At 72.8% G+C, this 112,881-nt stretch carries 103 protein-coding genes and 2 pseudogenes (1 of these 105 only partly in view); 45 read left to right on the top strand and 60 right to left on the bottom strand.

Annotated elements, in window-relative coordinates; genetic code table 11:
• From ABTY15_RS07375 to ABTY15_RS07345, 7 genes are all read right to left on the bottom strand, one after another.
• Nucleotides 1-485, bottom strand: the 5' portion of a protein-coding gene (locus tag ABTY15_RS07375) for a hypothetical protein (RefSeq protein ID WP_350577515.1). The gene continues 127 nt to the left of window position 1, outside the view; only the first 485 of its 612 coding nucleotides appear in the window; the start codon lies at nt 483-485; its stop codon lies beyond the left edge, outside the window.
• Nucleotides 482-1,012: a hypothetical protein gene (locus tag ABTY15_RS07370; RefSeq protein ID WP_350577513.1), complete on the bottom strand. Its 531-nt coding sequence runs from the start codon at nt 1,010-1,012 to the stop codon at nt 482-484. Before ABTY15_RS07370 ends, ABTY15_RS07375 begins: the two co-directional genes overlap by 4 nt.
• 88 nt (nt 1,013-1,100) lie before the next feature.
• Nucleotides 1,101-2,255 carry an LLM class flavin-dependent oxidoreductase gene (locus ABTY15_RS07365; protein WP_350577507.1) on the bottom strand — a complete coding sequence of 385 codons (1,155 nt, stop codon included), beginning with the start codon at nt 2,253-2,255 and terminating at the stop codon, nt 1,101-1,103.
• Nucleotides 2,256-2,503: 248 nt separating this feature from the next.
• On the bottom strand, nt 2,504-3,526 hold the full coding sequence (gene glnII, locus ABTY15_RS07360; protein ID WP_350577504.1) for a glutamine synthetase GlnII: 1,023 nt from the start codon (nt 3,524-3,526) through the stop codon (nt 2,504-2,506).
• 196 nt (nt 3,527-3,722) lie between these two features.
• Nucleotides 3,723-4,751 (bottom strand): SCO1860 family LAETG-anchored protein, encoded by a 1,029-nt coding sequence (locus ABTY15_RS07355; protein ID WP_350577502.1) that lies wholly within the window; start codon nt 4,749-4,751, stop codon nt 3,723-3,725.
• A 126-nt stretch (nt 4,752-4,877) separates the two neighbouring features.
• On the bottom strand, nt 4,878-5,555 hold the full coding sequence (locus ABTY15_RS07350) for a uracil-DNA glycosylase (RefSeq protein WP_350577500.1): 678 nt from the start codon (nt 5,553-5,555) through the stop codon (nt 4,878-4,880).
• Between the two features lie 129 nt (nt 5,556-5,684).
• Entirely contained in the window at nt 5,685-6,776 is a 1,092-nt protein-coding gene (locus ABTY15_RS07345; RefSeq protein WP_350577498.1) for an amidohydrolase family protein, read from the bottom strand.
• Nucleotides 6,777-6,953: 177 nt separating this feature from the next.
• On the opposite strand from ABTY15_RS07345, the gene ABTY15_RS07340 reads away from it, so the two are divergent.
• Complete coding sequence (locus ABTY15_RS07340; RefSeq protein WP_350577495.1) at nt 6,954-8,039, top strand: pyridoxal-phosphate-dependent aminotransferase family protein; 1,086 nt, start codon at nt 6,954-6,956, stop codon at nt 8,037-8,039.
• Nucleotides 8,040-8,092: 53 nt separating this feature from the next.
• Here the strand turns inward: ABTY15_RS07340 and ABTY15_RS07335 are convergent, their stop codons facing one another.
• The 3 genes from ABTY15_RS07335 to ABTY15_RS07325 form a co-directional block, all read right to left on the bottom strand.
• Nucleotides 8,093-9,736, bottom strand: a complete 1,644-nt coding sequence (locus tag ABTY15_RS07335) for an APC family permease (protein WP_350577492.1) — start codon at nt 9,734-9,736, stop codon at nt 8,093-8,095.
• Between the two features lie 136 nt (nt 9,737-9,872).
• Nucleotides 9,873-10,511 (bottom strand): hypothetical protein, encoded by a 639-nt coding sequence (locus tag ABTY15_RS07330; protein WP_350577489.1) that lies wholly within the window; start codon nt 10,509-10,511, stop codon nt 9,873-9,875.
• Between the two features lie 46 nt (nt 10,512-10,557).
• Complete coding sequence (locus ABTY15_RS07325; RefSeq protein ID WP_350577485.1) at nt 10,558-11,178, bottom strand: hypothetical protein; 621 nt, start codon at nt 11,176-11,178, stop codon at nt 10,558-10,560.
• Between the two features lie 192 nt (nt 11,179-11,370).
• On the opposite strand from ABTY15_RS07325, the gene tmpA reads away from it, so the two are divergent.
• The gene (gene tmpA / locus ABTY15_RS07320) at nt 11,371-12,951 is read left to right on the top strand and encodes a 2-trimethylaminoethylphosphonate dioxygenase (protein WP_350577478.1); all 1,581 of its coding nucleotides are present in this window, start codon (nt 11,371-11,373) and stop codon (nt 12,949-12,951) included.
• A 22-nt stretch (nt 12,952-12,973) separates the two neighbouring features.
• Here the strand turns inward: tmpA and ABTY15_RS07315 are convergent, their stop codons facing one another.
• Nucleotides 12,974-13,786, bottom strand: a complete 813-nt coding sequence (locus ABTY15_RS07315) for a GntR family transcriptional regulator (RefSeq protein ID WP_350577761.1) — start codon at nt 13,784-13,786, stop codon at nt 12,974-12,976.
• A gap of 339 nt (nt 13,787-14,125) precedes the next feature.
• Between ABTY15_RS07315 and ABTY15_RS07310 the strand changes: the two genes are divergently transcribed.
• The 12 genes from ABTY15_RS07310 (at nt 14,126) to ABTY15_RS07255 (ending at nt 26,048) form a co-directional block, all read left to right on the top strand.
• Nucleotides 14,126-15,289, top strand: a complete 1,164-nt coding sequence (locus ABTY15_RS07310) for an ABC transporter substrate-binding protein (protein WP_350577475.1) — start codon at nt 14,126-14,128, stop codon at nt 15,287-15,289.
• A 7-nt stretch (nt 15,290-15,296) separates the two neighbouring features.
• Nucleotides 15,297-16,277, top strand: a complete 981-nt coding sequence (locus ABTY15_RS07305) for an ABC transporter permease (protein WP_350577472.1) — start codon at nt 15,297-15,299, stop codon at nt 16,275-16,277.
• A complete protein-coding gene (locus ABTY15_RS07300) occupies nt 16,277-17,086 on the top strand; it encodes an ABC transporter permease (RefSeq protein ID WP_502893444.1) in 810 nt (269 codons plus the stop codon). The genes ABTY15_RS07305 and ABTY15_RS07300 overlap by 1 nt, the downstream gene beginning before the upstream one ends.
• 64 nt (nt 17,087-17,150) lie before the next feature.
• Entirely contained in the window at nt 17,151-18,233 is a 1,083-nt protein-coding gene (locus ABTY15_RS07295; RefSeq protein WP_350577469.1) for an ABC transporter ATP-binding protein, read from the top strand.
• A gap of 122 nt (nt 18,234-18,355) precedes the next feature.
• A complete protein-coding gene (locus ABTY15_RS07290; RefSeq protein ID WP_350577466.1) occupies nt 18,356-19,030 on the top strand; it encodes an HAD family hydrolase in 675 nt (224 codons plus the stop codon).
• A 5-nt stretch (nt 19,031-19,035) separates the two neighbouring features.
• Nucleotides 19,036-19,356, top strand: a complete 321-nt coding sequence (locus ABTY15_RS07285) for a DMT family transporter (RefSeq protein WP_350577463.1) — start codon at nt 19,036-19,038, stop codon at nt 19,354-19,356.
• 41 nt (nt 19,357-19,397) lie between these two features.
• Nucleotides 19,398-22,076 carry a protein kinase domain-containing protein gene (locus tag ABTY15_RS07280; RefSeq protein WP_350577460.1) on the top strand — a complete coding sequence of 893 codons (2,679 nt, stop codon included), beginning with the start codon at nt 19,398-19,400 and terminating at the stop codon, nt 22,074-22,076.
• Nucleotides 22,077-22,114: 38 nt separating this feature from the next.
• A complete protein-coding gene (locus ABTY15_RS07275; protein ID WP_350577457.1) occupies nt 22,115-22,657 on the top strand; it encodes a hypothetical protein in 543 nt (180 codons plus the stop codon).
• An 81-nt stretch (nt 22,658-22,738) separates the two neighbouring features.
• Nucleotides 22,739-23,659 carry an NAD-dependent epimerase/dehydratase family protein gene (locus ABTY15_RS07270; protein WP_350577454.1) on the top strand — a complete coding sequence of 307 codons (921 nt, stop codon included), beginning with the start codon at nt 22,739-22,741 and terminating at the stop codon, nt 23,657-23,659.
• 6 nt (nt 23,660-23,665) lie between these two features.
• On the top strand, nt 23,666-24,544 hold the full coding sequence (locus ABTY15_RS07265; RefSeq protein ID WP_350577452.1) for an RNA polymerase sigma-70 factor: 879 nt from the start codon (nt 23,666-23,668) through the stop codon (nt 24,542-24,544).
• A 155-nt stretch (nt 24,545-24,699) separates the two neighbouring features.
• Nucleotides 24,700-25,209, top strand: coding sequence for a SigE family RNA polymerase sigma factor (locus ABTY15_RS07260; protein WP_350577449.1), 510 nt, complete (start codon nt 24,700-24,702; stop codon nt 25,207-25,209).
• A gap of 17 nt (nt 25,210-25,226) precedes the next feature.
• A complete protein-coding gene (locus ABTY15_RS07255) occupies nt 25,227-26,048 on the top strand; it encodes a hypothetical protein (RefSeq protein ID WP_350577447.1) in 822 nt (273 codons plus the stop codon).
• Between the two features lie 61 nt (nt 26,049-26,109).
• Here ABTY15_RS07255 and ABTY15_RS07250 read toward each other — a convergent pair whose 3' ends face one another.
• From ABTY15_RS07250 to ABTY15_RS07230, 5 genes are all read right to left on the bottom strand, one after another.
• Nucleotides 26,110-26,787: a phosphonatase-like hydrolase gene (locus ABTY15_RS07250; RefSeq protein WP_350577444.1), complete on the bottom strand. Its 678-nt coding sequence runs from the start codon at nt 26,785-26,787 to the stop codon at nt 26,110-26,112.
• Between the two features lie 84 nt (nt 26,788-26,871).
• A complete protein-coding gene (locus ABTY15_RS07245) occupies nt 26,872-27,993 on the bottom strand; it encodes a TIGR03364 family FAD-dependent oxidoreductase (RefSeq protein WP_350577442.1) in 1,122 nt (373 codons plus the stop codon).
• A gap of 134 nt (nt 27,994-28,127) precedes the next feature.
• Entirely contained in the window at nt 28,128-28,640 is a 513-nt protein-coding gene (locus ABTY15_RS07240) for a pyridoxamine 5'-phosphate oxidase family protein (RefSeq protein ID WP_350577437.1), read from the bottom strand.
• Nucleotides 28,641-28,836: 196 nt separating this feature from the next.
• Nucleotides 28,837-29,508: a phosphatase PAP2 family protein gene (locus tag ABTY15_RS07235; protein ID WP_350577434.1), complete on the bottom strand. Its 672-nt coding sequence runs from the start codon at nt 29,506-29,508 to the stop codon at nt 28,837-28,839.
• Complete coding sequence (locus tag ABTY15_RS07230) at nt 29,505-30,149, bottom strand: DedA family protein (RefSeq protein ID WP_350577431.1); 645 nt, start codon at nt 30,147-30,149, stop codon at nt 29,505-29,507. The genes ABTY15_RS07235 and ABTY15_RS07230 overlap by 4 nt, the downstream gene beginning before the upstream one ends.
• Nucleotides 30,150-30,372: 223 nt before the next feature.
• Between ABTY15_RS07230 and ABTY15_RS07225 the strand changes: the two genes are divergently transcribed.
• From ABTY15_RS07225 to ABTY15_RS07215, 3 genes are all read left to right on the top strand, one after another.
• On the top strand, nt 30,373-30,822 hold the full coding sequence (locus tag ABTY15_RS07225) for a BlaI/MecI/CopY family transcriptional regulator (RefSeq protein WP_350577428.1): 450 nt from the start codon (nt 30,373-30,375) through the stop codon (nt 30,820-30,822).
• Nucleotides 30,822-31,922 (top strand): M56 family metallopeptidase, encoded by a 1,101-nt coding sequence (locus ABTY15_RS07220; protein WP_350577425.1) that lies wholly within the window; start codon nt 30,822-30,824, stop codon nt 31,920-31,922. The genes ABTY15_RS07225 and ABTY15_RS07220 overlap by 1 nt, the downstream gene beginning before the upstream one ends.
• 197 nt (nt 31,923-32,119) lie before the next feature.
• Nucleotides 32,120-33,697 carry a GAF domain-containing protein gene (locus ABTY15_RS07215; protein WP_350577422.1) on the top strand — a complete coding sequence of 526 codons (1,578 nt, stop codon included), beginning with the start codon at nt 32,120-32,122 and terminating at the stop codon, nt 33,695-33,697.
• Here ABTY15_RS07215 and ABTY15_RS07210 read toward each other — a convergent pair.
• Nucleotides 33,616-34,116 (bottom strand): SsgA family sporulation/cell division regulator, encoded by a 501-nt coding sequence (locus ABTY15_RS07210; RefSeq protein WP_350577420.1) that lies wholly within the window; start codon nt 34,114-34,116, stop codon nt 33,616-33,618. The two genes, ABTY15_RS07215 and ABTY15_RS07210, sit on opposite strands and share 82 nt — an antisense overlap.
• Before the next feature lie 386 nt (nt 34,117-34,502).
• Between ABTY15_RS07210 and ABTY15_RS07205 the strand changes: the two genes are divergently transcribed.
• The 3 genes from ABTY15_RS07205 to ABTY15_RS07195 all read left to right on the top strand — a co-directional run bounded on the left by ABTY15_RS07205 (nt 34,503) and on the right by ABTY15_RS07195 (nt 37,937).
• On the top strand, nt 34,503-35,927 hold the full coding sequence (locus ABTY15_RS07205; RefSeq protein WP_350577417.1) for a hypothetical protein: 1,425 nt from the start codon (nt 34,503-34,505) through the stop codon (nt 35,925-35,927).
• Between the two features lie 172 nt (nt 35,928-36,099).
• Entirely contained in the window at nt 36,100-37,380 is a 1,281-nt protein-coding gene (locus ABTY15_RS07200) for a TerD family protein (protein WP_350577753.1), read from the top strand.
• Nucleotides 37,381-37,448: 68 nt separating this feature from the next.
• Nucleotides 37,449-37,937, top strand: a complete 489-nt coding sequence (locus ABTY15_RS07195; RefSeq protein ID WP_350577415.1) for a GNAT family N-acetyltransferase — start codon at nt 37,449-37,451, stop codon at nt 37,935-37,937.
• Nucleotides 37,938-37,942: 5 nt separating this feature from the next.
• Here the strand turns inward: ABTY15_RS07195 and ABTY15_RS07190 are convergent, their stop codons facing one another.
• Nucleotides 37,943-38,635, bottom strand: coding sequence for an RraA family protein (locus ABTY15_RS07190; RefSeq protein WP_350577412.1), 693 nt, complete (start codon nt 38,633-38,635; stop codon nt 37,943-37,945).
• 153 nt (nt 38,636-38,788) lie between these two features.
• On the opposite strand from ABTY15_RS07190, the pseudogene ABTY15_RS07185 reads away from it, so the two are divergent.
• Nucleotides 38,789-39,353 (top strand): annotated as a pseudogene (locus ABTY15_RS07185) (Uma2 family endonuclease).
• 66 nt (nt 39,354-39,419) lie between these two features.
• On the opposite strand, the gene ABTY15_RS07180 reads toward ABTY15_RS07185, so the two are convergent.
• Complete coding sequence (locus tag ABTY15_RS07180) at nt 39,420-40,349, bottom strand: proline dehydrogenase family protein (RefSeq protein WP_350577410.1); 930 nt, start codon at nt 40,347-40,349, stop codon at nt 39,420-39,422.
• 113 nt (nt 40,350-40,462) lie between these two features.
• Nucleotides 40,463-42,091 (bottom strand): L-glutamate gamma-semialdehyde dehydrogenase, encoded by a 1,629-nt coding sequence (pruA, locus tag ABTY15_RS07175; protein ID WP_350577408.1) that lies wholly within the window; start codon nt 42,089-42,091, stop codon nt 40,463-40,465.
• 300 nt (nt 42,092-42,391) lie between these two features.
• Here pruA and ABTY15_RS07170 point away from each other — a divergent pair, with 300 nt between their 5' ends.
• Nucleotides 42,392-43,993: a PucR family transcriptional regulator gene (locus ABTY15_RS07170; RefSeq protein WP_350577406.1), complete on the top strand. Its 1,602-nt coding sequence runs from the start codon at nt 42,392-42,394 to the stop codon at nt 43,991-43,993.
• Nucleotides 43,994-44,020: 27 nt separating this feature from the next.
• Here the strand turns inward: ABTY15_RS07170 and ABTY15_RS07165 are convergent, their stop codons facing one another.
• Together ABTY15_RS07165 and ABTY15_RS07160 are read right to left on the bottom strand one after the other, a co-directional pair.
• Nucleotides 44,021-45,502 carry an alkaline phosphatase PhoX gene (locus ABTY15_RS07165; RefSeq protein WP_350577403.1) on the bottom strand — a complete coding sequence of 494 codons (1,482 nt, stop codon included), beginning with the start codon at nt 45,500-45,502 and terminating at the stop codon, nt 44,021-44,023.
• Between the two features lie 260 nt (nt 45,503-45,762).
• Nucleotides 45,763-46,962: a hypothetical protein gene (locus ABTY15_RS07160; protein WP_350577400.1), complete on the bottom strand. Its 1,200-nt coding sequence runs from the start codon at nt 46,960-46,962 to the stop codon at nt 45,763-45,765.
• Between the two features lie 149 nt (nt 46,963-47,111).
• On the opposite strand from ABTY15_RS07160, the gene ABTY15_RS07155 reads away from it, so the two are divergent.
• Entirely contained in the window at nt 47,112-47,555 is a 444-nt protein-coding gene (locus ABTY15_RS07155; protein WP_350577397.1) for a VOC family protein, read from the top strand.
• Nucleotides 47,556-47,577: 22 nt separating this feature from the next.
• Here ABTY15_RS07155 and ABTY15_RS07150 read toward each other — a convergent pair whose 3' ends face one another.
• On the bottom strand, nt 47,578-49,197 hold the full coding sequence (locus ABTY15_RS07150) for a hypothetical protein (protein WP_350577396.1): 1,620 nt from the start codon (nt 49,195-49,197) through the stop codon (nt 47,578-47,580).
• Nucleotides 49,198-49,511: 314 nt separating this feature from the next.
• On the opposite strand from ABTY15_RS07150, the gene ABTY15_RS07145 reads away from it, so the two are divergent.
• Nucleotides 49,512-50,843 (top strand): MFS transporter, encoded by a 1,332-nt coding sequence (locus ABTY15_RS07145; RefSeq protein ID WP_350577393.1) that lies wholly within the window; start codon nt 49,512-49,514, stop codon nt 50,841-50,843.
• Nucleotides 50,844-50,906: 63 nt separating this feature from the next.
• Here the strand turns inward: ABTY15_RS07145 and ABTY15_RS07140 are convergent, their stop codons facing one another.
• The 9 genes from ABTY15_RS07140 to ABTY15_RS07100 form a co-directional block, all read right to left on the bottom strand.
• Entirely contained in the window at nt 50,907-51,563 is a 657-nt protein-coding gene (locus ABTY15_RS07140; RefSeq protein WP_350577390.1) for a Uma2 family endonuclease, read from the bottom strand.
• A 125-nt stretch (nt 51,564-51,688) separates the two neighbouring features.
• Nucleotides 51,689-52,066, bottom strand: coding sequence for a metal-sulfur cluster assembly factor (locus ABTY15_RS07135; protein ID WP_350577387.1), 378 nt, complete (start codon nt 52,064-52,066; stop codon nt 51,689-51,691).
• A gap of 20 nt (nt 52,067-52,086) precedes the next feature.
• A complete protein-coding gene (gene sufU / locus ABTY15_RS07130; RefSeq protein ID WP_350577384.1) occupies nt 52,087-52,542 on the bottom strand; it encodes a Fe-S cluster assembly sulfur transfer protein SufU in 456 nt (151 codons plus the stop codon).
• A 19-nt stretch (nt 52,543-52,561) separates the two neighbouring features.
• Nucleotides 52,562-53,824, bottom strand: coding sequence for a cysteine desulfurase (locus tag ABTY15_RS07125; protein ID WP_350577381.1), 1,263 nt, complete (start codon nt 53,822-53,824; stop codon nt 52,562-52,564).
• Complete coding sequence (gene sufC / locus ABTY15_RS07120; protein ID WP_350577379.1) at nt 53,821-54,585, bottom strand: Fe-S cluster assembly ATPase SufC; 765 nt, start codon at nt 54,583-54,585, stop codon at nt 53,821-53,823. The genes ABTY15_RS07125 and sufC overlap by 4 nt, the downstream gene beginning before the upstream one ends.
• A 6-nt stretch (nt 54,586-54,591) precedes the next feature.
• Nucleotides 54,592-54,909 (bottom strand): bifunctional 3-phenylpropionate/cinnamic acid dioxygenase ferredoxin subunit, encoded by a 318-nt coding sequence (locus tag ABTY15_RS07115; RefSeq protein ID WP_350577376.1) that lies wholly within the window; start codon nt 54,907-54,909, stop codon nt 54,592-54,594.
• A gap of 5 nt (nt 54,910-54,914) precedes the next feature.
• The gene (sufD, locus tag ABTY15_RS07110) at nt 54,915-56,144 is read right to left on the bottom strand and encodes a Fe-S cluster assembly protein SufD (RefSeq protein ID WP_350577374.1); all 1,230 of its coding nucleotides are present in this window, start codon (nt 56,142-56,144) and stop codon (nt 54,915-54,917) included.
• A 57-nt stretch (nt 56,145-56,201) separates the two neighbouring features.
• On the bottom strand, nt 56,202-57,617 hold the full coding sequence (gene sufB / locus ABTY15_RS07105; RefSeq protein ID WP_350577372.1) for a Fe-S cluster assembly protein SufB: 1,416 nt from the start codon (nt 57,615-57,617) through the stop codon (nt 56,202-56,204).
• A gap of 9 nt (nt 57,618-57,626) precedes the next feature.
• Entirely contained in the window at nt 57,627-58,469 is an 843-nt protein-coding gene (locus ABTY15_RS07100; protein WP_350577364.1) for a helix-turn-helix transcriptional regulator, read from the bottom strand.
• Nucleotides 58,470-58,669: 200 nt separating this feature from the next.
• Here ABTY15_RS07100 and ABTY15_RS07095 point away from each other — a divergent pair, with 200 nt between their 5' ends.
• Both ABTY15_RS07095 and ABTY15_RS07090 read left to right on the top strand, forming a co-directional pair.
• Nucleotides 58,670-59,596, top strand: coding sequence for an ABC transporter ATP-binding protein (locus ABTY15_RS07095; protein ID WP_350577361.1), 927 nt, complete (start codon nt 58,670-58,672; stop codon nt 59,594-59,596).
• A 77-nt stretch (nt 59,597-59,673) separates the two neighbouring features.
• Nucleotides 59,674-60,393 carry an ABC transporter permease gene (locus tag ABTY15_RS07090; protein WP_350577750.1) on the top strand — a complete coding sequence of 240 codons (720 nt, stop codon included), beginning with the start codon at nt 59,674-59,676 and terminating at the stop codon, nt 60,391-60,393.
• Nucleotides 60,394-60,466: 73 nt separating this feature from the next.
• Here the strand turns inward: ABTY15_RS07090 and ABTY15_RS07085 are convergent, their stop codons facing one another.
• A complete protein-coding gene (locus tag ABTY15_RS07085; RefSeq protein WP_350577358.1) occupies nt 60,467-61,174 on the bottom strand; it encodes an LAETG motif-containing sortase-dependent surface protein in 708 nt (235 codons plus the stop codon).
• 307 nt (nt 61,175-61,481) lie between these two features.
• Nucleotides 61,482-62,840, bottom strand: coding sequence for a choice-of-anchor A family protein (locus ABTY15_RS07080; protein WP_350577355.1), 1,359 nt, complete (start codon nt 62,838-62,840; stop codon nt 61,482-61,484).
• 189 nt (nt 62,841-63,029) lie between these two features.
• On the opposite strand from ABTY15_RS07080, the gene ABTY15_RS07075 reads away from it, so the two are divergent.
• On the top strand, nt 63,030-64,016 hold the full coding sequence (locus tag ABTY15_RS07075) for a COX15/CtaA family protein (protein WP_350577748.1): 987 nt from the start codon (nt 63,030-63,032) through the stop codon (nt 64,014-64,016).
• A gap of 162 nt (nt 64,017-64,178) precedes the next feature.
• Here the strand turns inward: ABTY15_RS07075 and ABTY15_RS07070 are convergent, their stop codons facing one another.
• Complete coding sequence (locus ABTY15_RS07070; RefSeq protein WP_189916409.1) at nt 64,179-64,517, bottom strand: hypothetical protein; 339 nt, start codon at nt 64,515-64,517, stop codon at nt 64,179-64,181.
• A gap of 72 nt (nt 64,518-64,589) precedes the next feature.
• Between ABTY15_RS07070 and ABTY15_RS07065 the strand changes: the two genes are divergently transcribed.
• Nucleotides 64,590-65,231 carry a DUF2461 domain-containing protein gene (locus ABTY15_RS07065; protein ID WP_350577352.1) on the top strand — a complete coding sequence of 214 codons (642 nt, stop codon included), beginning with the start codon at nt 64,590-64,592 and terminating at the stop codon, nt 65,229-65,231.
• A 69-nt stretch (nt 65,232-65,300) separates the two neighbouring features.
• On the opposite strand, the gene ABTY15_RS07060 is transcribed toward ABTY15_RS07065, so the two are convergent.
• On the bottom strand, nt 65,301-66,248 hold the full coding sequence (locus tag ABTY15_RS07060; protein WP_350577349.1) for a heme o synthase: 948 nt from the start codon (nt 66,246-66,248) through the stop codon (nt 65,301-65,303).
• A gap of 451 nt (nt 66,249-66,699) precedes the next feature.
• On the opposite strand from ABTY15_RS07060, the gene tkt reads away from it, so the two are divergent.
• From tkt to pgl, 5 genes are all read left to right on the top strand, one after another.
• Nucleotides 66,700-68,799, top strand: coding sequence for a transketolase (gene tkt / locus ABTY15_RS07055; protein ID WP_350577346.1), 2,100 nt, complete (start codon nt 66,700-66,702; stop codon nt 68,797-68,799).
• A gap of 87 nt (nt 68,800-68,886) precedes the next feature.
• Complete coding sequence (gene tal, locus ABTY15_RS07050; protein WP_350577343.1) at nt 68,887-70,026, top strand: transaldolase; 1,140 nt, start codon at nt 68,887-68,889, stop codon at nt 70,024-70,026.
• Nucleotides 70,027-70,114: 88 nt separating this feature from the next.
• Nucleotides 70,115-71,653: a glucose-6-phosphate dehydrogenase gene (gene zwf / locus ABTY15_RS07045; RefSeq protein WP_350577745.1), complete on the top strand. Its 1,539-nt coding sequence runs from the start codon at nt 70,115-70,117 to the stop codon at nt 71,651-71,653.
• Nucleotides 71,650-72,747 carry a glucose-6-phosphate dehydrogenase assembly protein OpcA gene (gene opcA / locus ABTY15_RS07040; protein ID WP_350577340.1) on the top strand — a complete coding sequence of 366 codons (1,098 nt, stop codon included), beginning with the start codon at nt 71,650-71,652 and terminating at the stop codon, nt 72,745-72,747. Before zwf ends, opcA begins: the two co-directional genes overlap by 4 nt.
• Entirely contained in the window at nt 72,744-73,532 is a 789-nt protein-coding gene (gene pgl / locus ABTY15_RS07035; protein WP_350577337.1) for a 6-phosphogluconolactonase, read from the top strand. Before opcA ends, pgl begins: the two co-directional genes overlap by 4 nt.
• Before the next feature lie 66 nt (nt 73,533-73,598).
• On the opposite strand, the gene ABTY15_RS07030 is transcribed toward pgl, so the two are convergent.
• From ABTY15_RS07030 to uvrA, 11 genes are all read right to left on the bottom strand, one after another.
• Nucleotides 73,599-73,886 carry an RNA polymerase-binding protein RbpA gene (locus tag ABTY15_RS07030; protein ID WP_057240347.1) on the bottom strand — a complete coding sequence of 96 codons (288 nt, stop codon included), beginning with the start codon at nt 73,884-73,886 and terminating at the stop codon, nt 73,599-73,601.
• A gap of 205 nt (nt 73,887-74,091) precedes the next feature.
• The gene (secG, locus tag ABTY15_RS07025) at nt 74,092-74,328 is read right to left on the bottom strand and encodes a preprotein translocase subunit SecG (protein ID WP_350577332.1); all 237 of its coding nucleotides are present in this window, start codon (nt 74,326-74,328) and stop codon (nt 74,092-74,094) included.
• Between the two features lie 87 nt (nt 74,329-74,415).
• The gene (gene tpiA, locus ABTY15_RS07020) at nt 74,416-75,201 is read right to left on the bottom strand and encodes a triose-phosphate isomerase (protein WP_350577328.1); all 786 of its coding nucleotides are present in this window, start codon (nt 75,199-75,201) and stop codon (nt 74,416-74,418) included.
• A gap of 4 nt (nt 75,202-75,205) precedes the next feature.
• The gene (locus ABTY15_RS07015; RefSeq protein WP_350577325.1) at nt 75,206-76,408 is read right to left on the bottom strand and encodes a phosphoglycerate kinase; all 1,203 of its coding nucleotides are present in this window, start codon (nt 76,406-76,408) and stop codon (nt 75,206-75,208) included.
• A gap of 152 nt (nt 76,409-76,560) precedes the next feature.
• On the bottom strand, nt 76,561-77,565 hold the full coding sequence (gap, locus tag ABTY15_RS07010; RefSeq protein ID WP_350577322.1) for a type I glyceraldehyde-3-phosphate dehydrogenase: 1,005 nt from the start codon (nt 77,563-77,565) through the stop codon (nt 76,561-76,563).
• Between the two features lie 328 nt (nt 77,566-77,893).
• Nucleotides 77,894-78,874, bottom strand: coding sequence for a DNA-binding protein WhiA (gene whiA / locus ABTY15_RS07005; protein WP_218199523.1), 981 nt, complete (start codon nt 78,872-78,874; stop codon nt 77,894-77,896).
• A complete protein-coding gene (locus tag ABTY15_RS07000) occupies nt 78,865-79,962 on the bottom strand; it encodes a gluconeogenesis factor YvcK family protein (protein WP_502893443.1) in 1,098 nt (365 codons plus the stop codon). Before ABTY15_RS07000 ends, whiA begins: the two co-directional genes overlap by 10 nt.
• Before the next feature lie 62 nt (nt 79,963-80,024).
• Nucleotides 80,025-80,855 (bottom strand): RNase adapter RapZ, encoded by an 831-nt coding sequence (gene rapZ, locus ABTY15_RS06995; RefSeq protein WP_502893442.1) that lies wholly within the window; start codon nt 80,853-80,855, stop codon nt 80,025-80,027.
• A gap of 172 nt (nt 80,856-81,027) precedes the next feature.
• Nucleotides 81,028-83,088, bottom strand: a complete 2,061-nt coding sequence (gene uvrC, locus ABTY15_RS06990) for an excinuclease ABC subunit UvrC (RefSeq protein ID WP_350577316.1) — start codon at nt 83,086-83,088, stop codon at nt 81,028-81,030.
• A gap of 78 nt (nt 83,089-83,166) precedes the next feature.
• Nucleotides 83,167-83,604: a Rieske (2Fe-2S) protein gene (locus tag ABTY15_RS06985; RefSeq protein WP_350577313.1), complete on the bottom strand. Its 438-nt coding sequence runs from the start codon at nt 83,602-83,604 to the stop codon at nt 83,167-83,169.
• 116 nt (nt 83,605-83,720) lie between these two features.
• A complete protein-coding gene (uvrA, locus tag ABTY15_RS06980) occupies nt 83,721-86,636 on the bottom strand; it encodes an excinuclease ABC subunit UvrA (protein WP_350577310.1) in 2,916 nt (971 codons plus the stop codon).
• Nucleotides 86,637-86,903: 267 nt separating this feature from the next.
• Between uvrA and ABTY15_RS06975 the strand changes: the two genes are divergently transcribed.
• On the top strand, nt 86,904-87,641 hold the full coding sequence (locus ABTY15_RS06975) for a maleylpyruvate isomerase family mycothiol-dependent enzyme (RefSeq protein WP_350577302.1): 738 nt from the start codon (nt 86,904-86,906) through the stop codon (nt 87,639-87,641).
• A 45-nt stretch (nt 87,642-87,686) separates the two neighbouring features.
• A complete protein-coding gene (locus tag ABTY15_RS06970; protein WP_350577299.1) occupies nt 87,687-88,340 on the top strand; it encodes an MBL fold metallo-hydrolase in 654 nt (217 codons plus the stop codon).
• 80 nt (nt 88,341-88,420) lie between these two features.
• On the opposite strand, the gene ABTY15_RS06965 is transcribed toward ABTY15_RS06970, so the two are convergent.
• The 4 genes from ABTY15_RS06965 to zapE all read right to left on the bottom strand — a co-directional run bounded on the left by ABTY15_RS06965 (nt 88,421) and on the right by zapE (nt 93,600).
• Complete coding sequence (locus ABTY15_RS06965; protein ID WP_350577297.1) at nt 88,421-89,407, bottom strand: TerC family protein; 987 nt, start codon at nt 89,405-89,407, stop codon at nt 88,421-88,423.
• Nucleotides 89,408-89,598: 191 nt separating this feature from the next.
• A complete protein-coding gene (locus ABTY15_RS06960) occupies nt 89,599-90,177 on the bottom strand; it encodes a TerD family protein (RefSeq protein ID WP_350577294.1) in 579 nt (192 codons plus the stop codon).
• A 249-nt stretch (nt 90,178-90,426) separates the two neighbouring features.
• On the bottom strand, nt 90,427-92,520 hold the full coding sequence (gene uvrB, locus ABTY15_RS06955) for an excinuclease ABC subunit UvrB (protein ID WP_350577291.1): 2,094 nt from the start codon (nt 92,518-92,520) through the stop codon (nt 90,427-90,429).
• A 36-nt stretch (nt 92,521-92,556) separates the two neighbouring features.
• Nucleotides 92,557-93,600 carry a cell division protein ZapE gene (zapE, locus tag ABTY15_RS06950; RefSeq protein WP_350577739.1) on the bottom strand — a complete coding sequence of 348 codons (1,044 nt, stop codon included), beginning with the start codon at nt 93,598-93,600 and terminating at the stop codon, nt 92,557-92,559.
• 116 nt (nt 93,601-93,716) lie between these two features.
• On the opposite strand from zapE, the gene ABTY15_RS06945 reads away from it, so the two are divergent.
• The 4 genes from ABTY15_RS06945 to msrB all read left to right on the top strand — a co-directional run bounded on the left by ABTY15_RS06945 (nt 93,717) and on the right by msrB (nt 97,003).
• Nucleotides 93,717-94,508, top strand: coding sequence for a pyrimidine reductase family protein (locus tag ABTY15_RS06945; protein ID WP_350577288.1), 792 nt, complete (start codon nt 93,717-93,719; stop codon nt 94,506-94,508).
• A gap of 51 nt (nt 94,509-94,559) precedes the next feature.
• Nucleotides 94,560-95,021 carry an indole-3-glycerol phosphate synthase gene (locus ABTY15_RS06940; RefSeq protein ID WP_350577286.1) on the top strand — a complete coding sequence of 154 codons (462 nt, stop codon included), beginning with the start codon at nt 94,560-94,562 and terminating at the stop codon, nt 95,019-95,021.
• A 123-nt stretch (nt 95,022-95,144) separates the two neighbouring features.
• Nucleotides 95,145-96,554: a UDP-N-acetylmuramate--L-alanine ligase gene (gene murC, locus ABTY15_RS06935; RefSeq protein WP_350577283.1), complete on the top strand. Its 1,410-nt coding sequence runs from the start codon at nt 95,145-95,147 to the stop codon at nt 96,552-96,554.
• Nucleotides 96,555-96,598: 44 nt separating this feature from the next.
• Complete coding sequence (msrB, locus tag ABTY15_RS06930) at nt 96,599-97,003, top strand: peptide-methionine (R)-S-oxide reductase MsrB (RefSeq protein WP_350577281.1); 405 nt, start codon at nt 96,599-96,601, stop codon at nt 97,001-97,003.
• A gap of 81 nt (nt 97,004-97,084) precedes the next feature.
• On the opposite strand, the gene ABTY15_RS06925 is transcribed toward msrB, so the two are convergent.
• The 6 genes from ABTY15_RS06925 to ABTY15_RS06900 all read right to left on the bottom strand — a co-directional run bounded on the left by ABTY15_RS06925 (nt 97,085) and on the right by ABTY15_RS06900 (nt 102,732).
• A complete protein-coding gene (locus tag ABTY15_RS06925; protein WP_350577278.1) occupies nt 97,085-98,278 on the bottom strand; it encodes a cytochrome P450 in 1,194 nt (397 codons plus the stop codon).
• On the bottom strand, nt 98,275-98,877 hold the full coding sequence (locus ABTY15_RS06920; RefSeq protein WP_350577736.1) for a GTP-binding protein: 603 nt from the start codon (nt 98,875-98,877) through the stop codon (nt 98,275-98,277). The genes ABTY15_RS06925 and ABTY15_RS06920 overlap by 4 nt, the downstream gene beginning before the upstream one ends.
• 85 nt (nt 98,878-98,962) lie before the next feature.
• Complete coding sequence (locus ABTY15_RS06915; protein WP_350577275.1) at nt 98,963-99,316, bottom strand: DUF742 domain-containing protein; 354 nt, start codon at nt 99,314-99,316, stop codon at nt 98,963-98,965.
• Entirely contained in the window at nt 99,313-99,747 is a 435-nt protein-coding gene (locus ABTY15_RS06910; RefSeq protein ID WP_350577272.1) for a roadblock/LC7 domain-containing protein, read from the bottom strand. The genes ABTY15_RS06915 and ABTY15_RS06910 overlap by 4 nt, the downstream gene beginning before the upstream one ends.
• Nucleotides 99,744-101,624 (bottom strand): ATP-binding protein, encoded by a 1,881-nt coding sequence (locus ABTY15_RS06905; protein ID WP_350577267.1) that lies wholly within the window; start codon nt 101,622-101,624, stop codon nt 99,744-99,746. The genes ABTY15_RS06910 and ABTY15_RS06905 overlap by 4 nt, the downstream gene beginning before the upstream one ends.
• A gap of 106 nt (nt 101,625-101,730) precedes the next feature.
• Nucleotides 101,731-102,732, bottom strand: a complete 1,002-nt coding sequence (locus ABTY15_RS06900; protein WP_350577263.1) for an MBL fold metallo-hydrolase — start codon at nt 102,730-102,732, stop codon at nt 101,731-101,733.
• Nucleotides 102,733-103,083: 351 nt separating this feature from the next.
• Here ABTY15_RS06900 and ABTY15_RS06895 point away from each other — a divergent pair.
• The 3 genes and pseudogenes from ABTY15_RS06895 (at nt 103,084) to ABTY15_RS06880 (ending at nt 106,384) form a co-directional block, all read left to right on the top strand.
• A pseudogene (locus tag ABTY15_RS06895) lies at nt 103,084-104,363 on the top strand (MbnB/TglH/ChrH family RiPP precursor modification enzyme).
• Nucleotides 104,364-104,437: 74 nt separating this feature from the next.
• A complete protein-coding gene (locus tag ABTY15_RS06885; RefSeq protein WP_350577254.1) occupies nt 104,438-105,532 on the top strand; it encodes a TIGR04222 domain-containing membrane protein in 1,095 nt (364 codons plus the stop codon).
• A 69-nt stretch (nt 105,533-105,601) separates the two neighbouring features.
• Entirely contained in the window at nt 105,602-106,384 is a 783-nt protein-coding gene (locus ABTY15_RS06880; protein WP_350577251.1) for a TIGR04222 domain-containing membrane protein, read from the top strand.
• Between the two features lie 56 nt (nt 106,385-106,440).
• On the opposite strand, the gene hemQ is transcribed toward ABTY15_RS06880, so the two are convergent.
• Both hemQ and hemG read right to left on the bottom strand, forming a co-directional pair.
• Complete coding sequence (gene hemQ, locus ABTY15_RS06875; protein WP_350577248.1) at nt 106,441-107,166, bottom strand: hydrogen peroxide-dependent heme synthase; 726 nt, start codon at nt 107,164-107,166, stop codon at nt 106,441-106,443.
• Nucleotides 107,163-108,596: a protoporphyrinogen oxidase gene (hemG, locus tag ABTY15_RS06870; protein WP_350577246.1), complete on the bottom strand. Its 1,434-nt coding sequence runs from the start codon at nt 108,594-108,596 to the stop codon at nt 107,163-107,165. The genes hemQ and hemG overlap by 4 nt, the downstream gene beginning before the upstream one ends.
• Before the next feature lie 217 nt (nt 108,597-108,813).
• Here hemG and ABTY15_RS06865 point away from each other — a divergent pair, with 217 nt between their 5' ends.
• Nucleotides 108,814-109,773: a DUF4349 domain-containing protein gene (locus tag ABTY15_RS06865; RefSeq protein ID WP_350577243.1), complete on the top strand. Its 960-nt coding sequence runs from the start codon at nt 108,814-108,816 to the stop codon at nt 109,771-109,773.
• A 52-nt stretch (nt 109,774-109,825) separates the two neighbouring features.
• On the opposite strand, the gene hemE is transcribed toward ABTY15_RS06865, so the two are convergent.
• Complete coding sequence (gene hemE / locus ABTY15_RS06860; protein WP_502893438.1) at nt 109,826-110,929, bottom strand: uroporphyrinogen decarboxylase; 1,104 nt, start codon at nt 110,927-110,929, stop codon at nt 109,826-109,828.
• A 146-nt stretch (nt 110,930-111,075) separates the two neighbouring features.
• On the opposite strand from hemE, the gene ABTY15_RS06855 reads away from it, so the two are divergent.
• Together ABTY15_RS06855 and ABTY15_RS06850 are read left to right on the top strand one after the other, a co-directional pair.
• Nucleotides 111,076-111,738 (top strand): DUF3000 domain-containing protein, encoded by a 663-nt coding sequence (locus ABTY15_RS06855; RefSeq protein WP_350577240.1) that lies wholly within the window; start codon nt 111,076-111,078, stop codon nt 111,736-111,738.
• Nucleotides 111,739-112,058: 320 nt separating this feature from the next.
• Entirely contained in the window at nt 112,059-112,775 is a 717-nt protein-coding gene (locus tag ABTY15_RS06850) for a LuxR C-terminal-related transcriptional regulator (protein WP_350577237.1), read from the top strand.
• Nucleotides 112,776-112,881 lie beyond the last annotated feature (106 nt).

Here is a 112,881-nt window from a genome sequence, read left to right as displayed (position 1 = left end):
AGGCCGAAGCGTGGGTCGACCCAGAGCAGCAGGGCCGGGGCGGGGTGGTTCGCCGCGATCCACTCGATGTCCTGCGGCCCGAGCTCGTCGTCCAGCCACACGAACGGGCGGCCGTCCGCCCAGGCGACCAAGTCCCTGGTCTTCCAGTGCAGGCCGTCCGGATCCGGCCGGAAGACCTCCGTCCAGCGGATGTACGGGAGTTCGGGCAGGCCGATGTTCGGGCCGATGAAGGTGTTCGCCTCGTCCATCCAGGTGGTCGCCCACACCAGTTCGTACGGCAGGGCGAGCAACTCCGGCCCGTGCAACGGGTTCAGCCACACCCGCAGCGGCGTGATCCGGCCGCCCCCGCGCTCCGCGGTCTGGCGGGCGACCCACGAGGCGGGCAGCATCCGGTGGGTGTCGTAGCCCTCGGGTCGGCGGGTGTCCGGTGCGGCGTAGGGGTTGAGCGGCCCGTCCACGTCGATCAGCAGCAGGGGGCGCGTCATGCCGTCACCGCCCACTCCCACAGGATCGCGAAGTCACTCGTGCGCAGGCCGAGTCGGGGGTTGACGTGCAGGGTGAGCGCGGGGCCCGGGTGGTGGGCGGCGATCCACTCGGTGTCCTGCGGGCCGAGTTCGTCGTCCACCCAGACGAACGGGCGGCCGTCCGCCCAGGCGACGACGTCCCTGGTCTTCCAGTGCAGGCCGTCCGGGTCCTCCCCGAAGAGGTCGGTCCACGGGATGTACGGGAGTTCGGGCAGGCCGAGGTTGGGGCCTATGTGGGTGTTCGCCTCGTCCATCCACCCGGTGGCCCACACCAGTTCGTACGGCAGGGCGAGCAGCTCCGTGCCGTGCTGCGGGTTCAGCCAGACCCGCAGCGGCTTGATCCGCCCGTCCCCGCGCTGCTCCTGCCGGTCCTTCCACCAGGTCGGGAGCACGCGGTAGGTGTCGTAGCCGTCCGGGCGCCGCTTCTCCGGCGCGGCAAAGGGGTTGAGTGGTCCGTCCACGTCGAGGAGGAGCAGGGGCTGCGTCATGCAGTGAATTCTCGGGTGAACGAACCGGGTTGACCACCGGTTTGCACTACCCCGCCGGTCGGCCCACCCCCGCCCGTTCCCCCGCGCACTACCCGACCGGTCGGCCCACCCCCGCCCGTTCCCCCACCCGTTCCCCCGCCCGTGCCCCCGGCCGGCGCCACAGGTTGCGGGCCGCCAGCAGCGGCAGGACGCCCTCGCCGAACCAGTACGCCTCCTCCAGGTGCGGCATGCCCGACAGCACGAACTCGTCGATGCCCAGCTCGTGGTACTCGGCGATCAGGTCGGCGACCTCCCGGTGGCTGCCCACCAGGGCCGTCCCGGCGCCGCCGCGCAGCAGCCCGATGCCGGCCCACAGCCCGGGGTACACCTCCAGCCGCTCGGCCGAGCCGCCGTGCAGCGCGAGCATCCGCCGCTGGCCCTCCGACTCGCTCTCGGCCAGCGCCCGTTGGGTCTGCCGCACGCGCTGCGGGTCCATCCCGGCGAGCAGCCGCTCGGTCTCCGCCCAGGCCTGCGCGGCGGTGTCCCGGGTGATCACGTGCAGCCGGATCCCGAAGCGGACCACCCGCCCCCGGGCGGCAGCCAGTTCACGGATCCAGCCGATCTTCTCCCGCACCTGGGCGGGCGGTTCGCCCCAGGTCAGGTAGACGTCGGCGTACCGCGCGGCGACGTCCCCGGCCGCCGGGGAGGAACCACCGAAGTACACCGCCGGCACCGGATCCGGCAGCCGGTTCAACTTCGCCCGCTCGACCCTCAGATGGGGCCCGTGGTGGTCGACGGTCTCCCCCGCCCAGAGCCGCCGGGTGATGTCCAGGAACTCCCCGGTCCGCGCGTACCGGGCGTCCTTGTCCAGGAAGTCCCCGTACGCGCGCTGCTCGGCCGACTCCCCACCGGTCACCACGTTGAGCAACAGCCGCCCGCCGGACTGCCGTTGGTAGGTCGCCGCCATCTGCGCGGCCAGCGTCGGACTGATCTGACCGGGCCGGAACGCCACCAGGTACTTCAGCCGCTCGGTCACCTGGGTCAGCATCGCCGTGGTCAGCCACGCGTCCTCGCACCACGCCCCGGTCGGCGTCAGTACCCCCTCGAACCCCAACTGTTCGGCGCTGCGGGCGATCTGCCCCAGGTACGCCACCCCCGGCGGCCGGTCCGCCCCGGCCACCCCGGGCGTCGAGCCGTGCCCACCCCCGACGATCTGCCGACTGTCACCGTTGGTGGGCAGGAACCAGTGGAACGTGAGAGACATGAAGACGCACTCCTGCGGCCGGATTCGCCAGTGAGAGGAACAGCGAGAGGAACAGCGACAGAGACAGCGGAACCCTCACCGGCAACACGCGGCCACGCCCACCCGCGCCAGATCCACGTGCAGTCGACGCACGAGGCAGCGGGAGGCGGCAGCAGTCATGCGAGCGATTATGCACGACGAAACGCCCGTCGGCCCTCCCCTCGAAGAAAAGGGGAGAGCCGACGGGCGTGATGAATCCGGTGTCCGGATCAGACCTGGCCGGCCTTCTCCAGGGCCTCGCAGCAGGTGTTGATCAGGAGGCGGGTGACGACGTAGGGGTCGACGTTGGCGTTCGGGCGACGGTCCTCGATGTAGCCCTTCTGCTCCACCTCGACCTGCCACGGGATGCGGACCGAGGCGCCGCGGTTGGAGACGCCGTAGCTGTAGACGTTCCACGGGGCGGTCTCGTGCTTGCCGGTCAGGCGGGACTGGATGTCGTCACCGTACTGGTTGACGTGCTCCAGGACCTTCTCCTGGGAGGCGCCGAGCGACTCGCAGGCGGTGATGATGGCCTCGTAGCCCTCACGCATGGCCTTGGTGGAGAAGTTGGTGTGCGCACCCGCACCGTTCCAGTCGCCACGGGCCGGCTTGGCGTCGAGGGTGGCGTCGATGCCGAACTCCTCGGCGGTGCGGTAGAGCAGGTAGCGGGCGATCCACAGGTCGTCCGAGACGGTCAGCGCGTCGACCGGGCCGATCTGGAACTCCCACTGGCCGGGCATGACCTCGGCGTTGATGCCGCAGATGGCCAGGCCGGCGTCGATGCAGCGGTCCAGGTGCAGCTCGACGATCTCGCGGCCGAAGACCTCCTCGGCGCCGACGCCGCAGTAGTAGCCGCCCTGCGGGGCCGGGTAGCCGCCCTCGGGGAAGCCGAGCGGGCGGGAGCCCTTGAAGAACGTGTACTCCTGCTCGATGCCGAAGATCGACTCCTGGGAGGCGTACTTCTCGGCGACCTCACGGAGCAGGGAGCGGGTGTTGGACTCGTGCGGGGTACCGTTCGTCTCCAGGACCTCGCAGAGGACCAGGATGTTGTCGCCACCGCGGATCGGGTCCTTGACGACCTTCACCGGCTCCAGAACGCGGTCCGAGGCGTGGCCCTCGGCCTGGTTGGTGGAGGAACCGTCGAAGCCCCAGGTGGGGATCTTGTCCGCGTTGGCCAGGACGCGAGTCTTGGAACGGAGCTTGGCGGTCGGCTTGGTGCCGTCGATCCAGATGTACTCGGCCTTGATTGCCACGGCGGTGTACCTCGCATTACTGGGTGGTGGGTGCCCGCGTAGCGTCGCAAGTCGCCGTTTCCCGGTTGTTCCTCTCGTGTAACGCCCATGTGAACCAACCGTCCGCGTCGGCACGGTCACGGTGCGGGAGTGCCGGGCGTGGCACTCCCGCACCACAGGGTGCCTCAGCGCCTCAGCACCTCAGTGCCTCAGTGCCTCAGTGCCGACGGGCGGCGTGCGCGGCCCGGCGGCGCCGGGTGCCCCACAGCGCGCAGGCGCCGCCCGCGACCAGGGCGGCGGCCCCGGCGGCCAGCGGGCCGGTGGCGCCGCTGGAACCGGTCGCGGCGAGGCCGCCGCCCGGGGCGGGCTGCCCGGCCGCCCCGGTGACGGCCCGCGCGGCCTGCGGGGCCTGGGCGGCGGCCCGGGCGGTGGTGTCGACGGCCGGCTGGACGGCGGGCGCGCCGGTGGTCGCCGTAACAGCCGACGTAACAGTCGGCGTAACGGTCGGGGTCGCCGTCGGGGCCTGGCTCTGCGGCGCGGCCGGCTTCTCACAGCTGACCGAGGCGACGGTGATCGTCCCGGTCACCTTGGCCACGTTGAGGTTCAGCGGGTTCACCGCGACCCGCACCTCCAGCGCCGAGGCCGCCGCCGTGCTGGAGGTGGTGGTCTTCTTGGAGAACTCCACCGACACGCTGCCGATCAACGGCACGTCGACGTTGGTCGGCCCGTACAGGCCCACGGTGACCGGCTTGCCGAGCACGGTCAGCCTGGCGGGGGCGACCACGTCGGCGGTCGGCTGCCCGTCGACCGGACAGGTCGCCTCGGCGCTCATCGCCTCCAGGCCGAGCAGCGCGGTGGCCGGCAGGCCCGGGGCGTGCACGTCGGCGTTGACCAACTGGACGGAGGCGGCGGTGCCCCTGGCGTCGGCGCGGGTCGTGGACTTGCCGAGGTCGGCCTTGACCAGGGTCACCGGGCCCGTCTGGTCCACGCCGTCCACCTTCGCGGTCAGCATCGAACCTTCGCGCTGCGCAGGCGTCTCCACCTTGTTCAGCGCGATGTTCACCGGCACGTCCACCGTCTTGTTCAACAGACTGACGTCCAGGTCGACTTCGACGGTGACGGCGCGGGCCTTGCCGGGGGACGGGGCCGACGAGGGGGCGGGCTCGGCGGCCTGGGCGGGCGCGACGGTGAGCAGGGTGCAGGCCGCGACGACGGCACTTGCGGAAACGATTCGGCGAGAAGACATGGTGGTACCCCCACACGACTGGAACGATGAGCCGCCAGTCTTCTCAAACGATGAGTCACATGAGCCACACGGAGCGTCATTTCACCCTTTGGAGTGAGATTGACGCTCCGAGCTGACCGGACTCTGCTACGGCAGCCGCCAGTCGACCGGCTGCGCCCCCTGCCGCACCAGCAGCTCGTTCGCCCGGGTGAACGGCCGCGAGCCGAAGAACCCGCCGTTGGCCGAGTACGGGCTCGGGTGCGCCGACTCGATCGCCGGCACCTCCCCCAGCAACGGCCGCAGGTTACGGGCGTCACGCCCCCACAGGATCGCCACCAGCGGGCCGCCGCGCGCCACCAGCGCCCGGATCGCCTGCTCGGTGACCTCCTCCCAGCCCTTGCCCCGGTGCGCGGCGGGCTTGCGCGGCGCGGTGGTCAGCGCGCGGTTGAGCAGGAGCACACCCTGCTGCGTCCAGGGGGTGAGGTCGCCATTGGACGGCTGCGGCAGGCCGAGGTCGTTGCCGTACTCCTGGAAGATGTTGATCAGGCTGGCCGGGATCGGCCGCACCTCCGCCCCCACCGAGAAGCTCAGCCCGACGGCGTGGCCGGGGGTCGGGTACGGGTCCTGCCCGACGATCAGCACCCGCACGTCGGCGAAGGGCTGCTGGAAGGCCCGCAGCACGTTCGGCCCGGAGGGCAGGTAGGTGCGGCCGGCGGCCAGCTCGGCGCGCAGGAAGTCGCCCATGGCGGCGACCCGCCCGGCGACCGGTTCCAGGGCGGTGGCCCAGCCGGGCTCGACGATCTCGTTCAGTGGACGCGGTGCCATGGTGGCCACCCTATCGGCCTACACCGACAGCGCGTTCAGCGGATGATCACGCGGTTGATCACCCGGATGGCCACGCCGACGACCACGCGGTTGATCACGCGACCAGCCCCCCGAACGCAGCCGCTCCGATCACCCCACCGGCCGCCCGCGCAGCACCACCAGCCGCGGGTCGGCGAGCACCCGGACGTCCGCCCGCGGATCCTCCTCGTACACCACGAAGTCGGCGGAAGCGCCCTCCTCCAGCCCCGGCCGGCCCAGCCACTCGCGCGCGCCCCAACTCGCCGCGGACAGCGCCTCGGCGGGGCTCAGCCCGGCCTTCACCAGCTCCGCCACCTCCTCGGCCACCAGCCCGTGCGCGAGCGAGCCGCCCGCGTCCGTGCCGACGAACACCGGGATGCCCGCATCGTGCGCGGCGCCCACCGTCGCGTACCGGCGCTCGTGCAGCCGCCGCATGTGGGCCGCCCAGGCCGGGAACTTGCCCTCGCCGCCCGCCGCCAGGTCCGGGAAGGTGGCGATGTTGACCAGCGTCGGGACGATGGCCACGCCGCGCTCGGCGAAGGCCGGGATCAGCTCCTCGGTCAGCCCGGTGGCGTGCTCGACGCAGTCGATGCCGGCCGCCAGCAGGTCGGGCAGCGACTCGGCGGCGAAGCAGTGCGCGGTGACCCGCGCGCCCTCCTCGTGCGCCGCCGCGATCGCCTCGGCGAGCGCGTCGCCGGGCCAGCAGGCGGTGAGGTCGCCGTGCTCGCGGTCGATCCAGTCGCCGACCAGCTTCACCCAGCCGTCGCCGCGCCGGGCCTCGGCCCGGACGTACGCGGCGAGGTCGCCGGGCTCGATCTCGTGCGCGTAGTTGCGGATGTAGCGGCGGGTGCGGGCGATGTGCCGCCCGGCCCGGATGATCCGGGGCAGGTCCTCGCGCTCGTCGATCCACCGGGTGTCGGCGGCCGAACCGGCGTCCCGGATCAGCAGGGTGCCGGCGTCGCGGTCGGTGAGCGCCTGCTTCTCGCTGGTCTCGGCGTCGACGGCGCCGTGCGCGTCCAGGCCGACGTGGCAGTGCGCGTCCACCAGGCCGGGCAGCACCCAGCCGGTCACCGTCCGGACGTCCGCGGCGCCGGGCGGGCGGGTGAAGCTCACCCGGCCGTCCACCACCCAGAGTTCGTCCCGGACGTCCTCCGGACCGACCAGCACCCGACCCCGGACGTGCAGCACCGCGCCATCGCTCATGGCCCGCACTCTACCGAGGCGGACGCTCCGGGTAAGCAGCGAAAGTACGGCAGACTCGTTGCCGTACCGACCACCCGCCGCACGAAAGGCCGATACAGACGTGAGCGAGCGAAGCGAGGTCACCATCGAGAGGTGCGCGTGGGCAAATGCCCTCGCCGAGCGAAGCGAGGCGGGCGCATGAGCCCCTTCCTCGACCTGCCCCCGCTGAGCGCCGCCGAGTTCGCGGCGATCGAGGACCAGGTGGCCGCGCTGCTGCACACCACCGCCGACGTGATCGTCACCCAGGGCGAGGCGCTGCTGCCGCTGGAGGCCGCGATCCGCGGCGCCGCCCACCCGGGCTCCACCGCGCTCAACATCGTCACCGGCCCGTACGGCCAGACCTTCGGCGGCTGGCTGCGCTCCTGCGGGGCGGAGGTCGTCGACCTCGCCGTGCCCTTCCACGGCGCGGTGAGCGCCGAGCAGGTCGCCGAGGCCCTGCGCGCGCACCCGGAGATCGACTTCGTCTCGCTCGTCCACGCCGAGGCGGCCACCGGCAACACCAACCCGGTCGCCGAGATCGCCGCCGTGGTCCGCGCGCACGGCGCGCTGCTGATGCTGGACGCGGTCGCCTCGGTGGCCGCCGAACCGCTGCTGACCGACGCGTGGGGCGTCGACCTGTGCGTCGTCGGCGGCCAGAAGGCGATGGGCGGCCCCGCCGGGGTCTCCGCGGTCTCCGTCTCCGAGCGCGCCTGGGCGCGGATCGCCGCCAACCCGGCCGCCCCGCGCCGCTCCTACCTGTCGCTGCTCGACTGGAAGGAGCGCTGGACGGACGCCGGGCGCGCGGTACTCCCGCACGCGCCCGCCCAGTTGGAGATGCTCGCGCTCGGCGCCTGCCTGGACCGGATCGCCGCAGACGGCCTGCCCGCCGTCATCGCCCGCCACCGCGCCGCCTCCGCCGCCACCCGCGCCGGGGTCCGCGCCCTGGGCACCCTCAGCCCCTTCGTCCGCGAGGACGCCCACGCCGCGCCGGTCGCCACCACCCTGCGCACCCCGGACGGCCTGCACGCCGCAGAGCTCGCCGCCCGCCTCGACCCGGCCCTGCCCGTCCAGCCCGGCGGCGGCGCGCTGGCCGCCTCGATGCTGCGGGTCAACCACTACGGGCCGGCGGCCTCGCTGGACACCGTCCGGGCCTGCCTCACCGGCCTCGCCACCGCGACCGCCGCCGATCCCGCCCCCGCCCTGGCCGCCGCCGGGGCCGCCTGGGCGGCGGCCGTCCAGGCGTAGGAACGCCGAGCGGCCCCCGGGAGGCGATCCCGGGGGCCGCTCGATGCCGCCGCTCAGTGCCCGCCCGCGTCCACCACCTCGACGCCGCGGATGTTCCGCTCGATCTCCTCCTTCGGCAGCGCGACCGCCAGCGCCCAGTAGTAGATCGCCAGGGCGAACACCGACACGACGAGCATGTCCCACCAGAGCGGCAGGTTCCCCTGGGCGCCCTCGCCGAAGGTGCCCTGCCAGGAGGTCAGGCCCATCCCGACCAGGTAGACCGGCAGCCACTGCCCGGCCTTGAAGTCCATCCGCGGCGCGTTCGGCACCCCCGTCGAGGCCGCGTACGCGGAGTACCCGCCGAGCAGCAGGTAGCCGATCAGGATCGCCAGGCCCAGCCGCCACAGGGTGTCCCAGCCGGACCAGTAGATGACCAGGCTCGCCACCACGAAGGCCAGCGGCGAGATGATCGTGCCGCCGGGCAGGTGGTACGACCGCTCCATCTCCGGCAGCCGCTTGCGCAGCACCCCGAAGGCCAGCGGCGCGCCCGCGTACATCAGCACCACCGCCGAGGTGATGAAGCCGACCAGCCGCTGCCAGCTCGGGAACGGCAGGAAGCAGATCACCCCGGCGATCCAGGCGATGAGCAGACCCAGCCAGGGCACCGAGTGCCGGGGGGTGGTGTACTGCAGGGTCGGCGGCGCGTAGCCGTTGCGGCTCAGGCCGTAGGTGACCCGGGAGCTGGAGGTGATGTAGACCAGGCCGGTGCCGGCGGGCGAGATGATCGCGTCGATGAAGAGGATGGTGGCCAGCCAGCCGAGGCCGATCAGCGTCGCGAGGCCCGCGAACGGTCCGCTGATGCCGGGGTAGGTGAGCTTGTCCCAGCCGCCGGCGAAGGTCGCGGGCGGCAGGGCGCCGATGAACACCACCTGAAGCATGACGTAGATGATCGTGCCGATCACCACCGATCCGAGCACCGCCCGGGGGATGTCCCGGCGGGGGTTGCGGCTCTCGCCCGCCCACTGGATGGCCTGCTCGAACCCGAGCAGCGCGAAGATCACCCCGCTGGTGCTGATCGCCGCGAGCACGCCCTTGGCACCGTCCGGCGCGAAGCCGTGCACGTTGAAGTTGGAGCCGTGGAACTCGGTGATCCCGAGGGCGAAGATGGCCAGGATCGGGACGGCGACCTTCCACACGGTGGCCACGCTGTTGGTGTGCGCGAGGAGCCGCACGCCGAGGAAGTTGATCGCCACGAAGACGCCGAGCAGGGCGGCCGCGACGAAGAACCCGGCGGTGGTCAGCGTCAGGTTCGGGTTCAGCAGACCGTCCGCCCAGGACCAGTGCTGGGCGTAGTTGATCATCGCCTGGACCTCGATCGGCGCGATGGTCGCCGCCTGGAGCCAGGTGAACCAGCCGAACGACATCCCCGCGAAGCCGCCGAAGGCGTAGTGCGGGTACCGCGCGGTGCCGCCGGCGACCGGGAAGAGCCCGCCCAGTTCGGCGTGCACCAGCGCCAGCAGGATGATCGCCACTGCGCCGACCCCCCAGGACACCAGCGCCGCCGGGCCGGCCGCCACCGCCGCCTTCTGCGCCCCGAACAGCCAGCCGGAGCCGATGATCGCCCCGACCGAGGCCCAGAGCAGCCCGACGACGCCGACCTCGCGTTTGAGTCCGGTGTGCCCCGAGGCAGCCGGGGTCTTCGTACTGGAATGAGCCATCGCCGAGTTCGCCTCTCACTGTCGGGGGAAAACCATCCCGACAGTGCCGCAGCACCGGCGCCGGAACGCACTGCGGCGCGCCCCCCTCACCCGAACGGCGGCACCGGCCGGGCCCCGGTCAGGTCCCGGGCTCCGCTCAGGACGGGACTTCGGCGGTGCGGCGGATCTCGCGGGCGTGGTCGGCGAGGGTCTCCGTGGTGACGGAGACCTGGTTGATGTTCTCGAAGTAGACGGCCCACATGCTGCCGTCGGACCAGGCGCAGAAGCTGGGGGTCTCCTTGAAGCCGGTCCTCTGCAGGTGGCCGCACTTCATGACGCCGCCGCGCTCGCCCGGATCGACCTCGTGCAGGTCGACGACCTCGGACCGCATTCCCTTGACCGCCTCGGAGACCAGGCCGTCGATCGCCGTGTCGGGCAGGAAGGAGGGCTGCTGGTGGACGGTCAGGACGACGGTCCGGGTACGGTCCTCGGACTGGTAGGCGTCGAACTTGAGGTTCGCGGTGGCGGCCGCCGGCAACTTGGGGGTCTTCTCCGGCGGGACGTGCGGCAGCCCCAGGAACTGCTGCGGCGGGCTGTAGCGGTACGCCCCGAACGCGGCGAGGTTGTCGGCGAAGACGACGAAGAACGTGGTGACGAGGGCGACCGCCACCGCTATCAGGCTCAGCCAGAGGCGGCGGAGGGAGCGCGGGGACGGCGGCGGCAGCGGGGTGGGCGGGCCGGGTGGGGTCATGTCCACCACGACGTCGCCGCCCGGGGTCTGATCTTGATCGAGCACCGGCATATCCGAGCAGGTCAGGGGCCCGGGCGCAAGGGGTTTGACGCTACGAAGGGACCTCGGCGAGCAGCCGGAAGGCGCGGACCCGGTCGGCCAGGGTGTCGGGGTCCACGGTGGCGCCGTGGATGCCCTCGGCCAGGCTGGCGATCATGCTGCCGTCCACCCAGACGCAGACGGTGACCTCGCCGCCGTCGAAGCCGGCCCGACCGCACTTCATCACGCCGCCTCGCTCGCCCGGATCGACCTCGTGCAGGTCGGTGAAGGCGAAGCCCTCCCGGCCGAGCCGGGCGACCGCGTCGTCGATCCGGGAGGACGGCAGGAAGACGTGCTGCTCGGCGACGTTCACGGAGGCCATCCGCTGCTCGTCCCGGCTCATGTAGCCGGTGTCCGTGACACCCGAGTCGGCGTTGGCCCGCGCCGTGCGCTTGGGGTGGGAGTACTCGGGGGCCAGCGGGAGGCCGTCGAACTCCTTGGGCGCGCTGTACCGGTACGCGCCGAGGGCGGCGAAGTTGTCGGCGAAGACCACGCCGAAGGTGGTGGCGCCGGCGACCGCGACGGCGGCGACGGTCAGCCAGAGGCGGCGGCGGGAGCGGGGGCGCGGCGGGGCGGGGGTGACGTCCACCAGGATGTCCACCGGGGAGCCGTCAACGGATTCCTGTTCGAGCACCGGCACATCCGAGCAGGTCTGAACCACTTTTCGCAAGATCCTTCCGGCCGCACCTCGGCGAAGCCCCCGCCACAGTTCCCCCGCTGTTCACCTGTCCGGCACGCGGACCTCACCCGGGCCCGGCAGGCTCCTGCGGCGTGGGTGAAGTTGGCTATACAACTTAACCTGGCATCGCCGCCGAGGAGGAGAACCGTGTCCGAGCTGCCGCCGTACTGGCTGCGCGACAACTGCCCGTGCGCCGAGTGCCGGGACCCGCGCAACGGGCAGAAGCTGTTCCAGATCAACGACCTGCCGGACGAGCTGACGATCGCCGCCGGCACCGAGCTGGACGGCAACCTGGAGGTGCTCTGGTCGGACGGGCACCGCTCGCGCTACCCGCTGGAGTGGCTGACCGCCGAGCGGGACGGCGACGGGCGCACCGAGGCCGACAAGCGGCTCTGGGTCGCGGCGGACTTCCGGCGCGGCGTCCCCGAGGCGGACTGGGAGACCTACCTGGGCGACCCGGCCGAGCAGGCCGCCGTCCTCGCCGCCGTGCGCCGCAGCGGCTTCGCCGTGCTGCGCGGGGTGCCGGCGCTGGAGCGCCAGGTGCTGCGGGTGGCGGAGAGCTTCGGGTACGTCCGGGTCACCAACTACGGGGAGCTGTTCGACGTCCGGGTCGAGCCGGATCCGAACAACCTGGCCTTCACCAGCGCCGCGATCGCCCCGCACACCGACAACCCGTACCGCGACCCGGTGCCGACCCTCCAGCTGCTGCACTGCCTGGAGAACTCCGCGACCGGCGGCGACTCCGGCCTGGTGGACGGGTTCCGGGCGGCGGCGATCCTCCGGGCGGAGTCCCCGGCCGACTTCGCCGTCCTCACCCGCACACCCGTCCCGTTCGTCTTCCGCGACCGCCGCACCGAGCTGCGCGCCGACCGCCCGCTGATCGAGGTGGACGGGCTCGGCCGGATCCGCGAGGTCCGCTTCAACAACCGCTCGATCGGCACCCTGCGCGGCAGCGCCGAGGAGCTCACCGCCTTCTACGCCGCGTACCGCCGCTTCGCCGCGATCACCCTGCGCCCCGAGCTCCAGCTGGCCTTCCGCCTCGACCGCGGCGACTGCCTGGTGTTCGACAACACCCGCCTGCTGCACGCCCGGACGGCCTTCCGGCAGGACGGCGGCCGCCACCTCCAGGGCTGCTACGCCGACCTGGACTCGCTGGCCTCCACCCTCACCGTGCTGCACCGCCGCACCGCCGCGCTGGACGCGATCGCCGAGCTGTTCGCCGGCGAGGGGGCCGGGGAGTACCTGGGCGAGGCGGTGACCATGGCCGAGCACATGCTCCAGGCGGCCGCGGCCGCCGAGGCGGCGGGCGCGCCGGAGCACCTGGTCGCCGCGGCGCTGCTGCACGACGTGGGCCACTTCCACGGGGCGCTGCACGGACGGGATCTGATGGAAGGTCAGGACAACCGGCACAGCGACACCGGCGCCGACTGGCTGGCGCAGTGGTTCGGCCCGGAGGTGACCGAGCCGGTCCGGCTGCACGTGGCCGCCAAGCGCTACCTGTGCGCGGTCGAACCGGGCTACCGGGAGCGGCTGTCCGAGGCCTCGGAGTACACCCTCGCCGTCCAGGGCGGCCCGATGGACGACCGGCAGGCCGCCGCCTTCGCCGAACTCCCGGGCGCGGCCGACGCGGTGGCGGTGCGCCGGTGGGACGAGCAGGCGAAGGTGGCCGGCGCCGCGACGCCCGGCTTCGACCACTTCCGCCCGCTGCTCGCCGCACTCATGAACTGAACCCGCCCGCCCGGGAGGAGACTCAGTCCTCTTCCCGGGCGTGCCGCGAAAGCGCCGACGTGGCAAGCGAGTTGTGCACGCTGAAGGCCACCGTCCCCGGCAGGTAGCGGTCCTGGGACCACTCCACCGGGGTGCCGGTCGGGTCGGTCGTCCGCCGCCGTTCGCGCAGCAGCGGCCCGCCGCGCCGACAGCCGAGCAGCCGGGCGTCCTCGGCGTTGGCGGCGACGATGTCGATGGTGTGGTCGGCGTCGGTGAACAGGATGCCGTGCTCGCGCAGCACCTCGGTGTGCGAGACGACGTCCGGCGGCAGTTCGGCGACGATCTCGCCGACCCGCGGCGGGTAGATGGTGCGCTCGACCATCACCGGGGTGCCGGAGAGGGTGCGCAGTCGCACCGTCACGTACACCTCGGCGCCGGGCTCCAGGCGCAGTTGCTCGCGCTCGGCGGCGTCGGCCGGGCGGCGGACCAGCGAGTCGAGGATGCCGCCGGGCTCCTCGCCCATGGAGTACGCCCAGTGCGTGAAGCTGAGGAGTTCGGAGAAGCTCTGCACCCGGGCGGTGCCGAGCACCACGCGCCGGGTGCCGCGGCGGGAGGTGACCAGTCCGTCGGAGCGCAGCACGGCGAGCGCCTGACGGACGGTGCCCCGGGAGACGCCGTACTGCTCGGCGAGCGCACCCTCGGCGGGCAGCCGGCCGGCCTCGCCGTACGCACCGGTGGTGATGGCCTCGCGCAGGTCCGCGGCGACCTTCCGGTAGAGAGCACCGGTGGCGCGTTCCGCGGGGCGCTCGGCGGCGGGGCGCTGCTCGGCGGCGGGGCGCTCGGGTTCCAGTGCCACGTCAGTCAAAGTCCCTCCTGGGGCGGTGTCCTGCGCAGCCGTTCCGGCGCGGACAGCCCGACCTTATCCCGCTGCGCAGTCGAAGCATCGCACCGAACGGATCACGCTCCGATGGCCGGTTTCCACCGTTCCCACAGCCGACCCCGGTTCTGGGCCGTCCGTTCACCTTCCCGTCACCGGACTCCGGCGTACTTACCCCCGTCAGCGAAGTTGGCTAGTCAACTCGGACGGCCTCGAACAGCCCCGAGCGACCTCGAACGACCACTCGCGCGATCCCCCGATCAGACACCCGCACCACCCCTCTCTCACGCAGTACACCCCCGATCAGGAGACTGACCAGTGTCCGTGCACCGCGCCCGTACCGCCGCCTTCGCGGCCGTTCTGACCGCCGCCGCGCTGTCCCTCACCGCCTGCGGCTCCGCGGGCACGTCCGCGAAGTCCGGCGACGCCGCCGGCGGCAAGGACGCCAAGACCGCCAAGTCCGTCGCCGACTTCGGTGGCATGGACGCCCTGGTCGCCGCCGCCAAGAAGGAGGGCAAGCTGCACGTCATCACGCTGCCCCGGGACTGGGCGAACTACGGCAAGCTGATGGACGACTTCAAGGCGAAGTACGGCATCGAGATCGAGGACGAGAACCCGGACGGCTCCAGCCAGGACGAGATCAACGCGGTCACCTCCCGCAAGGGCCAGGACCGCGCCCCCGACGTCGTCGACCTCGGCTCGGCGTTCGCCCTGAGCGCCGCCAAGCAGGGCCTGCTGGCCCCCTACAAGGTCGCCGACTTCGAGAAGATCCCGGCCACCATGAAGGACCCCGAGGGCCTGCGCTACAACGACTACGGCGGCTACATGTCGATCGGCTGCGACGCCAAGAAGGTCGCCGCCTGCCCGAAGACCTTCGCCGACCTGCTCAAGCCCGAGTACAAGGGCATGGTCGCTCTGAACGGCAACCCGACCAAGGCCGGTGCCGCCTTCGGCGCCGTCTACGCGGCCGCGCTCGCCAACGGCGGCTCGCTGGACAACATCCAGCCCGGCATCGACTTCTTCGGCAAGGTCAAGCAGGCCGGCAACTTCAACCCGGTCGAGGTCACCCCGGCGACCATCGAGAAGGGCGAGACCCCGATCTCGATCGACTGGTCGTACCTGAACGCCGGCTACGCCGTGAAGTTCAAGGACAAGGGCATCGACTGGCAGGTGGCCATCCCCTCGGACGGCTCCTACGCGCAGTACTACAACCAGGCGATCAACAAGGACGCGCCGCACCCGGCCGCCGCCCGCCTGTGGGAGGAGTACCTGTACAGCGCCGAGGGCCAGAACGGCTTCCTGGGCGGCTACGCCACCCCGGCCCTGTTCGACGCCATGAAGGCCGCCGGCACCCTGAACGCCGACGCCGCCGCCAAGCTCCCGACCGTCGAGAAGCCCTTCACCACCTTCCCGACCCAGGAGCAGACGGACGCGGCCAAGAAGACCGTGACCGAGAACTGGGCCAAGGCGATCGCGGGCTGACCTGACGATGACCACGGCTCCCACCCCGGTGCCGGCCACCGCCTCCGCCGCCCAGCGCGGCGGGGGCACCCCCGGCTCCGCATCCCCCAGCACCCCGGCCGCCACCACGTCGGCCCGCGCCCCGCGCCCCTCCCGGCCCCGGGCCGACCGCGGCCGCGCCTGGCTGGCCGCCCTCCCCCTCCTGGTGTTCTTCGCGATCGGCTTCGGCCTGCCCGCGATCGCCATCGCCATCGGCGCGTTCACCACCTCGACCGACGCCCCCGACGGCGGCGGCACCTTCACCACCGACAACCTCACCGGCTCGCTCCAGGGCGCGTACTTCACCGCCCTGTGGGGCAGTGTGAAGCTCTCGCTGCTCACCGCGCTGATCGCCACCGTGGTCGGCCTGCCGCTGGCCCAGGCCGTGGTGACCTCCCGGTTCCGGGTCTTCCGCGAGGCCGTGATGTCCGCCTCCGGCGTGCTCGCCAACTTCGGCGGGGTGCCGCTCGCGTTCATGTTCGTCGCCACCCTCGGCAACTCCGGCGAGGTCACCAAGCGGCTCGGCCTGACCTCGCACGGCTGGAGCCTCTACACCTTCTCCGGCCTGTCGGTGGTCTACCTGTACTTCCTGGTGCCGCTGATGGTCATCACCATCACCCCGGCGCTGGAGGGCCTCAAGGTCCAGTGGCGCGAGGCCGCGTACAACAACGGCGCCACCGTCGGGCAGTACTGGCGCCACGTGGCGCTGCCGGTCCTGGTGCCCTCGCTGCTCGGCGGCTTCGTGCTGCTGTTCGGCGCCTCCTTCGCCGCGTACGCCACCGCCGAGGCCATGGTGGGCAGTTCGGTGCCGCTGATCTCGATGCAGATCGGCGACGCGCTGTCCGGGAACGTCCTGGTCGGCCAGGGCAACCTCGCCCTCGCCCTCGGCCTCGACATGATCGTGGTCGCCTGCCTGGTGATGGCCGTGTACCTGCCCCTTCAGCGCCGGAGTGCCAAGTGGCTCGCCTGATCAACCGCATCCGATTCGGCCGCGGCCTCGTCCTGCTGCTCTGCGGCGTCTACTTCGCGGTGCCGATGGCCGCGTCGGTGATCTTCAGCATCGACGACAACAAGGGCGGCACCACCTTCCGCGCCTACACCGAGCTGCTGAGCGCCCCCGGCTTCAACGACAGCCTGGTGCTCAGCCTCGAACTCGCCGCCGTCACCGTGGCCGTGCTGCTGCTCCTGCTGGTGCCGGCGATGCTCGCCGCCCGGCTCGGCGCGCCCCGGCTCGGCCCGGTGGTCGAGGTGATCTGCTCGATGCCGCTGGTCGTCCCGGTGGTCGCGCTCACCACCGGCATCATCGGCGTGCTGCGCTGGGGCCCGGACTACCTCCAGGACACCCCGTTCTTCCAGACCATCGTGGCCATCCAGGACCCGAAGTTCCCGGTCGTCCTGGTCATCGCCTACGTGCTGATGGCGCTGCCGTTCGCGTACCGGGCGCTGGACGCCGGGCTGCGCGGCGTGGACGTCGTCACCCTGGTCGAGGCCGCCCGCAACTGCGGCGCCGGCTGGCTGCGGGCGGTGTTCACCGTCGTGCTGCCGAACCTGCGCAGCGCGCTGCTGAACGCGGCCGTGCTCACCGTCGCCCTGGTGCTCGGCGAGTTCACCACCGCCTCCATCCTCGGCTTCGCCCCCTTCTCGGTGTGGATCAACTCCAACGGCAAGAGCGACGGCCAGATGTCCGTCGCGGTGTCGATGCTCAGCCTGCTGATCGTCTGGATCGTCCTGCTGTTGATGTCCGCCGTCGGCCGCGGCCGCAAGACCGCGCGGTCCTGAACCCACCCGGCCCGCACGACCTTGCGGTCCTGAACCACCCCACGCCTTCCAGGAGTTGCTCCACATGACCACGGCACCCGCCCGCACCCCCGCCGCCACGGCCACCGGCGGCGCCACCGTCGAGTTCCGGGCGCTGCGCCGCGCGTTCGGCACCACCACCGCCCTCGACGGCCTGGACCTGACCGTCCGGCCGGGCGAACTGCTCGCCCTGCTCGGCCCGTCCGGCTGCGGCAAGACCACCGCGCTGCGCATCCTGGCCGGCTTCGAGCAGCACGACTCGGGCGAGGTCCTGGTCGACGGCCAGGACATCACCGCGATCCCCGCGCACAAGCGCGACGCCGGCATGGTGTTCCAGTCGTACAGCCTCTTCCCGCACCTGACCGCGCTCGACAACGTCGCCTTCGGGCTGCGGATGCGCGGCACCGGCAAGGCCCAGCGCCGCCGGCGCGCCCAGGAGCTGCTGGAGCTGGTCGGCCTGCCGCACCGCGCCGAGCACTACCCGCACCAGATGTCCGGCGGCCAGCAGCAGCGCATCGCGCTCGCCCGCGCCCTCGCCCTCCAGCCGCGCGTGCTGCTGCTCGACGAGCCGCTGTCCGCGCTGGACGCCAAGGTCCGGCTCCAGCTGCGCGAGGAGATCCGCCGGCTCCAGCAGGAGCTGGGCATCACCACCCTGTTCGTCACCCACGACCAGGAGGAGGCGCTGTCCATGGCCGACCGCGTCGCCGTGCTGCGCGCCGGGCGGCTGGAGCAGTGCGCCGGCCCGTCCGAACTGTACGGCCGCCCGGCCACCGCGTTCGTCGCCGAGTTCGTCGGCACCATGAGCCGCATCCCGTGCAGCCGCACCGCCGACGGCGTCGAGGTGCTCGGCCGCCGGCACGCGGTCGACGGCGAGCTGCCGGCCGACGGCGAGCTCCAGGTGCTGGTCCGCCCGGAGAACGTCACCCTCACCCCGGACGCCCACGGCCCCGCCCAGGTGGTCACCGCGTCCTTCCTGGGCGCCGTCACCCGGCTGACCGTCCGCCTCGACGACGGCACCGAGGTCAAGGCCGACCTGCCCACCGAGGCCGCCGCCGCCCTGCCGGCCGGCGCCCGCGCCGCGCTCACCCTGCCGGAGCGACCGGTCCTGGTGGACCGCCGCACGGCCTGACCCGCCTCACCTGCCTGACCTGCTCGACGGCGCCGCGGCCCGGCCGGGCGACCCGCCTGCACGGGCCGCCGCGCCGCCTGAAACCCTGTACCGCCACCTGATGAACCACCGAAGGTACCGCCATGCCTGAGATCCCTCTTCCTGCTGCCGTCCTCTTCGACATGGACGGCACCCTGGTCGACACCGAGCAGCTCTGGTGGCAGGCCGCCGCCGAGCTCGCCGCCGAGCTCCAGCACGCGCTCACCGAGCAGGACGCCCCCGAGGTGCTCGGCCAGGCCGTCGAGCACACCGCCGCCCACCTGCACCAGGTCAGCGGCACCAGCCTCACCGAGGCCGAGCTCGCCGACCGGCTCGGCGAGTCCTTCGCCGGCAAGGTCGCCGCCGAGACCGTGCCGCGGCCCGGCGCGCTCGCCCTGCTCGCCGAACTGCGCGACGCCCGGGTGCCCACCGCGCTGGTCTCCGCCTCCCCGCGCCGGGTCGTCGACCTCGTACTGTCCGCCATCGGCCGCGACTGGTTCGCCGTCACCCTGGCCGCCGAGGACACCCCGCGCACCAAGCCCGCGCCCGACCCGTACCTGGCGGCCGCCGAACGGCTCGGCCTCGACCCGGCCGCCTGCGTCGCCGTCGAGGACACCCCGACCGGGGTCGCCTCCGCCACCGCCGCCGGCTGCGCCGTGCTCGCCGTCCCGTCCACCCCGACCCCGATGCCGGACGGCTCCCGGATCACCCTGCTCGACAGCCTGGAGAACGCCGACCTCGCCCTGCTCGGGAAGCTCGGCGCCGACCGGACCGGCTGACCGCCGTGCCCTACCTCCTGCTCGCCCTCGCCATCCTGAGCGAGGTCTGCGCCACCAGCTGCCTCAAGCTCACCGAGGGCTTCACCCGCCTCTGGCCGAGCATCGGCGTGGCCATCGGCTACGTGCTCTCCTTCCTGCTGCTCGGCCGCGCGCTCAAACACATCCCGGTCTCGGTCGCCTACGCCGTCTGGTCGGGCGCCGGGACGGCGGCGGTCGCCGGGATCGGCGTGATCGCCTTCGGCGAGTCGCTCGGGCGGCTCCAGTGGCTGGGGATCGCCCTGGTGATCGTCGGGGTGGTCGTACTCAATCTGAAGGGAAGTCACTGACGCCCGTCCGTGGACGATGGTGTACCCAGTACGGTGGCCCGGTGACTGATGCGCAGCACGGGCTGATAGCCGGCCGGTACCGCAAGGTGGAGTTCATCGGCGGCGGGGGGATGGGCGAGGTCTGGCGCGGCTGGGACGAGGTCCTGGCCTGCGAGGTCGCCCTGAAGACGGTCCGCCTGCCGCCGGACCGGGACAGCGCGGCCGACCTGTTGGCCTGGGCCCAGCGCGAGGCCCGGACCATGGCCCAGCTGCGCCAGCACTCCGGGGTCATCACCATCTGGGACACCGTGTCCTGGCAGGGTGCGCCGGTGATCGTGATGGAGCTGGTCAAGGGCCCCTCGCTCGCCTCGGTGCTGGACAAGCGGGGCCGACTCCCGGTGACCGACGTCGCCCGGATCGGCCTCGCCCTGCTGGAGGCCCTGGGCGCGGCGCACACGATCGGGGTGGTGCACCGGGACATCAAGCCCGGCAACATCCTGCTGGAGGGCGACCGGGTCGTCCTCACCGACTTCGGCATCGCCCACCTGCCCGGGGCGACCACCGTCACCCACGTCGACGGCTCCCCGGGCACCGTCACCCACCAGGCCCCGGAGCTGCTGCGCGGCCTGCGGCTCACCCCGGCGGCGGACCTGTGGTCGGTCGGTGTGACGCTGTACCAGGCGGTCGAGGGCCGGCTGCCGTTCGCGGCGAACACCGTCGCGGGCCTGGTGTACGCCGTCGCGCGCGAGGAGCCGCTGCCCACCCGGTACGCGGGCGGGCTCGCGCCACTGCTGCGCGGGCTGCTCACCAAGGACCCGGCGGGGCGGACCGGCCTGGAGCAGGCGGTCCGGGAACTGCGCGCGCTCGGGTCCCGGCCGGCCCAGCCGCCGACCGCGGCCGCCACCCCGCCGAAGCCGAAGTACGCGCCCACGGTCGTCGAGACGCCCCCGACGCCGGCCGGGCCGCGCGTGCCCGCGTTCCGTACCGTCCGCGTCCTCGACGGCCACCCCGCCGTACTCTTCGCCGCCGCGTACTCGCCCGACGGCGCCCGCATCGTCACGGGCGACGCGGCCGGCGTCGGCAGGGTCCGGGGCACCGCCAACGGCCACCACATCGCCGCCCTCCACGGCCACGCCCCCGGCGCGGTCACCGCGGCGGCCTTCTCCCCGGACGGCACCCGGATCTTCACCGGCGGCTCGGACCACACCGTACGGATCTGGGACGCCGCCACCGGCCTGCACCTCATCGCCCTCGAAGGACACACCGACGAGGTCGTCTCGGTGGCGTTCTCCCCCGACGGTGCCCGCGCCGTCACCGCCTCCGCCGACCACACGGCGCGGATCTGGGACGCGACCGCCGGCCGGCACCTCAGCACCCTCCACGGCCACACCGCCCGCGTCAACGCGGCGGCCTACAACCCCGACGGCACCCGCATCGCCACCGCCGGCACGGACCACACCGCGCGGATCTGGAACACCACCGGCGGCTGGATCCTCACCACCCTCTACGGCCACACCGCCGAGGTCCACTCGGTCGCGTTCTCCCCCGACGGCACCCGTATCGCCACCGCCTCCGCCGACCGCACGGCGCGTGTCTGGGACGCCGCCACCGGGCAGGACCTCTTCGCCCTCCGCGGCCACACCGCCGAGGTCCACTCCGTGGCGTTCTCCCCCGACAGCGCCCGTATCGCCACCGCCTCCGCCGACCGCACGACACGCGTCTGGGACGCCGCCACCGGCCGCCACCGCACCACCCTCCACGGCCACACCGCCGAGGTCCTCACAGCCGCCTACGCACCTGACAACGCCCGGATCCTCACAGCCGGTCGGGACGGGAGCGCACGATTCTGGGGCGTGCTCACCGGCCGACTCCTCACCACCTTCCCCGGCGAGACCATGCGCGCCACGTTCTCGGCGTACTCCCCCGACGGCACCCGCGTCCTCACCGGCTCCAACGACGCCGACGCGCGGATCTGGGACGCGAACACCGGCCGGCACCTGACCACCTTCCGCCACCACGACCACACGGTCACGTGCGGGGCGTTCTCCCCCGACGGCACCCGGATCGTCACCGGCAGCCGGGACACCACGGCACGGGTCTGGGACCCGACCACCGGCCAGGAGCTCCGCACGCTCCGAGGGCACACCGCTCACGTCTCCTGGGTGGCCTACTCCCCCGACGGCACCCGCATCGCCACCGCCTCCACCGACCACACGGCACGGGTCTGGGACGCGGCCACCGGTCGGCGTCTGGCCACGTTCCACGGCCACGCCGCCGAACTCCGGTCGGTGGCCTACTCCCCCGACGGCACCCGCATCGCCACCGGCAGCTCGGACCGCACCGTCCAGCTCTGGGACGCCGCCACCGGCCGCCACCTCACCACCCTCCACGGCCACACCGACGAGGTCCACTCGGTCGCCTTCTCGCCGGACGGCACCCGCATCGCCACCGGCGGCAAGGACAGGACGGTGGCACTGTGGGACGCGGCCACCGGCCGCCACCTGACCACCCTGCGCGGTCACACCGCCGAGGTCCACTCGGTGGCCTTCTCCCCGGACGGCACCCACCTCGCCACCGGCAGCTCGGACCGCACCGTGCGGATCTGGGACGCAACCGCCGGCCGGCACCTCACCACCCTGCGCGGCCACGACTCCACGGCCAACTCGGTGGCGTACTCCCCCGACGGCACCCGGATCGTCACCGCGTACGACGCCGGCGAGATCCGGATCTGGGGCACCTGACCCACCACGCCCCACCCGATCAACACCATGAGGCCCACATGACCGAGGATCCGTCTCGCATCGCTCTGGACCGCCTCCGGGCTGTCCGGTGGACCGACCAGGGGGACTTCGCGTTCGGCCACCGGCGCTCGCGGGCCCGGTTGATGACCGAGTACCTGCGCCGGTCCGCGCTCTGGGCGGACGCCTTCGACGCGAGGGGCCACTGGCCGTTCTTCGACATCGCGCGGCACATCGACCCGGTCGACCACACCTCCCCCGAAGTCACGGCCGCGCTCGACGAGTTCGTCAGCCGCACCTTCGGTCGACGGACGTTGAAGCAGGCCTGCCGGGGCGCCGTGCACTGGCCCGCGTTCCGCCGCGGGACAAAGGTCGACCTCCCCGGTCTTCCCGACCCCTACGAGCCGCTGCTGCTCATGTTCGAGCGCGGGGGCGGCTTCTCCATCGAGGAGATGATCGACCTCGACGGCATCGCCGTCCCGCTGCGCCCGATGGCCCACTACCTCTCGCTCGCTCCCGCGGCCACCCTCACCCCGGACGCCCTCGACGCCCTCGATACCGAGGGCGACGCCCGAGGGGTGTGACGCAGGACACACCGACACCTGTCACGCCACGGCGGCCCCGCTTGTCCCATGGGCACAACCGGACGGGAAGGGAGCACGGCGATGAAGGTTCTGCTGGCGGGTGCGAGTGGTGTGCTGGGGCGGAAGATCAGCCGGGAGCTGGTGGCGGCGGGGCACGAGGTGGCCGGGCTGGGGCGGGGTGCGGGGAACGCGGTGCGGGCGGATCTGCTGGACGGGGACGCGGTGCTGCGGGCGGTGGACGGGCTGGGGTTCGACGCGGTCGTGCACGCGGCGACCGCGTTGCAGGGGAAGTCGATGATGCGGCACCAGGACATGGCCGCCACCAACGAGTTGCGGGTCCAGGGCACCCGGAACCTGCTGGCCGCCGCCCGGGAGACCGGGGCGCGGCGGTTCCTCGTCGAGTCGATGATGTTCGGCTACGGCTACGGCGACCACGGCGACCGACTCCTCGCCGAGGGGGACGGGTTCGGCCCGCACGGCACCGACCCGTGGCTGGAGCGGCACGTCGGGGCGATGCGCACCAAGGAGGAACTGGCCTTCACCGCCGACGGGTTGGCAGCGGTGAGTCTGCGGTTCGGGATGTTCTACGGCGCGGGTGTCACCGAGACCACCGTGCTGCCGATGCTGCGCAAGCGCGGGCTGCCGGTCGTCGCCGACCAGGGCCGGGCGCTGTCGTGGGTGGACGCGGACGATGCCGCCCGCGCGGTGGTACTGGGGCTGGAGCACGGACGGGCCGGCGAGGCGTACAACATCGTGGACGACACCCCGATGGGGTTCGGCGCCCATGTGCGGGCCGTCGCCGAGGCGTTCGGCGCTCCGGCGCCGATGCGGGTGCCGCTGTGGCTGCTGAAGCCGGCCCCGCTGGCGCACACCATCATGGCGACCAACCTCCGGCTGGCGAACGGCAAGGCGAAGCGCGAGCTGGCCTGGGCGCCGACCTTCGCGAGCTGCGCGGACGGTCTGCGGAATCTTGCGGGTCGCGAGGTGCCGCTGGCAGCCTGACGGTCCATGATCATCGATAGGGCTGACCAGGACGACCCGTTCACCGCCCACCGCCGACTGCTGTTCGACACCGCGTACCGCATGCTGGGCAGCGTCGCCGACGCGGAGGACGTCCTCCAGGACGCCTGGCTCACCTGGAGCCGCGCCGACCGGTCCGCCGTGCGGCACCCGAAGGCGTACCTGGTCCGGACGGTCAGCAACCTCTCCCTGAACCGGCTCACCTCCGCCCGGGCGACCCGCGAGGCGTACGTCGGCCCGTGGCTGCCGGAGCCGCTGCTGACCACCCCCGACGTCGCCGAGGAGGCGGAGTTGGCCGACACCGTGTCCACCGCGATGCTGGTGGTGCTGGAGACCCTGGCCCCGGTCGAGCGGGCGGTGTTCCTGCTGCGCGAGGTGTTCGGCTACTCGCACGCCGAGATCGCCGAGATCCTGGACCGCCCGGAGCCCACCGTCCGCCAGATCGCCCACCGGGCGAAGAAGCACGTGGAGGCCCGCCGCCCGCGCTTCGACGCCGACGCGGACCGCCGCCGGGAGGTCACCGAGCGCTTCCTGGCGGCCTGCGCGGGCGGCGACCTGAACGCCGTGATGGAGCTGCTGGCCCCGGAGGTGACCGCCTGGTCCGACGGCGGCGGCAAGGTGACGGCCGCCCGCCGCCCGCTGCACGGCACCGACGCGGTGGCCCGCTGGATGCTCGGGGTCCTCGCCAAGCCCGAGTTGCAGGGCATGGCGCTCGCGAGCGCCTCGATCAACGGCGAGGAGGGGGTGCTGTTCACGATGGGCGGCCACCCGGTCGGCGCCCTCGCCTTCGACCTGGTCGACGGCCTGATCCGGAACCTCCGCTTCCAGGTCAACCCGGACAAGCTGCGCGGCCTGCACCGGCCCTGAGGAGTCGGTCCTCCCCGAGGTCCTCGCACCCGCGACCCCGACCGCACACCGCCGACGGCCACGTGACCGTCACCACACCCACCGCCGCCGCCGTAACGCGGCGGCGGTGCCATCGCGTGCCTGGGTCGATGACAGTTCGAGAAAGGACCATCCCGGTGGGGGACGTACCCGCGGACTTCCTGGAGTTCGCCCATGCCCGCAGCGATCAGCTGTACCGCACCGCGTGCCTGCTGACCGGCGACCGGCACCTCGCCGAGGACCTGGTCCAGGAGACGCTGGCGAAGATGTTCCGCTCCTGGCGGCGGATCGACCGGACCGAGGCGCCGATCGCGTACGCCCACACCGTGCTGGTCCGCACCTTCACCTCGTACCGCCGTCGACGCAGCGCGCAGGAGCGTCCGGTGGACCGGCTGCCGGACGACCGGGTCTCCGTCGGCGACGGCGACCCGGAGCTGCGGCTGACCCTGCTGGACGGGCTGGCACAGCTGGCCCCGAAGGACCGGGCGGTGCTGGTCCTGCGGTACTGGGACGACCGGCCGGTCGAGGAGACCGCGCGGATGCTGAAGCTCTCCCAGGGCGCCGTCCGCACCCGCAGCCTGCGGGCCCTGCAGAAGCTGCGGCTCGTCCTCGGGGACGCGCTGCTCGCCGACCTCGTCCAGGCCTGACCGAACGGAGCGCACCGATGGACCTCAACCAGCTGAACCCCGATCAGCGTCTGCACGACGCGCTGCGGCACGCCTCCCGCCAGTTCGGCCCGCACAGCGGGGACCTCGTCGTCCGCGCGACCACCCGGGGCCGCCGGCTGAAGCTGGTCCGCCGGGCGCAGCTCGGTACGGCGGCCCTCGCCGTGGCCGGCGCCTGCGTCGCGGGCGGCTTCGTCCTCTCCGGATCCCCCGCCGCCGCGCCCGCCCCGGCCGCACCGCCGACCGCCACCGCGACGGCCACAGGCACCCCGACCGCGCCTCCGACCGCGGCCCCCACCCCGTCGGCGGCCCCGCCCACCGGTGGCCCGCGCTCCGGCCCGATCTCCGCCCAGCTGGCCGCGTTCCTGCCACCCGGCAAGATCACCCGGACCAACAGCAACGGCACCTTCGTCGACGGCCGCATCACCAAGCCGGCCGACCAACGCATGGGCGCCGGGGGCGGCTTCACGTACGACGACGGCAAGGGAGCGTCCGTGATCCAGGTGGACTTCTCGGACGGCACGTCGCAGGGCTACGGCGACTGCCACCCGACCTCGCCCGAGCACTGCCCCGAGACGCTTCCGGACGGCACGAAGGTGTGGGTCGAACCGGGCAAGATCATCGGCGGCGGGATCAAGCTCACCGTGCGGGTCCTGCGGCCCGACGGCCGGCTGGTCGAGGTGGACGAGTTCAACGTCGCAAGCATCGTCCCCCCGGGAGGGGACGACCGGAACTTCAGCCCCGCCCCCACCCGCCCCGACCTGCCGCTGACGGTCGACCAGCTGCGCGGCATCGCGCTGAGCCCGCACTGGAACAGGTAGGACCGCCGAGTGGGAAGTCGGCCCGTCCGACTTCCCACTCAACACTCAACACCGCACCCGGTCAGCCCAGCAGCGCCGGCAGCTCCGCCACCGAGCCGAGCACGTGCGTCGCCCCGTCGGCCCGCAGCCGGGCCTCGTCGTGGGCGCCGGTGAGCACGCCGGCCACGATCGAGGCCCCGGCCCGGGTGCCGGTGAGCATGTCGTAGCCGGTGTCCCCGACCACGGCCAGCTGCCGCACCGACTCCACGCCGGTGCGCAGCAGCGCGGTGAGCGCCAGGTCGGGGTACGGGCGGCCGCGGCCGGCCTCGGCGGGGCAGAGCGTCAGGTCGGCGACGGACTGCCAGCCGAGGGCGGTCAGGATGCGGTCCTGGGTGGCCCGGGAGAAGCCGGTGGTGAGGACCACCGCGCGGCCCTGGCCGCGCAGTTCGGCGATGGCCTCGGCGGCGCCGGGCAGCGCGGCGCAGTGCCCGGCGTCGACGAGGTCGTGGTACGCGGTCTCGAAGGCCGCGTTGGCCCGCTGGGCCTTCTCCTCCTCGCCGAACAGGTGGCGGAACACCGAGATCTTGGACTCGCCCATGGTGGCGCGGACGTGGTCCAGCATCGGTGCGAAGTCGGGGCTGCCGGCCTCGACGCCCAGCGAGGCGGCGGCGGCGGTGAAGGCCTGCTCGACCAGGCCGCCGTCGGCGACGGTGGTTCCGGCCATGTCGAGCACGACCAGGCGGATGTCTACAGCGGTCACGGCGATGTTCCTTGCTCTACTTGCGGCTTTGCGGCTCTGCTGACGGCTTTGCGCGGCGTACGGCTCGTACGGCCCGTACGGCGTTCACAGGTTCGCGAGGTCGGCGGTGGTCTCGGCGATGGCCGGGGAGCAGGTCATGCCGCGCCCGCCGGGGCCGGTGACGAGCCAGACGCCGTCGCGGACCTGCTCGCGGTGGACCACCCGGGTGGTGTCGACGCACTGCGCGTACACCCCGGCCCAGCGGCGGCGGACCCGCGGCAGCGGGCGGCCGAGCAGGTCCTCGGCGACGCCGACCAGGTGGTCGTACGGGTCCTCGACGACATCGAAGCCGAACGGCTGGTCGTACTCGTGGGTGTCGCCGATGGTGAGTCCGCCGTCGCGCCGCTGGACCATGAGCAGCTGCATCTTGTACTCGGCGGCGATCTGCGGTTGCGGCTGGGTCTCGCGCAGCCGGTCGAGGACGCTGCCGGCGAAGGCGGGGTAGTAGCGGAAGCTGTCGCCGTCGGCGACGGAGGTGGTGAGCGGCTCGTCCAGCGGGTCGGTCTGCATCATCTGCAGCCGGACCCGGCGCACCGGCAGTTCGGGGGCGAGCTCGCGGACGAGGCCGCCGAGCCAGGCGCCGGTGCAGAGGATCACCAGGTCACCGGTGTGGACGTCGCCGTGGTCGTCGCGGACGGCGTTCTCGCCGACGACGTCGCGGACCTCGCGCCCGGGCAGGAAGGTGTAGCGGCCGGTGGCCTGGAGGGCGGCGCGCAGCGCGGGCTGGGCGGTGCGGGGTTCGACGGCGGCGTCCCGCTCGCACCACAGGGCGCCGAGGAGCTTGCCGCGCAGCGCCGGGTTGGCGGCCCTGGTCTGCTCGGGGTCGAGCAGCCGGTAGCCACGGGCGGCGGCGTCGGGCAGGGTCAACGCCTGTTCGGCGACGGCGAGTTCGGCCTCGGTGCGGATCGCGGTGAGCGAGCCGTTGGCCCGGAAGCCGAGGTCCGGGACGCGGGCGCCGATGGCCTCCCACAGCTCCCGGGCGCGCAGCGCGGTGTCCAGTTCCGCTCCCTGCGCGCGACCGCTGACCCAGACCAGACCGAAGTTGCGCACGGAGGCGCCGCGCGCCTCGGCCTCGCGCTCCAGGTGGACGACCTCGTGACCGCGCTCGACGGCCTGCCAGGCGTGCATGGTGCCGAGCACGCCTGCTCCTACGACGATGACTCTCATGCGGCCAGGCTGGTGCGGCCAGGTGTCCTGGGGGCGTCCGAACAAGGTCGCACAGATGAACCACCCGAAAAGTTGTACAGACAACCTGCGGGTAACTTCAGCGGTGCGAGCTCCGCGTCAGCCCCCCGGAACGATCACCGCAGCACCCGCGCCCGCAGGTAGTTGCGCCGCCCGAAGTTCGGCTCGTCCACCGCCGTCAGCTCCTCCACCTGGAACCGGTACAGCGCCGCCGCCCCACCGCCGGTGAGGAACTGCCGCCGGACCGCCTCGTCCTGCGCGAAGGACGGGTACCGCCCCTGGTACGCCGCCAGCGCGGCCTCCGCCTGCCGCCCCCAGGCCTCGCCCGCGCTCCCTCTCAGCTGCAACCCGCGCAGCTGCTCGCCGAAGACCGGCGGCGGCAGGAAGACGGTGGCGGCGGCCCGGGCCTCCTCGGCGAGGTGGTGGCTGTGCCGGGTGGAGCGCTCGCTGACGAAGTAGAGGACGAGGTCGTCGTCGTACGCGAAGAAGGCCAGGTTGGCGTGCGGGCCGTGCTCGTGCCCGGCGGTGGCGAGGGTCAGCACCATGGCCTCGGCAAGCAGCCCCTCGACGCCCTTGTGCAGCAGCTCGCCCGGCCAGTCCCCCTGCGTGATGTCGAGTCGGTACGGCATTCGGCACTCCCTCCCTGGCACGCCCGGCGCTCCCGCGCCCCGGCACGACTGAGCCGGGCGGGTCCCCCTCCGAAGGGGGCCCACGCCCGGCTCACATGCTCTACCCGCCACCCCGTCCGGACAAGGGCCGGACGGGCCTTGGCAGATCGGGGTCGGGTCGGTGCCGCGGGTCAGCGCCGCAGCCCGGTGCCGCGGGTCAGCGCCGCTGGCTCTGGTACGCCTCCGGCCCGCGGGTCACCAGCGGCAGCGCGCCGGGCCCGAGCAGCGGGCGCAGCGCGCCGGCCCGCATCCGGTCGACCAGCGGCGCCAGCCGCGCGGCGAGCAGCGCCAGCGGGATCGCCACCAGGACGCCGACCAGCGCGCCGACCGCCACGTCGTGCGGGTAGTGCACGCCGACCCAGACCCGGGAGGCGCCCATCAGCACCGCGAAGAGCCCGGCGATCCAGCCGAGCCGCCGGTCGACGAACCAGAGCGCGGTCGCGGCGGCGAAGGCGATCACGGTGTGGTTGCTCGGGAAGGACCAGTCACCGCTGCCCGGGCAGGTCTCCAGCGAGACGCTGCCGGGGATCTGCGCGCACGGCCGGACCTCCTCGACCATGCCCTTGAGCAGCGAGTTCACGCCGTACGCGAGGACCACGATCACCGGGGAGGCCAGCACCCGGGCCATCACCGCCGAGTCCGCGCCGCGCGCCCGCCACCAGGCGTAGAGCATGAAGACCGCGAACAGGCCGAGGCCGAGCGCCGACCACACCTTGATCAGCTCGTCCAGCCAGTGCGGGGCCGCGTCCGCCCACCGGTTGACCCGGCTGTAGAGGCTGCCGTCGATACCGCTGCCGTCGTACACGGCCAGCACCCGGGAGGGGATCACTTGTCACCTCCGTGGCGACGGGACTTACGGGCACGGAACACTTCGAGAACAATGGGGAGCACGGAGACAACTACTACCAGACCAATGATCGGTAGCAGATAACGGTCGATGTCCGGAACGGACGAACCGAGCACGTACCCGGCCAGCACCACCCCGACGGTCCACACCGTGCCGCCGAGCACCTGCCAGAACGTGAACGCGCGGACCGGCACGTCCAGCACGCCGCAGAGCGGGTTCAGCACCGTCCGGACCACCGGGATGAACCGGGCGAGCACGATCGCCTTGCCGTGCCCGTACTTGGCCAGCAGCACCTCGGCCCGCTGGACGCCCTCCAGCAGGCTCCGCCGCTTCACCCGGCGCAGCAGCGCCGTGCCGCTCTGCCGGCCGATCAGGTAGCCGACCTGGGCGCCGGCCAGCGCCCCGACCAGGGCGGCCGGCAGCACCTGGTACAGCTCCAGCTGCGGCCCCTTGGTGGCGCCGGGCACGCAGAGCAGGCCGGCGGTGAAGAGCAGCGAGTCGCCGGGCAGGAAGAAGCCCACGAGCAGGCCGGTCTCGGCGAACAGCACGGCGGCGATGCCGAGCGCGCCGAAGGCGGCGAGCAGCGAGGACGCGTCCAGCGGGTTCACCGCGAGGTTCGTCACATGACTCAGCGCACCGTTCGCCAGATGGCTCACATGACTCACATGACTCACCGCGAGGGGGTGGACGGCCGGATCGGCGGGCAACTGGAGCAAGGCTGGCGGACCTCCCGTACGTTGGGGGCGGTTCACCGCGGGGATTCACCGCCGCGGAACCCGCCCCGACCGTCTACAGTGACGTAGACGGTCTACATGACTGTAGACGACTCCTGGAGGAAGCGCCGCCATGTCCGACCTACCGTCCGCCCGGCGCCCCGCCGGGGAGCTGGAGGCCGAGGTGCTGGCCGCGCTCTGGTCGGCCCGACAGCCGATGACACCGCAGGACGTCCAGACGGCGCTCGGCGGGGACCTCGCCCGCACCACCATCGCCACGATCCTCGCCCGGCTGCACGACAAGGGCACGGTGGAGCGCACCCGGGCGGGCCGCGCCTACGCCTACACCCCGACCGTCCAGGACCCGGCCGGCCTGGCCGCCCGCCGGATGCACACCGAGCTGGGCCGCGAGGCGGACCGCTCCACCGTCCTCGCCCGCTTCGTCTCCGACCTCTCCGCCGAGGACGAGCAGCTGCTGCGCGAGCTCCTGGGGGACGGCGCCGCACCCCAGCCCGACGCCGTCCGGCACACCTCCGTCCAGCCCGACGACGCCTGGCGTGACACCGCGCGGGACGCCTCGTGATGATCGCCGTCTGGGCGCCGCTGCTGCTGCCCTTCCTGGCCGCGCCGCTCGCCCGCCGCCTCGCCGAGGCGCTGCCGCCCCGGGCCGCCGCCTGGATGCTCGCCGGCACGGCCGCTGTGCTGGCCGGCGGCACGCTCTGCTCGCTCGGCCTGCTCGCCGCCGCCGGACTGCTCCAGCTGCCCGCCGTCGCCGCGCTCGGCCACCTGTCGCTGCCCTGGCTCACCGCCGCCGCACCCGACGCGCTCCCGGCGGCCGCCGCAGCCGCCCTCGCCCTCGCCGCACTGACCGTCCTGGCCGTCCGGACCGCGCGCCGCCGACGACAGGACCTGCACGCCGCCCGGGCCGCCCTCCCGGACGCCGACCACCCCGCCCGACCCGCCTATCCCGACACCGCCCGGCATCCGGACGAGCGCACCCTGCGGGCCCTCCTCGCCCGGGCCCGCGCCCACGCCCTGCTCCAGCCGATCCTCCGGCCGGGCGAACACCCGCTCGCCGTCCTGGACGACGAGTGCGCCGACGCCTTCGCCCTGCCCGGCCGCCTGCGCCGCCCCGGCCGACCGGGCGAACCCGGCCGGATCGTGGTCACCTCCGGCATGCTGCGCGCCCTCACCGGTCCCGAGCGGGCCGCCCTGCTGGCCCACGAGCGCGCCCACCTGACCGCCCGCCACCACCTCTTCCTCGCCGTCGCCGAGCACGCCGCCCACCTCCACCCGGCGCTCCGGCCGCTGCGCGCACCCCTCGGGTACCACCTGGAGCGCTGGGCCGACGAGGTGGCCGCGGCCCGGGTCGGCGACCGCGCCACCACCGCCCGGGCGGTCGGCCGGGCCGCCCTCGCCGCGAGCCGGTCCCCCTGGCCGGCCCGGCCCCGGCTGGTCGCCGCCGCGCACTCCGGCCCGGTCCCGCGCCGGGTCGCCGCCCTGCTCCAGCCACCACGCCCGACGGCCGTCGGCACCCGCCGCCGGCCGGCCGCCCTCGCCCTGGCCGCCTGCCTGGCCCTGACCACCGCCGCCACCCTGGAGGCCACCGCCGACCTGCACCGCACCGTGGAGGCGGCGCAGCGCGTCACCGGCGCGCAGCCCGGCACCGGGGCGGATCGCTGATCCACCCCGACCCCGCCGGACCTGTTCCCCGACCCCGCCGGACCGTTCCTTAGTCATAGCCACTTGGCATGTCCACTGTCATACCGCCCGGTATGCCGAGTTGGCAGACCCCGTCCCCACGAACCCGACGCCCCCGTACTCTTTCGTCAGCGCGCCGACCCCGGCGCGGCCTCGAACGGCGGCGAGGAGCGACGCGAGTGCGGCAGACCGGACGGCAGTCCCGACGACCAGAGCGGCGCACCCCGCCGACCGCGGCGGAACTGGCCAAGGTCCACGAGCGCACCCTCGCCGACGCCGCCGCCCGTGAGCTCGTCCAGCCCGGCCTCCCCGAGCCCGGCAACCCCGGCCTGCTCGAACCCCGCCCCGAGATCGGCGACTCCTGGGCCCGGCTGCGCCGCCTCGGCCTCGACCCCGACACCGGCGCCGCCGCCGTCCACCTCGGCCCCGCCGAGATCGAACACCGCCGCCGCGCCAGCGGCCTGGACGCGGTGATGCCCGTCCTGCGCGAGACCCTGCTCCAACCCTCCGACCAGGCCCCGCTGATCCTCGCCATCGCCGACGCCGAGGGCCACGTGCTCTGGCAGGAGGGCGAACGCGGCCTGCGCCGCAGCGCCGACCGGATCGGCTTCATCACCGGTGCCAGGTGGGTCGAGGAGAGCGTCGGCACCAACGGCATCGCCGTCGCGCTGCGCGTCCAGCGGCCGATGCAGGTCCACTCCGCCGAGCACTACCTGCGCAGCCACCACTCGTGGACCTGCGTCGCCGCGCCCGTGCACGACCCCGGCACCGGACAGCTGGTCGGCGCGATCAACCTCAGCGGCCCGGCCCACACCATCCGCCCGTACCTGCTCCAGCTCACCGCCACCGCCGCCCGGCTCGCCGAGACCGAGCTGCGCGCGCACCGGATGGAGTCGCTGCACCACCTGCGCACCCTGGCCGCCCCGTTGCTGGCCCGGGTGGCCGGACCGGCCCTGGTGGTGGACTCGGCCGGCTGGACCGCCGCCGCGGCCGGCCTGCCGCCGCCCACCCGGCTGCGGCCACCCACCGGCGGCTGGGGCAGCGCCGCCGTGCACTGGGTCCCCGGCCTCGGCGAGTGCGTGCTGGAACCGGTCGCGGACGGCTGGCTGGTCCGCCCGGTCCGCTCGCCCGAGGCGGACGGCTCCGGCACCGTGACCGCCGAACACGCCGAGGGCGCCCGGCTCCGGCTCGACCTGCGCCGCCCGGACCGCCCGGAACTGTCCGTCCAGGGCGCGGCCGGCGGCTGGTCGCACGCCGTCAGCCCGCGGCACGCCGAACTGCTGCTGCTGCTCGCCACCTCGCGCGAGGGCAGCAGCGCCGCGCAGCTCGCCGAGGCGCTGTTCGGCGACCCGGGCCGGACGGTGACGGTCCGCGCCGAGCTGTCCCGGCTGCGCCGCTACCTGGGCGGCCTGCTGGCCCACCGGCCGTACCGCTTCGCCGAGTCGGTGCTGGTCACGGTGGACGGCCCGGAGGACCCGTACAGCCTGCTGCCGTCCTCCTCGGCGCCGGCCGTCCGGCGGCTGCGGGCCGGGCTGGCCGCGGGCACGGTCCGCCTGCCGGGGGCGGCGGCACCCGCCCCGGGCTCACCCGTCTCGCCCTCATCCGCCCCGACCTCGGCCGTCCCCGCACCGCCCGTCCCGGCGCCGCGCGCGCCCGCGGACGGTCCGCCGGGGGTTCAGCCGCCGGCGAGCAGTGCGGCCAACTGGGCGTCGGTCGGGCCGCAGTCCAGCTCGTCGTCCTCGGAGACCAGCGCGTAGGTACGGTCCAGCCACTCCTGGACCCGCGGCTTGGACACCTCCAGCAGGGCGCTGCCGTGCGGCGACTCCAGCGCCAGGTGCAACGTCGAGCCGTGGCACGGGCAGTAGGCCGGCCACAGCTTGACGTCGCCCTGGCCGCTCAGCGTGCGCAGGCCGTCGCGCAGCAGCTCGCGCGAGAACACCCAGTCGGCCTCGTCCGGCCGCCCCAGGTGGAAGGTCAGCAGCACCTCGAACGGGCGCGAGGCGTCGAAGCGGAACCTGGTGCGGACCTCGCCGACCACCTCCTCGCCCAGCGAGATCCGCAGCGGCAGCACCTCCTCCACCGCCGCCGGAGCGGCGGTGGAGCCCTCCCCATCGCCGCCCGTGGGGGTGGCGGCGAGGGGTGCACTGGAGGCTGCGGACAGCGGGTCGGGCGGCATGACGGTCTCTCCGGGACGGCGTGGGATGACCACAGCCTGAGCCACGTCCGGCCGGGCGGGCAAGGGTTGCAAGGAGGTTGCAATAATCCCCGTCGGGCCGACCGGCCCCTTACCGGGAATTGCCCGGCGGATTGTCAGACGGACCGTCAACTTCCGCCTCTCGAACGGATGTCCACGGAATGGAGGGAAACCGTTCGGAGTGCGGCCGCCCGCTGGTACGCTCTCCCCCTCCCGGCGCGGGCCCCGCCCGGACCCCGACCGGCCCCCGGCGGACACATCCGGACGATCTCGGCGGCCCGCGGCCCGGGGGGCGACGTTGCCGGCCCGCCGACAGCGCGTGGGAGAATACCGCGACCGGGACGGCGACTTCGGGGAGGGAAGGTCCGGTGGCTCTGCGCGAGGACACCGCGCGGGACGAGCACCACGAGCCCGCACGGCGCGGCCGGCACGGCCGGCCCCGCCCGTTCGGCGGCCGACTGCGGCTGCCCACCCTGCGCTTCTCCGGCGCCGCGATGGCGATGTCCACGGTCGTCGGCATCAGCATCGCCACCACCCTCCTGCTCAACGAGCAGCAGGGCGTGGGCCGGCGGGCCGGGGTCGCCCGGGTCGGCACCACCCCGCCACCCACCCCCGGCACGGACGACCGGTCCGAGGCGGCCACCGCCCGGACCCCGGCGGCCGAGCAGCCGGCGGGCCGGACCCCGGCCGCCCACCCGGTGACCGGCCGGCCCAGCGGGCCGCACGCCCCGGCGCACCCCGCGGGGGCGGCACCGGTCGCGGCCACCGGGTCCGCGTCCGCTTCGCCGAGCGCCGGCACCGCCCACCCGACGGCCCCGCAGGCCTCGGGCGGCCCCGGCACCCCGGACGCCCCGTCGACCGCCGGCCAGACCCCCGCCGACGGCACCTCCGGGCCCGCCACCCCCTCCGTACCGCCCGGCACCGCGACCGAGGCGTCCGGCAGCGCGCCCGCTGACGGCGTGGCGGGCCCCGCGCCCGCCGAGAGCCCGTCACCCACCGTGCCGCACACGCCGGGACCGCGACCGGTCTCCTCGCCCCACCCCGGTCCGCTGCCCGCCGCGGCAGTCCCGGGCGCCGACGACACCGGTACGCCCGCCCCGGCCGACGCCCTCACCCCGGACGCTTCGGACGCCGACCAGGCCCTGACCGGCACCGCCCTGGTCACCCCGCTCGGCCGCGACGGCACCCGGCACGCGCTCGAACTCACCGTCACCGAGGCGGTGACCGCGTTGCAGACCGAATTCCGGCTCGCCCCCGGCGAGTTGGCCCCCGGCAGCGGCACCGCCTGGACCGACCTGCCCGGCGCCGTCGTCACCGCCCAGCAGGAACGCGGCACGCTGGTCTACCGCTTCACCACCCCGGCGGGCACCGACGTCCGCCCCGGGCACTACACCTTCACCGTGCTCGGCACCCGCCCGACGGCCGGTCCGGTGGCCGCCGCCGCCCCGGCAGGCCCCGCCGCCCCCTCCGGTCCGGCCGGCTCCGCCCTCGCGGCGCGCAAGCCCGCCGCGGCGGAGAGCTGGAGCGCCGCCGCCTTCGGCATCGACCACCCCCGGGCCGTCGCCGCGCTCGGCTCCTTCGGCCCGGCCGCGTCGCAGACCCCGGACGCCCAGCCGCCCGGCCTCCCGCCGAAGGCTGCGCCCACCCTCACCCCGACCGCCACCACCCGGCCGGTCATCGCCCCGCCGGTCATCGCCCCGACCGTCACCACCCCGACCGTCACCACCCAGCCGGACGCCGAGCCGCAGCCGCAGCCGCAGCTGGGGGCCGCACAGCCCGCCCCGACCCGCTGATCCGACGATCCGTCCGGCGGCCCACTCGTCCGACGATCCGACAGGTCACAGCGCTGTTCGGGCGCATCCCGGCACCCCCGTTCGTTACTGTGGGCAGCACCCGGCCCGGCGGCTCCAACGGCCCCCGTACGGCCGTCGTTCCGCACCCGAGGAGGAGTCCGTGTCCACCGTCCTGACCCAAGGCGGCAACGCCCCGCTGACCGCCGCGCGGGTGACCGTCGAGGTCACCGCGCCCAAGGCGCTGGACGTCTCCGGCCTGCTGCTGACCGACGCCGGAAAGGTCCGCTCGGACGACGACTTCGTCTTCTTCAACGCCCCGCACGGCCCCGGCGTCAGCCACCGCCCGGCCGCCGCCGGCACGCCGGACGCGATCACCGTCGACACCCGGGCCGTCCCGGCCGACATCACCAAGGTCGTGGTCACCGCCAGCCCCGCCGACCAGGAGTCCACCTTCGCCGGGATCGAGCCGACCGCCACCGTGCGGGACGCCGACACCGGCGAGGTCCTGGTCACCTTCACCCCGCCGCAGCTGGGCCGGGAGACCGCGCTCATCGTGGTCGAGGTCTACCAGCGCGGCGGGCTCTGGAAGGTCCGCGCGGTCGGCCAGGGCTACGCCAACGGCCTCGCGGGCATCGCCACCGACTTCGGCGTCACCGTCGACGACAGCCCGGCCCCGGCCGCCCCGCCCGTGACGACCCCGACCCCGACCCCGGCCCCGCCGGCCCCCGCCGCACCCCCGGCCGCGCCCCCGGCCCCCGCGGCGCCCCCGGTCGACCCGCGGATCGCCCTCGCCGCCACCCCGCCCGCGCCGCAGACCGCTCCCCCGGCGCCCGAGCCCGTGCCCGCCTCCGCGCCGCCCGCCCCCGCGGCCCCCGCCAAGGTCACCCTGGACAAGGGCCGGGTCAGCCTGGTCAAGGGCAGCTCGGTCTCCCTGGTGAAGAACGGCCGCCCGTACCTCGCCTCGGTCCGGATGGCCCTCGGCTGGGAGCCCGCCAACCGCGGCCGCAGCGTCGACCTGGACGCCTCCTGCATCGCCTTCGACGCCGGGCACCGCAAGCTGGAGACGGCCTGGTTCATGAAGCTGACCGTCTTCAACGGCGCCGTCGCCCACTCCGGCGACAACCTCACCGGCGGCGGCGAGGGCGACGACGAGTCGATCACCGTCCACCTGGAGGGTCTGCCGCCCGAGGTCCACGCCCTGGTCTTCGTCGTCAACTCCTTCTCCGGCCAGAAGTTCACCGACGTCCGGAACGCCTACTGCCGGCTGCTGGACGCCCGCTCCGAGGAGGAGCTGGTCCGCTTCGACCTCACCCACTCCGAGCCGCGCACCGGCGTGGTGATGTGCAAGCTGGTCCGCCAGGCCTCCGGCGAGTGGGTGATGACGGCCCTCGGCGAGTACGTCGACGCCAAGACCGCCCGCGCGATGGTCGAGCCCGCCGCCGCCCTGCTCTGACCCGGCTGCCCGCCGCCGGGGCGTAAAAACCCCTGGCGGCGGGGCCGTTCGCCCGACATCCTGACCGGATGCTGATCCGCGAAGCCGTCCCCGAGGACTGGCCGGCCATCTGGCCCTTCTTCCACACCGTCATCGCCGCCGGCGAGACCTTCCCCTACCCGCTCGACATGTCCGCCGAGCTCGGCCGGGAGTGGTGGATGCTCTCCGCCCCCGACCGCACGGTGGTCGCGGTGGACGACGGGGGGCGGATCCTCGGCACCGCCACCATGAACCGCAACCGCCCGGGCAACGGCTCGCACGTCGCCAGCGCCAGCTACCTGGTCGACCCGGCCCACCACGGCGAGGGCATCGGGCGGGCCCTGGTCGAGTACACCCTCGACTGGGCCCGCCGAGCCGGTTACCGGGCCATGCAGTTCAACGCCGTGGTCGCCAACAATCACCACGCCGTGAAGCTCTACCAGTCGCTCGGCTTCGAGATCGTCGGCACCGTCCCCGAGGCCTTCCACCACCCCGTCGACGGCTACGTCGGCCTGCACGTCATGTACCGGCCGCTGTAAGGCACTTACTCCTCGATCGCCCCGCCGACCCGCCGCAGGTGCTGCCGGAAGCTGTACGACGGGTCGGCGGCGCGGCGCTCCAGGTAGTCGTCGAACGCGGTCTGCCGGCGCAGCGTGTCCCCGGCGGCGATCCGCTCGGCCTGGGCGCGCTCGGTCCGGGCGATCCCGGCGGCCGTCTCCAGCACCTCCGCGGCCCGGTCCCCCGGCACGAACAGCACCCCGTCCGCGTCGGCGAACACCACGTCCTCGGCGCTCACCAGGTGCGGCCCGAACCGCGCCGTCGCCGGCGCCTCCGGCTCGCGTTCGTCGAGCCGCAGCGGCCCGAGCGGCAGCGCGCCGTAGCTGAACACCGGCAGCCCGATCTCCACCAGCTCGGGGGTGTCCCGGTGCAGCCCCCACACCACGATCCCGGCGACCCCGGCGGCCCGCGCCTCCAGCACCGCGAGGTCCCCGATGCAGGCCTCGTCCGTCCGCCCACCGTTGTCGATCACCAGCACGTCCCCGTCCCGGGCCGCCCCGTACGCCTCCAGGAACACGTCCACGCTCCCGTAGTGCCGCACCGGCAGCACCCGCCCCGCGACCCGCCCGCGGGCCGCCACGGCCCCCACCCCCACCGGCGCCGCCCGCACCCCCACCCCGAGCCGCACACACGCATCCGCCACCAACGGCGTCGACAGCCCCGCGAAGCCCTTCAGCATGGCCAACTCCTCCCAATCACACCCCAGTTCACCAGCAGCGGGATCCTATGCGCGAGCCCAGACTCACACCATCGGGTGACACACCCCCAGCTATGCCGCCGCCACGCCCCCCACCTCGCCTAGCCTGCTGCCGTCTCCGATCAAGGGCCACCCATGGACGCCACCCACAACGCCATCCTCCTCGAACTCTTCCTCGCCCTGGACACACCGGAAGGCCTTCGAGCCGAACTCCTCGACGGCGAGATCCTGGTCTCAATCCCTCCGGACGGGACCCACGAAGACCTTCTCGACCGCGTGATCGAGCAGGTCCACAGCCAATCGGCTACGGAAATGCAAGTGTCCGGCAACAAGGGTTCACCTCGTTGGCAATGGATCCTGTCCGCCGGACCACGTCATCCCGGATGCCACGATCGTCCCGAAGGAGCTCCAGGTCTTCCGTGGTGCGCCACCCTGGATGGAGCCGAACGGCGTCGCCATGGTCGCCGAGGTCACCTCCAGCAAGCCCGACCTGGACCGCGTCACCAAACGGCACTGCTACGCCCGGGCCGGCATCCCGCTCTACCTCCTCGTCGACCGCGAGAAATCGCAGGTCAGCCTCTTCAGCAAGCCCCACCGCGAGGAGTACACCGAGGTGCACCTGGCCGCCTTCGGTGAGCCTCTCGCCCTCCCCACCCCGTTCGACTTCGAGCTGGACACCAAGTACTTCCTCCGTTCCTAGGCGCGCGAAACGGCCCGCACCCCCCTTCCACAAGGGGTGCGGGCCGTTTCGCGTCCTACCGGAGCGTCAGCCGCGGGTGGCCATGGCGCGCAGGAAGAAGGTGAGGTTGGCCGGGCGCTCGGCGAGGCGGCGCATGAAATAGCCGTACCACTCCTGGCCGTACGGGAGGTACACGCGCATGGTGTTGCCCTCGCCGGCGAGGCGCAGCTGCTCCTCGGGGCGGATGCCGTACAGCATCTGGTACTCGAAGGAGTCCCGCTTGCGCCCGTTCCACTCGGCCAGCTGGCCGGCGATCTTGATCATGTTGGGGTCGTGCGAGGCGATCATCGGGTAGCCCTCGCCGGCCATCAGGATCTTCAGCGCGCGGACGTACGCGAGGTCGACCTCGTGCTTGCCCTGGAAGGCGACCGACTCGGGCTCCTTGTAGGCGCCCTTGCACAGGCGCACGCGGGAGCCGGCGCCGGAGAACTCGCGGCAGTCGGCCTCGGTGCGGCGCAGGTAGGCCTGGAGGACGACGCCCAGCCAGGGGAAGTCGGCCCGCAGCTCGCGCGCGATGGCGAGGGTGGAGTCGGTGGTGGTGTGGTCCTCCATGTCGAGGGTCACCGTGGTGCCCGCGTCGGCGGCGGCCGCGCAGATGCGGCGGGCGTTCTCCAGCGCGATCTTCTCGCCGTCCACCGGGAGGAACTGGCCGACGGCCGACAGCTTGACGGACACCTCGGCGCCGGCCGCGAGGCCGGTGTCCTTGAGCGCCTTGAGCAGGTGCTCGTAGGCCTCGGCGGTGCCGGCGGCCTGGGCGGCGTCCTGGGTGTCCTCGCCGAGGTGGTCGAGGGTGACCTTGCGGCCGGTGGCGACCAGGTCGTCGCAGGCGGTGACGGCGTCGTCGAGGGCCTCACCGGCGACGAAGCGCTCGACTATGGCGTGGGTCGGCGGGAACTTCTCGACCACGGTGCGGACCTGCGGCGACCGGGAGGCCGCGAGAAGGGCGGAACGGAGCATCGTGACTCCTGGAGCTGGTGCTTCTAAGGGTGGCAGAAAGACGGGCGGCGGACCGGGGGTTGGGGTCCGCCGCCCGGGTGCTCCCGGCTGCGGGGCCGGGCGTGGTGGGGCACTCAGCCCATGTGCGGGTAGCGGTAGTCCGTCGGCGGGACGAAGGTCTCCTTGACCGAGCGGGTCGAGGTCCAGCGCGCCAGGTTCTGCTTGGCGCCGGCCTTGTCGTTGGTGCCGGAGGCCCGGCCGCCGCCGAAGGGCTGCTGGCCGACGACGGCGCCGGTCGGCTTGTCGTTGATGTAGAAGTTGCCGGCCGCGAAGCGCAGCTTGTGCATGGCGTCCTGGGCGGCCGCGCGGTCCTGGGCGATGATCGAGCCGGTCAGGCCGTACGGGGACACCGACTCCATCTGGGCCAGCATCTCGTCGTACTTCTCGTCCTCGTAGACGTACACGGCGAGGATCGGGCCGAAGTACTCGTCCTTGAAGTACTCGCTGGCCGGGTCCTGGCAGACCAGGACGGTCGGGCGGACGAAGTAGCCGACCGAGTCGTCGTAGCTGCCGCCGGCCAGGACCTCGACGGACGGGTCGGCCTGGGCGCGGTCGATGGCGGCCTTGTTCTTGGCGAAGGCGCGCTCGTCGATGACGGCGGACATGAAGTTGGCCAGGTCGGTGACGTCGCCCATGGTGAGGCCCTCGACCTCGGCGGCGAACTCGTCCTTCAGGCCGGCCCAGATCGAGGCCGGGACGTAGGCGCGGGAGAGCGCCGAGCACTTCTGGCCCTGGAACTCGAAGGCGCCGCGGGTCATCGCGGTCTTCAGCACCGCCGGGTCGGCGGACGGGTGGGCGACCAGGAAGTCCTTGCCGCCGGTCTCGCCGACGATCCGCGGGTAGGTGCGGTAGCCGGCGATGTTCTCGCCCACGGAGCGCCACAGGTGCTGGAAGGTGGCGGTGGAGCCGGTGAAGTGGATGCCGGCCAGCGCGGGGTGCTTGAGCGCCACGGCGGAGACGTCCAGGCCGTCGCCGGTCACCATGTTGATGACGCCCTTGGGCAGACCGGCCTCCTCCAGCAGCTGCATCAGCAGGTGCGCGGAGAACTGCTGGGTGGGGGACGGCTTCCACAGCACCACGTTGCCCATCAGCGCGGGCGCGGTCGGCAGGTTGCCGGCGATCGCGGTGAAGTTGAACGGGGTGATGGCGTAGACGAAGCCCTCGAGCGGGCGGTGGTCGCTGCGGTTCCACACGCCGTCCGAGGAGATCGGCTGCTCGGCCATGATCTGGCGGGCGAAGTGGACGTTGAACCGCAGGAAGTCGACCAGCTCGCAGGGGGTGTCGATCTCGGCCTGCTGCGCGGTCTTGGACTGGCCGAGCATGGTGGCGGCGGCCAGGGTCTCGCGCCACGGGCCGGCCAGCAGGTCGGCGGCCTTGAGGAAGATCGCGGCGCGGGAGTCGAAGGAGAGCGCCTGCCAGGCCGGGGCCGCGGCCAGGGCAGCGTCGATGGCGTCCTGCGCGTCCGCCTGGGTGGCGTTGCGCAGGGTGCCGAGCCTCGCCGCGTGGTTGTGCGGCTGGACGACGTGGATCTCGGCGCCGCCGCCCATGCGGCGCTCACCGTTGATCGTCATGGTCAGCTGGACCGGCTCCTGGCCGCCCAGCTCCTTCAGCTTGGCCTCCAGACGGGCCCGTTCCGGGCTGCCCGGGGCGTAGCTGTGGACCGGCTCGTTCACCGGCGCGGGGACCTGGGTCACAGCGTCCATAGAGCGCACGCTCTCCTTCGTTGATGCGGGGGATGCCGACGCGGGTCGCACGACGGCCACAGCACGAACGCTATTCCTGCACCCGGGCCCACTTGATTGGCCGGGCGGCTAAATTCCCCCGGACGGCGTTGTCCGGCCCGACGAAGCGGGTCACGGCCCGGTCACGGCCGCTGGGGCGATGCGCACACCACCCCGACGCGGTCCGCCCGGGCCCCGACACTGTCCGTCCGGACCCCCAGCGCTGTCCGCCCGGCTAAAATCAACCGCACGGCGTTGTCCGAACGCATGAAGGAGGCCCGGATGACCACCCCCGGCCTCCCGCTCCGCCAACTGCTGATGTCCCTCGGCGAGCCCCTGGTCGAGCTCCAGGCCGCCCCGCAGGGGCTGGACGTCCCGGTGCGCGACGTCGCCATCCTCGACCCGGAGGACCCGCCGACCGCCGCCACCGGCGAACTCGTCCTGGCGATCGGCGCCCGCGGCCGGGCCGCGCTGCCCGCCCTGCGGGCCGCCGGACGGGCCGGCGCGGCGGCGGTCGCGGTCAAACTGGACGCCCCCGGCCAGGCGGACGCGCTGCGCGAGGCCGCCACCGACGCGGGCGTCGCCCTGCTCTCGGTGCGCCGCGAGACCCGCTGGGAGCACCTCGACTCGCTCGCCCGCGCGATCATCGCCGGCCCGGACGCCGGCGACGCGCCGGGCGCCCCCGAGCACAACGCCGGCGACCTCTTCTCCCTCGCCCAGACCGTCGCCGTGCTCACCAACGGCATCGTCTCGATCGAGGACACCTCCAGCCGGGTGCTGGCCTACTCGCGGTCCTCCGACTCGGACGAGGTGGACGACCTGCGCCGGCTCTCCATCCTCGGCTGGCAGGGCCCCGAGCCGTACCTGTCCAAGCTGCGCGAGTGGGGCATCTTCCAGCACCTGCGGACCTCGGACGCCCCGATCGCCGTCGAGCCGCACCCCGAACTCGGCCTGCGCCGCCGCCTGGCGATCGGCATCCGGGCCGGGGCGCAGCCGCTCGGCACCATCTGGGTGCAGGAGGGCGCGCAGCCGCTCGCCCCGCTGGCCGAGCCGGCCCTGGTCGGCGCCGCCCGGGTGGCCGCGGCCCAACTGGTTCGCCGCCGCCGGGAGTTGTCCGCCGACGTCCGGCTCACCCAGACCCTGCTGACCAGCCTGCTGGAGGGCTCCACCGGCCCGCAGTCGCTCGCCACCCACCTCGGCCTGGACCTGCGCCGACCGGCCACCGTGCTGGCCTACAGCGCGCACACCACCGAGGCGCTGCACCGCTCCGACGTCACCGGCCTGATCTCGGTGCACACCGCCGCCCGGCACCGCACCGCGCTGCTCGCCCCGATCGAGTCCCGGGTGTACGTGCTGCTGCCGGAGCTCCCGCCGGGCCTGCCGATGGCGACGGTGCGCGGCTGGGCGCACGAGGTGGTGGAGGCGGCCCGGGAGCACCTCGGGGTGCCGCTGCGCGCCGCGATCGGCTCGACCGTGGACGGCCTGGCCCAGGTGCCGGACTCCCGCGCCCAGGCGGACCGCATCCTGGACGCGATGGGCCGCGGCGGGGTGGACCTCGACGTCGCGGCGCTGATCGACGTGCAGGCCGAGGTGCTGGTCAGCGAGGTGCTGGCGCTGCTCCAGGAGCGCACCGGGCTGCGCGACCCCCGGCTGACCGCGCTCACCGCCTACGACCGCCGGCACGGCACCCGGCTCGCCGAGTCGGTGCTGGCCTGGCTGGACGCGCTCGGCGAGGTCCGGGTCGCCGCCGACGCCCTGCACATCCACCCCAACACCCTGCGCTACCGGGTGCGCCGGGCCGAGCAGTTGACCGGCATCGACCTCGCCCAGCCGCAGCAGCGCCTGCTGGCGATGCTGCAACTGCGGCTGCCCGCGGACGAGTGACCGCGGGCAGCCCTCACCGCTCGAAGGTCACTCGCCGTACCCCTGGCCGCGCTTGTGCTCGTTCAGCCGGTGCCACGGGCCGGTGATGGCCAGCTGGATGCCCGGCTCCTGGATGTTGGCGAACAGGGTCCTGCCGTCGTCCGAGAAGGTCACCCCGGTGAACTCGCTGTAGTCCGGCTTCTCGGCGGTGCCGTTGTTCAGCTCGTTGCGCGCGATCGGGTAGACCAGCCCGTCCTCGGTCGCGCCGAACAGGTGCTGCACGCCCTCGCCGTCCTCGGCGATGACCACGCCGCCGTAGGGCGAGACGGTGATGTTGTCCGGGCCGTCGTAGTTGTCGTGGTCGCCCAGCACGTCGGTGTTGACGCCGAGCAGCACCTTCAGGGTGATGGTGCGGCGGACGGGGCTGTAGAACCACACCTGCCCGTCGTGCTGGACCGGGCTCTCCTTGCGGGCGAAGCTGGAGACGAAGTAGAAGCCGCCGTCACCCCACCACATGCCCTCCAGCTTGCGGGCGCGGGTGACCTCGCCGTCCTTGAACTGCTTGCGGACCGAGACGGTGCGGGCGTCGCGGTCGGCGACCTTCACCCAGTCCACGCCGTAGACGGTGCCGACCTCGACCGCGCGGGAGAGGTCGTCGACGAACTTGCCCTGCGCGTCGAAGACCTTGAAGGCCTCCAGCACGCCGGCGTCCGGCGCCAGCGCGCGCAGCTGGTGGCGGCCGTGCCGGAAGCCGGCCGGCGGGGTCCAGCGGTAGAGCAGGCCGTTGGGGTTGCCGGCGTCCTCGGTCAGGTAGACGTGCCCGCGCTTCCGGTCGACCACGACGGCCTCGTGGGCGTACCGGCCGAAGGCCTTGATCGGCTGCGGGTCCTGGTTGTACTCGTCGTCGAAGGGGTCGACCTCGAAGACGTAACCGTGGTCCTTGGTCATGCCGTTCTGGCCGGCCTTGTCCTCGGTCTCCTCGCCGGACAGCCAGGTGCCCCACGGGGTCACGCCGCCCGCGCAGTTGGTGGAGGTGCCGGCGATGCCGACCCACTGCTCGACCGAGCCGTCCCGCTTGGCGTGCACGACGGTGCAGCCGCCGGCCGCGCCCGGGTCGTAGACGTGACCCTCGGTCAGCGGCACCGGGTGGGGCCAGTTGGCCCGGGCGCCGCGCAGCTCGTGGTTGGTGACCAGCAGGTTGCCGCCGTGCTCGTCCTCGAACGCGGAGGTGCCGTCGTGGTTGCTCGGGGTGGGTTCGCCGGTGCGCAGCCTGGTCTGGCCCGCGCGGTTGAGCACGGTGTACGAGAAGCCCTCCGGCAGCGAGAGCAGCCCGGCCCGGTCCTTCACCAGCGGACCGTAGCCGACCGCGGCGCGCTCGGCGTCCGCGGTCGCGGGGGCCGGCAGCTCGCCGCCGGCCGGGGCGGCGATCGCGCCCGGGGCGCTGGCCAGCGCCTCGGCGCTGCCGGCGATCAGCACGCCGGCCCCGACGAGGGTGGAACGGTTGACGAAGTCCCGGCGGGACAGCGACATGGCAGCAACTCCTGAGGGATCGGCCGCCGACCGGGGGCGGGCCCGGTGCGTGGCGTACGGGGGTCGAATCGACTCGTCGACGCCCAGCAGACTCCGCCGTACGGGTGAACCCGGCGTGACGCCGACCTCACACGGAGGCGGCCATTTGCCAACCGATGACCGACACATGACCTCCGCTTTGCCAAGGCAAGCCAACCCTCAGCCGGCCCGGACCCGCCGTCAGCCGGCCCGGACCCGCCGTCAGCCGACCCCACCCGCCGTCAGCCGGCCCGCGCCGCCCGCCACTGCTCCCAGGCCGCCAGCCACAACTGCTCGGCCAGCCGCTGTTCCTCCCAGGCCTGCGGGCCCCCGCCGGCGCCCTGCTCGCCGTCCCGCCACAGCTGCTCCCAGGCCCGCTGCGCCGGCAGGCTCGCCACCTCGCTGGCGAACACCGTGTACCGGATGACCTCCTCGACCGCCGCCGCGCCCTCCCCCGTGCCGACCAGCCACTGGGTCTGCTGGGAGAGCCGGTTGAGCTGGTTGACCATCGAGGTGACCGCCGCCAGCGCCTCGTCCCGGGTCTCCGTGGCGAGCCGCATCTGCTGGCGCACCGCCGCCTCCCAGCGGATCGCGCAGGCGTCCCCGCGCAGCCCGCGCGGCAGCCGGGGCGTCCGCCCGGCCCGCACCTGCGCCTCGATCGCGGCGGTCTCGGCGATACACTGCCCGATCAGCGTCCGGTGCGCCTCCAGCCCGGTGACGGGCGCCAGTTCGCGCTCCTCGACCGGCACCCGCAGGGCCCGCCGGGAGGCCAGCGCGCGCAGCAGCCCGGTCCGTCCGCGCAGGTACCGCTCGTGGTCGGCGATCCGGCCGAGTTCCACGCCGCCCGGCGCGACCCCCCGCGCGCACACGGTCACGGTCATCCCGTCGATCCGCAGCCGCCCGGCCCAGACCGGTCCGGGCGCCACGGCCGCCGGCTCGCCCGGCCAGAGCACCGGCCGGTCCTCGTGCACCTCCACCGGGTACGGCTCGCCGTCCACGGTGATCCACTCGCGCAACGCGCGCACCCGGCCGGGCCCGTCGCCCTCGTCGATCCCCAACTGCTCGTAGAGCCGGTCCCGCTCGTCCTCGACGACGTCCTCCAGCTCGGGCATGGCCTCGCCGTGTTCGGCACCCGGCCGGTAGGTGCGCACGGTGACGTACGGGCCGGCCGTGGAGCTCCAGTCCCCGGACTGCACCTCGACCCAGCGGAGTTCACCGCCGGAGGTCTCGAAGGCGGCCAGCGCCTCGCTCCCCCGGGCCGGCCCGGCGGTCACGCCGTACAGCGGGAAGTCGGCGGCGGACAGGATCCGCCGGGAGAACTCCTCCTGGTCGGCGAACTGATCGGCGAAACGATCCTCCTGGCCCCGCGGGTCCGCCACGCGCGGGTCACCCGCCCAGTCGACGTTCCACTCCCGGGGCCTGCCGCCGCTCTCCCGCGCCATCCTGTGCCGCACCCCCGAGTTCTCCCGCTCGCACCTGTGACGCCACCATACGTGCCCGGGACCTGCCGGGTCATCAGCTCGGTTGCCACCCGGGGCAGACGGCCGTGTCCGGGCGCGCGGTTGTCAGCCGCCCTCCCTACGCTGGCCGCATGACAGCAGAGAGCAGCTTCCCGGCCCGGATCAGCATCGTCACCCTGGGCGTCTCCGACCTCGACCGCAGCACCCGCTTCTACGAGGGCCTCGGCTGGCGGCGCTCCGCCGCCTCCAGCCCGGAGATCGTCTGGTTCCGCACCGCCGACTCGGTGCTCGGCCTCTTCCCCTCCGAGGAGCTGGCCGCCGACGCGGGCGTGCCCGCCACCGGCGAGCCGTCCTTCCGCGGCGTCACCCTCGCGGTGAACCTGGAGTCCCCCGCGCTGGTGGACGCCGCGCTGGAGACGGCGGTCGAGGCCGGCGCCGTGGTGGTCAAGCCGCCGGTCCCGACCAGCTGGGGCGGCTACTCCGGCTACTTCGAGGATCCGGACGGCCACCTGTGGGAGCTGGCCCACAACCCGTTCTTCCCCTTCGCCGCGGACGGCTCGCTGGACCTCCCGTAGCCGCCCGCAGGAGCGTCGGCGGCTAGTTCTTGGACCGCGCCTTGAAGGCTGCCTTGCGCGCCTCCTTGGCCACCGTCCGGTCCAGGTGCAGCTCCCCGATCGCCTCCAGGACGTCCGCCGTGTACGGGTGGTCGACCCGCCAGAGCTCGCCGAAGTAGGAGGCCGGGTCGCTGCCCACCGGCAGGTCCGCCATCAGTTCGCGCAGCAGCTCGGCCTCACCGCCGCTGTCCAGCAGCTGGGCGGCGAAGGTGTCGACCGCCGTCCACAGCGCCATCGCCCGCTCGGGCGCCGGCACGTCCGCCGCGCCCCGGGCGGTCAGCCAGGCCCGCGCCGCGCCGCCCAGCTCCGGGTCGTCCAGCACGTCCCGGACGGCCGGCTCGGCGGGCGCCCCCAGCAGGTCGAGCGCGTTCACGCAGTGCATCCGCCGCATCGGGGCGTACGCGTCGGAGCCGCGCGCGGCCTCCAGCAGCTCGCGGGCCGCCGCCACCGGCTCCCGGTCGGCGATCCAGACCCGCAGCTCCTCCACCGGCAGCACGTTCGCGGACTCGCAGACCCCGCGCAGCAGCTCGGCGGCGTCCCCCTGGGCCAACGCGCCGACCAGCGGCGCGTCGTACCCGTCCTCCAGCAGCCACTGGCGGATGCCGTACTGGCCGAGCGGGGTCAGCCGGACGAGCCCGAAGCGCGCCGACTCCTCCTCGTCCAGCGGCGCCTCGCCGACGACGGCGCCCTCCTCGGGGCCCTCGCCCTCCTCCTCGTCGAACAGCTCCGGGTCGATCGGCCGGTAGTCCAGCAGGCCCAGCTCGGCGAGGTCGGCCAGCATCGGGTCCAGGGTGACCATCACATCGGTGATGTCGCCCAGCAGCTCCTCGCTCGGCTCCTCGCCCTCCGGCACCACCAGCAGCGCGGCCAGCACGCCCAGCGGCACGGTCTCGCTGCCCGGCTCGGCGAAGGCCGTGGTCTCGTAGAGCACCTGCAAGGCCTCGTCCAGCAGTTCGGCGGCGGCGTCCCGGGCCTCCTCGACCTCGGAGAGGGCGTCCTCGTCCTCGCCCTCCCCGGCGGCCTCCTCCTCCCCCTCCTCCGGCAGCGAGTCCGCCTCCACCGCCAGCTCCCGGACGATCCCGGCAGCGGTCAGCCACAGCTCCAGGACGGTCTCCGGATCCCCCTGCTCGGCGGGCTCCAGGTCCGGTCCGGGCACGGCGACGTGCTCACCGGCCGCGGTCGTCCCCAGCTCCACCAGGTCCAGGTCGCAGGCCAGCGACCAGGCCCGCATCGCCTCGACCTCCGCCTCCTGCGGCACCTCGCCCTCGGCCGGGGCCAGGCCCAGCAGCCGCGCGGCGGGCGCCCGGTCCGCCTCGACCAGGTCGCCGAGCTCGTCCACCGCCCGGTGCGGGGCCGCCCAGCGGGCCAGCGCCAGCGCGTACCCGAACATCGGGACGGCCTTCGCCTGCGCGGCCAGCTCCTCCTCGGCGGGCAGCCGCACCGGCGGCACCAGGACGGCCGCGTCGTCCAGGTCCTCGTCGTCCAGTCCGTGCGCCGCGAACGCCCCGTAGAGGTCCTGGAGCTCCAGGTCGGCGGGCAGAACCGGCTCGGCCGCGCCCTCGCCCGTCGAAGCCCCGGTGTTCTTCCGACGTCGTCCGGCCATCGTTGTCCGCTCTCCCTCAGCCGGCGGGCCGCCCATCAGCTCCGCGTACCGATCCACTACCTCAGCGTATAGGCCGGGCACCCCCGATGCCCGGCCTCCAGGGGCGCGCGCCGCGACCGTACGCCCACCCCTTATCCTTCGAACTGGTGCCCGCGCACAACCCCGCGCGGCCCGTTGGGCAACGAAGCCCGAATCCTCAGCTCATCCGCTCCACCTGGGAGCCCCGTACCGCGGCCGCGACCACAGCGCCACCGGACGGGAGCGCCGGCACACCCCGCCGACCCGGTGGTGCCCTGCCACAGGAGACCCCTCACATGGCGGACCTCTCCCCCGCCGGCTCCGGCCTGCGCACCGCGCAGTTCGACGGACGCCGACTGTCGGAGGCCCTGCTTCCCCTGGAGCTCGCGCCGCGCGCCCAGCTCCAGCTCTCCGCGATCAGCCGCTGGAACGCGATCCGCGGCGTGCGCGTCGGCCTGGTCTCGACCTCCCTGCTGCTCATGCTGATCGGTGCCAACCTGGCGACGCCGATCTACCCCTTGCTCCAGCAGCGCCTGTCGCTGACCCCGGTCGACACCTCGATCCTCTTCACGATCTACATCTTCGCGCTGGTCCCGGTGCTGGCCGTGGTCGGGCACTGGTCCGACCACCTCGGCCGGCGGGCCATGATCCTGCCCGCCGTCGCCCTGGCCGCCGCCGGCGACGTCGTGTTCGCCACCGCCGGCAGCTTCTGGCAGCTCGCCGCCGGACGGGCCGTCCAGGGCATCGCGGTCGGCCTGTCCACCGGCGCCGCCGGAGCCGCCCTCGGCGACCTGCTGCCGGACCACCCGACCCTGGCCGCCAAGCTCACCCTGGCCTGTTCCGCGGGCGGCGTCGCGCTCGGCCCGATCGTCGGCGCCCTGCTGTCCACCGGCTCCGACCCGCTGCTCACGCCGTTCCTGCTGCACGCGATCGCGCTGCTGGCGCTCTGCGTGCCGCTCGCCCTGGTCCACCCCCGGATGCCCGGCCGCAACCGCCCGCCGGCCGCCCCGCCGCGCATCACCACCCCGGCCCACCTGCGCCCGCAGCGCCTGGCCCTGCCGGTGAGCGGCCGTCGCGAGTTCCTGCTCGCCTCCTGCGCGGGCTTCATCTCGTACGCGGTGTTCGGCGTCTACCTGAGCCTGGCCCCGGCCTTCAGCGCCAAGCTGCTGCACACCGACTCCCACCTGATCGGCGCCGTCGTGGCCGCCCTGCTGCTCGGCTCGTCCGCGATCGCCCAGCTGCTCGTCCCGCCGACCTCCGACCGCCTGGTCATCGCCCTCGGCATGACCGGCCTCGCCAGCGGCCTGGGCCTGGTGGTCGCCGCCCAGTACACCGGCACCCCCGCCCTGCTCTTCATCGGCAGCGTCCTCGGCGGCGCCTGTCAGGGCGTGGCCTTCCGCTCCCTGTTCTCCACCGCCGTCGCCGCGATGAACCCGGAGCGCCGCGGCTCCGAGCTGAGCTCCCTGTGGATCATCGTCTACCTCGGCAGCTCCCTCCCCATCGTCGGCGTCGGCGCCCTCGTCCAGGCCTACGGCCTGCTCCCCGCCGTCAGCGGCTTCGCCACCCTCGCCGCCGCCCTCTGCACCGCCCTGGCCCTCGCCGTGGCCCGCAAGCCCAGGCAGGCCTGACCACCGACGAAAACGCCGCGGCCCGGGACGATTCCTCGTCCCGGGCCGCGGCGTGTTTCGTCGCTACTCCCAAGGCTTCCATTTGTCGGTGCCGACCTCGACCTCAAAGGGCTTCGGCAACCGGACGGTTTCGCCGAACTTCCACTCCCCCAGCACCTCGTACGTCCCCTCGGCCTTGCTCGGCTCGCCGAACAGGGTGACGCCGGGCTGCCGAGGGTCACGGTCCACAAGCAGGTAATACGGCACCCCGGTGCGCGCGTACCCGTTCCACTTGGTGGGTTTGACCTGTCGACCGAACATGGGACGCCTGTCGTAGCGGGCGTTGGACGGGGAGGTCACCTCGACCACCATTCCGATGTCGTGCGGGTAGAGATGAGCTACTTCCCCGCTCAACGCTCGTTCTTCCACCTCGGAACCCACGATGACAAGGTCCGGAATGTAGCCGTCCCCGATCTCTACCAAGTCCAGGTTGATTGTTTGAAGTGCTCTCCATGGGTAATCCGGATCCGAGCCCAAGGCAAGAGTGAACGGTCGCTCGATGTGTGACAGGAACACCGAATGCGTAACTACCGGCGCCGGTGACACGACGATCTCCCCTCCGACCACTTCCACCCGCGTGCCGTCGGCCGGGAGTCGGAGATACTCCTCCAGCTCGCCCCGGACCCACATGGCGTACGGCGAGTCAGGCAGAAGCAACTGCGCGAACGCAACTACCGACATGACTTCGCTCCCTCCGAGGTCGCGGCACCAGCTTGGCCGCCCGCTCGCAGATATACCACTGCCGCACAAACCTTTCCCCCGAAGGAGAGGTTTGTGCGGCAGCAGGTTGACGATGGCGCCGTCCGTCAGACGTTGAAGCCCAGCGCGCGGAGCTGGTCGCGGCCGTCGTCGGTGATCTTGTCGGGGCCCCACGGCGGCATCCAGACCCAGTTGATGCGCAGGTCCTGCACCAGGCCGTCGGTGGCGGTCTTGGCCTGGTCCTCGATGACGTCGGTCAGCGGGCAGGCCGCCGAGGTGAGCGTCATGTCGATGGTGGCCACGTCGGACTCGTCGATGTGGATGCCGTAGATGAGGCCCAGGTTGACGACGTCGATGCCCAGTTCGGGGTCGACGACGTCCATCAGGGCCTCGGTCAGGTCCTCGACGGAGACGGTGCCGGCGGTGGTGCCGACGATGCCGATCGGGCCGGCGTCCTCCGCAGTGGAGGTGGTTTCGTCGCTCATGGTCTGTCCTCCTCTGCGGTTCAGTTGTCGGTCACGGTGGGGTGCTGGGCGAGCGCCTTGGCGGTGGCGTCCTTCCAGGCCATCCAGCTGAGCAGCGCGCACTTGACCCGGGCCGGGTACTTGGAGACGCCGGCGAACGCGACCGCGTCCTCCAGCACCTCCTCGTCGCCCTCGCCCTGGCCCTTGCTCTGCATCAGCTCCAGGAAGGCCTCCTGGACGGCCTGCGCCTCGCCGACGGTCTTGCCGACGACCAGGTCGTTCAGCACCGAGGCGCTGGCCTGGCTGATCGAGCAGCCCTGGGACTCGTACGAGACGTCCGCGACCGTCGAGCCGTCGAGCCGCACCCGCAGGGTGATCTCGTCACCGCAGGTCGGGTTGACGTGGTGCACCTCGGCGTCGCCGTCCCGCAGCCCCTTGCCGTGGGGGTTGCGGTAGTGGTCCAGGATGATGTCCTGGTACATCGAGTCGAGCTTCATGATCGTCCTGCCCCGTCCGTCAGCCGAAGAAGTTCCGGACGTGGTGCAGGCCGTCGATCAGCGCGTCGACCTCGCCCGGCGTCGAGTACAGATAGAACGACGCCCGCGTGGTCGCCGGAATTCCGTACCGCAGGCAGACCGGCCGCGCGCAGTGGTGGCCGACGCGCACGGCGATGCCCTGCTCGTCCAGAACCTGGCCCACGTCGTGCGGGTGGATGTCACCGAGCGTGAAGGAGATCGCGGCGCCGCGGTCCACGGCCGTGCGCGGGCCGATGATCCGCAGGTCCGGGACCTCCAGCAGGCGCTCGACCGCGTAGGCGGTGATCGCGTGCTCGTGCGCGGCGATCTTGTCCATGCCGATGCCGGACAGGTAGTCGATGGCCGCGCCGAGCCCGACCGCCTGGGCGATCGGCGGGGTGCCGGCCTCGAACTTGTGCGGCGCCGGGGCGTAGGTGGACGAGCCCATGGTGACGGTCTCGATCATCTCGCCGCCGCCGAGGAACGGCGGGAGATCCTCCAGCAGCTCCTGACGGCCCCAGAGCACGCCGATGCCGGTCGGGGCCAGCATCTTGTGGCCGGTGAAGGCGACGAAGTCGGCCTCCAGCGCCTGGACGTCCAGCACCATGTGCGGGGCGGCCTGCGAGGCGTCGATCACGACGAGCGCGCCGACCGACTGGGCCTTGCGCACGATCGTCTCGACCGGGTTCACCGTGCCGAGCAGGTTGGAGACCAGGGTGAAGGAGACCACCTTGGTCTTCTCGGTGATCAGCTCGTCGATGTTCGACAGGTCGAGCCGGCCCTCGTCGGTCAGGCCGAACCACTTCAGCTTCGCGCCGGTGCGCTGCGACAGCAGCTGCCACGGGACGATGTTGGAGTGGTGCTCCATCTCCGTGATGACGATCTCGGAGTCCGCGTCCACCCGGTACGGCTCGTCGGCCCAACCGAGCATGTTGGCCACGAGGTTGAGCGACTCGGAGGCGTTCTTGGTGAAGATCACCTCGTTGCGGCTCGGCGCGTTGACGAAGGCCGCGACCTTGTCGCGGGCGCCCTCGTACAGCGCCGTGGCCTCCTCGGCGAGCACGTGCACGCCGCGGTGGACGTTGGCGTTGTGCCGCTCGTAGTAGGCGGTGAGGGCCTCCAGCACCTGGCGCGGCTTCTGCGAGGTGGCCGCGTTGTCCAGGTAGACCAGCGGCTTGTCGTCGTGCAGCAGCCGCTGGAGGACCGGGAAGTCCTTGCGGATCGCATCGGTGTCGAGCAGGCCCGACAGCGGGGTATGGGTCACTCGGACGCGCCACCCTTCACGTACGACTCGTAGCCCTCTTCCTCCAGCTTGTCGGCCAGCTCGGCACCGCCGGACTCGACGATGCGGCCGCCCGCGAAGACGTGGACGTAGTCGGGCTTGATGTACCGCAGGATGCGGGTGTAGTGGGTCACCAGCAGGGTGCCGACCTCGCCGGTCGAGCGGACCCGGTTGATGCCCTCGGAGACGATCCGCAGCGCGTCGACGTCGAGGCCGGAGTCGGTCTCGTCGAGGATCGCGATCTTCGGCTTGAGGAGCTCCAGCTGGAGGATCTCGTGGCGCTTCTTCTCACCGCCGGAGAAGCCCTCGTTGACGTTGCGCTCGGCGAAGGCCGGGTCCATCTGGAGGGCGGCCATCGCCTCCTTGACCTCCTTCACCCACAGCCGCAGCTTCGGGGCCTCGCCGCGGACGGCGGTGGCGGCGGTGCGCAGGAAGTTGGAGACCGAGACGCCCGGGACCTCGACCGGGTACTGCATGGCCAGGAAGACACCGGCCTTGGCGCGCTCGTCGACGGACATCTCCAGGACGTCCTCGCCGTCCAGCAGCACCGAGCCGCCGGTGACGGTGTACTTCGGGTGACCGGCCAGCGAGTAGGCCAGGGTGGACTTGCCGGAGCCGTTCGGACCCATGATGGCGTGGGTCTCGCCCTGCTTCACGGTCAGGTCGACGCCCTTCAGGATCTCGCGCGGGCCGGTCTCGGCCTCGACGGAGACGTGCAGGTCGCGGATTTCAAGGGTTGCCATGTGTACTCAGGACTCCTGGTTGACGGAGACGAGCACATCGTCCCCTTCGATCTTTACGGGGTAGACAGCGACCGGCTTGGTGGCGGGCAGGCCGGAGGGCTTGCCGGTGCGCAGGTCGAAGCTGGAGCCGTGCAGCCAGCACTCGATCATGCAGTCCTCGACCTCACCCTCGGAGAGCGAGACGTTCGCGTGCGAGCAGGTGTCGTTGATCGCGAACACCCCCTCGTCGGTGCGGACGATGGAGACCGGCACGCCGTTGAGGTCCACGCGCTTGGGCACGTCCTCCTGGAGGTCGCTCATCGCGCAGGCACGGAGATACGTCATCGAGTTCAGACCGCCGCTTCCAGCTCGGCCTCGATCTTCTCCATGAGCTGGTCCTGGACCTCGGCCACGCCGATCTGCTGGAGCAGCTCGGCGAAGAAGCCGCGCACCACCAGGCGGCGGGCCTCGTCGGCGGGGATGCCGCGGGCCTGGAGGTAGAACAGCTGCTCGTCGTCGAAGCGGCCGGTCGCGGAGGCGTGGCCGGCGCCGACGATCTCGCCGGTCTCGATCTCCAGGTTGGGGATCGAGTCGACCCGGGCGCCGTCGGTGAGCACCAGGTTCCGGTTGAGCTCGTAGGTGTCGGTGCCGAGCGCGGCGGCGCGGATCAGCACGTCGCCGACCCAGACCGCGTGCGCGTCCTGGCCCTGGAGGGCGCCCTTGTACGCCACGTTCGACCGGCAGTGCGGCGTGTCGTGGTCGATGACCAGGCGGTGCTCCAGGTGCTGGCCGGCGTCGGCGAAGTACAGGCCGAACAGCTCGGCCTCGCCGCCGGGGCCGGCGTAGTTCACCCGCGGGTGGAGCCGGACCAGGTCGCCGCCGAAGGTGACCACGACGGACTTGTACGAGGCGTCCCGGCCGACCAGCGCGTTGTGCTGGGCGACGTGGACGGCGTCGCGGTCCCAGTCCTGGACGGAGACGAAGGTGAGCTTGGCACCGTCGCCGACCAGCAGCTCGACGTTGGCGGCCCGGGTGCCGGTGCCCGTGTGGTTGAGCACCACGACGGCCTCGGCGAACGGCTTGACGTCGATCACCACGTGGCCGAAGCGGACCCCGCCCTCGCCGTGCACGTCGATCTTGACCGGCTCGGTGAGCACCGCGTCCTTGGGGACGGTGACCACGAGCGCCTCATCGAAGGCGCTGAACGCCTGCGCGGCGACCCGGTCGACCGGCGTGCCGGCCTTGCCCAGGCGGGCGTCGTCACGGCCGACGGTCTCGGCGGTGACGCCGTCCGGCAGCGTGAACTCGATCTTGGACCCACCCTTGTCCGCGGCGGCGGCGGTGCCGTCGTGCAGCCCGCCGAGGCGGTGCAGCGGGGTGAACCGCCAGTCCTCCTCGCGGCCGGTCGGCACCGGGAAGTCGTTCACGTCGAAGGACGGCTTGACCGCGACGCGCGCGTCGATCGGCTGCTGGACCGTGGCACGGCCGGTGCCGGGGCCGGCGAGCTGCGCGCCCGCGCCGGCGGTGCCGACCTCGATCGAACCGGCGGTGGTGGAGCCGGTGGTGTTCTGCTCAGCCATGGCTGTTCGTAGTGCTCTCTTCCTCGGAAATCAGTGGACGGCGGTGGCGGTCGGGGGTCAGCCGACCGCGCCCTCCATCTGCAGCTCGATCAGCCGGTTGAGCTCCAGCGCGTACTCCATCGGCAGCTCACGCGCGATCGGCTCGACGAAGCCGCGGACGATCATCGCCATCGCCTCGGTCTCGGTCAGGCCGCGGCTCATCAGGTAGAACAGCTGGTCCTCGCTGACCTTGGAGACGGTCGCCTCGTGGCCCATGGACACGTCGTCCTCGCGGACGTCCACGTACGGGTAGGTGTCCGAGCGGGAGATGGTGTCGACCAGCAGCGCGTCGCACAGCACGTTGGACTTGGCGCCGTGCGAGCCCTCGCCGATCTCGATCAGACCGCGGTAGGAGGTCCGGCCGCCGCCGCGCGCCACCGACTTGGAGACGATGTGCGAGGAGGTGTTCGGCGCCATGTGCACCATCTTGGCGCCGGCGTCCTGGTGCTGGCCCTCGCCCGCGAAGGCGATCGACAGGGTCTCGCCCTTGGCGTGCTCGCCCATCAGGTAGACGGCCGGGTACTTCATGGTGACCTTGGAACCGATGTTGCCGTCGACCCACTCCATGGTCGCGCCCTCGTACGCCACGGCGCGCTTGGTGACCAGGTTGTAGACGTTGTTCGACCAGTTCTGGATGGTCGTGTAGCGGCAGCGGCCGCCCTTCTTGACGATGATCTCCACGACCGCGGAGTGCAGCGAGTCGGAGGAGTAGATCGGCGCGGTGCAGCCCTCGACGTAGTGGACGTAGGCGTCCTCGTCGACGATGATCAGCGTCCGCTCGAACTGGCCCATGTTCTCGGTGTTGATCCGGAAGTAGGCCTGGAGCGGGATGTCCACGTGCACGCCCTTCGGCACGTAGATGAACGAGCCGCCGGACCACACGGCCGTGTTCAGCGCGGCGAACTTGTTGTCGCCGGCCGGGATGACGGTGCCGAAGTACTCCTTGAACAGCTCCGGGTGCTCGCGCAGCGCGGTGTCGGTGTCCAGGAAGATGACGCCCTGCTCCTCCAGGTCCTCGCGGATCTGGTGGTAGACGACCTCGGACTCGTACTGGGCGGCGACACCGGCGACCAGGCGCTGCTTCTCCGCCTCCGGGATGCCCAGCTTGTCGTAGGTGGCCTTGATGTCCGCGGGCAGGTCCTCCCAGGACTCGGCCTGCTTCTCGGTGGAGCGGACGAAGTACTTGATGTTGTCGAAGTCGATGCCGGTGAGGTCCGAGCCCCAGGTCGGCATGGGCTTCTTGCCGAAGAGCTTCAGGCCCTTGAGACGCAGGTTCAGCATCCACTCGGACTCGTTCTTCTTCGCGGAGATGTCGCGCACGACCTCCTCGCTGAGCCCGCGCTTGGCCTCGGCACCGGCGGTGTCCGGGTCGGCCCAGCCGTACTCGTAATTGCCCAGGCCCTCGAGCTCGGGGTGCGAAACGGTGTCAGTCATGCGAGCTTCCTAACGCGCGGACGCTGAATCTTCGGTGGACGTACCGGCAGTCGGCACTGCATCGGAGCCGTGACCCGCGGAACCCCGGGCGGGCGACGATGCGGCACCGGGTGCCGGCACATAGGTGGTGCAGACCCCGTCGCCGTGGGCGATGGTGGCCAGCCGTTGCACATGGGTGCCCAGGAGGCGGGAGAAGACCTCGGTCTCCGCCTCGCAGAGCTGCGGGAACTGCTCGGCGATGTGCGCGACCGGGCAGTGGTGCTGGCAGAGCTGGGCGCCCGCCGGGGCCTTGGCCGCGGCCGACGGGACCCGCCGCACCGTGGCAGCGTACCCGTCGGCGCTCAGCGCCTGGGCGAGCGCCTCGGTGCGCTCCTCCGCCCCGGCCAGCCGCAACGCCTCCTGGTACCGCTCGCCCTGCCGGCCGAACCGGGCCCGGGCGAAGGCGGCGACCGCCTCCTCGCCCGCCTTGCCGCCGCCCACCGCGTCGGAGATCCAGCGCAGCGCGTCGGCCGCGAGCTGGTCGTACGCCTGGTAGAAGGCGTCCCGGCCGGATTCGGTGAGGGCGAAGACCTTGGCCGGACGGCCCCGGCCGCGGCTGCCGTAGACCCGCTGTTCGCGGGACTCGACCAGGCCGGTGGCGGCCAGCCCGTCGAGGTGGCGACGGACGGCGGCGGCGGTGAGCCCCAGCCGGCTCGCCAGGTCGGCGGCGGAGGAGGGGCCGTGGTCCAGGATCGACCGGGCGACCCGGTCGCGGGTGGCGCGGTGGCCCTCCAGCAGCACCTCGGTCGCCGTCGCGGGCACGTCGCAGCCGGGGGCCGACTCGGCCTCCTGCTGCGTGGTGTGCTCGCGCATGTTTTTCACAACACCAGTGTTGCGTAATTACTTCCGACAGGACAAGCCGTGATCCAGGCCTCACCCGTGTCATCTGTCACGCAGGCAAGCCTTACCTGATCCCCTGCCCGGCCCCGTGCCCGGCCCCCTGCCCGGCCTGCGGAAACGATCACCAAGGCCGGTGTCCGGCGCGCGCGTTCGGCCCTCTTACACTCGCCGGTATGCACTCCGAACCCGCGGTCCAGATCGCCGGGCTGGTCAAGCGCTACGGCGACAAGCCCGCGGTGGACGGCCTCGACCTCACCATCGCGCGCGGCGCGATCACCGCCGTCCTCGGCCCCAACGGCGCCGGCAAGACCACCACCATCGAGACCTGCGAGGGCTACCGCCACCCCGACGCCGGCACCGTCCGCGTCCTCGGCCTCGACCCGGTCACCCAGAACGCCGCACTGCGCCCCCGGATCGGCGTGATGCTCCAGTCCGGCGGGGTCTACGCGGGCGCCCGCGCCGTCGAGATGCTGCGCCACACCGCGAAGCTGCACGCCCACCCGCTGGACGTCGACGCACTGGTCGAGCGCCTCGGCCTCGGCTCCTGCGGCCGCACCACCTACCGGCGGCTGTCCGGCGGCCAGCAGCAGCGGCTCGCGCTGGCCATGGCCGTGGTCGGCCGCCCCGAACTGGTCTTCCTGGACGAGCCCACCGCCGGCCTCGACCCGCAGGCCCGCCGCGCCACCTGGGAGCTGGTCCGCGACCTGCGCCGGGACGGCGTCACCGTGGTCGTCACCACCCACCACATGGACGAGGCGGAGCAGCTCGCCGACCAGGTCGCCGTCGTCGACCGCGGCAAGGTCATCGCCACCGGCAGCCCCGAGGAGCTGTGCCGCGGCGGCGCCGAGAACGCCCTGCGCTTCGACGGCCCGCCCGGCCTGGACCTCGGCCCGCTGCTCAAGGAGCTGCCCGAGGGCGCCACCGCCGTCGAGACCGTCCCCGGCGGCTACCGGATCGAGGCGCCCGTCGACCCGCAGCTGCTGGCCACCGTCACCGGCTGGTGCGCGGCCTCCGGCGTCCTCCCCGAGCGGCTGTCCGTCCAGCGCCGCAGCCTCGAAGACGTCTTCCTCGACCTGACCGGACGGGATCTGCGCTCGTGAGCGAACGAACTGAGGGAACCATCAGCGCCGTGTCCACCGACTACTCCCCCCGGCCGGGCGCCGCACCGGTCGGCCGGATGCTGCTGGCCCAGACCGCCTTCGAGACCAGGATGCTGCTGCGCAACGGCGAGCAGCTGCTGCTCACCGTGGTCATCCCGACCGTGCTGCTGGTGCTGTTCTCCGCCGTGGACATCGTCGCGGTGGAGGGGCCCGGCAAGCGGGTCGACTTCCTGGCCCCCGGCCTGCTGGCGCTGGCCGTGATGTCCACCGCCTTCACCGGGCAGGCCATCGCCACCGGGTTCGAGCGCCGCTACGGCGTGCTGAAGCGGCTCGGCGCCAGTCCGCTCCCGCGCTGGACGCTGCTGACCGCCAAGACCGGCTGCGTGCTGGTCACCGAGGCGCTCCAGGTCGCGCTGCTGTCGGTGATCGCGCTGGCGCTCGGCTGGTCCCCGCAGGGCAACCCGCTGACCGTCGCCGCCCTGCTGGTGCTGGGCACGGCCGCCTTCTCCGGCCTCGGCCTGCTGATGGCGGGCACGCTGAAGGCGGAGGCCACGCTGGCCGGCGCGAACCTGGTCTTCATCCTGCTGCTGCTGGCCGGCGGGGTGATCGTGCCGCTGAGCAGGTTCCCCTCCGCCGTGCGGTCGGCGCTGGAGCTGCTGCCGATCTCCGCGCTCTCGGACGGCCTGCGGTCGGTGCTGCAGACCGGCGCCGGGGTGCCCTGGTCGGACCTCGGCATCCTGGCCGGCTGGTCCGTCCTCGGGCTGGCCGCGGCCGCCCGCTTCTTCCGCTGGGAGTAGTCCTTCCCCGGCGCGCGAACGGCCCCCGACCGCTGATCCGGTCGGGGGCCGTTCCACGTGTGCCGACGGTGCGTCAGCTCTCGCTGCCGCCACGGCGCTTGCGGGCCAGCAGGACGAGCGCGCCACCGACCAGCAGCACGCCGCCGCCGACCGCCGCGATCATCGGGGTGGCGTCGCTGCTACCGGTCTGGGCGAGGGCCGGGGCGCTGGTGCTGGGCGCCGGGGTCGGCGTCGCGGTCGCGGTCCGGCTCGGGGTGGGGGTCGCCGACGGGGTCGGGGTGGTGCTCGGGGTCGGCGTCACGGTCGGCGTCGGCACCGGGGTGGGCGTCGTCGTCGGCGTCACGGTCGGCGTCGGTGTGGGGGTCGGGGTCTGAGTCGGGGTGGGGGTCGGGGTCTGAGTCGGCGTGTGGCACGGCTCGATGGTCTTGGTCTCGTCGATGCTCCACCCCTTCTGGCTCGGGGTCTCCGTGGTGTTCACCACCAGGTGAGCCTTGATCGGGGCGGTGTGGTCCTTCACCGCGAAGGTCTGGTGGAACTCCTTCGGGAAGGTCTTGCCGTCGACGAGCTTCTCGCCGTCGACGGTGAGGCTGACGGTGTTCTTCACGTCGGCCTTGTCGCTGTAGTTGATCAGGTCGACCACGATCTTGTCGCAGGTCACCGTCCAAGTCGGCACGTGCGCCGAGGCGTTGGTGGCCAGGGCCAGGGGCAGCAGGAGACCTGCCGCCGCCGTGCCGGCCAGTGCCGCCGCTCCGATCCCCACGTGCCGCCGCTGTCGCGCCATTTCGCTGTTCCCCTCCGAACGGTCCTGTGCAGCAGGCGTGTTGAGTGGTTCGCGGGGGCCCGCTACGACTGTCCGGGGGACTCTACCGGCACTCCCGCACCTCTCCACACCCCACCGTGCGACCGGATTTCATCTGTCCGTCCGCATCCGGATGTGCATGACCAGCCCATCACAGCCGCCACCTCGCACGACACGGAATCGGCGAACTTGAACGGTTCTCGTCATGAACTTCGTCACCTGACTGAAAAAACGGCGCCCTCGGTGATCAGGTTCAATCACCGAGGGCGCCGTTACGGTCAGTTGGGGGTCAGGCCTTCCGAGCCGTCCGGCGCCGGGCGGCCACCACGATTCCGCCACCGGCCGCGAGCACCACCGCGCCGCCGATCGCCAGCGGCAGGACCGGTCCGGAGCCGGTGTGCGCGAGGTTGCCGCCCGCGGTCGCCGTCGCCGAGGGGCTCGCCGAGGCGGAGGCCGACGCGGCCGGCACCGCCGCCGAGGCGGACGGGCTCACCGAGGCGGAGGCGTTCGGCTTCCCGCCCGCCGGGGCGGACGAGGTGGCCGACGGGCTCGTCGAGGCCCCGGGGGTGGCCGAGCCGCCGGGCGTGGCCGGGGTGGACGGCGTCGTGGTGGCGGACGGCGACCCGCTCGGCACCACCGGCGGCACGGTGGCCGGGGTGGACGGCGTCGGGACGACGGCCGGCAGGCAGCCGGTGAACGGGTAGTGGTGCGTCTCCGCGCCGCCGCTGCCGGCCAGCGAGGCGACGATGACCGAGCCGTTGACCGGGCCCCCGCTGCCGAGCTCGAAGGCGGCGTTCGGCGCCAGCACGGTGCCCGCCCACGCGGCGGCGCTGTTCTTGACCACCTTGGTCGCGGTCGGGAAGTTCCAGAGCAGCCTGGCCCGGATCCCCCCGCCCGCCGCACTCTGCAGCTTGTCGTCCAGGACGAAGGCCGACGTGCCCGCGTCCCACAGGTGGAAGCCGGTGGTCCCGGCGGCCGCCATGTCGTACGAGCCGCCGGTCACGTTGACCACGGTGACCGAACCGGCCGGCACCTTGAGGTAGACGTCCTTGGCGAGCTGCAACGTGGCCGCGTCGACGGTGAAGCTGTTGAGCCTGGGGTCGACGCCGGTCAGGGTCACCTTGCCGGTGTCGGCCTGGACACTGGTGCCGGCCGTGCGCGGGGCGGCGGCGAGCGCGGCCGAGGCGGCCCGCAGCTTGGCGAACTCGGCCTTGAAGTCGATCGGGGACGCCCCCGGGCCCACCTTGCCCTGGTGGGCCTCCAGGACGCCGGTCAGCTTCCCGCCGTAGACGCCGTTGCCCTTCATCACCTGGGTGTTGTGGCCGTTCAGGTTCCCGGCCACCACGAGGGCGTTGCCGCCGGGCAGCGCCGCGACCTGGCCGGGGGTGAGCTCCTGGCCGACGGAGAAGCTCCGCGGGTTCTTCGCGTCGTCGCCGGCGAAGTAGGCGTCGCCGCCCACCGCGACCGCGCCCTCGGCGTCCGGGACGTGGTGGTCATCGCCCTCGACGAACTCGCCGTAGAGGTTGGCGACCCCGAGGCTGCGGCACTCCTGGGCGGGGTCGGCGGCGTGGGCGGCCGGGGCGACCAGACCGGCCAGAGCGAACGAGCCGCCGACCGCGAGCGCGGCGGCGGAGGTGGGTATGCGCATGTGCTGGATCTCCGCTTACGTGGCGGGAGGAGTGGGAGTGGCCCGAAAAAGGTATGGACCAATCCGCACTCTTTCGGCCAAACAGGCGAATGGTCAAGACCAATGACCACCTTGCCCGAACAGTCCGGTTTGCTCCCCGGTCACCGCAGACCGCGCCCCGCCCCAAGATCGCCCGTAAGGCCGCCTACGATTGACCGCGTGCTGAACCCCTTCTCCCTGCTCGCCGACCGCTGGCAGCCGTCCGCCGCCATGGTCCGGCGCGCCGCGTTCGCCGCGCTGGTGATGAGCGTGGTCATCGTCGTCACCGGCGGCGCCGTCCGGCTCACCGCCTCCGGCCTCGGCTGCACCACCTGGCCCCGCTGCACCGACGAGAGCCTGACGCCGACCGCCGAGATGGGCTTCCACGGCGTCGTCGAGTTCACCAACCGGATGCTCACCTACGTGCTGAGCGCCGCCGTCGGCTGGGCGATCCTGGCCGCCCGCTGCCACCGCCCCTGGCGCCGCAGCCTGACCAAGCTCGGCTGGGCGCAGTTCTGGCTGGTGATGAGCAACGCCGTGCTCGGCGGCATCACCGTACTGACCGGCCTGAACCCGTACACCGTGGCGCTGCACATGATCGCCGCGATGGCGCTGGTCTGGGTCGCCCTGCTGATGTGGGAGCGGTCCGGGGAGGGTGACGGCCCCGCGAAGCTCGCGGTGGCCCGCCCGATCCACCAGCTCTCCTACGTCCTGGTCACGGTCATCGGCCTGTTGGTCGCGGCCGGCACCCTGGTCACCGGCGCCGGCCACCACCCGGGCACGCCCAAGGACAACAAGATCGTCCCGCGCATCCCGATCGACTACGACCGCCTCGCCCAGTTCCACGCCGACTTCGCCTTCGTCTCGGTCGGCCTGGCCATCGCGGTGATCTTCGTCTTCGCCGCCGTCAAGGCCCCCCAGGCGGCCCGCGCCCGTGCCAAGGAGCTGCTGGCCGTCCTGCTGCTCCAGGGCGTGCTCGGCTTCGTCCAGTACTTCACCGACGCCCCCGAGCTGATGGTCGGCCTGCACATGCTGCTCGCCGCGCTCACCTGGATCGCCGCCCTCCGCATCCCCCTCGCCCTGCGCACCCGCGCGGACGAGGGCGGGGAGGCAGCCACCCCGCTGCCCGCCCAGGCCCCGCAGACCGCCTCGGTCTGACCCCGGCCACCGCTGGCCCCGGCCCCCTGGCCCCGGCACCGGTCGAGACGACGACGGCCCGGTTCCCCCGAACGGAGGAACCGGGCCGTCTACGCGTTCCGGACGGACGTCCGACCCGGACGCACATGCGTGTCATCCGCACGTCCGTCCCGGGCCCGGCGCTCAGCCGCCGAGCTGGATCCCGGCCATCCGCTTCCACTCGTACGGTCCGGTCTTCACCTTGAGGCCGAGCTCGCCCTCGAAGTCGTCGTGCAGGGTGAGCCCGGCCAGCTCGGCGGCCCGACGGCCGACCGCGTAGCTCGGGGCCACCTGGTCGCCCCAGGCGCCGTCCGCGCCGACCACGACGATCCGGGTGGCCACGGCGCCGACGTACTCGACGACCGCGTCGGCGCTGCCGCCGTGCTGGCGGGCGAAGCTGGTGAGGTTCTTGGCGATGCGCTTGGCGCGACGCTCGGTGCGGGCGTCCGGCGCGGCGGCGGTGGCGGTCTCTGCGCTGCTCATGCCCGCATGCTACCCACCGGTACTGGCGCTGGCGACGGGAGCGGGCTGTGCACCGGGCCACATACTGGGGAGGTGACCTTCCAAGGCTGGCCCACCGAGGCGCTCGACTTCTACGAGCAGCTGGAGGCCGACAACTCGAAGACCTTCTGGCAGGCCCACAAGGGCCGGTACGACGACGCCGTGCGGGCGCCGATGGAGGCGCTGCTGGCGGAGCTGGAGCCCGAGTTCGGCCCGGGCAAGATCTTCCGCCCCAACCGCGACGTCCGGTTCAGCGCCGACAAGTCCCCGTACAAGACGCACATCGGCGCGCACCTGGAGGCCGGCGGCTACATCCAGCTCTCCGCCGACGGACTGGCCTGCGGCAACGGCATGTACCAGCTCGCCGCCGACCAGCTGGAGCGCTACCGCGCCGCCGTCGCCGAGGACGTCAGCGGTGCCGAACTGGAGCGCGTGATCGCCCGGGTGGAGAAGGACGGCCCGCAGGTGTTCGGCCGGGACAGCCTGAAGTCCGCCCCGCGCGGCTACCCCAAGGACCACCCCAGGATCGAGCTGCTGCGGCACAAGGGCCTGGTCGCCTGGCAGGAGTGGGAGCCCGCGAAGTGGCTGGGCACCCGCACCGCCCACACCCGGATCACCGCCTTCCTGCGCGCCTCCCAGCCGCTCAAGGACTGGCTGGACGGCCACGTCGGCCCGTCCGAACTGCCCGCCCGCTGAACTGCCCGCCCCCGAACGTGAAAGAGCCCCGGTCCGCAGACCGGGGCTCTTCCTTCCGTACGGCTGTGGCTACTTCACGAACGGGTCGATCGCGCACACCACGAACAGCAGCGACAGGTAGGTGATCGACCAGTGGAACAGCCGCATCTCCTTGAGCTTGGCGCCCACCACCCCGGCCTTGGCCCGGGCGTACAGCGCGTGCGCCTCGCGCAGCCAGGCCGCGCCCAGCAGCACCGCCGAGACGGGGTACAGCCAGCTCATGTGCCCGAGCGGCCAGAGCGTCAGCGAAACCGCCACCATGACCCAGGAGTAGACGACGACCTGCTTGCCGACGGCCACGTTGCCCTTGACCACCGGCAGCATCGGCACCCCGGCTCGCAGGTAGTCCTCGCGCACCTTCATGGAGAGCACCCAGGTGTGCGGCGGCGTCCAGAAGAAGACCACCAGGAACAGCACCACCGCGGCCCAGGACAGCGAGTTGGTGACCGAGGACCAGCCGACCAGCACCGGCATGCAGCCGGCGATGCCGCCCCAGACGATGTTCTGCGAGGTGCGCCGCTTCAGGCCCAGCGTGTAGACGAACACGTAGAACAGCAGCGCGCCGAGCGCCAGTCCGGAGGAGAGCCAGTTGACGCCGAAGCCCAGCAGCAGGGTCGAGACGACCGCGAGGACGACACCGAACACCAGCGCCTCGCGCGGCGACACCATGCCGGTGACGATCGGCCGGCGCTCGGTGCGCGACATCACCGCGTCGATGTCGCGGTCGATGTACATGTTGAGAGCGTTGGCGCCGCCCGCCGAGAGGTAACCGCCGACCACGACCTTCAGCACCAGCAGCATGTCCGGAACACCCTGCTGTGCCAGGAACATCACCGGCACGGTGCTCATCAGCAGCAGCTCGATGATCCGAGGTTTGGTCAGGGCGACGAAGGCGCCGACACGGGCCCCGATGGGCCGGTGCGCAGGAGTCGCCCCGGTGACCCCGGCGGGACGGGTTTCGACGGCGGTCACTAACACCCCAACTGAAGATGAACCTTCGCAGGCGCCCACGGGAACGAAGGTCCCGAATCGTCCGCTCTGCGCGTACCACGACACCATAGACGTTCCATATCTCCCCACCGGCTCCGGGGTCCCCCGGCGAGGCGGAACGCACACCCCTGGGTGAACCCACGAACCCGCCCCCGCGCGGTACCGCTCCCCCGTCCTGACCATCGGGGCGGCATCGGGCGGAAAATCAGGAGAGTCTGGGACAAAGCGGAGCAGATCGCTCTGGTGGGAATCGCCATACGGAAATCCCGGTTGTCTCAGCACGGAGGGTGAGCCCCGGCCCGGACGGTAGGCTCGCACGCAGAAGCGGGATCTACCCTCCGTGACCGGCACCACCCAGCGTCGGGACCACAGCGCCGTGGCCGACCCGGTCCCCAATTCACGGGGTCACTCTTCACAATGGAAGGAGCCCTGAGACAGGGTGAGCACGACGCCGACGAACGCATTCGAGTGGTCCGAGCTGGATGAGCGCACGGTTGACACGGCGCGGGTCCTGGCCATGGACGCGGTCCAGAAGGTCGGCAACGGACACCCCGGGACGGCCATGTCGCTGGCCCCCGCGGCGTACCTGATCTTCCAGCGTTTCCTGCGCCACGACCCGACCGACCCGTCCTGGGTCGGCCGCGACCGCTTCGTCCTCTCCCCCGGGCACACCAGCCTGACGCTCTACACCCAGCTCTACTTCTCCGGCTACGGCCTGGAACTGGACGACCTCAAGGCCTTCCGCGTCGCCGGCAGCCGCACCCCGGGGCACCCGGAGCACGGCCACACCGCAGGCGTGGAGACCACCACCGGCCCGCTCGGCCAGGGCATCGCCAACGCGGTCGGCATGGCGATGGCCGCCCGCTTCGAGCGCGGCCTCTTCGACCCGGACGCCCCGGCCGGCGAGTCCCCGTTCGACCACACCATCTGGGCCATCGTCTCCGACGGCGACCTGGAGGAGGGCATCTCCGCCGAGGCCTCGTCGCTGGCCGGCCACCAGAAGCTGGGCAACCTGGTCGCCCTCTACGACGACAACCACATCTCCATCGAGGGCGACACCGAGACCGCCTTCTCCGAGGACGTCCTCAAGCGTTACGAGGCGTACGGCTGGCACGTCCAGCGGGTGACCCCGAAGGCCAACGGCGACATCGACGTCACGGCCCTGGCCGACGCGCTGGCCGCCGCCAAGGCCGAGACCTCCCGCCCGTCGATGATCGCCATGCGCACGATCATCGCCTGGCCGGCCCCGGACGCCCAGAACACCGCCAAGGCCCACGGCTCCGCGCTCGGCGCCGCCGAGATCGCCGCCACCAAGAAGGTCCTCGGCTTCGACCCGGAGAAGACCTTCGAGGTCTCCGACAAGGTCATCGAGCACGCCCGCCTGGTCATCAAGCGGGGCAAGGCCGCCCGCGACCAGTGGCAGCAGTCCTTCGACGCCTGGCGCACCGCCAACCCGCACCGCGCCGCCGAGTTCGACCGCATCCAGGCCGGCGAACTGCCCGAGGGCTGGAAGAAGGCCGTCCCCTCCTTCCCGGCCGGCAAGGAGGTGGCCACCCGCAAGGCCTCCGGCGAGACCCTCAAGGCGCTCGGCGCGGTGATCCCGGAGCTGTGGGGCGGCTCGGCCGACCTCGCCGAGTCCAACCTCACCACCATCGACGAGGACAGCTCGTTCCTGCCCGAGGGCAACCCGCTGAAGTCGGCCGGCCCGTACGGCCGGACGATCCACTTCGGCATCCGCGAGCACGCCATGGGCTCGACCATGAACGGCATCGCGCTGCACGGGAAGACCCGCGTGTTCGGCGGCACCTTCCTGGTCTTCGCCGACTACATGCGCCCGGCCGTCCGGCTGGCCGCGCTGATGAAGCTGCCGGTCACCTACGTCTGGACGCACGACTCGATCGGCCTCGGCGAGGACGGCCCGACCCACCAGCCGGTGGAGCACCTGGCCTCGCTGCGCGCCATCCCGGGCCTGGCCATGGTCCGCCCGGCCGACGCCAACGAGACCGCCGTCGCCTGGCGCACCGTCGTCGAGCGGCAGACCAGCCACCCGGGCCCGGTCGGCCTGGCGCTCACCCGCCAGAACGTCCCGACCTTCGACCGCGAGGTCTTCGGCTCCGCCGAGGGCGTCGCGAAGGGCGGCTACATCCTGGCCGAGGCCTCCACCGGCGACCCGCAGGTGATCCTGCTGGGCACCGGTTCCGAGGTCCAGCTGGCCGTCAAGGCCCGCGAGGTGCTGGAGGCCGAGGGCGTCGCCACCCGCGTCGTCTCGCTGCCGTCCTTCGAGTGGTTCCAGGAGCAGGACCAGGCCTACCGCGACAGCGTGCTGCCGCCGTCGGTCAAGGCCCGCGTCTCGGTCGAGGCGGGCATCGCCCAGGGCTGGCGCGAGCTGGTCGGCGACCACGGGCGGATCGTGTCCCTGGAGCACTTCGGTGCCTCCGCCGACTACCAGGTGCTGTTCGAGGAGTTCGGCCTGACCGCCGAGCGCGTGGTGGCCGAGGCCCACAACGCCCTGCGCTCGCTCGAAGCCGTCAACCGCTGACCGTACGGGCCGCGTACCCGCCCGCACGCGGGTACGCGGCCCCTCTGACGACCCCACGACGACAGTAGAAAAAAGGACTGAAGCACCATGACTGACGCACTGAAGCGCCTCAGCGACGAAGGCGTGGCGATCTGGCTGGACGACCTCAGCCGCGAGCGGCTGAACACCGGCAACCTGGCCGAGCTGGTGCAGAACAAACACGTGGTGGGTGTCACCACCAACCCGACCATCTTCCAGAAGGCCATCGGCAGCGGGCACAGCTCGTACGACGGCCAGCTGCGCGACCTCGCCGTCCGCAAGGTCACCACCGACGAGGCCATCCGCATGATCACCACCTCGGACGTGCGCGACGCGGCCGACGTGCTGCGCCCGGTCTACGACGCCTCCAACGGCCGCGACGGCCGGGTCTCCATCGAGGTCGACCCGCGCCTGGCCCACCAGACCGCGCCGACCGTGGCCGAGGCCAAGCAGCTGTGGTGGCTGGTGGACCGCCCGAACGTCTTCATCAAGATCCCCGCCACCAAGGCCGGCCTGCCCGCGATCAGCGAGGTCATCGGCAAGGGCATCAGCGTCAACGTCACGCTGATCTTCTCGCTGGAGCGCTACCGGGCCGTCATCGACGCCTACCTGACCGGCCTGGAGGCCGCCAAGGCCAAGGGTCTGGACCTCTCCCAGATCGAGTCGGTCGCCTCCTTCTTCGTCTCCCGCGTGGACACCGAGATCGACAAGCGCCTGGAGAAGATCGGCGGCGACGCCCGGAACCTGCGGTCCAAGGCCGCCCTGGCCAACGCCCGCCTCGCCTACCAGGCGTACGAGGAGGTCTTCGGCAGCGTCGACGGCAAGACCGCCGGCAACGCCCGCTGGAAGGCCCTGGAGGCCGCCGGCGCCAAGCCGCAGCGCCCGCTCTGGGCCTCCACCGGCGTCAAGGACCCGGCCCTGCCGGACACCCTGTACGTCACCGAGCTGGTCGCCCCCGGCACCGTCAACACCATGCCCGAGGCCACCCTGGACGCCACCGCCGACCACGGCGTGGTCACCGGCGCCACCATCGTCCCCAACTACGCCGACGCGAAGGCCGTGATGGACGCCATCGCCGCCGCCGGCGTGGACTACGACGACGTGGTCCAGGTGCTGGAGGACGAGGGCGTCGAGAAGTTCGAGCAGTCGTGGAACGAGCTGCTCGACACCGTCACCGCCTCGCTCGCGAAGTTCGCCGCCGAGCAGTGACCCCCTGCGCACCCAGTCAGCGCACGCACGAAACAGCGGAGCCTCTCAAGTGAGCACTGATTTCCCCGAGTTGACCCCGGTGTCGGACGTGGACGATCTCCCGTCGGCCCCGGTCAACCCGCTCCGTGACCCCGCAGACCGACGGCTCCCGCGCATCGCGGGGCCGTCCGGTCTGGTCATCTTCGGGGTCACCGGCGACCTGTCCCGCAAGAAGCTGATGCCCGCCATCTACGACCTGGCCAACCGCGGTCTGCTGCCGCCGGGCTTCTCGCTCGTCGGCTTCGCCCGCCGCGAGTGGGAGGACGAGGACTTCGCCAAGGAGGTCCACGACGCGGTCAAGGAGCACGCCCGGACCCCCTTCCGCGAGGAGGTCTGGCAGCAGCTCGCCAAGGGCATGCGCTTCATCCAGGGCACCTTCGACGACGACGACGCCTTCGACCGCCTCCGCCAGACCATCGAGGAGCTGGACAAGGCGCAGGGCACCGGCGGCAACTTCGCCTTCTACCTGTCCGTCCCGCCGAAGTTCTTCCCGACCGTCGTCCAGCAGCTGAAGAAGCACGGCCTGGCCGATCCTCCACAGGGCTCCTGGCGCCGCGCGGTCATCGAGAAGCCGTTCGGCCACGACCTGGAGAGCGCCCAGGAGCTGAACAAGGTCGTCCACGAGGTCTTCCCCCGGGACGAGGTCTTCCGGATCGACCACTACCTGGGCAAGGAGACGGTCCAGAACATCCTGGCGCTGCGCTTCGCCAACCAGATGTTCGAGCCGATCTGGAACCGGTCGTACGTCGACCACGTGCAGATCACCATGGCCGAGGACATCGGCATCGGCGGCCGGGCCGGCTACTACGACGGCATCGGCTCCGCCCGCGACGTCATCCAGAACCACCTGCTCCAGCTGATGGCGCTCACCGCCATCGAGGAGCCGGCGTCGTTCCACCCGAAGGCGCTGGTGGCCGAGAAGCTCAAGGTGCTCAGCGCCGTCAAGCTCCCGGCCGACCTCGGTCGGCACACCGTGCGCGGCCAGTACGCGGCCGGCTGGCAGGGCGGCGAGGAGGTGGTCGGCTACCTGGACGAGGACGGCATCAACCCGGACTCCAAGACCGACACCTACGCGGCCATCAAGCTGGAGATCAACAACCGCCGCTGGGCGGGCGTCCCGTTCTACCTGCGCACCGGCAAGCGGCTGGGCCGCCGGGTCACCGAGATCGCGGTGGTCTTCCAGCGCGCCCCGTACCTGCCGTTCGACTCCTACGCGACCGAGGAGCTGGGGCAGAACGCCCTGGTCATCCGGGTGCAGCCGGACGAGGGCGTGACGGTGCGGTTCGGCTCCAAGGTGCCGGGCACCTCCTTCGAGGTCCGGGACGTCACGATGGACTTCGCGTACGGCGAGTCCTTCACCGAGTCCAGCCCGGAGGCGTACGAGCGGCTCATCCTCGACGTGCTGCTCGGCGACGCCAACCTGTTCCCGCGCCACCAGGAGGTCGAGCTCTCCTGGCAGATCCTCGACCCGATCGAGCGGTACTGGGACACCCACGGCAAGCCCGCCCAGTACCCGGCGGGGACCTGGGGCCCCGTCGAGGCGGACGAGATGCTCGCACGAGACGGCAGGAGCTGGCGCCGGCCATGAAGATCGACCTCACCAACACGACGTCGGGCAGGATCAACGGCGCGCTGATGGCGGCGCGGCGGGCCAGCGGCTCCACCGCGGCCGGCATGGTGCTCACCCTGGTGATCGTGACCGACGAGGGCAGCGCGTACGACGCCCTCAAGGCGGCCAACGACGCCTCCCGCGAGCACCCGATGCGCACCCTCGCGGTGATCAAGCGCGCCGGGCGCTCGCCCCGGGCCCGCGCCGAGACCCGCCTGGACGCCGAGATCCTGGTCGGCTCGGACGCCGGCTCCGGCGAAACGGTCATCCTGCGGATGCACGGCGAACTGGTCGCCCACGCCCAGTCCGTCGTGCTGCCCCTGCTGCTGCCGGACGCCCCGGTCGTCGTCTGGTGGCCGGACAACGCACCGCTGCACCCGGCGCAGGACCCGCTGGGCTCGATCGCCCAGCGCCGGATCACCGACGCGGTCACCGCCGAGTCCCCGGTGGGCCAGCTGGCCCAGCGGGCGCAGAGCTACACCCCCGGCGACACCGACCTGGCCTGGACCCGGATCACCGGCTGGCGCTCGATGCTGGCCGCCGCGCTGGACCAGCGGCCGTCCCGGATCACCTCCGCGGTGGTCGAGGGCGAGTCCTACAACCCCAGCGTCGAGCTGCTCGGCCTCTGGCTGCACAACCGGCTGCACGTGCCGGTCGAGCGGGTCGTCACCGGCGGTCCCGGCATCACCGCGGTGCACCTGCGCACCAAGGACGGGGACATCACCCTGGACCGCCCGGACGGCCTGATGGGCACGCTCAGCATGCCCGCCTCACCGGACCGCCAGGTGGCGCTCAAGCGGCGCGAGACCTCGGAGCTGATCGCCGAGGAGCTGCGCCGGCTGGACCCGGACGACATCTACGCGGCGGCCGTGCGCACGCCGGTCGAGCGGCTGCGCGAGCCGGCCAACGCCGAGACGGCGGCGGCCGAGCGGGTCGCCCACACGGTCTCCGAGGCCGCCGTGGCCAACCCGGGCCGGGTGACCGCCAAGGTGCCCGCCGAGGGCGCCGAGGCGGCCGAGCCGGCCGCCGAGAAGAAGTCCCCGGCCAAGAAGCCGGCCAAGGGGCGCGGATGACCAACGCGACCCCGCAGCTGGTCGTCCACCGGGACAAGGAGCTGATGGCCCAGGCGGCCGCGGCCCGGCTGATCACCCGGATCGTGGACGCCCAGGCCGCCCGCGGCACCGCCTCGGTGGTGCTCACCGGCGGCCGCAACGGCAACGCCCTGCTGGCCGCGGTCGCCGCCTCCCCGGCGCGCGACGCGGTCGACTGGGCGCGGCTGGACCTCTGGTGGGGCGACGAGCGCTTCGTGCCGGCTGCGGACCCGGAGCGCAACGCCGTCCAGGCCAGGGCCGAGCTGCTGGACGCCGTCCCGCTCGACCCGGCCCGGGTGCACGAGATGCCCGCCTCGGACGGGGTGGACGGCTCGGACGTGGAGGCCGCCGCGGCCCGCTACGCGGAGGAGCTGGCGAAGGCGGCCGGGCCGGGCGACCGGCTCGGCGTCCCGGCCTTCGACGTGCTGCTGCTCGGCGTCGGCCCGGACACCCACGTCGCCTCGCTCTTCCCCGAGCACCCGGGGGTGCGGGAGACCGAGCTGACGGTGGTCGGCGTGCGCGGGGCCCCCAAGCCCCCGCCGACCCGGGTCTCGCTCACCCTCCCGGCGATCCGGGCGGCCCGTGAGGTGTGGCTGCTGGCGGCCGGCGAGGACAAGGCGGGCGCGGTCGCGCTGGCCCTGTCCGGCCCCGGGGCGCTCCAGGCGCCCGCCTCCGGCGCGTACGGCCGCAGCCGCACCCTGTGGCTGCTGGACCGGGCCGCCGCCGAGCGGATCCCGCCCCAGCTGTACCCGCCGGCCTCGGCGTAGGGACCCACAACGCCGAAGGGCGCCACCGTCGTTGACGGTGGCGCCCGTTTGTCGCGCTCGGCTCGCTCAGATCTCGCCGCGCAGCTTGGCCAGCGCCTCGGCGAGGATCGCCTCGCCGTCGGCGTCGGTGCGACGCTCGCGGACGTAGGCGAGGTGGGTCTTGTACGGCTCGTTGCGCGACGGCGCGGGCGGGTTGTGCTCGTCCTGCCCGGCCGGGAAGCCACAGCGCGGGCAGTCCCAGGTGTCCGGGATCACGGCCTCGGCGGCGAAGCTGGGCTTGGTCTCGTGCTTGTTGGCGCACCAGAAGGAGATCCGGTTGCGCGGGGCGGACTCGCCGCGCTCCGCCTCGCCCATGGGGCCGGCTCCGACCCTGCTGCCACGGATGGCGTTGCCACTTGCCACGGTCTGACTCCCTGCGTGCTGGTACGCCGACCCGCCGCGGTGCGCGTCGGTGGCGAAAGTCGTCCTAGTGTAAGCAGGAGTTAAGCGTCCGCCACCATCGCCTCCGCCCCCGACCGTCCCAGGATAGGCGCTCGGGCGACGGGGCGTCAGGGGTACGTCAGCTCTGGTACTTCAGCACCAGGCCCAGCACGATGATGCAGGCGAACCAGCCCAGACCGACGACGATCGTGATGCGGTCCAGGTTGCGCTCGGCCACCGCCGAACCACCGCCGGTGGACATCGCACCGCCACCGAACATGTCCGACAGACCGCCGCCCTTCCCCTTGTGCAGCAGCACCAGGAGGATCATCAGCAGGCTGAAGATGATCAGGGCAATCGAGAACCCGAGAACCACGACGGGACCAACTCTCTCGTATCTTCGGCGGAGGGGCCGGGCCGCGATCGGCGGTCCGGCCCCAAAGCCTACGTTGCTGCGGCGGCGTTAGCCTACTGCCTGCTCACGGTAGCGCACGATCTTGACGAACTCGTCGGCGTCCAGCGAGGCACCGCCGATCAGACCGCCGTCGATGTCGGGCTTGGCCATCAGGCCGGCCGCGCTCGACGACTTGACCGAACCGCCGTACAGCACACGGACCTTGCCGGCCAGCTCGGCGTCGTACAGCTCGGCGATCCGCTTGCGGATGGCGGCGCAGACCTCCTGTGCGTCCTCCGGGGTGGCCACCTCGCCGGTGCCGATCGCCCAGACCGGCTCGTACGCGACCACGATGGACTCGGCCTGGCGGGCCGGGACGTCCGCCAGGGCGCCGTCCAGCTGGGCCAGGGTGTACTCGACGTGGGTGCCGGCCTTGCGGATCTCCAGCGGCTCGCCGATGCACAGGATCGGGGTGACCCCGGCCCGGTAGGCGGCCTTGACCTTGGCGTTGACGATCTCCTCGTTCTCGCCGTGGTACTGGCGGCGCTCCGAGTGGCCGATCACCGCGTAGGTGCACTGGAGCTTGGCCAGCATCGGCCCGGAGACCTCGCCGGTGTAGGCGCCGGAGTCGTACTGCGAGATGTCCTGCGAGCCGAACTTGATCTTCAGCTTGTCGCCGAAGACCAGGGTCTGCACCGAGCGCAGGTCGGTGAACGGCACCAGGACGGCGACCTCGACGGCCTCGTAGTCCTTGTCGGCCAGCGCGAACGCCAGCTTCTGGGTGTGCTGGATGGCCTCGAGGTGGTTGAGGTTCATCTTCCAGTTGCCCGCCATCAGCGGGAGACGCTCAGTCATTGCTTCAGCCTTCCAGGGCGGCGAGACCGGGGAGGGTCTTGCCCTCCAGGTACTCGAGGCTCGCGCCACCGCCGGTCGAGATGTGTCCGAACTTCGTCTCGTCGAAGCCCAGGATGCGGACGGCCGCGGCGGAGTCGCCGCCACCGACCACGGTGAAGCCGGGGCTGTCGAGCAGGGCCTGCGCGACGGCCTTGGTGCCGTTCGCGTAGTCGGGGTGCTCGAAGACGCCCATCGGGCCGTTCCAGAACACGGTGCCCGCGTCGGCCAGCTTCGCCGCGTACAGCTCGCGGGTCTCCGGGCCGATGTCCAGGCCCTCCTTGTCGGCCGGGATCGCGTCCGAGGCGACGACCTCGTAGGTCGCCGGGGCCTTGGTCTTGAGGTCCGGGAAGTCCGCGGAGACCAGGACGTCGGTCGGCAGGACGAACTCGACGCCCCGCTTCTCGGCCTCGGCCAGGTACTCCAGGCACTTGTCCTTCTGGTCGGCCTGGAGCAGCGAGATGCCGACCTCGTGGCCCTGGGCCGCGAGGAAGGTGTACGCCATGCCGCCGCCGATCAGGATCCGGTCGGCCTTCTTCAGCAGGTTGTCGATCACGCCGAGCTTGTCCGAGACCTTGGCGCCGCCGAGCACGACCACGTACGGGCGGGCGACCTCGTCGGTGAGCTTCTTCAGCACGCCGACCTCGGTGGCGATCAGGTCGCCGGCGGCGTGCGGCAGCAGGGCCGGCAGGTCGTAGACCGAGGCGTGCTTGCGGTGCACGGCACCGAAGCCGTCACCGACGTACAGGTCGGCCAGCGCGGCCAGTTCGGCGGCGAAGGCGGCGCGCTCGGCGTCGTCCTTGCTGGTCTCGCCGGCGTTGAAGCGCAGGTTCTCCAGCAGCGCGACCCCGCCGTCGGCCAGCGCGGCCACGGTGGCCCGGGCGCTGTCGCCCACGGTGTCGGCGGCGAAGGCGACCGGCGTGCCGAGGATCTCGCCGAGACGGGCGGCCACCGGCGCGAGCGAGTACTGCGGGTCCGGCTCGCCCTTGGGGCGGCCGAGGTGGGAGGCGACGACGACCTTGGCGCCGCGCTCGACGAGCTTGGCGATGGTCGGCGCGACGGCGCGGATCCGACCGTCGTCGGTGATCGTGCTGCCGTCCAGCGGGACGTTCAGGTCGGCGCGGACGAAGACGCGCTTGCCGGCGACGTCGAGGTCTTCGATGGTCTTCACGGGTTCTTCGGTCTCCTGGGGAGATGGTTGATGCGCAGAGGCGGCACGGCGCAGGGGCCGCCTTTGAAGTCCTTGTACGCAGAGCGAGGGCCCGGTCGGCAGTGTTTCGCCGTCCGGGCCCTCGCCCCTACATCACGTCAGCTCCCACTGCGTCAGAGCTGCCCACCGACCAGGGTGGTCAGGTTGACGAGACGGTTCGAGTAGCCCCACTCGTTGTCGTACCAGCCGAGCACCTTGACCTGGTTGCCCTGGACCATGGTGAGCTGGGAGTCGAAGATGCAGGAGGCCGGGTCGTTGACGATGTCCGAGGAGACGATCGGGTCCTCGGTGTAGGCCAGGATGCCCTTGAGCGGGCCCTCCGCGGCCTTCTGGAAGGCGGCGTTGACCTCGTCCTTGGTGACCTCGCGCTCCAGGGTGACGACCAGGTCCGTGATGGAGCCGGTCGGGACCGGGACGCGCAGCGAGGTGCCGTCCAGCTTGCCCTTCAGCTCCGGCAGGACCAGGGCGGTCGCCTTGGCGGCACCGGTCGAGGTCGGGATGATGTTCTGGCTCGCCGCACGAGCACGGCGCAGGTCCTTGTGCGGGAAGTCCAGGGTGACCTGGTCGTTGGTGAAGGCGTGGACGGTGGTCATCAGGCCCTTGACGATGCCGAAGCTCTCGTTCAGCACCTTGGCCATCGGCGCCACGCAGTTGGTGGTGCAGGAGGCGTTGGAGATGATGTCGTGGTTGGCGGCGTCGTACTTGTCGTCGTTGACGCCCATGACGATGGTGACGTCCTCGTCGGTGGCGGGCGCCGAGATGATGACCTTCTTGGCGCCGGCGGCGAGGTGCTTCTTCGCGGCCTCGGCCTTGGTGAAGATGCCGGTGGACTCGACGACGATGTCGGCGCCCAGCTCGGCCCACGGCAGGTTGGCGGGGTCACGCTCGGCGGTCACCTTGAAGGTGTGGCCGTCGACGGTGATGCTGTCCTCGGTGTGCGAGACCGCGCCCGGGAAGGTGCCCAGGGTGGTGTCGTACTTCAGCAGGTGAGCCAGGGTCTTCGTGTCGGTCAGGTCGTTGACACCGACGATCTCGATGTCCGCGCCCTGGGCCTTGACCGCCCGGAAGAAGTTGCGGCCGATGCGGCCGAATCCGTTGATGCCTACCCGGATCGTCACGAACCGATCTCCTCGTTAGGTACGCCGGAGCTAAGCCGACGGGGGTGAGATTTGGGAAGTCCCCGACCGCCTATGACCCTACCCCTCCGGGGCCTGGGAGGGCACATCCGCTCGCCTGCCAAGACCGGGCGTGGCGCGAATTCCGGCCGTCCTTCCGCCCCAGCTCGGAGAGTTGACGCCGGTCAGTGGTCTCGACCAATTTGGCCCTGACGAGGGGCTCCGTCCGCCGCGTCCGGACACGACGACGGCCGGTGCCCGGAATCCGGACACCGGCCGCAAATCGATCATGTCGCGACTCGCCCGGATCACCTCCGGGTGGGGGTGCGCGTCAGTTGAGCGCCATCTCGTCGGTCAGGTTGGCCTCGGTGCTCGGCAGGCCGAGCTCGGAGGCGCGCTTGTCGGCCATCGCCAGCAGCCGGCGGATCCGGCCGGCCACCGCGTCCTTGGTCAGCGGCGGGTCGGCGAGCGCGCCCAGCTCCTCCAGCGAGGCCTGCTTGTGCTGCATCCGCAGCTGGCCGGCCGCGGCCAGGTGCTCGGGCACCTCGTCGCCGAGGATCTCCAGCGCCCGGGCCACCCGCGCGCCGGCCGCCACCGCGGCCCGGGCCGAGCGGCGCAGGTTGGCGTCGTCGAAGTTGGCCAGCCGGTTGGCGGTGGCCCGGACCTCGCGCCGCATCCGGCGCTCCTCCCAGGCGAGCACCGACTCGTGCGCGCCGAGCCGGGTCAGCAGGGCGCCGATCGCGTCGCCGTCGCGGATCACCACCCGGTCCACACCGCGCACCTCGCGGGCCTTGGCCGGGATGCCGAGCCGGCGGGCCGCGCCGACCAGGGCGAGCGCCGCCTCGGAACCGGGGCAGGTGATCTCCAGCGAGGAGGAGCGGCCCGGCTCGGTGAGCGAGCCGTGCGCCAGGAAGGCTCCGCGCCAGGCGGCCTCGGCGTCGCAGGTGGCGCCGGAGACGACCGCCGGGGGCAGCCCGCGGATCGGGCGGCCGCGGCCGTCCACCAGACCGGTCTGGCGGGCGAGCAGTTCGCCGTCCTTCACGACCCGGACGACGAAGCGGCTGCCGCGCCGCAACCCGCCGGGGGCCATCACCACGAGGTCGGAGGAGTGCCCGAAGATCTCCAGGAGGTCCTTGCGCAGCCGGCGGGCGGCCGCGCCGGTGTCCAGCTCCGCCTCGATCACGATGCGGCCGCTCACGATGTGCAGTCCGCCCGCGAACCGCAGGATCGCCGACACCTCCGCCTTGCGGCAGCAGGCCCGGGTGACCGGGAGCCGGCTGATCTCGTCCTTCACCGCTGGAGTCATCGCCATGGCCCGATCCTTCCATGTGTCCGGAAAATCCGGTCGTACGCGGCGGCCAACAGCTCCGGGTCGTGTCGCGGAGTACCGTCGGTGCGCGCCACCGTGCCGAGCACCAGCGCGGCGCCCATCCGCTCGGCGGCCTTCTCCAAACCGGCCAGGTCCGCCTGGCCGAAGGCGCCGCCGGTGACGGCGCGCTCGTCCACCAGGATCGCATCCACGGCGAGCCCGGGGGCGTGGTCGGCGATGACCTCCAGGTGCCGCTGCGGGGTGAAGCCCTCGGTCTCGCCGGGCTGCGGGGCCAGGTTGAGGGTGAGCAGGCGGCGGGCGCGGGTCTCGGTGAGCGCCTTGGCCAGCTCGGGCACCAGCAGGTGCGGCAGCACGCTGGTGAACCAGGAGCCGGGGCCCAGCACCACCCAGTCCGCCTCGCGGACGGCGGCGACCGCCTCCGGGACGGCCGGCGGCTCGTCCGGCACCAGCCGGATCGACTGCACCGTGCCGGGGGTCACCGCGACGCTGGCCTGGCCGCGCACCGCGGACACCTCGCAGGGGTGCTCCGGGTCGTGGCCGCGGACGGTCGCCTCGATGTCCAGCGGCACCGCCGACATCGGCAGCACCCGGCCCTGGACGTTCAGCAGCCGACCGACCCAGTCCAGGGCGGCCACCGGGTCGCCGAGCTTCTCCCAGAGCGCGACGATCAGCAGGTTGCCGACCGCGTGGCCGCCCAGGTCGCCGCTGCCGGTGAAGCGCTGCTGGATCACCTCGGACCAGGTGCGGCCCCAGTCGTCGTCCCCGCACAGCGCGGCCAGCGCCTTGCGCAGGTCGCCCGGGGGCAGCACGCCGAGCTCGGCGCGCAGCCGCCCGCTGGAGCCGCCGTCGTCGGCGACGGTGACCACGGCGGTCAGGTCGGTGGTGAGCCGGCGCAGCGCGGACAGCGAGGCGGACAGGCCCTGGCCACCGCCGAGCGCGGCGATCCGGGGCGCCGGGTTGGCCCGGGCGGGACTACTGCGCGGTCGGCTCGGCACCTGGGTCCGTGCCGGGCCGCCCGCCCGGTCGGCGGTCCTGGTCTGCGGCTGCCGCCCGGGCACGTATCCCGCCACACTCACCTCGCGTTCCTGGTTCCCGCCACCGGCCTCGCCGGCGGCCCGGCAGGAGGCGGCGGTTACTCCCGTCCCATGTCACGGTGGACGAGCACCGTTTCCACGCCGTCCGCGATGAGACGCTTGGTCAGCCGCTCGGACATGGCGACGCTACGGTGCTTGCCACCGGTGCAGCCTACGGCAAGCGTCATGTAGCGCTTCCCCTCCCGCCGGTAGCCCTCGGTAACGATCCGGAGCAGTTCCGCGTAGCCGTTCAGGAACTCGTTGGCTCCGGGCTGCTGGAAGACGTAGTCGGCGACGTCCGCGTCGGTGCCGGTGCGGGCCCGCAGCTCGGGCACCCAGTGCGGGTTGGGCAGGAACCGGCAGTCCACCACGAGGTCGGCGTCGACCGGCAGGCCGTACTTGAAGCCGAAGGACATCACGGTGGCGCGCAGCTCGGGCTCGTCGTGGTCGGCGAACTGGGCGTCCAGCTTGGCGCGCAGCTGGTGCACGTTGAGGTTGGAGGTGTCGATCACCAGGTCGGCCTCGCCGCGCAGGTCGCGCAGCAGGTCGCGCTCCTGGGCGATGCCGTCGACGATCCGGCCGTCGGCCTGGAGCGGGTGCGGGCGGCGCACGTTCTCGAAGCGGCGGACCAGGGCCTCGTCGGAGGAGTCCAGGAAGATCACCCGGAGCCGGACGCCGCGCTTCTCCAGCTCGTCCAGCGAGGTGAGCAGGTCGTCGAAGAACTGGCGGCCGCGGACGTCCACGACCACGCCGATCCGGGCGACGTTGCCCTGGGAGCGGGCGCCCAGGTCGACCATGGTCGGGATCAGGGCCGGCGGCAGGTTGTCCACCACGAACCAGCCCAGGTCCTCCAGGCACTTGGCGGCGGTGGAGCGGCCGGCTCCGGACATGCCGGAGATGATCACCAGCTCCGGCGCGTTCTCGGCCACGTCTGACACGGTCACTTCGGTTCCCCGCTCTCGGTCTTTCTGCTGGGGAGAACGCACGGGCCGCGGCCGCCCTTCCCCGGCCCGCAGGGGCGGGCGGGGGCGGGGTGCGCCGCCCGACGGGCGGCGTCGGCCGTCATGGCGTCTCCTGGGATGGTGCGGTCGTGGGTGCTGCGGCCACCGGCGCGGTGGCCTGGTCGGCCCCGTCCTCGATGATTTCGCCGGTCGCGGTGTTGACCGCGGGTGCGGCGGGTGTACGGGACGACAACGTCGCCGCAACAGTTTCCGCCGTGCGGCGTCCGATGCCGGGTACGGCGCAGAGTTCGTCGACGGTGGCGGCCCGGAGCCTCTTCAGCGAGCCGAAGTGCTTGAGCAGCGCCTGGCGGCGAGTCTCGCCGAGGCCCGGGACGGAGTCCAGTTCCCCGGCGGTGAGTCGCTTGGAACGCTTGCTGCGCTGGTAGGTGATCGCGAAGCGGTGGGCCTCGTCGCGGACCCGCTGGAGCAGGTACAGGCCCTCGCTGGAGCGCGGCAGCACCACCGGGTCGTCCTCGCCCGGCAGCCAGACCTCCTCCAGGCGCTTGGCGAGGCCGCACAGGGCGACGTCGTCGATGCCGAGTTCGTCCAGGGCCCGCCGGGCGGCGGCGACCTGCGGCTGGCCGCCGTCGACCACCAACAGCTGTGGCGGGTAGGCGAAACGCTTGGGGCGGCCTTCCTCGGTGCGCGGCCCGTCCTCGGCCGCGACACCCGGCTCGTCCTCCTCCGGGACGGCCCACTCGCCGGTCTGCTCGCGCTCCTGGAGGTAGCGGCGGAAGCGCCGGCTGATCACCTCGTGCATCGAGCGGACGTCGTCCTGGCCCTCGAAGCCCTTGATCTGGAAGCGCCGGTACTCGCTCTTGCGGGCCAGGCCGTCCTCGAAGACCACCATCGAGGCGACCACGTCCTCGCCCTGGAGGTGGGAGATGTCGAAGCACTCGATGCGCAGCGGGACGGAGTCCAGCTCCAGCGCGTCGGCGATCTCCTGGAGGGCGCGGCTGCGGGTGGTGAGGTCGGAGGCGCGCTTGGTCTTGTGCAGCGCCAGCGCCTGCTGGGCGTTGCGCTGCACGGTGGCCATCAGGTCCTTCTTGTCGCCGCGCTGCGGGATCCGCAGGTCCACCTGGGCGCCGCGCAGGCCGGCCAGCCATTCCTTCACCGGTGCGGCCGGGTCGGGCAGCGCCGGGACCAACACCTCGCGCGGGACGGACTCGTTGCGCTCGTCCGGGCCGGCGCCGCCGTAGAGCTGCTGGAGGGCGTGCTCGACGAGTCCGGCGGTGTCGACGTCCTCGACCTTGTCGGTGACCCAGCCGCGCTGGCCGCGCACCCGGCCGCCGCGAACGTGGAAGATCTGGACGGCGGCCTCCAGTTCGTCCTCGGCGACGGCCAGCAGGTCGGCGTCGGTGGCGTCGGCGAGCACGATGGCGTTCTTCTCCATCGCGCGCTTGAGGGCGCCGATGTCGTCCCGCAGCCGGCCCGCCTTCTCGTACTCCAGCTCGGCGGCGGCCTCCTGCATCTGCTCTTCCAGCCGACGCAGGTAGTTGCCGGTGCGGCCGGCCATGAAGTCGCAGAAGTCCTCGGCCAGCGCCCGGTGTTCGTCCGCCGAGACCTTGCCGACGCAGGGCGCCGCGCACTTGCCGATGTAGCCGAGCAGGCAGGGCCGGCCGACCTGCCGGGCGCGCTTGAACACGCCGTTGGAGCAGGTGCGGACGGGGAAGACCCGCAGCAGCAGGTCGACCGTCTCGCGGATCGCCCAGGCGTGCCCGTACGGGCCGAAGTAGCGCACGCCCTTCTTGTGCGCCCCGCGCATCACCTGGACCCTCGGGTACTCCTCGTCGAGGGTGACGGCGAGCTCCGGATAGCTCTTGTCGTCGCGGTACTTGACGTTGAACCGCGGGTCGAACTCCTTGATCCAGGAGTACTCCAGCTGCAACGCCTCGACCTCGGTGGCCACCACCGTCCACTCGACGGACGCGGCGGTGGTCACCATGGTCGCGGTGCGCGGGTGCAGGCCGGCCAGGTCCTGGAAGTAGGACGACAGGCGCGGTCGCAGGCTCTTGGCCTTGCCGACGTAGATGACCCGGCCGTGGGCGTCGCGGAACTTGTAGACGCCCGGCGACGTCGGGATCGCGCCCGGCGCCGGGCGGTAGGTGCTCGGGTCAGCCATGGCTCCACCGTACCGAGTGGGGCCCGGGGTGCGGGGGCGGGATCAACGGGAAGATCGGCCGGGAGGGGGTCAACTGCGTCAGCTCGGGGTCACCTTGAGGTTCCCGCCCTCGACCGTGACGGTGTAGGCGGGCAGCGGGGTGGGGGCCGGGCCGTCCTGCACGGCCCCGTCGGTGATGGCGAACCGGCTGCCGTGGCACGGGCACTGGATCTGCTGGTTCTTCACCTGGTCGACGATGCAGCCGGCGTGGGTGCACTTGGCGCTGAACGCCTTGTACTGCCCGGCGGTCGGCTGGGTCACCACGATCCGCTGCTCGCGGAACACCTTGCCGCCGCCCTCCGGCACCGCGGAGGCGGGGCCGAGGTCCACCGGGCCCTTGGCCGTGCTCGCCCCGGAGGAGGCGGAGGAGCCGCAGCCGGCGACGGCCACGGTGCCGCCGGCCGCCAGGACGGCCGCGGCGCCGCAGAGCAGGGTGCGGCGGGAGGTGGCGGGGCTGCTCTCGGGGGCCTGGGACATGCGGCTGCGCTCCTGCGGTTCGACTCGGCTGCGGGACGTCGGAAGTCTATGCGGCGGGCGCCCGGCCGCTCCCGTGGACGGGGGCGGCCAGGCGGGTGCCGGGCGGGTGCCGGGTGCTACTTCTTGGCCGCGGCGGCCCGCTTGCGCGGGGCCCTGGCCTTCGGGGCCTCGGCGACCGGCGCGTCCGCGAAGTCGCCCGGCAGGATGTCCCGGAGGAACTTGCCGGTGTGACTGTCGGGGACGGCGGCGATCTGCTCCGGGGTGCCCTCGGCGACCACCGTGCCGCCGCCGGAGCCGCCCTCGGGGCCCATGTCGACGATCCAGTCGGCGGTCTTGATCACATCGAGGTTGTGCTCGATGACGATCACCGTGTTGCCCTTCTCGACCAGCCCGCTGAGCACCTTGATCAGCTTGCTGATGTCCTCGAAGTGCAGGCCGGTGGTGGGCTCGTCGAGCACGTAGACCGTCCGCCCGGTGGAGCGCTTCTGCAGCTCGGAGGCGAGCTTGACGCGCTGCGCCTCGCCGCCGGACAGCGTCGGCGCGGACTGGCCGAGCCGGACGTACCCGAGGCCGACGTCGTTGAGCGTCCTGAGGTGGCGGGCGATCGCCGGGACGGCCTCGAAGAAGCCGAGCGCCTCCTCGATCGGCATGTCCAGCACCTCGGCGATGGACTTGCCCTTGTAGTGCACCTCCAGCGTCTCCCGGTTGTACCGGGCGCCGTGGCAGACCTCGCACGGCACGTAGACGTCCGGCAGGAAGTTCATCTCGATCTTGATGGTGCCGTCGCCCGAGCAGTTCTCGCAGCGGCCGCCCTTGACGTTGAAGGAGAACCGGCCGGGCAGGTAGCCGCGGACCTTGGCCTCCTGGGTCTCCGCGAAGAGCCGGCGGACGTGGTCGAACACCCCGGTGTAGGTGGCCGGGTTGGAGCGCGGGGTGCGCCCGATCGGCGACTGGTCGACGTGCACCACCTTGTCCACCAGGTCGGTGCCGGTGATCCGGGTGTGCCGGCCGGGCACGCTGCGGGCGCCGTTCAGCTCCCGGGCGAGGTGGGTGTAGAGGATGTCGTTGACCAGCGTCGACTTGCCGGAGCCGGAGACGCCGGTGATCGCGGTGAAGGTGCCGAGCGGGAAGCCGACCGTGACGTCCTTGAGGTTGTGCTCACGGGCGCCGTGGACGGTCAACTGCCGCTTCTTGTCCCGCTCGCGGCGGGCCGCCGGGATCGGGATGGACCGCTTGCCGGAGAGGTACTGGCCGGTCAGCGACTCCTTGTTGGTCAGCAGCTGCTTCAGCGAACCGGAGTGCACCACCTTGCCGCCGTGCTCGCCGGCGCCCGGGCCGATGTCGACCACCCAGTCCGCGGTCTTGATGGTGTCCTCGTCGTGCTCGACCACGATCAGGGTGTTGCCGATGTCGCGCAGCCGCACCAGGGTCTCGATCAGCCGGTGGTTGTCCCGCTGGTGCAGACCGATCGACGGCTCGTCCAGCACGTACAGCACGCCGACCAGGCCGGAGCCGATCTGGGTGGCCAGCCGGATGCGCTGCGCCTCGCCGCCGGACAGGGTGCCGGCCGCGCGGTTGAGCGAGAGGTAGTCCAGGCCGACGTCGACCAGGAAGCGCAGCCGCTCGTTGACCTCCTTGAGGACCCGCTCGGCGATCTGCTTGTCCCGGTCGTTGAGCTTCATGGCGCCCAGGAACTCGGCGCAGTCGCTGATCGACATCGCCGAGACGTCGGCGATCGACTTCTCCTCGACCGTCACCGCGAGCACCACCGGCTTCAGCCGGGTGCCCTCGCAGGTCGGGCAGGGCACCTCGCGCATGTAGCCCTCGAAGCGCTCGCGGCTGCTGTCGCTCTCCGCCTCGGTGTGCCGGCGCTGGATGAACGGGACGGCGCCCTCGAAGCCGGTGCTGTACGAGCGCTCGCGCCCGAAGCGGTTGCGGTAGCGGACCTGCACCTGGTGCTTGTGCCCGTGCAGCAGCGCCTTCTTGGCGCGGGCGGGCAGCCCGGCCCAGGGGATGTCGGTGCGGAAGCCCAGCTCCTCGGCGAGCGCGTCGATCAGGCGCTGGAAGTACTCCTTGGCGTGGCCGGCCGACCACGGGTGGATCGCGCCCTCGTCCAGCGAGCGCTCCTCGTCGGGGACGACCAGCTCCGGGTCGACCTCCATCCGGTTGCCCAGGCCCGAGCAGTCCGGGCAGGCGCCGAACGGCGAGTTGAAGGAGAACGAGCGCGGCTCCAGCTCCTCGAACGACACGTCGTCGTACGGGCAGTAGAGGTGCTCGGAGTACATCCGCTCGCGCTCGGGGTCGTCCTCGGGGAGGTCGACGAAGTCGAGCACGACCATGCCACCGGACAGCCGCAGGGCCGTCTCCACCGAGTCGGTGAGCCGCCGCTTGGCGCTCTCCTTGACGGTCAGGCGGTCGATCACCACCTCGACGGTGTGCTTCTCCTGCTTCTTGAGCTTCGGCGGCTCGGCGAGCTGGATCGTCGCGCCGTCCACCCGGGCCCGGGCGTAGCCCTTGGACTGGAGGTCGGCGAAGAGGTCGACGAACTCGCCCTTGCGCTCGCGCACCACCGGGCTGAGCACCTGGAACCGGGTGCCCTCGGCGAGCTCCAGCACCTTGTCGACGATCGCCTGCGGGGACTGCTTGGCGATCGGGCGGCCGCAGTGCGGGCAGTGCGGCTTGCCGATCCGGGCGAACAGCAGCCGCAGGTAGTCGTAGACCTCGGTGATGGTGCCGACGGTCGAGCGCGGGTTGCGGTTGGTGGACTTCTGGTCGATCGAGACGGCCGGGGAGAGGCCTTCGATGAAGTCGACGTCGGGCTTGTCCATCTGCCCGAGGAACTGGCGGGCGTAGGAGGACAGCGACTCGACGTAGCGGCGCTGGCCCTCGGCGAAGATCGTGTCGAAGGCGAGCGAGGACTTGCCGGAGCCGGAGAGGCCCGTGAAGACGATGAGGGAGTCGCGGGGCAGGTCGAGCGAGACGTTCTTGAGGTTGTGCTCGCGAGCACCGCGGACGATGAGGCGGTCGGCCACTGCTTCTGGCGCCTTTCTCCGGGGCGAGATGGCTTGCGGTGAGATTCGGTCTTCTTCCAGGATGCGGCAGCCAGCCTATAGCTCAGACGTTCGAATCTCGACTCTGTCCAGTGGAGACCACCCGAACGAGTGAGAGCGCCCCTCGCACCGTCCGCACCCGGACCGAAAACCCCCCTGCTCAGGGGCCGGATTCGGCGATAGCGTCAGCTGGTCAACGAGCGAAGCCCCGCGCGGGCAACGCGCCGTCTCCCACAGAAGGCCGATTCGATGACCGACCCGCAGTCCGCCGCCGCCTCCGCCGCGTCCTGGTTGAGCCAGGTCGAGGAGAGCACCCAGCGCCTGCTGACCACCGTCGCCGAGCTGAAGCCCGACGCCGTCGCCGAACCCTCCGCCCTCCCCGGCTGGACCCGGGGCCACGTGCTCGCCCACCTCGCCCGCAACGCCGACTCCCTGGTCAACCTGCTGAACGGCGCCCGCACCGGCACCGACATCCCGCAGTACGCCAGCACCGAGGCCCGCGACGCGGACATCGAGCGCGACGCGCCCCGCCCGGTGGACGTCCAGCTCGCCGACCTGCGCGACTCGCACGCGCGCTTCGCCGCGGCCGCCGCGCCGATGACCGCCGAGGCCTGGGGGGCCGAGGTCCGGCACCGCACCGGCTACGTCTTCCCGGCCTCCGACATCCCCTGGAAGCGCCTGGCCGAGGTCGAGTACCACCTGGTCGACCTGGACACCGGCTACGCCCCCGCGGACTGGCCCGAGCTCTTCGCCGCCACCGAGTACCGCAGGCTCGCCGCCAAGCTGGCCGGCGCCGAGGGGCTGCCCGCCGTCGAACTGGTCGCCGAGGACACCGGGGACCGCGCCGTGATCGGCTCGGGCACTCCCGAGCTCACCGTCGAGGGCCCGTACCGCGCGCTGCTCGCCTGGCTCTCCGGCCGCTCCGACGGCGCCGGCCTGCGCCGCACCCCCGACACCGCACTCCCCCAGCTTCCCCCGCTGGGCTGACGGCGCGAGGATGATCCCAGGACCGACACGACGAGGAGCTGAGGCATGACCTACCACGGAGCGGTCAAGGTCGGCGGGCCGCCGGACGTGCGCGAGCTGGCCCACCTGATCATCACCAAGGTGGCCGTCGGCCCGTACGACAACAACGCCTACCTGCTGCGCTGCCGGGCCACCGACGAGCAGTTGCTGATCGACGCGGCCGCCGACGCCCGGGCGCTGCTGGAGACCGTCGGCGACGAGCTGGCCACCGTGGTCACCACCCACCGGCACCACGACCACTGGGGGGCGCTGGCCGAGGTGGTCGCCACCACCGGCGCCCGCACCGCCGCCGGCGAGCACGACGCCGAGGGCATCGACGTCCCCACCGAGCTGCGACTGGCGGACGGCGACAAGCTGCTGGTCGGCCAGGTCGAGCTCACCGTCCGACACCTGGTCGGGCACACCCCGGGCGCGATCGTGCTGATCTACGACGACCCGCAGGGCCACCCGCACGTCTTCACCGGCGACTGCCTCTTCCCCGGCGGCGTCGGCAACACCTGGGGCGACCCGGAGGCCTTCAAGACCCTCTACCGGGACGTCACAACGAAGATCTTCGACGTCCTCCCCGACGAGGCCTGGGTCTACCCCGGCCACGGCAACGACACCACCCTCGGCACCGAACGCCCCCACCTCCCCGAATGGCGCGACCGCGGCTGGTAGCGGCCGGGCGCGGCTGCCGGACGGGCCGAGGCCCCCGCGACCGGGAACGGTCGCGGGAGCCTCGGCGGGTTCGTGGCGGGTCAGGCGTCGAGCTTCTCGGGCTCGGCCTGCGCGGCCTGCTCCTGCTTCTTCGAGGTGCGCAGGCTGGTCACCGTGGTGATGGCCAGGACGACGACGATGAAGCCGAGGGAGAACGGGATGCCGATCTCCGGGGCCCACGTGGCGCCGGCCTCGTGGGCGGCGTGCAGGACCAGCTTCACGCCGATGAAGCCGAGGATCACCGACAGGCCGTAGCTCAGGTGGACCAGCTTCTTCAGCAGGCCGCCGATCAGGAAGTACAGCTGGCGCAGGCCCATCAGGGCGAAGGCGTTGGCGGTGAAGACGATGTACGGGTCCTGGGTGAGGCCGAAGATGGCCGGAATCGAGTCCAGGGCGAACAGCACGTCCGTCGTACCGATCGCCAGCATGACGATCAGCATCGGGGTGATCAGCCGACGGCCTTTCTCCCGGATGAACAGCTTGGTCCCGTGGTACTTGTCGGTCGACGGGAAGCGCTGCGTGATCGACTTCAGCAGGCGGTTCTCCTCGAACTCCTCGTCCTCCTCGTCGGCCCGGGCCTCCTTGATCAGCTTCCAGGCCGTCCAGATCAGGAAGGCGCCGAAGAGGAAGAACACCCAGGAGAACTGGGCGACCAGGGCCGCGCCACCGGCGATGAACACCGCCCGCAGCACCAGCGCGATGATCACGCCGAACATCAGCACGCGCTGCTGGTAGATCCGGGGCACCGCGAACTTGCCCATGATCAGGATGAACACGAAGAGGTTGTCGACGCTGAGCGACTTCTCGGTGATGTAGCCGGCGAAGAACTCACCGGCCGGCTGGGCGCCGGAGTGCCACCAGAGGAACCCGCCGAAGAGCGCCGCCAGCACGACCCAGACCACCGTCCAGGTCCCGGCCTCCTTGATGGAGACCTCGTGCGGCTTGCGACCGCCGATGAAGAAGTCCGCCACGATCAGTGCGATCAGCACACCGATCGTGGTGGCCCACATGGTTACGGAAACGTCCATTACTGCTCCTCCGGCAGCTAGGCGAGACAGGCATCGTCACTGCCGGAGGTCTCTTCCGCCCATCGGGCCAGCGCCCCGGGGTGCCACGACGGGCACCCGTGATGACGGGGTCGGCTGTCGAGGAATACTCCCCTCCGCTGCCGTCGAGAGTAACAGGGAGGGTAAGGAAAGGTAAAGAAGGTAAAGACCCGTCAGAGGAACGGCTCTATCGCCGGCAGCAGGTCCTGGAAGGTCCGGCCCTTGGCCGGCGCGCCGATCGCCTGCATCTCCCAGCCGCCCGAGCCGTCCCGGAACACCTTCGCCATGATCTGGCCGGTGTGCGGGCTGCCGCCGGCCAGCTCGTAGCGGGCCAGCTCCTCCCCGGTGGTCTCGTCCACCAGGCGGCAGTGGGCGGCCTGCACCTCGGCGAAGGTCTGCCCGGTGTACGAGCTGACCGTGAACACCACCTGGGTGATGTGCGCCGGCACGTGCAACAGGTCGACCAGGATGGCCTCGTCGTCGTCCGCCCCGGTGCCGCCCTCCAGGTTGTCCCCGGTGTGCCGGACCGAGCCGTCGGTGGACTCCAGGTGCTGGAAGAACACCACGTCGGACGGGGTCTTCTCGGCGTACAGCAGCGCCGAGGCGTCCAGGTCGATCTTCCTGGTCCGGCTGCCGAACAGCCCCCGCTTGGGCGCGGCCCGCCACCCGAGCCCCATCCGGACCACGGTCAGCGCGCCGCCCTGCCCCTTCTGGAGGCTGACCCGCTGTCCCTTGGCAAGGTTCACCGACACGGCGTTGTCCTCTCTGCCCGGCCGCGCGGTCGGTCGCCGCGCGGCACCACGGTGGAACACCCCGTTGCCGTCCCCCGGCTGAGGCCCCCTCTTGTTTGCCGCGCCCCCGCTCCGAGGGCGATGCCGCAGGCCAGCCTAGGGCCTGCGGCACCACCTCTTCCTCCGCGTTTCCCGCTTTGTGGCAAGGCTGAGACACCGCCGGGCTTGACCGGTGCCAGACCGGCCGGGCAGGGCGCCCCAGCAGCTCACCTACGCCACACCGGCCTCCCGCATCTGCCGCAGCTCCTTCTTCAGCTCCTTGACCTCGTCGCGCAGCCGGGCCGCGACCTCGAACTGGAGATCGGCGGCGGCCGCGTGCATCCGGTCCGTCATCGACTGGATCAGCTCGGCCAGCTCGGCGGCCGGCAGGCTCTCGCCCTGCTTGCGCTCGGCCCCCAGGGCCGGCACCGGGGCCTTGCCCTTCGCCGCGGCGCCGCGGTAGCCGGAGGAGAGCAGCTCGTCGGTGTCCACGTCCTCGCGGGCGAGGGTGTCCAGGATGTCGCCGATCTTCTTCCGCAGCGGCTGCGGGTCGATCCCGTGCTCCTTGTTGTAGGCCTGCTGCACGGCCCGGCGGCGGTTGGTCTCGTCGATCGCCTTCTCCATCGACGGGGTGATCCGGTCCGCGTACATGTGCACCTGGCCGGAGACGTTGCGGGCGGCGCGCCCGATCGTCTGGATCAGCGAGGTGCCGGAGCGCAGGAAGCCCTCCTTGTCCGCGTCCAGGATCGCCACCAGCGACACCTCGGGCAGGTCCAGGCCCTCGCGCAGCAGGTTGATGCCGACCAGCACGTCGTACCTGCCCGCCCGCAGCTCGCGCAGCAGCTCGACGCGGCGCAGGGTGTCCACGTCGCTGTGGAGGTACCGGACCCGGATGTCCAGGCCGAGCATGTAGTCGGTGAGGTCCTCGGCCATCTTCTTGGTCAGCGTGGTGACCAGGACGCGCTCGTCCCGCTCGACCCGCTGGCGGACCTCGTGCACCAGGTCGTCGATCTGGCCCTCGGTCGGCTTGACGATCACCTCGGGGTCGATCAGGCCGGTCGGTCGGATGATCTGCTCGACCTGGCCGTCGCCGCGGGACAGCTCGTACGGGCCCGGCGTCGCCGACAGGTACACCGTCTGGCCGATCCGCTCCAGGAACTCCTCCCACTTCAGCGGGCGGTTGTCCATCGCCGACGGCAGCCGGAAGCCGTGCTCGACCAGGGTGCGCTTGCGTGAGGCGTCGCCCTCGTACATCGCGCCGATCTGCGGGACGGTCACGTGCGACTCGTCGATCACCAGGAGGAAGTCCTCCGGGAAGTAGTCGAGCAGGGTGTTCGGCGGGGAGCCGGGCTCGCGACCGTCGAAGTGCATCGAGTAGTTCTCGACGCCCGAGCAGGTGCCGATCTGGCGCAGCATCTCGATGTCGTAGGTGGTGCGCATCCGCAGCCGCTGGGCCTCCAGCAGCTTGCCCTGCTTCTCCAGCCTGGCGAGCGTGCCCTCCAGCTCCTGCTCGATGCCGGTGATCGCCCGCTCCATGCGCTCGGGGCCGGCCACGTAGTGCGAGGCGGGGAAGACGTAGACCGAGTCGTCCTGGCTGATGATCTCGCCGGTGAGCGGGTGCAGGGTGTACAGCGCCTCGATCTCGTCGCCGAACATCTCGATCCGGACGGCCAGCTCCTCGTACACCGGGAAGATCTCGATGGTGTCGCCGCGGACCCGGAAGGTGCCGCGGGTGAAGGCCACGTCGTTGCGGGTGTACTGGATGTCGACGAAGCGGCGGAGCAGGACGTCCCGGTCGATCTCCTGGCCGATCCTGAGCGGGACCATCCGGTCCACGTACTCCTGCGGGGTGCCCAGGCCGTAGATGCAGGAGACGGAGGCGACCACGACCACGTCCCGCCGGGTGAGCAGCGAGTTGGTGGCCGAGTGCCGCAGCCGCTCGACCTCCTCGTTGATCGAGGAGTCCTTCTCGATGTAGGTGTCCGTCTGCGGGACGTACGCCTCGGGCTGGTAGTAGTCGTAGTACGAGACGAAGTACTCGACCGCGTTGTTCGGCAGCAGCTCGCGGAACTCGTTGGCCAGCTGCGCGGCCAGCGTCTTGTTCGGCGCCATCACCAGGGTGGGCCGCTGAAGCTTCTCGATCATCCAGGCCGTGGTGGCCGACTTGCCGGTACCGGTGGCACCGAGCAGGACGACGTCCTTCTCCCCGCCCTTGATCCGCCGCTCCAGCTCGGCGATCGCCGCCGGCTGGTCCCCGTTGGGCTGGAAGGGACTGACGACCTCGAAGGGCGCCACTGACCGCTCAATACTCGTGATGGGTCGCACGAGACCACCGTACGACCCGTCACTGACAAGCGGGGCCTACTTGGCGCTGTCCCGGGCCAGGGCGACCAGGCGGGAGATGGCGCGGAGGTACTTCTTGCGATAGCCGCCGCGGAGCATGTCCTCGGGGAAGACCTGGTCGAAGGGGAGGCCGGAGGCGGTGATCGGGAGCTCGCGGTCGTACATGCGGTCGGCCAGGACGACCAGGCGCAGCGCGGTGGACTGGTCGTCGACCTGGCGGACGCCGCGCAGGCAGACCGCGGTGACGTCGTCGAGCAGGGCGCCGTAGCGGCTGGGGTGGACCGCGGAGAGGTGGGCGAGCAGGGCGTCGAAGTCGTCCAGGGAGGCGCCCGGGGTGCGGGCCGCGACGGCGTCCACGGTCTCGTCCGGGTAGGGCGGCGGGGCGTCCGGCAGGCCGCGGTGGCGGTAGTCCTGGCCGTCGATCCGCATCGGGCGGAAGTGCGCGGACAGGCCCTGGATCTCGCGCAGGAAGTCGGCGGCGGCGAAGCGGCCCTCGCCGAGCTTCTCCGGCAGGGTGTTCGAGGTGGCGCACAGCTTGACGCCGTTGTCGACCAGGCGGCCGAGCAGGGTGGAGACCAGCACGGTGTCGCCCGGGTCGTCCAGCTCGAACTCGTCGATGCAGAGCAGGGTGTGCCCGGAGAGGGTCTGGACGGCCTGCTGGAAGCCGAGCGCGCCGACCAGGTTGGTCAGCTCGACGAAGGTGCCGAAGGCCTTGGGGCCGGGGGCGGCGTGCCAGAGCGAGGCGAGCAGGTGGGTCTTGCCGACGCCGTAGCCGCCGTCGAGGTAGACGCCGGCCGGGCCGGTGGGCGCGGGGGCGCTGCGGCGGAACCAGCTGCGCTTGGGGGCCGAACCGTTTCCGCTGCCGAGGGTGCCGGCGAACTGCTCCAGGACCTGGACGGCCTCGTACTGGCTCGGCTGGGTCTGGTCCGGGATGTACGTCCCGAAGCTCACCTCGGAGAAGCGGGGCGGCGGGACCATCTCGGCGACCAGGCGCTCGGCGGGCACGACGGGGCGGCGGTCGGTGAGCGCGATCGGGGAGCCGGCCGCGCTCGCGGTGGCTATGGACTCGGTCGCGGTGGCGGGGCGGGGGGCTGCGGGCACGTTAGTAGAGGGTACGCCTGCCGGTGGCCGCCTCAGAACGGCCGGTCGGCGGGACCGGTCGGTGCAAAACTGGAGCCATGCAACAGTTGATCAGCCCGCTGGACGCGCCGGTCGCCGACCCGGCCTCGCTGGAGGCGCTCGCCGCCGTCTACGCGTACCCCGACCAGGTGAATCAGGGGCGCCCCTGGCTGCGCGCCAACATGGTGGCCGGCCTGGACGGCGGGGCGAGGCTCGACGGTCTGTCCGAGGGCCTGTCCGGCGACGCGGACAAGCGGATCTTCGGGGTACTGCGGGCGCTGTCGGACGTGGTGCTGGTGGGCGCGGAGACGGTCCGTGCCGAGGGCTACCGCCCGGCCCGGGCTCGCAAGGAGTTCGCGGCGGCGCGGGCGGCGGCCGGGCAGGCACCGGCCCCGGCGATCGCGGTCGTCAGCCGGTCGCTGGCGCTGGACCTGAGCGCACCGCTGTTCACCGAGCCGCTGGTCAGCACGGTGGTGATCACCACCGCGGACGCCCCCGAGGAGCGCCGCCGGGCGGTCGCCGAGGTAGCCGACCTGGTCATCGCCGGGGAGGGCGCGGTGGACCTGCGGGCGGGCGTGGCCGCGCTGGTGGAGCGGGGCTGGACGCGGTTGCTGAGCGAGGGCGGGCCGCGGCTGCTGGGACAGCTGGCGGCGGCCGGTCTGCTGGACGAGCTGTGCCTGTCGCTGGCCCCGTTGATCACCGGCGGCGACGCGCCGCGCATCATCCACGATGCACAAATGCCTGACGTGCAGCGGATGCGGCTGGTCTCATTGATCGAGCAGAAAGGATTCCTCTTCACCCGCTACCTGCGTCACCTGGGTTCGGATGACCCCGTGACCCCCCGATCGTGATCCCGTTATGCGATGCCGGGGCCCGGGGGCCGGCCACTGGAAGGGACTCACGTGTTCAAGACGGTACTGATGATCGAAAAGGCTCTCTCCGACGCGGACGTGGAGCTGGTCACCACGCTCCACAGCGACGAGAAGGTCTCGTTCGTCGTCCTGATGCAGCCGCGCGGCAAGCAGGACGAACTGCTGCGGGCGCTGGACGACGTCGCCCTCGGCCACCTCGACAAGGTGGTGCACGAGCACGACGCGTCCGAGTCCGAGCCGACCGTGGCCACCGAATCGCTCGAACACAGCCTGCGCCACCTGCGCGCGGCCGGCGCCGAGGCGATCGGCGAGCTGGTCGAGGAGAAGCCGCTGGACCGGCTGCGGTCGGCGGTCGAGGAGCACCAGGCGGACGAGGTGGTGGTGCTCACCTCACCGCACTTCGTGGAGGAGTTCTTCCACCGCGACTGGGCCTCCCAGGCCCGGCACAAGGTCGGGGTCCCGGTGCTCCGGCTGTTCGCCAGCGACTCCTAGCCCGCCCGGCCGGTGGTGCAGAATCGTCCTTGCGGTCCGATCGTCCTTGCGGTCCGCCCGCGAGGACGATTCGCATCTCGTCCGCCTGTCACCCGTCTGCCCCCGCCCCTACGGAGCCCCGCCTTGAACGACGCCGCGCACGACCTGCACGCCCCGCACTTCATCGGCATCGGCGGCGCCGGGATGTCCGGCCTGGCGAAGATCCTCGCGGTGCGCGGCGCCAGCGTCTCCGGCAGCGACTCCAAGGAGTCCGAGACCGTCCTCGCCCTGCGCGCCCTCGGCGCCACCGTGCACGTCGGCCACGCCGCCGAGCACGTGCCGGACGGCACCAGCAGCGTGGTGGTCTCCAGTGCCATCCGCGCCGACAACCCGGAGCTGGTGGCGGCCCGTGAGCGCGGCATCCCGGTGGTGCACCGCTCCGACGCGCTGGCCGCGCTGATGGGCGGCCGCCGGGCGCTGGCTGTGGCCGGCACCCACGGCAAGACCACCACCACCAGCATGCTCGCGGTGGCCCTCGGCGAGCTGGGCCTGGACCCGTCCTACGCCATCGGCGGCGACCTCGACGCGCCCGGCTCCAACGCCCACCACGGCACCGGCGAGATCTTCGTCGCCGAGGCCGACGAGAGCGACCGCAGTTTCCACAAGTACGCGCCCGAGGTGGCGATCGTGCTCAACGTGGAGCTGGACCACCACGCCAACTACGCCTCGATCGAGGAGATCTACGAGTCCTTCGAGACCTTCGTCGGCCGGATCACCCCCGGCGGCACCCTGGTGGTCTCGGCCGACCACGACGGCGCCCGCGAGCTGACCTCCCGGGTGATCGACCGCGAGGGCCTCAACGTGGTGACCGTCGGCGCCGCCGAGGACGCCGACCTGCGCGTGCTGTCGGTGACCGCCCGCGGCATGACCAGCGAGGTCACCGTCCTGCTGGACGGCACGAAGCTGACCTTCACCGTCTCGGTGCCCGGCCGGCACTACGCGCACAACGCGGTCGCCGCGCTGGCCGCCGGCGTCGCGCTGGGCGTCCCGGCCGCCGACCTGGCCAAGGCGCTCGGCGCCTACACCGGCGTGCGGCGCCGCCTCCAGCTCAAGGGCGAGGCGGGCGGCGTCCAGGTGATCGACTCCTACGCCCACCACCCGACCGAGATGGCCGCCGACCTGGAGGCGATCCGGGAGGGCCTGGAGGGTGAGGGCCGGGTGCTGGTGGTCTTCCAGCCGCACCTGTTCAGCCGCACCCAGCAGCTCGCCGAGGAGATGGGCCAGGCGCTGGCACTGGCCGACGCCTCCGTGGTGCTCGACATCTACCCGGCCCGCGAGGACCCGATCCCCGGCGTGACCAGCGAGCTGATCATCGACGCCGCCCGCCGGGCGGGTGCCGAGGTCACCGCCGAGCACGACTTCGCCGCCGCCCCCGCCCTGCTGGCCGGCCTGGCCCGCCCGGGCGACCTGCTGCTCACCATGGGCGCCGGGGACGTCACCAACCTCGGGCCCGAAATTTTGGAGCACCTGGCGAACGTTGCCTCCAACGTCTGACGCGCCCCTGACGTACCCCTGACGCACCCCGACCGGGAGCCGTGATGAGCTACGAGATCGAGAAGTCCGAGGCCGAGTGGCGGGAGCAGCTCACCCCGCAGGAGTACCACGTGCTCCGCGAGGCGGGCACCGAGCGCCCGTTCACCGGCGAGTACACCGACACCAAGACGGTCGGCGTCTACAGCTGCCGGGCCTGCGGCGCCGAGCTGTTCAGCTCCGAGACCAAGTTCGACAGCCACTGCGGCTGGCCCTCGTACTACGCGCCGCTGGCCGAGGACCGGGTCCAGTACATCGAGGACACCTCGCTCGGCATGCGTCGGGTCGAGGTGCGCTGCGCACGCTGCGGCGGCCACCTGGGCCACGTCTTCGAGGGCGAGGGCTACGGTACGCCGACCGACCAGCGCTACTGCATCAACAGCATCTCCCTGACCCTCAGGCCCGCTGAGTAGCCCGGCCAGGCCCGCTGCGCAGGAAGTCGGCCAGGCCGACTTCCTGCGCAGATCTCGTTTCGGGCGGGCCCGGCGTCCGGGTTAGCGGGTGACTGGGGCGAAGCGGACCGGGAGGTGGAGCAGGGCGCGGTGGAAGGGGCCGGGGCGCCAGAGCAACTGCTCGGCGGGCAGGGCGAGTTCGAGATCGCTCAGCCGGCTGGTCAGCTGCTCGATCGCGGTGATCGCGATCAGCAGGGCCGGGTCCCGGGCCGGGCAGGCGTGCGGGCCGGCCGCCCAGGCCAGGTGGGCGCTCTCGCCGCTGCGCAGTTCGGCGCCGTCGACGGCCGGCGCGGCCTGGGAGTTGGCGGCCGCGTAGGAGACCAGCACCAGCGAGCCGGCCGGGATCTCCCGGCCGTGAAAGGTGATGTCGTAGCGCGGGTAGTGGGCGGAGAGGTTGGCCAGCGGCGGCTCGTGCCAGAGCACCTCGTCGATCGCCTGGTAGGCGGTCATCGCGCCGCCGAACAGCGAGCCGGCGTAGCGGGCGTCGGTGAGCAGGCGCAGCAGCGCGTTGCCGATCAGGTTGGTGGTCGGCTCGTGCCCGGCGATCATGGTGAGGGTGATCTGCCGGATCACCTCGTCGTCGTCCAGCCCGGCCGGGTGGGTGACGAACCAGGAGGTGAGGTCGTGCCGGGGGCGTTCGCGCCGCTCGGCGACCATGGCGGTGACCACGGCGACCAGGTCCCCGTAGGCGGCGACGGCCTTCTGGGTGGACTCGATCATCCCGGCGATCCCGGCCACCAGCCGGTCGCTGTGCTCGTCGGGCACGCCGAACCAGGTGGTGAGCACGAAGGCGGTCAGCTGGCGGGCGTACTCGGCGATCAGGTCGGCGCTGCCGGCCGCCTCGAAGCGGTCGATCAGCTGGTGCGCGACCTCGGCGACCCGGCGCTGGAGCCGGTGCGGTTCGAGCAGCGCGAGGCCGTCGGTGATCACCGCGCGGTAGCGGTCGTGCACCTCGCCGTCGCTGAACAGGGCGGTCGGGCGGTAGCCGAGGACGGGCAGCAGCGGGTTGTCCGGCGCGACGGTCGCCTGCCAGGCGCGGGAGTCCTTGGAGAAGGTGTCGGTGTCGCGCAGCAGGTCCAGGGCGGCCTGGTAGTCGGTGACCAGCAGGGCCTCGACCCCGGGGGCGATCTCCACCGGGGCGACCGCACCGTAGCGGCGCAGCTGGTCGTACACCAGCTGCGGGTCGGCCGCGAAGACGGGGCCGTAGATCGGGATCGGGCGGGTCTCGGTGGTCACGGGCGCTCCGGGGCGACGGGGGCGGGCGTGCTCGGGATGGCGGCGCCCGGTTCGGGGTCCGCGCCGGGCGCGGGCAGGGCGTCGAGGACGTGCTCGGCCAGCGCGATCAGCGCGTCCAGGCTGCTCCGGCGCTCGCGGGCGTCGCAGAGCAGCAACGGGGTGGTGGCGTGCAGGTCCAGGTGGGCGCGGAGCACCTCGACCGGGTGGTCCGGCGCGTCGGGGAAGCGGTTGACGGCCACCGCGTACGGCAGGCCCTGCTCCTCGACCATGTCCATGATCTCGAAGGAGTCGGCGAGCCGGCGGGTGTCGGCGAGCACCAGGGCGCCGAGGGCGCCGCGGGCGATGTCCTGCCAGAGCGGGAAGAAACGGCGCTGGCCGGGGGTGCCGAACATGTAGAGCACCACGTTGCCGGGCAGGGTCAGCCGGCCGAAGTCCACGGCGACGGTGGTGGTGGCCTTCTCCGGCAGGCCGGCCAGGTCGTCCACCGGGCGGCCGGTCTCGGTCATCGCCTCCTCGGTGTGCAGGGTGGCGATCTCGGAGAGGGTGCGGATGAGCGTCGTCTTGCCGACCCCGAACGGGCCGGCGACCACCAGTTTCATCAGGGTCTGGTCCCGGTCGGGCAGGTAGCCCACCCGGTCCGGCGGGCCGGCCGGACCGCCGGGGCCCTGGCTGCCGGGGCCCGGGCTACCGGAGCGCACGGAGTCCAACGAGGAGCCTCTCGACGATGGAGCGGTCGGTCTGCTGGGCGCGGGGGATCGGCGCGCGGGCGCGCAGACCGCCCGCCTCGACCAGGTCGGCCGCGAGGAAGACGGTGGCGCTGACCGGCAGGCGCAGGTGCGCGGCGGCCTCCACGACCGTCAGCGAACCGGGGAGCAGCAGCTCCCAGAGCCGCCGGTGCTCGGGTTCCAGCTCCTCCGGCGGCCGGGTGTCGTCCACGGACAGCACCGTCAGCCGGTCGAACCCGGACGTGCCGGGGCGGCTGCGGCCGCCGGTGGCCAGGTAGGCGGGCACCATCCGCCTGCGGGGTACGGCAGTCATGACCGGACGGCGGTGTCCTGCTGCCGGGCCGGGCTGGCGAGCGCCCGGGCCAGGGCGGCGACCTGCACCTGCATCTGGTAGGCCACGTTGCCGAGTTGGGCCTCCGGGGAGGTGAAGACGGCGAGCGAGGTGTTCTCCCCGGCCGGGACGACGACGGCGTAGCCGAGGTCCGACTCGACCACGGTCTGGGCCAGTCGGGGCCGCTCGGCGTCGGTGAAGGCGCTGGTGAACGCGCGGGCGGCGGCGTGCACGGTGGCCGTCATCGCGGCGACCCGCTCGGCGGAGGCCCGGCCGAGGCCCGCCGAAGCGCCCTCGACGAGGCCGTCACCGGTGGCGATGACCGCGTGCAGCACCCCCGGCAGCTCCAGCAGCGGGGTCAGCACCCACGAGATCTCGTGGGTGGTGGTCGGGCTGGGCGGTGTGCTGCTCACTGCTCGGCTCCTTCGGGGGTCGGGGCGGGCGGGCGGCCGGTGGCATGGACACCGGGTTCACGGGCGCCGCCGTTGGTGGTCTGGGTACGGTCGTCGGGCGTGCTGCCGTCGGGGGCGATCTCGGAGGTACGGGCGGTCTCGGCGGTACGGGCGGTCGGGTCGGTCTCGGCGGTCAGAGCGGTCTCGGCGGTGCGGGCGGCCGCGGCCACCGCGGCCCGGCCGGAGCCGGTGCCCTGCTGGAGCGCCTGCCAATGGGCGGCGGCCCGCTCGGGCGTACGGACCGCGGCCGGCGCGGCGGGCAGGGCCGGCGCGGCCGACGCGGCGGCGGGTTCGAGCGCGCCGGACGGCCCCGACCCCCCGGCCTCCCCGGCCGGGAGCGGCCGGCGGCGGCGCCGACTGGGCAGGCCGGTGCCGTCCGCGACGGGGGCCTCCGCCGCCGCGTCGGGCACCACGTGGATGGCCGGCACCGGGTGCGGCCCGGGCTGGTGGTGCCGCTCGACGAGCCGGGGCTGGCCGTCCCCCTCGTCGGCCGCGCGCATCGGCGGGACGGCCTGGACGGTCGGCGCCGAGGCCGGTCCGCTGCCCGCCCGCAGCGGCAGCGGGGTGAGCACCGACAGCGGCTGCTCCTCGCCGACGACCGTCACCAGCGCGGCCGGGATGCGCAGGATGGTCCGCATGCCGCCGTACGGGGAGGGCTCGATGTGGCAGGAGAAGCCGTACTGGCGGGCCAGCTTGCCGATCACCGCGAAGCCGGTCTTGGGCGGGTTGCCGAGCTCGGTGAGCAGGACGTCCGGCGGACCGGCCAGCAGGCGGCGGGCCCGGCGCAGCTGGTCGTCGTCCATGCCGATGCCGCTGTCGTCGATGATCACCAGCGCGCCGCGGCCGCCCTGCTGGACGGTGACCGGGATGTCGGTCTCCGGGTGCGAGTACGCGGTGGCGTTGGCGAGGAGTTCGGCGACGGTGATGGCCAGCGGCTCGGCGGCCCGGGCGACCACGGCCAGCCGGTGCTCCCGCAGGTGGTTGGCGACCTTGATGCGGGCGTAGCCGGGCACCCGGGAGAGCGCCCCGAGCACCACCTCGGCGAGCGGCGAGTCGGTGCGGGCCAGGCCCGGCCAGGCCTCGCAGAGCACGGCGACGGTCTGGATCCGGCGCAGGGCGACCTCGTTGCGGAAGTCCACCTCCAGCAGCCGGGGGTCGTCGTTGTCGTGCTGGAGCTGCTGGACCAGGCTCTGGATCTGGTAGAGCAGGGTCTGGATCCGGGAGGTCGCGCCGCGCATGGTGGCCCGGGCGGCGGCGTCGACCCGCTCGCGTTCGTCGGTGACGGCGGCGGCGACCGTGTCCAGGACGGATTGCAGGGACTGGACCGCCTCGGGGCCGACGGCCGACGGGTCCAGCGGGCCGACCTCGGGGGCGTTGGCGTGGCTGAGCCGGACGGCCGTCGCCGCGACCCGCTCCCGGGCGAGGTGGCCGATCTCGGCGAGCAGGGCGGCGGCGTGCTGCTCGGTGCCGGCGAGGCGTCGTTCGGCCTCGGCGGCCCGGGTGCTCGCGGCGGCGGCCTGCCGGCCGGTCTCCCGGGTGGCGTCCTCGGCGGCGCGGGTGCGCTGGTCGGCGTCCCGGGTGCGCTCCTCGGCAGCCCGGTAGCGGCCCTCCGCCAGGTGCGTCTCCTCGACGGCCCGCCGGGTGGCCTCCTGCGCCTCGCGCAGCTGTTGTTCGGCGCGGGCGAGCCGGCCCTCGGCCGCGCGGGCCCGTTCGTCGCCGTGCGCGCGGGCGGTCTCGGCGGCCACCGCCCGGGTGACGGCCCGGGCCCGGCCGCGGGCGAACACCCCGGCCGTCACGGCGGCGACCAGCGCCAGGGCGATCAGCGCGATCTGCGTCATCGAAGTCCTCGGGAGTCCTCGCTGGTGGGCTGGTACCGGGAGTGGGCGGCCGGAGGCCGCAGCAGGCCCGGGGCTGGTGCTGGTGCGCCCCGGGCCGGGCGGCGGCTCAGGCGCGCGGGCGCGCGGTGCGGGCGGCGTCCTCGGCCAGCTCGCGGGCGATCAGGGCGACCTGGCCCATGGCCTCCAGGGCGCCGGGCGCCTCGGTGCCGTCCAGGTGCCGGTACTCGGCGGCGACGGTGAGCACCAGCCGCTCGGGCAGGCCGAGTTCGGGGTGGCGCTGCTCGGCGATCACCCGCCGGGCGGCGTCCAGCGCGGGGATCCCGGCGGCGTGCAGGGCGTGCGCGCGCTCGCGGACGTACCCGAGGTAGCCGATGTGGTCCTGGACGCCGGCGCGGTCGAGCACCGGGCCGTGGCCGGGCACGAAGATCTCGGCGCCGGTGGCCAGGGCCAGCTCGCAGGCGCCGATGACGTTCTCCAGCGGTCCGGCCCAGTGCGAGGGGTGGTCGCCGGGCTGCTCGGGCGTCGAGGAGAAGATCACGTCACCGGTGAACACGGCGCGCTGGTGCGGGAGGTGGACGATCAGGTCGCCGCCGGTGTGGGCGGCGGGCAGGCTGGTGATCTGCACGGGGTACTCCCCCACCCGCAGCTCCAGCTCGCCGGTGAAGACGGTGTCCGGGTGCACCGGCTCGGTGCTGGACCAGTCGAACCGCCCGAAGTGCTCCTTGAGGTAACCGCCGAGCAGGGAGTCCGGGTCGCTGTTGACGACCAGCGCGTGCTGCTGCTGGGGGGTGGGCTCCCAGTGGATGTGCTCCAGCGCCTCGCGGGTGGCGATCACCTCGGCGTCCGGGACCACCCCGGCGCCCCACAGGTGGTCGCCGTTCGCGTGGGTGACGACCACCCGGTCGATCCCGACGCCGGACGGCAGCAGGCCGCGGCTGGCGGCGAGGAACTCACCGGCCAGGGTGGGGTCGTACGGGGTGTCGATCCAGAGCGCGGTCTTCTCCGAGGCCAGCAGCCCGCAGTTGGCCAGGCCCCAGCCCCGCTTCGGGGGGAGCCATACGTACAGGTCCTCGGCAATCGCGCTCACGTTCGCGCGGCTGATCGTCATGTGGGCGATTATGCCCATGACGTGTCAGGAGCGGGGCAAAACCGGTGCGAACAGCCGGAGTTCATGCCCCAGACTCTCCCTAGCTGTCCGGATTCGCACCCCGTGGTCGAGACCAGTCGTCTCACCGTACGGGACACTCCGTGGACACCTCGAACCTTCGGGACGCCCCTGACGACGCCTCCGGACCCTCCCGTGAACGGCAAGCTCAAATAATGCTCTGAGAAGACCGGCTGAGGCTTGGCAGCCGTTCCCGCCGGGGACATCCTCAGCAGCACGGCCGCGCGGTCCTGGCGACGATGCCCGCACCGCCCGACGGCCTTCCCCACCCAGCCCTCCGAAGGGGGCGAACCCATGACTTCCCCTGCCCTGAAGCCGCCCGCACGGGCCGCTGCACCGACCCGCCTCGGCGTGGGCCTCGGCTGGCGCAGCGAGATCGACACCGTCGTCGAGCGTCAGCCCGGCCTCGACTGGGTCGAGGTGGTCGCCGAGAACATCTGCGCCGACCACCTGCCCGAGTCGCTGACCGTGCTGCGCGCCCGCGGTGTCACCGTCGTCCCGCACGGCGTCGCGCTCGGCCTCGGCGGCGCCGAGCTGCCCGACCGGGCGCGGCTCGGCCGGCTCGCCGAGACGGCCCTCGCCCTCGGCTCCCCGCTGGTCACCGAACACCTGGCGTTCGTCCGGGCCGGCGGCCTGGAGGCCGGCCACCTGCTGCCCGTCCCGCGCACCCGGGACTCGCTACGGGTGATCGCCGAGAACGTCCGGATCGCCCAGGACCACCTCCCGGTGCCGCTCGCCCTGGAGAACATCGCCGCCCAGCTGGCCTGGCCGGGCGACGAGCTGACCGAGGCCCAGTTCCTCGCCGAGCTGGTCGAACGCACCGGCGTCCGGCTGCTGATCGACGTCGCCAACCTGCACACCAACCGGGTCAACCTGGGCATCGACCCGGCCGCCGAACTCGACCGCCTGCCGCTGGAGGCGCTCGCCTACGTCCACGTGGCGGGCGGCACCCTGGTCGACGGCGTCTGGCACGACACCCACGCCCACCCCGTCACCGAACCGGTCCTGGAGGTGCTCGCCGAACTCTGCGCGCGGGTCGCACCACCCGGCGTCCTGCTGGAACGGGACGCCGACTTCCCGCCGCCCACCGAGCTGGCCGGTGAACTGGACGCCATCCGCCGGGTGCTGGAGGGGAGCACCCGGTGCTGAACGACCTGAGCCACGGGGGCGAGTGCGCGACCGGCGCAGCCCGCGAGGAACTGGCGCGGCAGCAGGAAGCGCTGCTGGCCGCCCTGGTGGCCGGCGGGCCCGTCCCGCCCGGCTTCGACCCGGCCCAGGTCCGCGCCCAGTCCACCGGCCTGGCCGCCAAGCGGCGCGACACCGCCGCCAAGGTGGCCCCCGAGCTGCCGCGCCTGCTCGGACCGCGGTACGGGCCGCTGTTCCTCGGCTACGCCCGCCGCCACCCGCAGACCGGCGGCTACCGCGCCGACGCCCGGGCCTTCGCCGAGTGGGCGCTCACCGACGGCGAGGGCCTCGAACCCGACCGACGCCGGGCCCTGGAGCAGTGGCTCCGCCCGGCCCCCGAGCGGCCGCCCGGCCCGCTCGCCCGCCTGCGCCGCGCCCTGCGGCGCTGAGACCACCGGCCGCCGCCGCCGACGGCCGCCGCGGCCACCGCACCGTTACACCGCACACCCCGGGGGATCCGCCCATGTGGCACAACACCTACTTCTTCATCCCCGGCCTCCTGTTGGCCGGGGCGGCCCTCTACGCCGCACAGACCAGGCAGCGGGTCGGGCACGTCTCCAACGTCATGGGCCTGCCCGGCCGCGGCCTCCCGCTGCTGGACACCGCGTTCCTGGCCGGCGGCCCGGGCCGGGTCTTCGACACCGCCCTGGTCCGGATGCACCTGTCCGAGCGGGTCGCGATCAGCCGCTCCGGCCTGGTCACCGTGCTCGACGCCACCCCGTACGACGCCGTCGACCAGGCGATCCTGGACGCCGTCGGCCCGACCCGCAGCCGCGAACTCGCCCCGCTGCGCCACACCGTGATGCGCTCCGCCGCCGTCCAGGAGATCGGCGGCCGGCTGGCCGACCGCGGCCTGATGCGCCACCCCGACCGGCTGCACCGGGCCCGGCGCGCCCGCCGGTTCCTCTGGCTGGCGATGCTCGACGTGGTGGCCTTCACCGTCCTCGCCTACCTGCTGGACCAGGGCGACGCCGGCGCCGACCGCCCCGCGCTCTGGATCCCGCTGCTGCTCCTGCTGCTGGGCGGGCTCTCCCTGCTCGTCACCTGGCCGCTCAAGGGCCGGATCACCCCGGCCGGCCGACGCCAGCTCTCCCTGATGCAGGACAGCCCGTGGACCCCGAGCGTCGGCGTGCCCCCGGCCCTCACCGGCGGGCTGCTGCTGGGCACGCTCGCCCTCGGCGGGCTCGCCGTCGCTGGCCTGGACAACGCGGAGCTGGAGGCCGCGATGCAGGCCGCCGCCGAGGAGGAGGCGATGCGGGCCGCGGCCGCCGGGTCCTTCGCCGCCTCGGGCTCCTCGGGCTCGTCCGGTTCCTCCGGTTCCTCCGGTTCCTCGTGCAGCAGCTCCAGCGTCTGGTGCGGCAGCTCCGACTCCGGTTCCTCCGGCTCCGCCGGCTGCGGCGGTTCCTCCGCCAGCTGCGGCTCCTCGTCCAGCAGCTGCGGTTCCTCGTCCGCCAGCTGCGGCTCCTCGTCCAGCAGTTGCGGCTCCTCGTCCTCCTCCTGCGGCTCCTCGTCGAGCTGCGGCTCCAGCTGCGGCGGCGGTGGCGGCTGTGGCTCCTGACGTCACAGTTCGGTATCGCGGGCCGGGAAGGCGTTCCCCGGGCCGTCGGCGCAGGCATACAACATGGCCATGTGGTTGCTGTTCCTGATACCGGCGTGCGTCGCGGCGGTGCTGTCCTGCCTCCGGCTCGTCCGGATGACCGCCACCGCCGACGCCCTCACCGGGCAGGACGGGCTGCGGCCGCCGGAGGCCGTCGGCATCGGGCTGTACGAGACGGCGTACCTGGCCGGCGGCCCGGACCGGGTGGTCGAGCTGGCCCTCGTCCTGATGGCCGGCCGGGGCCGGCTGCACCTGGCGCACACCGGCTGGACCACCGTCGTCGACCCCAGGGGCCGCAGCCGGCTGGAGCGGGGCGTCATCGCCACCGTCGGCCCCGAGGGCCAGTGCCGCACGGACGAGCTGCGCCGGGCGATGGCCGAGCACCCGACCGTCCTGGAGATCGGCGCCCGGCTCTCGCTGGCCGGCCTGGCCACCCCGGCGCTGGTGCAGCGCAGCACCGTCCTGGTGGTCCGGCAGGTCCGGCACGCGCTGCTGCTGTCGCTGGTGCTGCTGGCCGCCGCGCTGGCCCTCGGCGGCCTCACCGACGGTGACACGGTGGCCCCGCTGGCCTGGTTCTCGCTGCCGCTGGTGCTGACCTCCGGCACCCTGCTGATGGCCCGGGTCGACGTCTACCCCTACACCCGCTGGGCCTCCCCGGTCGGCCAGGAGGTGCTGCGCGAGGTCCGCCCGGCCCGCCAGCGCGGTCTCGGCGACGACGAGGAGCGCGAACTGCTCACCGCCGTCGCCATGAACGGCCCGGCCGCCCTGCCAGACGCCCGACTGCGCGCCGCGCTGCGCCCGCACCGGACCTGAAACGCCGGAAAGGGCCGGCCCCCGCGCGGGGGCCGGCCCTTTCCGTACGTCCCGGCTCAGACCAGGCCGTTGAGCAGCTCGCTGACCGGCTTGCGGCGGCCGGTGAAGAACGGCACCTCCTCGCGGACGTGCAGCCGGGCCCGGGACGGGCGCAGGTCGCGCATCAGGTCGACGATGCGGTGCAGCTCGTCCGCCTCGAAGGCGAGCAGCCACTCGTAGTCGCCGAGCGCGAACGAGGCCACCGTGTTGGCCCGCACGTCCGGGTAGCCGCGCGCCATCATGCCGTGCTCGGCGAGCATCGCGCGCCGCTCCTCGTCCGGCAGCAGGTACCACTCGTAGGAGCGGACGAACGGGTACACGCAGACGTAGTCGCGCGCGCGCTCGTCGGCGAGGAAGGCCGGGATGTGCGACTTGTTGAACTCGGCGGGGCGGTGCAGCGCCATGTTCGACCAGACCGGCTCCAGCTGGCGGCCCAGACCGGTGCGGCGGAAGCGGTTGTACGCCTCCTGAAGGTCGTCCGAGTCGCCGGCGTGCCACCAGACCAGGATGTCGGCGTCCGCGCGCAGACCGGACACGTCGTACGTGCCGCGCACGGTCACGTCCTTGGCGGCCAGCTGGGCGAACAGCTCGTCCACCTCGGCGGCCAGCGCGGTGCGGTCCTCGGGCAGGGCGCCCTTGAGCTTGAACACCGACCACATGGTGTAGCGGATGACCTGGTTCAGGTCGCGCGCCTTCTTCTTCTCGGGCTGCTGCTCCGGCTGCCGCTCAACGGTCTCAGTCATGCGCCCATTGTCCTCTCCGTGGAACCGTCCCCGGTCGCCGGGGTCAACACTTTGTCGAGGGCCGCCACCGCGGCGGCCGCCGATCCGATGCAGGCCGGGATGCCCACCCCGTCGTACGCAGCGCCGCACACCGCCAGCCCGCCCACCTTCCCGACCGCCGCCCGCACCCGGGCCACCCGGTCCAGGTGGCCCACCGGGTACTGCGGCAGGCCGGCCCGCCAGCGGGTCACCGCGGTGTCGTACGGCCGCGCGGACAGCCCGATCGCCTCGCCCAGGTCGGCCAGCGACCGGGCCACCAGCTCCTCGTCCGGCAGCTCCAGCGCCGCCTCCTCGCGGTGGCGGCCCAGCGAGGTGCGCAGCAGGAACGCGTCCGGGGCGGAGCGCTCCAGCCAGCCCCACTTGTTGGAGGAGAAGGTCGAGGCCTTGATCTGCCGGCCGTCCACCGGCGGCACCAGGAACCCGCTGCCCGACGGCACCTCCGGCAGGTCCGCCCGCCGGAACGCCATGGTCACCAGGGCCATCCCGGCGTACTCGACGGCGTCCAGCTCGGTGGCGGCCGCCGGGACGTCCGCGCGCAGCAACCGGGCCGCGACCGGCGCCGGGACGGCCAGCACCACGGCGTCCGCCCGCAGCACCCCGCCGTCGCCGGTCGTCACCCGCCAGCCCTCGGGGGTGCGGCGCAGCTCCTCGACGGCCGTGCCGGTGCGCAGGTCCACGCCCGCCTTCACACAGGCCTGCGCGACCGCCTCCGGCAGGGTGCCGAGGCCGCCGCGCAGGCCCTGGAACACCGGCGTGCCGACCACCTGCGGGCGCGAGGCCAGCTCGTGCACCCCGGCGACCAGCGAGCCGCCGCCCCGGGCGATCCCGAGCAGCTGCGGCACCGCGGCGCGCAGCGAGATCTCGTCCGCGTGCCCGGCGTAGACGCCGCCCAGCAGCGGCTCCACCAACCGGTCCACCACCTCCCGGCCCAGCCGGTCGGCGACGTAGCGGCCGATCGCCACGTCCTCCGCCACCTCGGTGGCACCCTCGTGCCGGGCCCGCTCCAGCCCCTCGGGGGTGAGCACGCCGGAGTCCGCCAGCGCCGCCAAGTCCCCCGGCACGCCCATCAGCTGGCCGCCGGGCAGCGGCCGCAGCGCGCCGCGCGTCCAGATCGCCGCCTTCGCGGTGGTCGGCGGCTCCAGCTCCCCGCCCAGCCCGACCGCCCGCGCCAGCTCCACCGCCTCCGGCCGCCGCGCCAGCATCGACTCGGCCCCCAGGTCCACCCGGACCCCGCCGACCTCGCCGCCCCACAGCTTCCCGCCGACCCGCCCGGACGCCTCCAGAACGGTCACCCGCGCCCGCGCCACCCCCCCGGCCGCCCCACTCAGCAACGCGGCCGCAGCCAGCCCCGCGATCCCACCACCGACGACGACGACCTGTGCATCCGACATGCCTCGCAGTCTCGCAGGTCTTTACACGAAGGCCTCAATCCACCGCTCGCCCTGTCGGCCGGTGCCGACCCGGTTACGGTCCGCCTCGGGAGACCGCTGCCGCGGGTTGCCGGGTCGCGGCCGAGCTGTGATCGAGTTGCGATCTCCCGGTGGGGTCCGGTCGGGGCGGTCTCCCGTCCAATGAGGAGATCTGACAACGGACTTGGGGAGGGGCTCGATGGTGGGGCGAAGAGCGGGGGCGGTGGTGGCGGCGGCCGCCGTGGTGGTGCTGGTGGCGGGGTGCGGCGCGGACAGCAGGAGCGGTGACGCGGCCGCGGTGGCGCCGAAGAACAACGCCGCGGTGGCGCCGGCGGCGGCTCCGACAGCGGCAGCCACGGCGGCGCAGCCGTCCGGGGGCGGTGCGCCGGCGAGTGCCGCGCCGGTCGTCGACAACCGGCTGATCGCGTACACCGCGCAGCTGACCCTGCACACCAAGGACGTCAACCAACTTCTGGCGAAGGCACGGGAGTTGGCGACCTCGGCGGGCGGGTACGTGGGGGCCGAGTCGGTGACCGGCTCAGGCGCCGAGGGCGAGGCGGGCGGGCAGCTGGCGCTGAAGGTCCCGTCGGCGGTCTACCAGCAGACGCTGGACCAGCTGGCCGCGCTGGGCGAGGTGGTGGCTCGCAAGAGCCAGGCCGACGACCTGACCCAGCAGGTCGCGGACGTGGCGAGCCGGGTGCAGACCCAGCAGGCGAGCGTGGAGCGGGTGCGGGCGCTGATGGCGCAGGCCAAGTCGCTGAGCGAGATCACCACGCTGGAGGCCGAGTTGAGCCGCCGCGAGGCGGATCTGGAGTCCTTGCAGCGGCAGCAGAAGGAGCTGGCCGGCAAGACCTCGTACTCGACGATCACGCTGGACGTGCGCCGCGAGGCCGCGCCGCCCACCCCGGCCCCGACCCCGCCGAAGAAGGAGGACGACGGCTTCTGGGCCTCGGTCGGCTCCGCGCTGGGCGGCGGCTGGCACGTGCTGGTGACGATCCTGCGCGGCCTGGCGGTGGGGGTGGCCGCGGTGGCGCCGTTCCTGCTGGTGGCGGGTCCGGCGGCGTTGGCGTACTGGCTGGTCCGCAGGCGCCGCCCGATGGTGGACCCGCCGCTCCCGGAGGAGACCTCGGCGGAGCCCACGGCGGAGGAACAGGACTGAACATGCCGGTGGCGGGGCCCGGTCGGAACGAGGGGCCCCGCCACCGGATCGGTCAGCGCGCGCTGGCCTCGTGCACGAAGGCGACGAGCCGGGAGAGCGCGTCCGGGTCCATGGACGGCATCACACCGTGGCCGAGGTTGAAGATGTGGCCGCTGGTGCCGAGCGCCTGGGCGGCGTGCAGCACCTCGCGGGCCTTGGTCTCGACGACCTTGGTGGGCGCGAACAGCACGGCCGGGTCGAGGTTGCCCTGAAGGCCCTTGCCGGGGCCGACCCGCTCGGCGGCGACGTTCAGCGGCACCCGCCAGTCGACACCGACGATGTCGGCGCCGGCCTGGCCCATCAGGCCGAGCAGTTCGCCGGTGCCGACGCCGAAGTGGATCCGCGGCACGCCGTAGGAGGCGACGGCGTCGAAGACCTTGGTGCTGGACGGCATGACCGAGCGCCGGTAGTCGTCGGGCGCGAGCGAGCCGACCCAGGAGTCGAACAGCTGGATCGCGGAGGCGCCGGCCTCGATCTGCACCTTGAGGAAGGCGGCGGTGATGTCGGCGAGCCGGTCGACCAGGGCGGCCCACAGCTCGGGCTGCCCGTACATCATGGCCTTGGTGTTCTCGTGGTTCTTGGACGGTCCGCCCTCGACCAGGTAGCTGGCGAGCGTGTACGGCGCGCCCGCGAAGCCGATCAGCGGGGTCTCGCCGAGCTCGTCGACGAGCAGGCCGACGGCCTCGGTGATGTAGGGGACGTCGTCCGGCTCCAGCGGGCGCAGCCGCTGGAGGTCCTCGACGGTGCGGATCGGGTCGGCGATGACCGGGCCGATGCCGGGCTTGATGTCGACGTCGATGCCGACGGCCTTGAGCGGCACCACGATGTCGCTGAAGAAGATCGCCGCGTCGACCTTGTGCCGGCGGACCGGCTGGAGGGTGATCTCCTTGACGAGCTCGGGCCGCATGCAGGACTCCAGCATGGGGATGCCCTCGCGCACCTTCAGGTACTCGGGCAGCGAGCGCCCGGCCTGCCGCATGAACCAGACCGGGGTGTGCGGCACCGGCTCGTGCCGGCAGGCGCGCAGGAACGCGGAGTCGTGCGCGGCGCCGCGGCGCGCGGGGGTGGGTCGGCCGTCGAGGGTGGCCGCCGTGGTGTCTGCCGTTGTCTCGCTCACGGTTCAAATCTTCGCATGCGCCCCGGGGCGGCCTCCCCGGCCGGTCTCGTCGGTTCCTCCAAGATCTGGCCGGGTTTGCCGCTCCGGCACGCCGCTCGGGCGGAAGTTGCGGCGTTAACCGGGGTTTTCGACCTAGTCTTCGGGGCATGGCAGCGGTCGGCGGGCACCCCGCGCAGGGTGGCGGAACAGGTGGCGGAACTGGTCGGGAGGGGGCGCCGAGCGAGTTCCGGGCCGCCGTGGAGGCCCTCGACGGGGCCCGGCTGCGGCCCGAGATCCAGCTCTCCCCCGCGCCGGCGCCGCGCCGGCTGGCCCCGCACGCGTTCGCGGTGACCGCCGCGGTGGAGGTGGACGGCGAGGAGCTGGCGGACGGCCGGCTGGTGCTGCTGTACGACCCGGCCGGGCAGGAGGCCTGGAACGGGGAGTTCCGGGTGGTCACGATGACCCGGGCCGAGCTGGAGCCGGAGATGGCCGGGGACCCGATGCTCTCCGAGGTCGGCTGGGCCTGGCTGCTGGACGCGTTGCAGGCGCACGGCGCCGGGTACGCGGAGCCGTCCGGCACGGTGACCAGGTGCGCCTCGCAGTACTTCGGCGGTCTGGCGGACCGCCCCTCCTCGACCGAGATCGAGATCCGGGCGTCCTGGACGCCGGCCGACGGCCGCTTCGAGCGGCACCTGGCGGCCTGGGCGGACCTGCTGTGCATCAGCGCCGGCCTGCCGCCGGCCGCGCCGGCGCCGCAGTCACCGGCGGACGTGCCGTCACTCGGTGGAGTGGTCCCGATGCCCGCCCGACGGCGTCCGCGCTCGCACTGACGAGTGGCGCCGGGGCCCGCGGGCACCGCTCGGCCCGACGCCACCCCCAGGGCTGACGGAGTGTGACTTCAGACCGGCTCTGTGTCAATTAACCGGTCGGAACCGACCAATCCATAACGATTTTGATCGATTTTGTGCGAATACCAGGCATGTCGCATCAGTCATATGCGCGATTTGTCCGTATTGTTACTCACTAGATCGTGATCTTTCGCTAAAGCCGGGCACGGTAGCTGCCGAAGCAGACTGTGACCCTTTCCAAACGCGGAACACTCCGACCGCCCCCATCGGGGTTCCGTCCGCCACTCCCCGCAGGAGGCCTGGTGTCGGTCCTTCTTGAGCACCCCGCAAACGTGGTCGCCTACCGCCCGACCAAGCCCACCGCCATGGTGGTCATCGCCGATCCCCGTGTCCGCAACACCGTCACCCGCCACCTGTGGGCGCTCGGCGTCCGGGACGTGATCGAGGTGTCCTCGATCGCCGAGGCCCGCCCCCGGGTCTCCACCCCGCGCGACATCTGCGTCGCCGACGTGCACCTGCCGGACGGCTCCGGGCTGACCATCCTGGCCGAGACCCGCGCCGCGGGCTGGCCCAACGGCCTGGCACTGTCCGCCGCCGACGACATCGGCGCGGTCCGCAGCGCGCTGGCCGGCGGCGTCAAGGGCTACGTCGTCACCGGCACCCGCACCAACGTCGCGATGCCAGGCCGCCCGGGCCTGCCGCTCGGCGCCGCCGGGCTGGCCGGGCGGATGCGCCGCCCCGGCATGCCGGGCGTGCCGGGTGCGGCCGGTGCGCCGGGCGCCCCCGGAGCGCCCGGGGCGCCGGGCCAGCAGCAGGCCGCCTACCGCGAGCTGTCGGGCCGTGAGGTCGAGGTGCTGCGGCTGGTCGCCGAAGGGCAGTCGAACAAGGCGATCGGCGTGGCGATGGGCCTGTCCGCGCTCACCGTGAAGAGCCACCTGGCCCGCATCGCCCGCAAGCTGGGCACCGGCGACCGCGCCGGGATGGTCGCGGTCGCGCTACGCACCGGCATCATCCACTGAGCCGATCGAGCCGGACCGCTGCGGCGGCTCAGGAGGAACGTTCCTCCTGAGCCGGAGGGGGCGGAGGGCGCGGGGGTGCGGGGGAGCCCGGTGGGCGCCGCGCGCC

The sequence above is a fragment of the Kitasatospora sp. NPDC097643 genome (assembly GCF_040302625.1).
Lineage (GTDB): Bacteria > Actinomycetota > Actinomycetes > Streptomycetales > Streptomycetaceae > Kitasatospora.
Note: the sequence above shows the minus strand (reverse complement) of the source record. Positions and strands in the feature narration are given on the sequence as shown.

Bases quoted from the DNA above. Each gene is read 5' to 3' on its own strand.
- ABTY15_RS07370 (WP_350577513.1), bottom strand. From the start codon at position 1,012: ATGACGCAGCCCCTGCTCCTCCTCGACGTGGACGGACCACTCAACCCC.
- ABTY15_RS07365 (WP_350577507.1), bottom strand. From the start codon at position 2,255: ATGTCTCTCACGTTCCACTGGTTCCTGCCCACCAACGGTGACAGTCGG.
- ABTY15_RS07355 (WP_350577502.1), bottom strand. From the start codon at position 4,751: ATGTCTTCTCGCCGAATCGTTTCCGCAAGTGCCGTCGTCGCGGCCTGC.
- ABTY15_RS07350 (WP_350577500.1), bottom strand. From the start codon at position 5,555: ATGGCACCGCGTCCACTGAACGAGATCGTCGAGCCCGGCTGGGCCACC.
- ABTY15_RS07345 (WP_350577498.1), bottom strand. From the start codon at position 6,776: ATGAGCGATGGCGCGGTGCTGCACGTCCGGGGTCGGGTGCTGGTCGGT.
- ABTY15_RS07340 (WP_350577495.1), top strand. From the start codon at position 6,954: ATGAGCCCCTTCCTCGACCTGCCCCCGCTGAGCGCCGCCGAGTTCGCG.
- ABTY15_RS07335 (WP_350577492.1), bottom strand. From the start codon at position 9,736: ATGGCTCATTCCAGTACGAAGACCCCGGCTGCCTCGGGGCACACCGGA.
- ABTY15_RS07305 (WP_350577472.1), top strand. From the start codon at position 15,297: ATGACCACGGCTCCCACCCCGGTGCCGGCCACCGCCTCCGCCGCCCAG.
- ABTY15_RS07295 (WP_350577469.1), top strand. From the start codon at position 17,151: ATGACCACGGCACCCGCCCGCACCCCCGCCGCCACGGCCACCGGCGGC.
- ABTY15_RS07290 (WP_350577466.1), top strand. From the start codon at position 18,356: ATGCCTGAGATCCCTCTTCCTGCTGCCGTCCTCTTCGACATGGACGGC.
- ABTY15_RS07275 (WP_350577457.1), top strand. From the start codon at position 22,115: ATGACCGAGGATCCGTCTCGCATCGCTCTGGACCGCCTCCGGGCTGTC.
- ABTY15_RS07270 (WP_350577454.1), top strand. From the start codon at position 22,739: ATGAAGGTTCTGCTGGCGGGTGCGAGTGGTGTGCTGGGGCGGAAGATC.
- ABTY15_RS07265 (WP_350577452.1), top strand. From the start codon at position 23,666: ATGATCATCGATAGGGCTGACCAGGACGACCCGTTCACCGCCCACCGC.
- ABTY15_RS07255 (WP_350577447.1), top strand. From the start codon at position 25,227: ATGGACCTCAACCAGCTGAACCCCGATCAGCGTCTGCACGACGCGCTG.
- ABTY15_RS07245 (WP_350577442.1), bottom strand. From the start codon at position 27,993: ATGAGAGTCATCGTCGTAGGAGCAGGCGTGCTCGGCACCATGCACGCC.
- ABTY15_RS07240 (WP_350577437.1), bottom strand. From the start codon at position 28,640: ATGCCGTACCGACTCGACATCACGCAGGGGGACTGGCCGGGCGAGCTG.
- ABTY15_RS07225 (WP_350577428.1), top strand. From the start codon at position 30,373: ATGTCCGACCTACCGTCCGCCCGGCGCCCCGCCGGGGAGCTGGAGGCC.
- ABTY15_RS07220 (WP_350577425.1), top strand. From the start codon at position 30,822: ATGATCGCCGTCTGGGCGCCGCTGCTGCTGCCCTTCCTGGCCGCGCCG.
- ABTY15_RS07210 (WP_350577420.1), bottom strand. From the start codon at position 34,116: ATGCCGCCCGACCCGCTGTCCGCAGCCTCCAGTGCACCCCTCGCCGCC.
- ABTY15_RS07195 (WP_350577415.1), top strand. From the start codon at position 37,449: ATGCTGATCCGCGAAGCCGTCCCCGAGGACTGGCCGGCCATCTGGCCC.
- ABTY15_RS07190 (WP_350577412.1), bottom strand. From the start codon at position 38,635: ATGCTGAAGGGCTTCGCGGGGCTGTCGACGCCGTTGGTGGCGGATGCG.
- ABTY15_RS07180 (WP_350577410.1), bottom strand. From the start codon at position 40,349: ATGCTCCGTTCCGCCCTTCTCGCGGCCTCCCGGTCGCCGCAGGTCCGC.
- pruA (WP_350577408.1), bottom strand. From the start codon at position 42,091: ATGGACGCTGTGACCCAGGTCCCCGCGCCGGTGAACGAGCCGGTCCAC.
- ABTY15_RS07170 (WP_350577406.1), top strand. From the start codon at position 42,392: ATGACCACCCCCGGCCTCCCGCTCCGCCAACTGCTGATGTCCCTCGGC.
- ABTY15_RS07165 (WP_350577403.1), bottom strand. From the start codon at position 45,502: ATGTCGCTGTCCCGCCGGGACTTCGTCAACCGTTCCACCCTCGTCGGG.
- ABTY15_RS07160 (WP_350577400.1), bottom strand. From the start codon at position 46,962: ATGGCGCGGGAGAGCGGCGGCAGGCCCCGGGAGTGGAACGTCGACTGG.
- ABTY15_RS07155 (WP_350577397.1), top strand. From the start codon at position 47,112: ATGACAGCAGAGAGCAGCTTCCCGGCCCGGATCAGCATCGTCACCCTG.
- ABTY15_RS07150 (WP_350577396.1), bottom strand. From the start codon at position 49,197: ATGGCCGGACGACGTCGGAAGAACACCGGGGCTTCGACGGGCGAGGGC.
- ABTY15_RS07145 (WP_350577393.1), top strand. From the start codon at position 49,512: ATGGCGGACCTCTCCCCCGCCGGCTCCGGCCTGCGCACCGCGCAGTTC.
- ABTY15_RS07140 (WP_350577390.1), bottom strand. From the start codon at position 51,563: ATGTCGGTAGTTGCGTTCGCGCAGTTGCTTCTGCCTGACTCGCCGTAC.
- ABTY15_RS07135 (WP_350577387.1), bottom strand. From the start codon at position 52,066: ATGAGCGACGAAACCACCTCCACTGCGGAGGACGCCGGCCCGATCGGC.
- sufU (WP_350577384.1), bottom strand. From the start codon at position 52,542: ATGAAGCTCGACTCGATGTACCAGGACATCATCCTGGACCACTACCGC.
- sufC (WP_350577379.1), bottom strand. From the start codon at position 54,585: ATGGCAACCCTTGAAATCCGCGACCTGCACGTCTCCGTCGAGGCCGAG.
- ABTY15_RS07115 (WP_350577376.1), bottom strand. From the start codon at position 54,909: ATGACGTATCTCCGTGCCTGCGCGATGAGCGACCTCCAGGAGGACGTG.
- sufD (WP_350577374.1), bottom strand. From the start codon at position 56,144: ATGGCTGAGCAGAACACCACCGGCTCCACCACCGCCGGTTCGATCGAG.
- sufB (WP_350577372.1), bottom strand. From the start codon at position 57,617: ATGACTGACACCGTTTCGCACCCCGAGCTCGAGGGCCTGGGCAATTAC.
- ABTY15_RS07100 (WP_350577364.1), bottom strand. From the start codon at position 58,469: ATGCGCGAGCACACCACGCAGCAGGAGGCCGAGTCGGCCCCCGGCTGC.
- ABTY15_RS07095 (WP_350577361.1), top strand. From the start codon at position 58,670: ATGCACTCCGAACCCGCGGTCCAGATCGCCGGGCTGGTCAAGCGCTAC.
- ABTY15_RS07090 (WP_350577750.1), top strand. From the start codon at position 59,674: ATGCTGCTGGCCCAGACCGCCTTCGAGACCAGGATGCTGCTGCGCAAC.
- ABTY15_RS07085 (WP_350577358.1), bottom strand. From the start codon at position 61,174: ATGGCGCGACAGCGGCGGCACGTGGGGATCGGAGCGGCGGCACTGGCC.
- ABTY15_RS07080 (WP_350577355.1), bottom strand. From the start codon at position 62,840: ATGCGCATACCCACCTCCGCCGCCGCGCTCGCGGTCGGCGGCTCGTTC.
- ABTY15_RS07070 (WP_189916409.1), bottom strand. From the start codon at position 64,517: ATGAGCAGCGCAGAGACCGCCACCGCCGCCGCGCCGGACGCCCGCACC.
- tal (WP_350577343.1), top strand. From the start codon at position 68,887: ATGACTGACGCACTGAAGCGCCTCAGCGACGAAGGCGTGGCGATCTGG.
- opcA (WP_350577340.1), top strand. From the start codon at position 71,650: ATGAAGATCGACCTCACCAACACGACGTCGGGCAGGATCAACGGCGCG.
- pgl (WP_350577337.1), top strand. From the start codon at position 72,744: ATGACCAACGCGACCCCGCAGCTGGTCGTCCACCGGGACAAGGAGCTG.
- ABTY15_RS07030 (WP_057240347.1), bottom strand. From the start codon at position 73,886: ATGGGCGAGGCGGAGCGCGGCGAGTCCGCCCCGCGCAACCGGATCTCC.
- tpiA (WP_350577328.1), bottom strand. From the start codon at position 75,201: ATGACTGAGCGTCTCCCGCTGATGGCGGGCAACTGGAAGATGAACCTC.
- whiA (WP_218199523.1), bottom strand. From the start codon at position 78,874: ATGGCGATGACTCCAGCGGTGAAGGACGAGATCAGCCGGCTCCCGGTC.
- rapZ (WP_502893442.1), bottom strand. From the start codon at position 80,855: ATGTCCGGAGCCGGCCGCTCCACCGCCGCCAAGTGCCTGGAGGACCTG.
- uvrC (WP_350577316.1), bottom strand. From the start codon at position 83,088: ATGGCTGACCCGAGCACCTACCGCCCGGCGCCGGGCGCGATCCCGACG.
- ABTY15_RS06985 (WP_350577313.1), bottom strand. From the start codon at position 83,604: ATGTCCCAGGCCCCCGAGAGCAGCCCCGCCACCTCCCGCCGCACCCTG.
- ABTY15_RS06975 (WP_350577302.1), top strand. From the start codon at position 86,904: ATGACCGACCCGCAGTCCGCCGCCGCCTCCGCCGCGTCCTGGTTGAGC.
- ABTY15_RS06970 (WP_350577299.1), top strand. From the start codon at position 87,687: ATGACCTACCACGGAGCGGTCAAGGTCGGCGGGCCGCCGGACGTGCGC.
- ABTY15_RS06965 (WP_350577297.1), bottom strand. From the start codon at position 89,407: ATGGACGTTTCCGTAACCATGTGGGCCACCACGATCGGTGTGCTGATC.
- ABTY15_RS06945 (WP_350577288.1), top strand. From the start codon at position 93,717: ATGCAACAGTTGATCAGCCCGCTGGACGCGCCGGTCGCCGACCCGGCC.
- msrB (WP_350577281.1), top strand. From the start codon at position 96,599: ATGAGCTACGAGATCGAGAAGTCCGAGGCCGAGTGGCGGGAGCAGCTC.
- ABTY15_RS06920 (WP_350577736.1), bottom strand. From the start codon at position 98,877: ATGAAACTGGTGGTCGCCGGCCCGTTCGGGGTCGGCAAGACGACGCTC.
- ABTY15_RS06915 (WP_350577275.1), bottom strand. From the start codon at position 99,316: ATGACTGCCGTACCCCGCAGGCGGATGGTGCCCGCCTACCTGGCCACC.
- ABTY15_RS06905 (WP_350577267.1), bottom strand. From the start codon at position 101,624: ATGACGCAGATCGCGCTGATCGCCCTGGCGCTGGTCGCCGCCGTGACG.
- ABTY15_RS06900 (WP_350577263.1), bottom strand. From the start codon at position 102,732: ATGACGATCAGCCGCGCGAACGTGAGCGCGATTGCCGAGGACCTGTAC.
- ABTY15_RS06885 (WP_350577254.1), top strand. From the start codon at position 104,438: ATGTGGCACAACACCTACTTCTTCATCCCCGGCCTCCTGTTGGCCGGG.
- ABTY15_RS06880 (WP_350577251.1), top strand. From the start codon at position 105,602: ATGTGGTTGCTGTTCCTGATACCGGCGTGCGTCGCGGCGGTGCTGTCC.
- hemQ (WP_350577248.1), bottom strand. From the start codon at position 107,166: ATGACTGAGACCGTTGAGCGGCAGCCGGAGCAGCAGCCCGAGAAGAAG.
- hemG (WP_350577246.1), bottom strand. From the start codon at position 108,596: ATGTCGGATGCACAGGTCGTCGTCGTCGGTGGTGGGATCGCGGGGCTG.
- ABTY15_RS06865 (WP_350577243.1), top strand. From the start codon at position 108,814: ATGGTGGGGCGAAGAGCGGGGGCGGTGGTGGCGGCGGCCGCCGTGGTG.
- ABTY15_RS06855 (WP_350577240.1), top strand. From the start codon at position 111,076: ATGGCAGCGGTCGGCGGGCACCCCGCGCAGGGTGGCGGAACAGGTGGC.